This window comes from Polynucleobacter sp. MWH-UH35A (genome assembly GCF_018687075.1).
Lineage (GTDB): Bacteria > Pseudomonadota > Gammaproteobacteria > Burkholderiales > Burkholderiaceae > Polynucleobacter.
The window spans coordinates 1,021,387-1,136,729 of record NZ_CP061285.1; the positions used below are offsets into that span (position 1 = coordinate 1,021,387).

Annotated in this window: 110 protein-coding genes and 5 tRNA genes (2 of these 115 only partly in view); 44 read left to right on the forward strand and 71 right to left on the reverse strand. The window is 46.5% G+C overall.

The window, feature by feature from the left end; genetic code table 11:
• The 3 genes in view from ICV36_RS05350 to ICV36_RS05360 are tightly spaced (at most 53 nt apart) and all read left to right on the forward strand, a layout consistent with a single transcriptional unit that may run on beyond the window.
• Positions 1-259, forward strand: partial view of a DUF3619 family protein gene (locus ICV36_RS05350; RefSeq protein ID WP_215399601.1) — the 3' portion only. 200 nt of this gene lie to the left of the window's left edge; only the last 259 of its 459 coding nucleotides appear in the window; the start codon falls outside the window, past its left edge; it ends in the stop codon at positions 257-259.
• Between the two features lie 53 nt (positions 260-312).
• Complete coding sequence (locus tag ICV36_RS05355) at positions 313-894, forward strand: DUF3106 domain-containing protein (RefSeq protein WP_251374923.1); 582 nt, start codon at positions 313-315, stop codon at positions 892-894.
• Between the two features lie 8 nt (positions 895-902).
• On the forward strand, positions 903-1,439 hold the full coding sequence (locus ICV36_RS05360; protein ID WP_215399603.1) for an RDD family protein: 537 nt from the start codon (positions 903-905) through the stop codon (positions 1,437-1,439).
• Positions 1,440-1,448: 9 nt separating this feature from the next.
• Here ICV36_RS05360 and ICV36_RS05365 read toward each other — a convergent pair whose 3' ends face one another.
• The 8 genes from ICV36_RS05365 to ICV36_RS05400 all read right to left on the reverse strand — a co-directional run bounded on the left by ICV36_RS05365 (position 1,449) and on the right by ICV36_RS05400 (position 9,471).
• Complete coding sequence (locus ICV36_RS05365) at positions 1,449-3,923, reverse strand: ABC transporter permease (protein WP_215399604.1); 2,475 nt, start codon at positions 3,921-3,923, stop codon at positions 1,449-1,451.
• Positions 3,924-3,931: 8 nt separating this feature from the next.
• A complete protein-coding gene (locus ICV36_RS05370; RefSeq protein ID WP_215399605.1) occupies positions 3,932-4,717 on the reverse strand; it encodes an SDR family oxidoreductase in 786 nt (261 codons plus the stop codon).
• 75 nt (positions 4,718-4,792) lie between these two features.
• A complete protein-coding gene (locus tag ICV36_RS05375; protein ID WP_215401578.1) occupies positions 4,793-5,731 on the reverse strand; it encodes a tripartite tricarboxylate transporter substrate binding protein BugE in 939 nt (312 codons plus the stop codon).
• Between the two features lie 67 nt (positions 5,732-5,798).
• Positions 5,799-6,425: a membrane integrity-associated transporter subunit PqiC gene (locus tag ICV36_RS05380; RefSeq protein WP_215399606.1), complete on the reverse strand. Its 627-nt coding sequence runs from the start codon at positions 6,423-6,425 to the stop codon at positions 5,799-5,801.
• Positions 6,422-7,348 carry an MlaD family protein gene (locus ICV36_RS05385; RefSeq protein ID WP_215399607.1) on the reverse strand — a complete coding sequence of 309 codons (927 nt, stop codon included), beginning with the start codon at positions 7,346-7,348 and terminating at the stop codon, positions 6,422-6,424. The genes ICV36_RS05380 and ICV36_RS05385 overlap by 4 nt, the downstream gene beginning before the upstream one ends.
• Positions 7,345-8,133 carry an ABC transporter ATP-binding protein gene (locus ICV36_RS05390; protein ID WP_215399608.1) on the reverse strand — a complete coding sequence of 263 codons (789 nt, stop codon included), beginning with the start codon at positions 8,131-8,133 and terminating at the stop codon, positions 7,345-7,347. Before ICV36_RS05390 ends, ICV36_RS05385 begins: the two co-directional genes overlap by 4 nt.
• Positions 8,133-9,305: an ABC transporter permease gene (locus tag ICV36_RS05395; RefSeq protein ID WP_215399609.1), complete on the reverse strand. Its 1,173-nt coding sequence runs from the start codon at positions 9,303-9,305 to the stop codon at positions 8,133-8,135. Before ICV36_RS05395 ends, ICV36_RS05390 begins: the two co-directional genes overlap by 1 nt.
• A gap of 89 nt (positions 9,306-9,394) precedes the next feature.
• Positions 9,395-9,471: transfer RNA gene (locus tag ICV36_RS05400), tRNA-Arg, on the reverse strand.
• A gap of 18 nt (positions 9,472-9,489) precedes the next feature.
• Between ICV36_RS05400 and greB the strand changes: the two genes are divergently transcribed.
• Positions 9,490-9,990: a transcription elongation factor GreB gene (gene greB, locus ICV36_RS05405; protein WP_215399610.1), complete on the forward strand. Its 501-nt coding sequence runs from the start codon at positions 9,490-9,492 to the stop codon at positions 9,988-9,990.
• A gap of 30 nt (positions 9,991-10,020) precedes the next feature.
• Here greB and ICV36_RS05410 read toward each other — a convergent pair whose 3' ends face one another.
• Genes ICV36_RS05410 through ICV36_RS05425 form a run of 4 tightly spaced genes read right to left on the reverse strand, consistent with a single transcriptional unit; the run spans position 10,021 to position 14,281 of the window.
• Positions 10,021-12,426 (reverse strand): bifunctional (p)ppGpp synthetase/guanosine-3',5'-bis(diphosphate) 3'-pyrophosphohydrolase, encoded by a 2,406-nt coding sequence (locus ICV36_RS05410; RefSeq protein ID WP_215399611.1) that lies wholly within the window; start codon positions 12,424-12,426, stop codon positions 10,021-10,023.
• Positions 12,427-12,441: 15 nt separating this feature from the next.
• Positions 12,442-12,645, reverse strand: a complete 204-nt coding sequence (gene rpoZ, locus ICV36_RS05415; protein WP_011902918.1) for a DNA-directed RNA polymerase subunit omega — start codon at positions 12,643-12,645, stop codon at positions 12,442-12,444.
• Positions 12,646-12,689: 44 nt separating this feature from the next.
• A complete protein-coding gene (gene gmk, locus ICV36_RS05420) occupies positions 12,690-13,328 on the reverse strand; it encodes a guanylate kinase (protein WP_215399612.1) in 639 nt (212 codons plus the stop codon).
• Positions 13,329-13,342: 14 nt separating this feature from the next.
• Complete coding sequence (locus ICV36_RS05425; protein ID WP_215399613.1) at positions 13,343-14,281, reverse strand: YicC/YloC family endoribonuclease; 939 nt, start codon at positions 14,279-14,281, stop codon at positions 13,343-13,345.
• A 55-nt stretch (positions 14,282-14,336) separates the two neighbouring features.
• Here ICV36_RS05425 and rph point away from each other — a divergent pair, with 55 nt between their 5' ends.
• Genes rph through ICV36_RS05445 form a run of 4 tightly spaced genes read left to right on the forward strand, consistent with a single transcriptional unit; the run spans position 14,337 to position 17,953 of the window.
• Positions 14,337-15,077, forward strand: coding sequence for a ribonuclease PH (gene rph / locus ICV36_RS05430; protein ID WP_215399614.1), 741 nt, complete (start codon positions 14,337-14,339; stop codon positions 15,075-15,077).
• 19 nt (positions 15,078-15,096) lie between these two features.
• Positions 15,097-15,687, forward strand: coding sequence for an RdgB/HAM1 family non-canonical purine NTP pyrophosphatase (rdgB, locus tag ICV36_RS05435; RefSeq protein WP_215399615.1), 591 nt, complete (start codon positions 15,097-15,099; stop codon positions 15,685-15,687).
• Positions 15,688-15,707: 20 nt separating this feature from the next.
• On the forward strand, positions 15,708-16,895 hold the full coding sequence (hemW, locus tag ICV36_RS05440) for a radical SAM family heme chaperone HemW (protein WP_215399616.1): 1,188 nt from the start codon (positions 15,708-15,710) through the stop codon (positions 16,893-16,895).
• Positions 16,896-16,939: 44 nt separating this feature from the next.
• Positions 16,940-17,953, forward strand: coding sequence for a tripartite tricarboxylate transporter substrate binding protein (locus ICV36_RS05445; protein ID WP_251374926.1), 1,014 nt, complete (start codon positions 16,940-16,942; stop codon positions 17,951-17,953).
• A 68-nt stretch (positions 17,954-18,021) separates the two neighbouring features.
• Here the strand turns inward: ICV36_RS05445 and ICV36_RS05450 are convergent, their stop codons facing one another.
• A complete protein-coding gene (locus ICV36_RS05450; protein ID WP_251374927.1) occupies positions 18,022-20,154 on the reverse strand; it encodes an alkyl/aryl-sulfatase in 2,133 nt (710 codons plus the stop codon).
• 89 nt (positions 20,155-20,243) lie between these two features.
• On the reverse strand, positions 20,244-21,686 hold the full coding sequence (locus ICV36_RS05455; RefSeq protein ID WP_215399617.1) for a sensor histidine kinase: 1,443 nt from the start codon (positions 21,684-21,686) through the stop codon (positions 20,244-20,246).
• Positions 21,687-21,789: 103 nt separating this feature from the next.
• Here ICV36_RS05455 and ICV36_RS05460 point away from each other — a divergent pair, with 103 nt between their 5' ends.
• The gene (locus ICV36_RS05460; protein ID WP_251374930.1) at positions 21,790-22,743 is read left to right on the forward strand and encodes a hypothetical protein; all 954 of its coding nucleotides are present in this window, start codon (positions 21,790-21,792) and stop codon (positions 22,741-22,743) included.
• Between the two features lie 100 nt (positions 22,744-22,843).
• On the forward strand, positions 22,844-23,425 hold the full coding sequence (locus ICV36_RS05465; RefSeq protein ID WP_215399618.1) for a hypothetical protein: 582 nt from the start codon (positions 22,844-22,846) through the stop codon (positions 23,423-23,425).
• Positions 23,426-23,516: 91 nt separating this feature from the next.
• Here the strand turns inward: ICV36_RS05465 and ICV36_RS05470 are convergent.
• Together ICV36_RS05470 and ICV36_RS05475 are read right to left on the reverse strand one after the other, a co-directional pair.
• Positions 23,517-23,604 (reverse strand) — tRNA-Ser (locus tag ICV36_RS05470).
• A gap of 18 nt (positions 23,605-23,622) precedes the next feature.
• Positions 23,623-24,759: an NAD(P)/FAD-dependent oxidoreductase gene (locus ICV36_RS05475; protein WP_215399619.1), complete on the reverse strand. Its 1,137-nt coding sequence runs from the start codon at positions 24,757-24,759 to the stop codon at positions 23,623-23,625.
• Positions 24,760-24,859: 100 nt separating this feature from the next.
• Between ICV36_RS05475 and pgi the strand changes: the two genes are divergently transcribed.
• The 6 genes from pgi (at position 24,860) to ICV36_RS05505 (ending at position 30,554) form a co-directional block, all read left to right on the forward strand.
• Positions 24,860-26,356, forward strand: a complete 1,497-nt coding sequence (gene pgi, locus ICV36_RS05480) for a glucose-6-phosphate isomerase (RefSeq protein WP_215399620.1) — start codon at positions 24,860-24,862, stop codon at positions 26,354-26,356.
• Between the two features lie 53 nt (positions 26,357-26,409).
• The gene (locus tag ICV36_RS05485; protein WP_215399621.1) at positions 26,410-27,795 is read left to right on the forward strand and encodes a phosphomannomutase/phosphoglucomutase; all 1,386 of its coding nucleotides are present in this window, start codon (positions 26,410-26,412) and stop codon (positions 27,793-27,795) included.
• 40 nt (positions 27,796-27,835) lie between these two features.
• A complete protein-coding gene (gene nadA, locus ICV36_RS05490) occupies positions 27,836-28,963 on the forward strand; it encodes a quinolinate synthase NadA (protein ID WP_215399622.1) in 1,128 nt (375 codons plus the stop codon).
• Between the two features lie 53 nt (positions 28,964-29,016).
• Positions 29,017-29,871 (forward strand): carboxylating nicotinate-nucleotide diphosphorylase, encoded by an 855-nt coding sequence (gene nadC / locus ICV36_RS05495; protein ID WP_215399623.1) that lies wholly within the window; start codon positions 29,017-29,019, stop codon positions 29,869-29,871.
• A 75-nt stretch (positions 29,872-29,946) separates the two neighbouring features.
• Entirely contained in the window at positions 29,947-30,237 is a 291-nt protein-coding gene (locus tag ICV36_RS05500) for a type II toxin-antitoxin system RelE/ParE family toxin (protein WP_215399624.1), read from the forward strand.
• 8 nt (positions 30,238-30,245) lie between these two features.
• Positions 30,246-30,554, forward strand: a complete 309-nt coding sequence (locus tag ICV36_RS05505) for an addiction module antidote protein (RefSeq protein WP_215399625.1) — start codon at positions 30,246-30,248, stop codon at positions 30,552-30,554.
• Between the two features lie 7 nt (positions 30,555-30,561).
• Here the strand turns inward: ICV36_RS05505 and ICV36_RS05510 are convergent, their stop codons facing one another.
• The 12 genes from ICV36_RS05510 to acs form a co-directional block, all read right to left on the reverse strand.
• The gene (locus ICV36_RS05510) at positions 30,562-31,935 is read right to left on the reverse strand and encodes a TAXI family TRAP transporter solute-binding subunit (protein WP_215399626.1); all 1,374 of its coding nucleotides are present in this window, start codon (positions 31,933-31,935) and stop codon (positions 30,562-30,564) included.
• A 62-nt stretch (positions 31,936-31,997) separates the two neighbouring features.
• A complete protein-coding gene (gene nadB, locus ICV36_RS05515; protein ID WP_215399627.1) occupies positions 31,998-33,656 on the reverse strand; it encodes an L-aspartate oxidase in 1,659 nt (552 codons plus the stop codon).
• A 121-nt stretch (positions 33,657-33,777) separates the two neighbouring features.
• Positions 33,778-34,086 (reverse strand): hypothetical protein, encoded by a 309-nt coding sequence (locus ICV36_RS05520; RefSeq protein ID WP_215399628.1) that lies wholly within the window; start codon positions 34,084-34,086, stop codon positions 33,778-33,780.
• A 116-nt stretch (positions 34,087-34,202) separates the two neighbouring features.
• The gene (gene fdhF, locus ICV36_RS05525; protein ID WP_215399629.1) at positions 34,203-37,097 is read right to left on the reverse strand and encodes a formate dehydrogenase subunit alpha; all 2,895 of its coding nucleotides are present in this window, start codon (positions 37,095-37,097) and stop codon (positions 34,203-34,205) included.
• A 34-nt stretch (positions 37,098-37,131) separates the two neighbouring features.
• Positions 37,132-38,934, reverse strand: coding sequence for an NAD(P)H-dependent oxidoreductase subunit E (locus ICV36_RS05530; protein ID WP_215399630.1), 1,803 nt, complete (start codon positions 38,932-38,934; stop codon positions 37,132-37,134).
• A gap of 201 nt (positions 38,935-39,135) precedes the next feature.
• On the reverse strand, positions 39,136-39,360 hold the full coding sequence (locus ICV36_RS05535) for a hypothetical protein (protein WP_215399631.1): 225 nt from the start codon (positions 39,358-39,360) through the stop codon (positions 39,136-39,138).
• Positions 39,361-39,370: 10 nt separating this feature from the next.
• Positions 39,371-41,791, reverse strand: a complete 2,421-nt coding sequence (locus tag ICV36_RS05540) for a DUF748 domain-containing protein (protein WP_215399632.1) — start codon at positions 41,789-41,791, stop codon at positions 39,371-39,373.
• Between the two features lie 10 nt (positions 41,792-41,801).
• The gene (locus tag ICV36_RS05545) at positions 41,802-42,152 is read right to left on the reverse strand and encodes a winged helix DNA-binding protein (RefSeq protein WP_215399633.1); all 351 of its coding nucleotides are present in this window, start codon (positions 42,150-42,152) and stop codon (positions 41,802-41,804) included.
• Entirely contained in the window at positions 42,149-42,505 is a 357-nt protein-coding gene (locus ICV36_RS05550) for a DUF6516 family protein (protein WP_215399634.1), read from the reverse strand. Before ICV36_RS05550 ends, ICV36_RS05545 begins: the two co-directional genes overlap by 4 nt.
• Before the next feature lie 60 nt (positions 42,506-42,565).
• Positions 42,566-42,871, reverse strand: a complete 306-nt coding sequence (locus tag ICV36_RS05555; RefSeq protein WP_215399635.1) for a YciI family protein — start codon at positions 42,869-42,871, stop codon at positions 42,566-42,568.
• 98 nt (positions 42,872-42,969) lie between these two features.
• Positions 42,970-43,060 (reverse strand) — tRNA-Ser (locus ICV36_RS05560).
• A 60-nt stretch (positions 43,061-43,120) separates the two neighbouring features.
• Complete coding sequence (gene acs, locus ICV36_RS05565) at positions 43,121-45,094, reverse strand: acetate--CoA ligase (RefSeq protein WP_215399636.1); 1,974 nt, start codon at positions 45,092-45,094, stop codon at positions 43,121-43,123.
• A gap of 178 nt (positions 45,095-45,272) precedes the next feature.
• Here acs and ICV36_RS05570 point away from each other — a divergent pair, with 178 nt between their 5' ends.
• The 5 genes from ICV36_RS05570 to ICV36_RS05590 are packed head-to-tail and all read left to right on the forward strand — an operon-like array spanning position 45,273 to position 49,445.
• Entirely contained in the window at positions 45,273-46,796 is a 1,524-nt protein-coding gene (locus ICV36_RS05570) for a fumarate hydratase (protein WP_215399637.1), read from the forward strand.
• A gap of 39 nt (positions 46,797-46,835) precedes the next feature.
• Positions 46,836-47,642, forward strand: a complete 807-nt coding sequence (gene murI, locus ICV36_RS05575; RefSeq protein ID WP_215399638.1) for a glutamate racemase — start codon at positions 46,836-46,838, stop codon at positions 47,640-47,642.
• Positions 47,639-48,331 (forward strand): energy transducer TonB, encoded by a 693-nt coding sequence (locus tag ICV36_RS05580; protein WP_215399639.1) that lies wholly within the window; start codon positions 47,639-47,641, stop codon positions 48,329-48,331. Before murI ends, ICV36_RS05580 begins: the two co-directional genes overlap by 4 nt.
• Positions 48,332-48,336: 5 nt before the next feature.
• A complete protein-coding gene (locus tag ICV36_RS05585) occupies positions 48,337-49,029 on the forward strand; it encodes a MotA/TolQ/ExbB proton channel family protein (protein WP_215399640.1) in 693 nt (230 codons plus the stop codon).
• A gap of 2 nt (positions 49,030-49,031) precedes the next feature.
• Positions 49,032-49,445, forward strand: coding sequence for a biopolymer transporter ExbD (locus ICV36_RS05590; RefSeq protein ID WP_215399641.1), 414 nt, complete (start codon positions 49,032-49,034; stop codon positions 49,443-49,445).
• A gap of 44 nt (positions 49,446-49,489) precedes the next feature.
• Here ICV36_RS05590 and ICV36_RS05595 read toward each other — a convergent pair whose 3' ends face one another.
• The gene (locus ICV36_RS05595; RefSeq protein WP_251374932.1) at positions 49,490-49,957 is read right to left on the reverse strand and encodes a hypothetical protein; all 468 of its coding nucleotides are present in this window, start codon (positions 49,955-49,957) and stop codon (positions 49,490-49,492) included.
• Positions 49,958-49,972: 15 nt separating this feature from the next.
• A tRNA-Leu gene (locus tag ICV36_RS05600) sits at positions 49,973-50,061 on the reverse strand.
• Between the two features lie 146 nt (positions 50,062-50,207).
• Between ICV36_RS05600 and ICV36_RS05605 the strand changes: the two genes are divergently transcribed.
• From ICV36_RS05605 to purU, 4 genes are all read left to right on the forward strand, one after another.
• On the forward strand, positions 50,208-52,679 hold the full coding sequence (locus tag ICV36_RS05605) for a penicillin acylase family protein (RefSeq protein WP_215399642.1): 2,472 nt from the start codon (positions 50,208-50,210) through the stop codon (positions 52,677-52,679).
• 99 nt (positions 52,680-52,778) lie between these two features.
• Positions 52,779-53,183: a surface-adhesin E family protein gene (locus ICV36_RS05610; RefSeq protein WP_215399643.1), complete on the forward strand. Its 405-nt coding sequence runs from the start codon at positions 52,779-52,781 to the stop codon at positions 53,181-53,183.
• A complete protein-coding gene (locus tag ICV36_RS05615) occupies positions 53,134-53,541 on the forward strand; it encodes a hypothetical protein (protein WP_215399644.1) in 408 nt (135 codons plus the stop codon). The genes ICV36_RS05610 and ICV36_RS05615 overlap by 50 nt, the downstream gene beginning before the upstream one ends.
• An 87-nt stretch (positions 53,542-53,628) precedes the next feature.
• Entirely contained in the window at positions 53,629-54,483 is an 855-nt protein-coding gene (gene purU / locus ICV36_RS05620) for a formyltetrahydrofolate deformylase (protein WP_215399646.1), read from the forward strand.
• A gap of 15 nt (positions 54,484-54,498) precedes the next feature.
• Here purU and soxA read toward each other — a convergent pair whose 3' ends face one another.
• Genes soxA through ICV36_RS05650 form a run of 6 tightly spaced genes read right to left on the reverse strand, consistent with a single transcriptional unit; the run spans position 54,499 to position 59,246 of the window.
• Complete coding sequence (gene soxA / locus ICV36_RS05625) at positions 54,499-55,290, reverse strand: sulfur oxidation c-type cytochrome SoxA (protein WP_251374933.1); 792 nt, start codon at positions 55,288-55,290, stop codon at positions 54,499-54,501.
• Entirely contained in the window at positions 55,287-55,616 is a 330-nt protein-coding gene (locus tag ICV36_RS05630; protein ID WP_215399647.1) for a thiosulfate oxidation carrier complex protein SoxZ, read from the reverse strand. The genes soxA and ICV36_RS05630 overlap by 4 nt, the downstream gene beginning before the upstream one ends.
• Complete coding sequence (locus ICV36_RS05635) at positions 55,613-56,089, reverse strand: SoxY-related AACIE arm protein (protein ID WP_215399648.1); 477 nt, start codon at positions 56,087-56,089, stop codon at positions 55,613-55,615. The genes ICV36_RS05630 and ICV36_RS05635 overlap by 4 nt, the downstream gene beginning before the upstream one ends.
• 11 nt (positions 56,090-56,100) lie before the next feature.
• On the reverse strand, positions 56,101-56,541 hold the full coding sequence (soxX, locus tag ICV36_RS05640; RefSeq protein WP_215399649.1) for a sulfur oxidation c-type cytochrome SoxX: 441 nt from the start codon (positions 56,539-56,541) through the stop codon (positions 56,101-56,103).
• 27 nt (positions 56,542-56,568) lie between these two features.
• A complete protein-coding gene (locus ICV36_RS05645) occupies positions 56,569-58,785 on the reverse strand; it encodes a molybdopterin cofactor-binding domain-containing protein (RefSeq protein WP_215399650.1) in 2,217 nt (738 codons plus the stop codon).
• A gap of 11 nt (positions 58,786-58,796) precedes the next feature.
• Positions 58,797-59,246, reverse strand: coding sequence for a (2Fe-2S)-binding protein (locus ICV36_RS05650; RefSeq protein ID WP_215399651.1), 450 nt, complete (start codon positions 59,244-59,246; stop codon positions 58,797-58,799).
• A 128-nt stretch (positions 59,247-59,374) separates the two neighbouring features.
• Between ICV36_RS05650 and ICV36_RS05655 the strand changes: the two genes are divergently transcribed.
• Together ICV36_RS05655 and ICV36_RS05660 are read left to right on the forward strand one after the other, a co-directional pair.
• Positions 59,375-59,722 (forward strand): CidA/LrgA family protein, encoded by a 348-nt coding sequence (locus ICV36_RS05655; RefSeq protein ID WP_215399653.1) that lies wholly within the window; start codon positions 59,375-59,377, stop codon positions 59,720-59,722.
• The gene (locus ICV36_RS05660; RefSeq protein WP_215399654.1) at positions 59,715-60,443 is read left to right on the forward strand and encodes an LrgB family protein; all 729 of its coding nucleotides are present in this window, start codon (positions 59,715-59,717) and stop codon (positions 60,441-60,443) included. The genes ICV36_RS05655 and ICV36_RS05660 overlap by 8 nt, the downstream gene beginning before the upstream one ends.
• A 45-nt stretch (positions 60,444-60,488) precedes the next feature.
• On the opposite strand, the gene ICV36_RS05665 is transcribed toward ICV36_RS05660, so the two are convergent.
• Positions 60,489-61,838, reverse strand: a complete 1,350-nt coding sequence (locus ICV36_RS05665) for an aspartate aminotransferase family protein (protein WP_215399655.1) — start codon at positions 61,836-61,838, stop codon at positions 60,489-60,491.
• Between the two features lie 92 nt (positions 61,839-61,930).
• On the opposite strand from ICV36_RS05665, the gene ICV36_RS05670 reads away from it, so the two are divergent.
• Positions 61,931-62,920, forward strand: a complete 990-nt coding sequence (locus ICV36_RS05670; RefSeq protein WP_215399656.1) for a tripartite tricarboxylate transporter substrate binding protein — start codon at positions 61,931-61,933, stop codon at positions 62,918-62,920.
• 25 nt (positions 62,921-62,945) lie between these two features.
• A complete protein-coding gene (locus ICV36_RS05675) occupies positions 62,946-64,535 on the forward strand; it encodes a gamma-glutamyltransferase family protein (protein WP_215399657.1) in 1,590 nt (529 codons plus the stop codon).
• A gap of 4 nt (positions 64,536-64,539) precedes the next feature.
• Here the strand turns inward: ICV36_RS05675 and ICV36_RS05680 are convergent, their stop codons facing one another.
• The 8 genes from ICV36_RS05680 to ICV36_RS05715 all read right to left on the reverse strand — a co-directional run bounded on the left by ICV36_RS05680 (position 64,540) and on the right by ICV36_RS05715 (position 69,780).
• Positions 64,540-64,860 carry a type II toxin-antitoxin system PemK/MazF family toxin gene (locus ICV36_RS05680; RefSeq protein ID WP_215401584.1) on the reverse strand — a complete coding sequence of 107 codons (321 nt, stop codon included), beginning with the start codon at positions 64,858-64,860 and terminating at the stop codon, positions 64,540-64,542.
• Between the two features lie 5 nt (positions 64,861-64,865).
• The gene (locus tag ICV36_RS05685) at positions 64,866-65,156 is read right to left on the reverse strand and encodes an AbrB/MazE/SpoVT family DNA-binding domain-containing protein (protein ID WP_215399658.1); all 291 of its coding nucleotides are present in this window, start codon (positions 65,154-65,156) and stop codon (positions 64,866-64,868) included.
• A 54-nt stretch (positions 65,157-65,210) separates the two neighbouring features.
• On the reverse strand, positions 65,211-66,539 hold the full coding sequence (locus ICV36_RS10290) for an ATP-dependent RecD-like DNA helicase (RefSeq protein WP_215399659.1): 1,329 nt from the start codon (positions 66,537-66,539) through the stop codon (positions 65,211-65,213).
• Between the two features lie 3 nt (positions 66,540-66,542).
• A complete protein-coding gene (locus tag ICV36_RS05695) occupies positions 66,543-67,328 on the reverse strand; it encodes an SUMF1/EgtB/PvdO family nonheme iron enzyme (RefSeq protein ID WP_215399660.1) in 786 nt (261 codons plus the stop codon).
• Positions 67,329-67,380: 52 nt separating this feature from the next.
• A tRNA-His gene (locus tag ICV36_RS05700) sits at positions 67,381-67,456 on the reverse strand.
• 53 nt (positions 67,457-67,509) lie between these two features.
• Positions 67,510-68,598, reverse strand: coding sequence for a tRNA dihydrouridine(20/20a) synthase DusA (gene dusA / locus ICV36_RS05705; protein WP_251374935.1), 1,089 nt, complete (start codon positions 68,596-68,598; stop codon positions 67,510-67,512).
• A 30-nt stretch (positions 68,599-68,628) separates the two neighbouring features.
• Positions 68,629-69,294 carry a nucleotidyl transferase AbiEii/AbiGii toxin family protein gene (locus tag ICV36_RS05710; protein WP_215399661.1) on the reverse strand — a complete coding sequence of 222 codons (666 nt, stop codon included), beginning with the start codon at positions 69,292-69,294 and terminating at the stop codon, positions 68,629-68,631.
• 3 nt (positions 69,295-69,297) lie between these two features.
• Positions 69,298-69,780 carry a helix-turn-helix transcriptional regulator gene (locus ICV36_RS05715; protein WP_215399662.1) on the reverse strand — a complete coding sequence of 161 codons (483 nt, stop codon included), beginning with the start codon at positions 69,778-69,780 and terminating at the stop codon, positions 69,298-69,300.
• 79 nt (positions 69,781-69,859) lie between these two features.
• On the opposite strand from ICV36_RS05715, the gene ICV36_RS05720 reads away from it, so the two are divergent.
• Positions 69,860-70,153 (forward strand): response regulator transcription factor, encoded by a 294-nt coding sequence (locus ICV36_RS05720; protein ID WP_215399663.1) that lies wholly within the window; start codon positions 69,860-69,862, stop codon positions 70,151-70,153.
• A gap of 21 nt (positions 70,154-70,174) precedes the next feature.
• Here ICV36_RS05720 and ICV36_RS05725 read toward each other — a convergent pair whose 3' ends face one another.
• The 14 genes from ICV36_RS05725 to scpB all read right to left on the reverse strand — a co-directional run bounded on the left by ICV36_RS05725 (position 70,175) and on the right by scpB (position 86,404).
• A complete protein-coding gene (locus tag ICV36_RS05725) occupies positions 70,175-71,068 on the reverse strand; it encodes a pseudouridine synthase (protein WP_215399664.1) in 894 nt (297 codons plus the stop codon).
• Between the two features lie 108 nt (positions 71,069-71,176).
• Positions 71,177-71,434: a hypothetical protein gene (locus ICV36_RS05730; protein WP_215399666.1), complete on the reverse strand. Its 258-nt coding sequence runs from the start codon at positions 71,432-71,434 to the stop codon at positions 71,177-71,179.
• Positions 71,435-71,443: 9 nt separating this feature from the next.
• The gene (locus tag ICV36_RS05735; RefSeq protein ID WP_215399667.1) at positions 71,444-71,710 is read right to left on the reverse strand and encodes a DUF1488 family protein; all 267 of its coding nucleotides are present in this window, start codon (positions 71,708-71,710) and stop codon (positions 71,444-71,446) included.
• Positions 71,707-72,090, reverse strand: a complete 384-nt coding sequence (locus ICV36_RS05740) for a translational machinery protein (RefSeq protein ID WP_215399669.1) — start codon at positions 72,088-72,090, stop codon at positions 71,707-71,709. Before ICV36_RS05740 ends, ICV36_RS05735 begins: the two co-directional genes overlap by 4 nt.
• A 207-nt stretch (positions 72,091-72,297) precedes the next feature.
• Entirely contained in the window at positions 72,298-73,284 is a 987-nt protein-coding gene (locus ICV36_RS05745; protein ID WP_215399670.1) for a tripartite tricarboxylate transporter substrate-binding protein, read from the reverse strand.
• A 94-nt stretch (positions 73,285-73,378) separates the two neighbouring features.
• Entirely contained in the window at positions 73,379-75,742 is a 2,364-nt protein-coding gene (locus tag ICV36_RS05750; RefSeq protein ID WP_215399671.1) for a Tex family protein, read from the reverse strand.
• Between the two features lie 103 nt (positions 75,743-75,845).
• Positions 75,846-77,663 (reverse strand): translational GTPase TypA, encoded by a 1,818-nt coding sequence (gene typA, locus ICV36_RS05755; protein ID WP_215399672.1) that lies wholly within the window; start codon positions 77,661-77,663, stop codon positions 75,846-75,848.
• Positions 77,664-77,714: 51 nt separating this feature from the next.
• Positions 77,715-78,626 carry a tRNA pseudouridine(55) synthase TruB gene (truB, locus tag ICV36_RS05760; protein ID WP_215399674.1) on the reverse strand — a complete coding sequence of 304 codons (912 nt, stop codon included), beginning with the start codon at positions 78,624-78,626 and terminating at the stop codon, positions 77,715-77,717.
• Positions 78,627-78,629: 3 nt separating this feature from the next.
• Positions 78,630-78,998: a 30S ribosome-binding factor RbfA gene (gene rbfA / locus ICV36_RS05765; protein WP_215399675.1), complete on the reverse strand. Its 369-nt coding sequence runs from the start codon at positions 78,996-78,998 to the stop codon at positions 78,630-78,632.
• 14 nt (positions 78,999-79,012) lie between these two features.
• Positions 79,013-81,769 (reverse strand): translation initiation factor IF-2, encoded by a 2,757-nt coding sequence (infB, locus tag ICV36_RS05770; protein WP_215399677.1) that lies wholly within the window; start codon positions 81,767-81,769, stop codon positions 79,013-79,015.
• A gap of 13 nt (positions 81,770-81,782) precedes the next feature.
• Positions 81,783-83,264, reverse strand: a complete 1,482-nt coding sequence (nusA, locus tag ICV36_RS05775; protein ID WP_215399679.1) for a transcription termination factor NusA — start codon at positions 83,262-83,264, stop codon at positions 81,783-81,785.
• On the reverse strand, positions 83,261-83,752 hold the full coding sequence (rimP, locus tag ICV36_RS05780) for a ribosome maturation factor RimP (protein ID WP_215399680.1): 492 nt from the start codon (positions 83,750-83,752) through the stop codon (positions 83,261-83,263). Before rimP ends, nusA begins: the two co-directional genes overlap by 4 nt.
• 172 nt (positions 83,753-83,924) lie before the next feature.
• A complete protein-coding gene (locus tag ICV36_RS05785) occupies positions 83,925-85,670 on the reverse strand; it encodes a pseudouridine synthase (RefSeq protein WP_215399682.1) in 1,746 nt (581 codons plus the stop codon).
• A complete protein-coding gene (gene scpB, locus ICV36_RS05790; protein ID WP_215399683.1) occupies positions 85,670-86,404 on the reverse strand; it encodes an SMC-Scp complex subunit ScpB in 735 nt (244 codons plus the stop codon). The genes ICV36_RS05785 and scpB overlap by 1 nt, the downstream gene beginning before the upstream one ends.
• 295 nt (positions 86,405-86,699) lie before the next feature.
• Here scpB and ICV36_RS05795 point away from each other — a divergent pair, with 295 nt between their 5' ends.
• Positions 86,700-87,521, forward strand: coding sequence for a patatin-like phospholipase family protein (locus tag ICV36_RS05795; protein ID WP_251375127.1), 822 nt, complete (start codon positions 86,700-86,702; stop codon positions 87,519-87,521).
• 26 nt (positions 87,522-87,547) lie between these two features.
• Here ICV36_RS05795 and ICV36_RS05800 read toward each other — a convergent pair whose 3' ends face one another.
• The 5 genes from ICV36_RS05800 to ICV36_RS05820 form a co-directional block, all read right to left on the reverse strand.
• The gene (locus ICV36_RS05800; RefSeq protein ID WP_215399686.1) at positions 87,548-88,195 is read right to left on the reverse strand and encodes a C40 family peptidase; all 648 of its coding nucleotides are present in this window, start codon (positions 88,193-88,195) and stop codon (positions 87,548-87,550) included.
• 148 nt (positions 88,196-88,343) lie between these two features.
• Complete coding sequence (locus ICV36_RS05805) at positions 88,344-90,005, reverse strand: ABC transporter ATP-binding protein (protein WP_215399688.1); 1,662 nt, start codon at positions 90,003-90,005, stop codon at positions 88,344-88,346.
• A complete protein-coding gene (locus tag ICV36_RS05810; protein WP_215399690.1) occupies positions 90,002-91,027 on the reverse strand; it encodes an ABC transporter permease in 1,026 nt (341 codons plus the stop codon). Before ICV36_RS05810 ends, ICV36_RS05805 begins: the two co-directional genes overlap by 4 nt.
• Positions 91,024-92,088 (reverse strand): microcin C ABC transporter permease YejB, encoded by a 1,065-nt coding sequence (locus ICV36_RS05815; protein WP_215399692.1) that lies wholly within the window; start codon positions 92,086-92,088, stop codon positions 91,024-91,026. Before ICV36_RS05815 ends, ICV36_RS05810 begins: the two co-directional genes overlap by 4 nt.
• An 11-nt stretch (positions 92,089-92,099) precedes the next feature.
• Positions 92,100-93,968, reverse strand: coding sequence for an extracellular solute-binding protein (locus tag ICV36_RS05820; RefSeq protein ID WP_215399694.1), 1,869 nt, complete (start codon positions 93,966-93,968; stop codon positions 92,100-92,102).
• Between the two features lie 50 nt (positions 93,969-94,018).
• Here ICV36_RS05820 and fabI point away from each other — a divergent pair, with 50 nt between their 5' ends.
• From fabI to ICV36_RS05850, 6 genes are all read left to right on the forward strand, one after another.
• Positions 94,019-94,804, forward strand: a complete 786-nt coding sequence (gene fabI, locus ICV36_RS05825; RefSeq protein ID WP_215299806.1) for an enoyl-ACP reductase FabI — start codon at positions 94,019-94,021, stop codon at positions 94,802-94,804.
• Positions 94,801-96,129, forward strand: coding sequence for a chromate efflux transporter (chrA, locus tag ICV36_RS05830; RefSeq protein WP_215399696.1), 1,329 nt, complete (start codon positions 94,801-94,803; stop codon positions 96,127-96,129). Before fabI ends, chrA begins: the two co-directional genes overlap by 4 nt.
• Positions 96,130-96,162: 33 nt before the next feature.
• The gene (locus ICV36_RS05835) at positions 96,163-97,047 is read left to right on the forward strand and encodes a MaoC family dehydratase N-terminal domain-containing protein (protein WP_215399697.1); all 885 of its coding nucleotides are present in this window, start codon (positions 96,163-96,165) and stop codon (positions 97,045-97,047) included.
• A 19-nt stretch (positions 97,048-97,066) separates the two neighbouring features.
• Entirely contained in the window at positions 97,067-98,443 is a 1,377-nt protein-coding gene (locus ICV36_RS05840) for an MmgE/PrpD family protein (protein WP_215399698.1), read from the forward strand.
• A gap of 14 nt (positions 98,444-98,457) precedes the next feature.
• Positions 98,458-99,303 (forward strand): CoA ester lyase, encoded by an 846-nt coding sequence (locus tag ICV36_RS05845; protein WP_215399699.1) that lies wholly within the window; start codon positions 98,458-98,460, stop codon positions 99,301-99,303.
• A 67-nt stretch (positions 99,304-99,370) separates the two neighbouring features.
• Positions 99,371-100,363, forward strand: a complete 993-nt coding sequence (locus ICV36_RS05850) for a tripartite tricarboxylate transporter substrate-binding protein (protein WP_371743191.1) — start codon at positions 99,371-99,373, stop codon at positions 100,361-100,363.
• Positions 100,364-100,434: 71 nt separating this feature from the next.
• Here ICV36_RS05850 and ICV36_RS05855 read toward each other — a convergent pair whose 3' ends face one another.
• Genes ICV36_RS05855 through ICV36_RS05865 form a run of 3 tightly spaced genes read right to left on the reverse strand, consistent with a single transcriptional unit; the run spans position 100,435 to position 104,002 of the window.
• The gene (locus ICV36_RS05855; RefSeq protein ID WP_215399702.1) at positions 100,435-101,049 is read right to left on the reverse strand and encodes a hypothetical protein; all 615 of its coding nucleotides are present in this window, start codon (positions 101,047-101,049) and stop codon (positions 100,435-100,437) included.
• Positions 101,046-102,284, reverse strand: coding sequence for an exo-alpha-sialidase (locus ICV36_RS05860; RefSeq protein WP_215399704.1), 1,239 nt, complete (start codon positions 102,282-102,284; stop codon positions 101,046-101,048). The genes ICV36_RS05855 and ICV36_RS05860 overlap by 4 nt, the downstream gene beginning before the upstream one ends.
• Positions 102,281-104,002 carry a glycosyltransferase family 39 protein gene (locus ICV36_RS05865; RefSeq protein ID WP_215399705.1) on the reverse strand — a complete coding sequence of 574 codons (1,722 nt, stop codon included), beginning with the start codon at positions 104,000-104,002 and terminating at the stop codon, positions 102,281-102,283. Before ICV36_RS05865 ends, ICV36_RS05860 begins: the two co-directional genes overlap by 4 nt.
• A gap of 172 nt (positions 104,003-104,174) precedes the next feature.
• Between ICV36_RS05865 and ICV36_RS05870 the strand changes: the two genes are divergently transcribed.
• A complete protein-coding gene (locus ICV36_RS05870; protein ID WP_215399707.1) occupies positions 104,175-104,510 on the forward strand; it encodes a c-type cytochrome in 336 nt (111 codons plus the stop codon).
• Positions 104,511-104,521: 11 nt separating this feature from the next.
• Positions 104,522-105,796: an NAD(P)/FAD-dependent oxidoreductase gene (locus ICV36_RS05875; RefSeq protein WP_215399708.1), complete on the forward strand. Its 1,275-nt coding sequence runs from the start codon at positions 104,522-104,524 to the stop codon at positions 105,794-105,796.
• A gap of 69 nt (positions 105,797-105,865) precedes the next feature.
• On the opposite strand, the gene ICV36_RS05880 is transcribed toward ICV36_RS05875, so the two are convergent.
• Together ICV36_RS05880 and ICV36_RS05885 are read right to left on the reverse strand one after the other, a co-directional pair.
• Positions 105,866-107,203: a DUF3422 domain-containing protein gene (locus ICV36_RS05880; protein WP_215399710.1), complete on the reverse strand. Its 1,338-nt coding sequence runs from the start codon at positions 107,201-107,203 to the stop codon at positions 105,866-105,868.
• Positions 107,204-107,267: 64 nt separating this feature from the next.
• Entirely contained in the window at positions 107,268-108,683 is a 1,416-nt protein-coding gene (locus ICV36_RS05885) for a TAXI family TRAP transporter solute-binding subunit (protein WP_215399712.1), read from the reverse strand.
• A gap of 86 nt (positions 108,684-108,769) precedes the next feature.
• Here ICV36_RS05885 and ICV36_RS05890 point away from each other — a divergent pair, with 86 nt between their 5' ends.
• From ICV36_RS05890 to ICV36_RS05905, 4 genes are all read left to right on the forward strand, one after another.
• Positions 108,770-109,471 carry a pirin family protein gene (locus ICV36_RS05890; protein WP_215399714.1) on the forward strand — a complete coding sequence of 234 codons (702 nt, stop codon included), beginning with the start codon at positions 108,770-108,772 and terminating at the stop codon, positions 109,469-109,471.
• A 53-nt stretch (positions 109,472-109,524) separates the two neighbouring features.
• Complete coding sequence (locus ICV36_RS05895) at positions 109,525-111,072, forward strand: UxaA family hydrolase (RefSeq protein WP_215399716.1); 1,548 nt, start codon at positions 109,525-109,527, stop codon at positions 111,070-111,072.
• 69 nt (positions 111,073-111,141) lie between these two features.
• Positions 111,142-112,122: a DnaJ C-terminal domain-containing protein gene (locus tag ICV36_RS05900; RefSeq protein WP_215399718.1), complete on the forward strand. Its 981-nt coding sequence runs from the start codon at positions 111,142-111,144 to the stop codon at positions 112,120-112,122.
• Positions 112,123-112,127: 5 nt separating this feature from the next.
• Complete coding sequence (locus tag ICV36_RS05905) at positions 112,128-112,436, forward strand: chaperone modulator CbpM (protein ID WP_215399720.1); 309 nt, start codon at positions 112,128-112,130, stop codon at positions 112,434-112,436.
• A gap of 9 nt (positions 112,437-112,445) precedes the next feature.
• On the opposite strand, the gene ICV36_RS05910 is transcribed toward ICV36_RS05905, so the two are convergent.
• Positions 112,446-114,374: an ATP-binding cassette domain-containing protein gene (locus ICV36_RS05910; RefSeq protein WP_215399721.1), complete on the reverse strand. Its 1,929-nt coding sequence runs from the start codon at positions 114,372-114,374 to the stop codon at positions 112,446-112,448.
• Between the two features lie 67 nt (positions 114,375-114,441).
• On the opposite strand from ICV36_RS05910, the gene ICV36_RS05915 reads away from it, so the two are divergent.
• Entirely contained in the window at positions 114,442-115,038 is a 597-nt protein-coding gene (locus ICV36_RS05915) for an ATP-binding protein (protein WP_215399723.1), read from the forward strand.
• A gap of 69 nt (positions 115,039-115,107) precedes the next feature.
• Here the strand turns inward: ICV36_RS05915 and ICV36_RS05920 are convergent, their stop codons facing one another.
• A protein-coding gene (locus ICV36_RS05920; protein WP_215399725.1) for an OmpW family protein crosses the window boundary here: on the reverse strand, positions 115,108-115,343 show its 3' end. The gene runs 388 nt beyond the window's last position; the window shows 236 of its 624 coding nt (coding positions 389-624); the start codon falls outside the window, past its right edge — the gene reads right to left on this strand; the stop codon is at positions 115,108-115,110.

Here is a 115,343-nt window from a genome sequence, read left to right on the forward strand (position 1 = left end):
CAATTGGACTTCTGGATCTAGTGGAGTATGGGACACCGTGGGCTGGATTGCACCTCTTGTGGTGTTGGTATTTGGTCTCATCGGTATAGCTCAATGGCAAGATGACTCACGTATTAATGACATCGCTGAAGTCGATGCTGCGTTATTAACGGATGATGTGCCACCAGATGCGTATGCCGACAGCGGTTTTATGGCCTTTCTCAAAAACGGCTCACTCTCCGAATCGGATAACACAGCCGATTCTATTCAAAGCAAATAATTACTGAACGTTTGATGTCACTGACAACTCGATCGCAAAAATTTTTCAGCCTTGTGCTGTTTGTATTTTTTTGCGCCATCCAGATTGCTCCTGCACATGCGCAATCTTCAACAGGCCCCGCTCATGGAAAGGCCTCTGGCATTCCTGAGAGAAAACCCGATGGTACATGGGAGAGTCTTAAGCCTGCACAACAAAAAATCTTGGCGCCACTCGAGAGTGACTGGGATTACATGCTGCCAGATAGTCGTAAAAAATGGACTCAAGTTGCAAACATCTACCCCAAAATGAGTACTCAAGATCAGGAGCGCCTTCAGTCACGTATGGCTGGCTGGTCCAACCTATCTCAAAAGGAACGTCGCATTGCCCGGGAAAATTATCTAGCGAGTCTGAAGTTTCCAGCCGAGAAAAAAGCTGAGGCCTGGAGTGCCTATCAAAAACTCACCGATGAACAAAAGAAGAAGCTGGCTGACTCTGAGGCGAAAAAGAAGCCTACCGCAGCCAATGCGCCTACTTTGCAACAGCACCCTATCTCACCCAAAGCCACCCTTCCCACTACCGTCATAGCCCCAAGCGCCCCCACCACACCTGCAGAAAACTCCGGATCTAATTCGGAAAGCAGTTCTTCCAGCAACTGAGCGCCCTCATGACACCGGCCGAGTTAGATGCACTCCCGTCTCCACGATTTTGGCGCCGAGTGTCATGTTGTCTTTATGAGCAATTGGTTTTACTAGGTGTTATTGCATTTACCTTTCTTGTCCCCAATCTTGGTTTAGGAATTCTGTTTGGTATTTCATTGCCTAGTTGGCTTACTTTCCTTTATCTCTATACGGTTTTAGGAATCTACTTTGTCTGGTACTGGACAAAGTCTGGGCAAACGCTTGCCATGCAAACTTGGCGTGTCCGCATTATTGGACCGCATGGATATAACCCGACCAGACGACAAGCATTCTGGCGCTATGTGTATGGCTCTCTTTGGCTAATTCCATGCGTTTTATTGCAATGGGCTTTTCATCTTGAGAAGTGGCAAATTATTGAAATGCTCTTCACCGTTGCATTATTTATTTGGCCCTCAAGTATTTATTTTGATCGTCAGAATTTTTTGCATCGTCAAAGCCTTCCCGATAGATTGGCTCGTACGCGCTTGGTCGAGCTTCCTAAAAATCTTGTGACACTGTCCTAACTACAAGCATTAAGCTTCGCGGAGGCACTCCACTGCAGTCGCTTCCTGAATGTTTTTCTGAGAGCGATAGCCAGATGCAAGGCATGCAAGTACACCAAACACAATACCCATTAATGCTGCCTGACCAAAGGCATTAAATTGAATCTCCATGACGTAGCGACCTAAAGCCCAAGCAGCAGTAGCCGATGCAAGACCAGCCAACAACCCTGCCAATAACCCAGTCAACACCAGCTCTATATTGGAAATTTGCGCTAATGTAGCGCGCGAGGCTCCTAAAGCTTTTAACAGAGCAGCATTCTTATAGCGCACATCTTGAGTGGCAGCCATTGCTGACATCAAGACCAAAATTGCCGCTGCAATAGTGAAAGCCAGCAACAGACCCAAAACGGAGGATAGTTTATTCAGTACCTCCTGAATCTGTTGCAGTGAAGCCGATACATCCACAATAGTGAGATTAGGATAGGCCTGACTTAATCGAAAATCTAATGACTCATGATTGGGTGGCTGATAGTACGAAGTGATCCAGGACTGCGGCAATGATTGCAACTGAGCTGGCGGCATGATGACAAAAAAATTGACACGCATTGAACCCCAATCCAACTTACGCAAAGAAGTGATGGGGGCAGTGATTTTTTCACCAGCAACCTCAAAGCTAAGTTGATCGCCTAATTTCAAGTTCAGGGTTTTAGCAATCCCAGTCTCCATGGAAATCTGCGGTGCATCACCGTCTATCCATTTACCTGACGCAATCTGGTTTCCTGGCGGCAGTTGGGTTGTATATGACAAATTAAACTCACGATCCACTAAACGCTTGGCATTCTCTTCGGCAAAATCATTGGGTGAGATATCTCTATCGTTGATATTGATGAGTCGTCCACGTACCATGGGATAAAACTCGGGACTGGCAAGACCGGCATTCTCGAGCAACTCCGTCAGCCCTTGCTTTTGATCACTCTGTACATTAATCATGAAACGATTCGGCGCATCGTTCGGAATGTTTCCCTGCCAGGCACTTAAAAAATCAGCGCGCAATAACAAGACGAGAAGGAGCGCCATCAGCGCAATCCCAAGCGCGGTAATTTGCACGACCGCTAACCCTGCTCTGCGCCCTTGAGACAAAATGACAAACCCAAATGCAAAACGCTTTGTTCGTATGGCGCTAAGAATTCGTAGAGCACCCCAAGATGCTATTGCGAAAACCAAAATTGCGGCCCCAAAACTAAAACAAGTCCACATGGCCAGCTTCCAGTCACGAGCCGCAAGCATGATCAAGGAAGCAGCAGCACCCATTCCACATAAAGCCGTTGCTAAAGTAGAGATATCAACCCCATCAAATTCTTTTCGAATCAACCGAATTGGCGAGACCTTAACCAAGCTGAAAATTGAGGGAGCTGCAAAACCAAATAGTAGACACCAAGCGACTAAGATACTCCACAGAACAGGCCATAACGAAACTGAGGGTAAATCCGTTAACACCAAATTGCCCAAGAGTATTGTCAATACATACTGCCCAAGGTAACCCAACATAGAGCCAAAGAATGCTGCAAACAACCCGAGTCCGATTAAGGTTTGTGCCTGGCGTGCAAGAATAGTTCTGGAGCTTGCACCAAGACATTTATAAACCGCACAAGCATCAGCCTGTTTGCGAGTGTAGCGTTGGGCAGATAGTGCGATAGCTACGGCAGCAACCATTGCGGTTAATAAAGCAATCAACGATAAGAATCGATCTGCACGCTCTAGAGTTTTTCGCATCATCGGCTGCGTATTCTCGAGAGATTCAATACGAATACCCTTCAATGCATCTCTCTCAATATATTGAGCCGCCCACATTGCATAATCATTGATGTTTCTATCAGAGCCCGCTAAGAGCAGTCGGTAGGTAACCCTACTACCAGGCCCAATGAGGCCGGTATCACTTAAATCCGCTAGCGACATCATCACCCTAGGGGCGAAGTTCATAAATCCGGCGCCACGGTCTAGCTCGCGCTCTAGGATGCCACCAATCACAAAGGTTTTTTGACCGAGCACGATAGAGTCACCCACCGTAGCATGCAGACTTGCCAACATAGCAGGATCTACCCAAACAAAGCCTTTCTCAGGACCAGAGGTGGATGACGCCGCATGATTGCTTGACTGAACCCGCAATGCGCCACGAAGAGGGTATTGGGGGCTTACCGCTTTCAGTGAGGCTAATTTACTGTGCGAGCCAACAGTCGCCATACTCGGAAATACGACTGTCTGAGCCAGTTGCAAATGTTGGATATTTGCCTGATCTACGAATAGCTTGGGTAACGGTTGATCAGAAGCAATCAGCAAATCGGATGCCAAGAGTTGGCGAGCATCAAATGCAAATGCCCTTTGCATGCGATCTGCCAAAAAACCAACACTGGAAAGTGCGGTCACGGAAAGCGTCAACGCAAGCAACAACCAAGCCAATTCTCTTGCACGCACATCACGCCGCAGACTTCCTAAAAAACGAAGCATGCCGTTAATTAAATGGCTTGGATTTGCCCGCCATCCACTCGCAGGATAGTCCCCGTAATGAAAGAGGCATTTTGGCTAGCTAAGAATGCTGCAGCGTCGCCGTACTCTTTGGGGTCGCCATACCTTCCCATCGGAATTTGGCTCAAGCTGGATTTGACAACCTCTTCATAGCTTTTACCCTCGCGTTTAGCACGTGCTTCATCCAATTGACGCAAGCGGTCAGTTGCCACTCTGCCAGGCATGATGACGTTAACGGTAATACCCTCTGCTGCCACCTCCGCGGCCAAAGTCTTGGACCATCCCAGCAATGCTGCACGCAAAGTATTTGAAATGGCCAAATTTTTAATTGGCGCAATAGCACCTGAAGTAGTGCTCGTGATCACTCGACCCCATTTGCGCTGACGCATGCCTGGCAATACTCGATCGGTGATCGCAATAAGCGACAAAACCATATCGTTAAAGCTCTTTTGCCACAACGCTGGATCTTGGCCAGCCGCAGGTGTGGGAGGTGGCCCACCCGTGTTATTAATTAAAATATCGATTGGGCCCAACTCTTTTTCAATCCTGGATACTAAGCCATCAATAACGGATGCATCAGACAAATCCCAGTTGAGTGCAAGGGCTTGTCCACCAGCAGCCTCAATTAATTTCACGGATTGCTGCAAGCCTTCAGCATTGCGACCAGTGACAGCGACTTTGACGCCCTCTTTAGCCAATGCAACCGCCATAGCTTGTCCTAAGCCACGGCTAGAAGCCATCACCAAGGCCACTTTTCCTTTTAATCCTAAATCCATTTTGTCTCCAAAAACGAATACCGCCAAACTTAATTACTTATTGCTAATTACCAATTGCTAATTGCCAACTCTTTTTTAATCTAATTGTAATTTTTGCTTAGCAACGACTTCTTTGTAAACAGTGTATTCGGCCTTGATCTCTTTTGCAAAGGCTTCGGAGCCATTCACATTAATCAATGAGCCCGTATCTTCAATACGCTTTTTGACTGCGGGATCGGCCACTACTTTTTGTAATGCGGCGGTGTACTTTTCAACAACATCCTTTGGTATTCCCGCTGGCCCTAAAAGACCGTAATAGGCCATCCGATTTACTGGAGCCAAACCCACTTCAGCAAACGTTGGCACGTTAGGCAACTGCGCCAACCGCTTCGGAGCAGCAACCACGATTGGCACGAGCTTGCCATCTTTGATAAATGGCAACGAGGATGGCAAGTTATCAAAGATCATGGAAACTTGACCGCCCACGGTATCAGCGAGTGCTGGCCCCGCGCCACGATATGGAATATGGACAATATAGACGCCCGTTAAACTTTTAAATAACTCAGTCTGCAAATGACCAATGCCGCCGGTACCAGAGCTTGAATAGGAATACTTCCCAGGGTTAGCCTTCAAAACTTCCATGAAGGTCTTGAAGTCTTTTGCCGGGAACGATGAATTAACGGCAATGATGTTAGGGGTCGCAGCGATATTGCTAATTGCCGTGAAATCCGTCACAGGGTCGTAGCCAATTTTAGGATTGATAGCCGGGTTTGCTGCAGTTGTAGAAACCGTCGCCATGCCAATCGTGTAACCATCTTTAGGCGCGCGCATCACCTCTAAAGCACCAATCGAGCCACCACCACCTGCCTTATTTTCAACAATGACCGGTTGCCCAAGCTGACGTCCTAAAGCATCGCCCACGGCACGCGCAATGATATCGGTACTACCGCCTGGCGCAAATGGTACAACTAGACGTATCGGCTTATTCGGGAAGGTTTGTGCGTTAACACTGCCAACAGCAAAGATTCCAGCCATTAAAGACAGGGCTGTGTTAACAAGCACGTATCTAAGAGATAGTTGTGATGATAATAAGTTCATAAAATTACTGTCCTATAGGTTTTGGCAAATTGCCAGCATATTTATAGAGCTGCGCTTCGTATTCATTCAAGATTTGCGCAAGCGCTTCTTGCTGACCTAGCACCAGCGCTTGAGGTGTATTGTCTTTGAGAGCCACTCTCTTGGTATAGCGATTTGCACCAATCAAGGGATTTGGTTTTCCAGCACTGGTTGCACGCAGGAAGAACTCAATGCTAACAACGGCCTCAGGTTGATTGCGGTAATCACCATAAAACTCCTCTACTGTTGCTTGCAAAAAATAATATGGGAAGAGGCTATTACTTTGCCCGATCGTTGCCGAGAAAATATTTGCCTTATTCATCCATTGACGCTCTGCGTTCCCAATCATTTCTGAAGGAATGGTTGCATAGACGTTATAAAAATCCTTTTCATATCTCTGGTCACCAGTGCGATAAACCAAGGATCTGCCATCAAATGGCGGCGTAACAGAAACAGAACCCATCTTCAGCCAAATGTCTGTCCGAGCTACACGTGGTGCAGCAGTTCTTTCTGGGGCAACCATCCAGGTGGTCGGCCCCACCGGAGGTCTAGTTGGCAAAGAACAGGAGGCTAAAGCTAAGACCACCATTGAAAATAGGATGCGCTTCATCATTTCTTGACTCCAGACTGGCTACCGCTACTATTAGGCGCAATTTTGGGAGGTGGATCGCTCCAAATGAGGCTCGAAGGTGCTTGACTAGCAATCCGGCTAAATTCATTGAGGTTTTCGCTGGCTTGCTTAATGTTTTCCATCGTCAATACCGTATCACCTTGAACACTGGTAATAGTTTGACGCAAAGAAATGGTTGCCGCAGCCAACTCACGCATGAGTATGCCGAGCTCTTCTTTGTCGGTGGCCTTGGCAATACGCGCCATGATGATGTTTAACTGTTTTACAGACTCAATAACACCTTCATTACCTTTACCGTCACCAGCCATCATTACATTGAGATTGCCCAGCAGAGTATCAAGCTTCTTCTGAGTGCCGTCGATATTCATATCATTCAGAGCGCTAATTAACTTTTGAATACCCGAAATAATTTCATCCGCTTGATTTGGCAGAGATGGAATCACTGGGTACTCAGGCTTCCAGGAATAAGGAAGTGTCGGAGTATCTGCAGCATTGGTCACAAAATCAAATTCGATATAGTTCACACCCGTAATACCCATCGATTTGACACGAGCACGCAAATGGTTTTTAACAAACTCTGAAATTTGTTCTGCATTCACCTTTTCACCAAAAATCTGCATCCTGACAATCACATACTGACGACGATCATGAAAAGGCAAATCAGATTCATAAATATCGCCTGTTAGGCCAATCGAGGTAACTTGGCCGATCTTAACTCCACGGAATCGGACTGCCGCACCGGTATCCAGGCCAGTGACTGACTGCTTAATATAAGTCTCAACCATAAAGGATTTTTGGAAGATTTTGCCTCCACCAAAAATGAGAATCACGGCAATGAGCACGCCTATTGCTGCGAGCACAAAAATACCTAAGCGAAAATAATTGGGATTTGAGTTATTACTCATGCTGCGTCCTTGCTCATAATACGATTGAAGAATTGATGCACTCGTGGGTCTTTACTGGTATCGCGCAAAACCTTAGGATCGCCCTCGGCAATAATCCCTTTCGCGCCCTTATCAAGCATGATCACTTTGTCTGCAATCGCGTAGATGCTGGCAAGCTCATGCGAAACAATGACAAACGTAATGCCTAAATTTTTCGATAGATCCAAAATTGTGCTATCCAAATCGGCAGAGGTAATGGGATCTAAACCGGCAGATGGTTCATCTAAGAATAATATTTTGGGATCGAGCGCCATGGCGCGCGCAATCGCCGCCCTCTTTTGCATGCCGCCACTAATTTCGCTTGGCATGTAAGTCTCATAGGGCAATAGACCCACTAGGTCAAGCTTGCAACGGGCCAATAAATCCATTTGGGCTTGTGTTAGCTGGGTGTACTCCTGCATAAACAAGGTGACGTTATCTAGCAAATTCATGGAGCCAAATAAGGCGCCTTGTTGATACATTACGCCAAAGCTAGTCATGATCTTTTGGCGCTCTGCCCCCTCTGCGGTTGTAATATTTTGACCCTCAATGAGGACATCGCCAGACAGAGGTTGATAGAGGCCAAAGAGATTTTTTAGCAAACTGGATTTACCACACCCTGAACCACCGAGGATGACAAAGATTTCACCGTAATTGACTGTGAAATTGAGATTCTGCATGAGCACATTAGAGCCATAGCCTACTGTGAGGTTCTGGACGTCAATCGCGAACTCAGATTGATTCGGAGATTTAGCTGGCGTATCCATCAAAAACCGGTCTTATAGGAAATGAAGGCAAAGATGCCGTCGACTACTACGATCAACACAATGCTACTCACAACAGCTCTGGTTGCTGAGATACCAACTGCAGCCGCACCATTTCCGGTTTGCATACCACGTAAGCAACCAACGGCGGAAACGACAACACCAAAAAGTGTGGCCTTAACCAATCCTGAGCCTATATCTTCAATGTCTACAGCGGAGAGCATGCCGTTGTAGAAATTAATAAAAGGAATACCATAAATCAACATCGTCAACATTGAGGAAAAAATACTGACGATATCGGCAAACAAAGTCAAGATTGGTGCAACCAAAATTCCAGCCAAAACGCGTGGCACCACCAAAAAACGAATGGGACTTAAACCGCCAGATACCAGTGCATCCACTTCACTATTGACAGTCATCGTGCCAATCTCAGCAGCAAATGCCGCTGAGGATCGTCCGGCTAATAAGATCGCAGTGATGAGTGGACCCATCTCGCGAACAATTCCTAGCGCCGCAAGAGGCCCAACAAAGGACACGGCACCAAACTGTTGCATACCAATGGCTGCCTGGAAAGATAGAATGACGCCAATTAAAAAAGCCACCAAACCAACGATTGGCAAGGCTGCGATACCAGCTTGCACAGCGGCGTTTACAAAGTCACCCCAGCGAACTTGATTGGGGTGTCGAATAGACCAAACTAAATCAGAAGCCAAATGACCAGTAAATGAAATTAGGCCGACCATATCATCAATTAAATTCTGAACAGCCATCCCGGTACTCACCACGAAACTTCTCTTGGGTTTTACGGCGGGAACAGGAAATAAATTGCTGATCGGCTTAAATTCATTTAACAATGGCTCATAGCGAGCATCTAACCCAACAAGCTCAAACTTTGCACCGTTTCGTACCTGCGCCTCTTCAACGCCAATCAGAAATGCAATGCCAGCACCATCTAAAAAAGTAACATTGGTCGCATCAAAAGTCAGGGATTTACTCTTGCTATCACCCTGCTTTAGCCACGCATCTTGGAAATCGCGTATTTGCGTCCAAACACCACCCAAGGAATAAACATTCACATTACCGCTAACAAGTACTTTGGCGTCATTTGCATCAGCCTGTGACCAGACCGCCACTGGGGCATCAGAAACGGGGGAAATGGCGTTAGAAGTGCTCATAGGCAAACTATAAGGGATCTCTGTGAAAGCAATACGAAACCGCTAAAAAGAGAAAGGGCCCAGTTTTTCAACTAGGCCCCTTGTATAAGTGGTGCGGCTGGCAGGAATTGAACCCACGACCCCTTGGTTCGTAGCCAAGTACTCTATCCAGCTGAGCTACAGCCGCAACAGCCATAATTATGCCATGGAAGAGAAGAACTACATCACCCCAGCCGGTCACGAACGCATCAAGAATGAACTCCTACAGCTCTTAAACCTTGATAGACCCGAGGTTGTCAAGGTAGTTCACTGGGCCGCCAGCAATGGGGATAGGTCCGAAAATGGGGACTATATCTATGGAAAAAAGCGGCTTCGGGAGATTGATAGACGAATTCGTTTCCTCAACAAACGCCTAGAATTTGCGGTCGTTGTCGACAATTCCGCCCGAAAATCTGGCGATGGCGACTCCGAACAGGTCTTCTTTGGCGCTACCGTCACCTATTCAGCCCTGGAGGGTCCAGAAGCCAATAAAAAGACCAAAATCACCATCGTTGGTGTTGACGAGGTCGATCTCGAGAAAGGTCACGTGAGCTGGGTTTCCCCCATAGCAAAGGCCTTAATCAAGTCACGTATCGGAGATTGTGTATTTATACAAACCCCAACTGGCCCCACAGAAATTGAGATCTTAGACGTTCAATACCTTTAGAGGGCGATCAAGCTAGATACCTGTGGCACCCTAGGAAGCACGAGTACGAGTCACTCGCATCACGTCAGGATTAGAGCGTAAGCTGCGCATCACCTTGGAAAGATGCAATCGATCATTCACCTGAATCGTAAAGCGAATCGTTACAGAGTCTTCCTTGAAGCGATCTTCCATAGAAACATTCATGATGTTGGAATCGGCAGAAGTAACACTACTCGCTACCCTAGCAAGCACACCCTTACCTTGTCGCGTGTCAATGGCGAGATCCAACTCAAATTCTCGATTGAGTTCTTTGCCCCACTCCACTTCAACCCACTTATCACTATCTTTGGAGAGCATACGTAAAGCTATAGGGCAATCATTGGTATGGACTTGCAGGCCTTCACCTTTGCCGAGATATCCAATAATGTTATCGCCCGGAATAGGATGGCAGCAGGTCTGAAAGTGAATGGAGTTGCCTTCACGCCCGTCCACCAAAATAGCCTGACGTTGATGGTGGTGGCTTGCCTCTTGATTTGGAGCGACCCAATCAGCCGCGCCCAATCGCATTTGCTCAGCACCACCTTCGTCATCAATCAGAATCTTCAAACGAATGGCAAGCTCTTGTGGAGAGCGTCTACCCAAAGCGATATTGACACAGGCTTCCTCACGGGTTTTATCACCGGTCCAATGCATCAGCTTTTCCCAAATCTCGGGGCTGAGTAAAGCGGCATCTACCCCTTGTTGGCGCAAGGCATTTGCAAGCAGACGCTCGCCCAATTGAAGGGATTCAGAATAGTGCTTCGTTTTGAGTGAGTGACGAATGGATGCACGGGCTTTGCCTGTTCGTACAAACGCCAGCCAACCTGGATTTGGCTGTGAACTAGCAGACGTGATCACTTCCACAATGTCGCTATTCTTGAGTTCACTCCGCAAGGGAAGCTGTAAGCCATTAATTTTTACAGCAACGCAAGTATTACCAAGGTCGCTATGAATGGAGTACGCAAAGTCTAAAGCAGTTGCTCCTCTTGGCAAGGCTCTGATCTGTCCAGTTGGCGTAAACACATAAACCGCATCTGGAAAAAGATCAATTTTGACGTGCTCTAAGAACTCTTGAGAATCGCCGCTGCTATCTTGAATATCAATCAAAGACTGGAGCCATTGATGTGCACGATTCTGTACTTCGCTCATATCGGGTGAGCCATCCTTATATGCCCAGTGCGCAGCTACACCAGCTTCGGCCACGGCATGCATATCGGTTGTACGAATCTGAAACTCTACTGGCACTCCAGATGGGCCTAATAAGGTGGTGTGCAAAGATTGATAGCCATTGAGTTTTGGAATAGCAATGTAATCTTTAAACTTGCCAGGCATTGGCTTATAGAGGGAATGCAGTATGCCTAGAGCGCGATAGCATTCATCAATACTACTAACGGTAACGCGGAACGCATAAACATCTAATACTTGTGAAAAACTTAAATGTTTGCTGCGCATCTTGTTGTAGATACTAAAGAGGGTCTTTTCGCGACCACGAAGATCCACATCTAAATTGGCTTTAGCAAAGGCCATGCGCGAGGCCTGCAAGATCTTCTCGACCATTTCCTTGCGATTGCCACGCGCCCGTTTAACCGCGCCTTCAATAACTCTAAAACGCATCGGCATGGAATAACGGAAGCTGAGATCCTGAAGATCGCGATAGATGACGTTTAAGCCAAGTCGATGGGCAATGGGTGCATAAATTTCGATGGTTTCTGCTGCTACACGGCGACGCTTCTCCATGGGTACAGCATCCAAGGTGCGCATATTGTGTGTACGATCCGCGAGCTTGACTAGGATCACACGAACATCGCGCGCCATCGCCATAAACATTTTGCGAAAGCTCTCTGCTTGAGCCTCAGCATGACTTTGAAATTCTAATTTGTCGAGCTTGGTTAAGCCCTCAACCAATTCGGCTACCTTGGTGCCAAACTTCTCAACCAGATCTGATTTGGTGCAGCCTGTATCCTCAATCACATCATGCATTAATGCCGCCATGATGGAGGGAGCGTCTAAGCGCCAGGTCGCACACAACTCAGCTACTGCAACTGGATGGGTAATGTAGGGTTCGCCGCTATGGCGATATTGCCCTAAATGGGCTGCATCCGAAAACTGAAATGCTTTTTTGATTTGCGCAATCTCATCAGGCTTCAGATAGGTAAGCTTTGCAAGCAATCCCTCGATTGAGACTACCTGGTGTTTTAGCGGGAGATTGGGTGCAGATGTGGGACCAAATAAATGACGGCTTGATTGCGCTAATAGGCTCGCAATAATAGATTTTTTACCACTTTGATTTGGACTGTCGGAATCTGTATCCAACAGTTGTGCTTGCGCTAAGTTTTGATTTGCGTCTAGCGAAGCATCTTTAGACGAGATGCTGCCTACTTTTTCCGATGTTTTGACGATTCCTAAAGGGAGCTCCACACCGGAACTCCTCAATTACAAAGGTACTTTGGTCAACATATCACGGTCAGTTACACCAGCCGCTACTTCACGTAAAGCAACTACAGTAGCTTTATCTCTGGACTCAACACGTGGGGAGTGACCTTGCACCAATTGGCGAGCGCGATAAGTCGCAGCCAAAACCAATTCGAAACGATTTGGGATAGTTTTAAGGCAATCTTCTACAGTAATACGGGCCATGCTGAACTCACTTAATTTAGCTTCAATACCTATAGGATAACTGATTAGACCCCAAGTCGCTTTAAAAGCGCTGGATTCCTGGCCATACTGGGGCCAGAACGTAGGCGGCTTGAAGCCAAAATATGCTTCAAATCAAGCAATGCTTGATCAAATGAATCATTCACCACGATGTAATCTGCCTCATGGGCATGCAGGAGCTCAACATGGGCTGCCGCCAACCGACGCTGGATAGTAGCCTCATCATCCTGGCCTCGCTTACGCAGACGCTCTTCTAATGCCTCAATCGATGGTGGAAAAATAAAGATCCACTGCACAGCAGGAATTAACTTGCGAATTTGTTGGGCGCCCTGCCAGTCGATCTCCAACATAACATCACTACCAGCCTGCATCTGGGACTCAATCCACGGCTTTGAAGTGCCATAAAAATGACCATGGACTTCAGCCCATTCTAAAAAATGGCCTTGGTCGCGCTCTTGCAAAAAATTTTCTTTGGTCAGGAAGCGGTAATCTTTGCCATCCACTTCCCCGGGTCTTGGTGCACGCGTCGTTGTTGATAGAGATAGTTTGAGGCCAGCATCATCTTTCAACAAAGCATTTACTAATGAGGATTTCCCTGCGCCTGATGGCGCAACAATCATCAACATACTGCCTTGATAAGATGGGGTCACAGAGGAGTTAGTCATAAGCGAAATATGGGTTACTCAAGATTTTGAACTTGCTCACGCATTTGTTCAATCATCAGCTTAAGCTCTAAGGCTGCTTGAGTGCACTCTTCAGAAACTGATTTTGAACTTAAGGTATTCGCCTCTCGATTGAGCTCTTGCATCAGAAAGTCTAAGCGCTTACCAACCGGGCCTTTGCCTGCTAATGCAGTATCAACAGCTTGCAGATGGGTCTTGAGACGTGCGAATTCTTCAGCAACATCAATACGCACTGCGTAAAGTACAACCTCTTGACGAATGCGCTCCATCAACTCAGCGCCTGCTTTAGCTTGCTCTTGAGCTGCTAGCGCTTCAGCAAGACGTTCGGTGAGCTTTTCTTGGTATTGGGCAACATATTCAGGAACCTTGGGCTCAATCACCTTCACAATGTCGCGCATTTTCTGAGTGATACCAGTAAGAACGCCGACCAAGGCTTTGCCTTCAGCGTGGCGACTTTCAATCAGCACCGCAAGAGCAGCTCGTCCTGCTTCAACTGCGGCAGTAATCCAGCTATCCTCTTCACCTCGCGGCTCAGAGACAACACCAGGCCAACGCAGCACCTCGGCAATACTCAGCTCTTGTGCTTTCGGAAAGGCATCTTGGGCTTTTTCTTGTAAGGTATATAAAGCGTCTAAACGGTCTTTATTAATTGACCCTAGAGAATGGGGATTAGATTTGGCTGAATTCGCTGCTCCAGCAGCAGCGCTGTTAACTCGCCATGCCACCCGAAACTCCACCTTACCCCGAGAAAGGCTTTGGGCAGCCATTTCTCGCAAGGCAGGCTCAGCCCCGCGGCATTCGTCCGGAAGACGAAATCCTAGATCCAGAAAGCGGCTGTTCACAGCTCGACATTCCACCTGCAGATCAGCAACTACACCAGCCCCTAAGGAGACTTGGCGAGAAGCGCTGCCATAACCAGTCATGCTCGATATCATATGGACATTGTAGATTCATTATTGAACTAGACACCAACCGTACAGGACCCCCATTATGAGCATTGCCAACCCAGCCAATATTGCCCGCCCCAGCGGCCGCAAACCAACCGATTTGCGCCCAGTCACCATCTCCAGGGCTTTTACCAAGCATGCGGAAGGTTCCGTTTTGATCGCTTTTGGGGATACCAAGGTTTTGTGTACTGCCAGCATCCTAGAAAAAGTGCCTCCCCATAAAAAAGGTTCTGGCGAAGGCTGGGTTACCGCTGAATACGGCATGCTGCCCCGCTCCACCCATACCCGCAGCGATCGTGAAGCCGCCCGTGGCAAGCAATCCGGTCGCACACAAGAAATTCAACGCCTCATTGGTCGCGCTATGCGTAGCGTTTTTGATTTAAAAGTATTGGGCGAGAGAACCATTCACCTTGATTGCGATGTCCTGCAGGCAGATGGCGGCACACGTACCGCATCCATTACTGGTGCCTATGTTGCTGCGCGTGATGCAGTAAACCAACTTTTAAAAAGTGGTGCACTTAGCAAGGATCCTATTATTGATAGCGTTGCTGCTATCTCAGTGGGCATCTATCAAGGAGTTCCAGTACTGGATTTAGATTATCCAGAAGACTCTTCGTGCGATACCGATATGAATGTCGTCATGACCGGCAAAGGTGGAATGATTGAAGTGCAAGGCACTGCTGAGGGTGCCGCTTTTTCTAGAGCCGAGCTCAATGCGCTATTAGACTTGGCTGATCAAGGCATCAAAGAGCTCACACAATTACAAATCGACTCACTTAAATAAACCGATATTGAATTAAGCAATGCAAAAACTGGTTCTCGCCTCCAATAATGCTGGCAAGGTAAAAGAGTTTCAGGCGCTTTTAGCCCCACTAAACTTTCAAGTGATTCCACAAGGCGAATTAGGCATTCCTTCTGCAGAAGAGCCTCACTGCACCTTTGTAGAAAATGCGCTTGCTAAGGCGCGGCATGCTAGCGCAGCATCCGGACTACCAGCGCTGGCTGATGATTCAGGCATTTGCGCGCATGCTTTAAATGGTAGTCCCGGCGTTCTTTCGGCTCGTTACGCAGGCGAACAAGGTGACGATGCGGCCAATAATCAAAAACTGATTCAAGAATTAAAAGATCAGTCGGATCGAGGTGCTCATTATGTTTGCGCTTTAGTTTTTGTTAATAGCGCCAATGATCCTGAACCGATCATTGTGCAAACCCGCTGGTATGGACAAATCATTGAACAGCCCGCAGGCTCTAATGGCTTTGGCTATGACCCCTACTTTTTTCTACTCGAGCAAAACTGTACTGCAGCTGAACTAGAGCCTGCCCAGAAGAATGTAATTAGTCACCGTGGTCAAGCCTTACGCGAACTGATAGAGCTGCTGAAATCGCGCAACTGAAATTGTGTAGCTGAAATCTCGTGCTTAATTCAAATCCTAACAAAGTGAGCCTTACTGCATTGCCACCTCTGGCTTTGTATATTCATTTTCCATGGTGTGAGAAGAAATGCCCCTATTGTGATTTCAACTCCCATCAAATTAAAGATGGTGTAGCCAAGACGGGCTTTGATGAGGAGCGCTATATCGATGCACTCATTACCGACCTAGAAACAGAGTTACCTCATGTTTGGGGACGTCAAGTTCATAGTATTTTTATTGGCGGTGGAACGCCCAGCTTACTCTCTGCAGAAGGCATGGATCGACTACTCTGTGCAGTGCGTGCCCGCGTGAACTTAGAGCCCGATGCTGAAATCACCATGGAGGCTAATCCAGGGTCAATCGAGGCCGATAAATTTTTAGGATTTGCCAAGGCAGGCATTAATCGAGTTTCGATCGGGGTTCAAAGTTTTCAAGATGAGCAGCTCAAAGCTTTAGGCCGCATTCACAACGGTGAAGAGGCAAAGCGCGCAGTGGAGATTGCATTGAAACACTTCAAATCAGTGAATCTAGACCTGATGTACGGACTACCATACCAAACTCTAGAGGCAGCCAAAGCAGATCTTGAAACAGCTCTATCTTTTAAGACCCCGCACCTGTCTTTTTATAACCTCACACTAGAACCCAATACTTACTTTGCAAACTTCCCGCCGAAGTTACCAAGCGATGATGAAGTAGATGCCATCTTCGAACAAAATTTAGATTTCCTAACGAAGGCGGGTTACAAACGCTATGAGGTTTCTGCATATGCGCAGAAGAATCAAGAGTGCAAACACAATCTGAACTACTGGCGCTTTGGTGATTACATTGGCATCGGTGCTGGTGCTCACGGCAAGATTTCTTATCCGGACAGGATTACACGTCAAGTGCGTGAACGTCACCCAGATACTTATATGTCTGCGATCGAATCCAAAGGTAACGCCGTCATTGAAGACCGAGAAATTCCCGCAAAAGATCTTCCTTTTGAATTCATGCTCAATGCCCTGCGCCTGACCGACGGCGTTGCCACCAATACCTTTAGCGAGCGCACGGGCTTACCTTTGAGTGTCATTAGCAAAAGCTTGGATCAAGCCAGCAAGAAAGGTTTACTGGTCGAAGATCCTTCAAAATTAAAAGCTACCGATCAGGGTTTACGCTATCTCAATAATCTCCAAGAGCTATTTTTAAGTTAAAGTAGTTAACCAATAAATATAAATATCCGATTCGGAGACAACTCATGATTCAAAATAAATTAGCCGGTAGCGGTTTGGCTCGCATACTATTTTTCTGCGCCCTTACATTCAGTGCCATTTGCATTTCTTCAGGCGCTCAAGCTCAATCGAAATCTTGGCCAGACAAGCCAATTAAACTCATCGTTGGCTTCCCACCAGGCGGAGGTTCGGACGCCATTGCTCGCATCATCTCCATTAACCTCTCGCAAATGTGGGGTCAACAGGTCATTATTGATAACCGTGGCGGAGCAGCAGGAACTATTGCGGCTGACTTAGTTGCCAAGTCCCCTGCTGATGGCTACACACTAGGACTCGCTCACGTGAATGCGCTCTCGATCATTCCGGCGCTTGGTCAAAAGATGTCTTATAACGCTTCAACAGACTTTACCCCCATTGTTTTGCTAGGCATCACACCGAATATTCTGATTGCCAATGTGGATGCGCCAGCAAAGAACGTGAAAGACTTGGTTGCCTATTTGAAACAGAATCCAGGTAAAGTCAGCTTTGGATCAGCTGGCAATGGCAGCACGCAACACCTTGCCTTTGAATTATTTATGCACATGTCAGGCACTCAGGCCCTTCACATCCCATACAAAGGAAGCGGTCCTGTTTTGGTTGACCTGATGGCCGGCCACATTACCTATGCTTTTGAAACCATGAGTGCAGCCACTCCCCATATTCAAAGCAGTAAAGTTATACCTCTTGCGCAAACTCGCACTAAACGCTCTGCAGCCTATCCCAATTTACCAACTATGGAGCAGCTCGGTTACGTAGGATTTGAGGCAACAGCCTGGTACGGCCTGATGGGGCCTGCGAAGCTTGATCCTGCGATCGTAGATAAGATTAATGCGGATGTGAATACTGTTTTACGCAAACCTGAAGTTCAGGCCAAATTGGCAGAGGTGGGCGCTGAGGATGGTGGCGGCACACCAGCAGCTTTTAGTAAGTTCATTGCGAAAGACAGAAGCCAATGGGCCAAGTTAGTCAAAGATGCCAAACTGCAAGTTGATCTTAACTAATTCTTTTTTATTCAACTGAAAAGGACCCCTGCGGGTCCTTTTTTACGTTTACCGATAAGGCGAAGCGCTTACTCCCCGGCAGTAATGGCCATCTCTTGCGCCGCAAAAGGATCCCTAGAATCCTTGTTTGGAGAAGCAGGCTTTGTATTTGGCGCTGCCTTTCCTTTGGTTCCAGGCATTAACTCAAAGTCAGGCACAAAGACAGTTAAAGTACTTCTGAGTTGATCAAATGGTTTGCGATCGCCATCAAACTTTACTTTTCCCTCTGCAAGCAACTTATCAAAGGTGGTTTGCCCACCCATGACTTGTTCCAGATCGCTCCGATTTAATGTAATTGTCAGATCAGGATTCTTGGCCTGCTGACCTTTAATGTTAGTCAATGCAGAGTTGCTCATCTCGATAACAAATTTCTCACCATTATCTGGTGTGGAAAGATTGATGACAAAATTCATACCCGCTGCTTTTTTACTATCCATGCTAATGCCTAAGGCATTGAGCCAAAGTTCAGTAGTCATGCCCTTAATCATGTCTGGACCATTCGATTTTGGTGAAGCACCACTCGGCATACCGTGACGAAGTTCATATGCTGCGCCCAAGAAACTATTGCGCATGCTCGGACTTTCTTTTTGGTAACCAATCTGCTCAAAGATGTCGGCCAATAAATCTTTTGCTGCAGTATTGTTTGGTTGTGCATAAACCAACTTATTCACAATCTCCATAGCTTCACGGTATTTACCTTGTTTATAGAGATCCTTACCCTTTGCCATGATCTTGCCAGAACCACCCATCATTTCGACATAAAGTGGCGCAGAGTCTCTTGGAGAAAGCGGTGCCAGCGTTGCTGGGTTGGCATCCCAATAGCCTAGATAACGATTGATAACAGCACGGCTATTGTGTTCTTCAGAGCCGTGATAGCTATGTGCTGCCCACTGCCTCTTTAAGCTCTCAGGCTGTTTATAAACGTTCTGAATTTCATTAATCGTGACACCATTATTTGCCAAATGCAGCACTTCATTATGCAAATGAGCATAGCTATCTCGCTGAGTACGCATCACTTCCTGAATGCGCTCGTTACCCCAGCGTGGCCAGCTATGAGATGCAAACATCACCTCACTCTCACTACCGTAACGATATAGAGCATTATTAATGTTCTTAGACCAGGCCAATGAGTCACGCACTAAGGCGCCGCGCAAGGTATAGATATTGTGAATCGTACCCGTAATGTTTTCTGCCGCCCAGAAGGCCTTAAATTGCGGGAAGTAGGTATTCATCTCCGCTGGAGCTTCAGTTCCTGGAGTATTTTGAAACTCCATCTCCACACCATCTACCGTCATTTTTTCATATGGTTGGTTGATGTAGACGTTCGGCTCAATCAAACCTAAATTACCAGCGGCGGTATTTTTGCCAATCGATTGGTCTACATGCCCAAAAGGACTACGAGGCAATAACACACCATATTGGAAATACATTCTGCGGGTCATCGCATTGCCCGCATAGACGTTTTCAGCAATGGCATGATCCATAAAGCCGGCTGGAGCAATGATCTTCACTTTGCCACTCTTGACGTCTGCCTCATCAACCACACCACGTACGCCGCCAAAGTGATCGCCATGTGAGTGGGAATACACTACTGCCACTACTGGACGCTTGCCAAGCTTTTCATTTACCAGCTCAAGTGCTGCGCGAGCAGTTTCTTTAGCAGTCAATGGGTCGAACACAATCCAACCACTATTGGTCTTTATAAAACTAATGTTGGCCAAGTCAAAACCACGCACTTGATAAATCTTGCCTGGCACTACTTCATATAAGCCATAGCCCATATTGAGAATCGCTTGGCGTTGTAAGGATGGATGTACGCTATCGAAATCCTTGCCCTGCAAGAGGAACTCATAACTACCCATATCCCACGCTACGTTGCCAGCATCGGCCATGATGGTTTTGTAAGCAGGCGCTGCAATAAAGCCTTTTTTAGATTCCTCAAAATCACGCTGATCTTCAAATGGCAGTGTTTTGCGCAAACCATTCTGAAGCTCCACCGTGTAACTTGAAGGCATCTTGCCCTTAGAGTCAAAATGCTTTCCCTGCACAGCCCCCGGATCAGCAACGACACCTCCTCCACCTGCAGCAGATGCCAAGCCTGAACAGATTAAAGATGCTGCCAGTGCAATTTGAGAGAGTTTGGTTTTCATAAGCGTTCGCATGTGGAGGTTCAAGGTGGTACTTATATCGAATGATATGGTGCGCTCGATGTCAGGCAATTAGCTTAAGGGCTAATAGAAGGATTGATTTATTAAGACTCGACCACTTCGGGTAACTTGACAATAAACTTTGCACCACCTCCAGTGTTTGGCTCAAAGGCTATAGATCCACCATGGCGCGTAATGATATGGCTGCAAAGCCACAGACCCAGACCCATGCCTGATGATTTAGTGCTGGATAAAAGCTCAAATAGATGCTTTTGCGAAGCCTCAGGAATGCCATCACCGTTATCGGCAACCGTTAACAATACTCCGCCCTCAATATGCCGTGCTTCAATAGTCAATCTCTTGACTGCATGAGTTGATGTAACCAGCGCTTGAATTGCGTTGTTAATTAAGTTCAATAATACTTGTTGAATTTCTCCACGGTTTGCTTGAATCATTAGTTGAGGTTCAACGCTTAAAGCAATCTGAATCGACTTAGCCACAATTTCAGGTTTAGCAATGTTGAGAACTGTATCGATCAGCCCGGCAAGATCAATCTGGGATGCACCCACTTTTTCATCAGAAAATATAGAGCGCAATGAGCGTATGATTTCTGCCGCTCGTTGATTATCGGAAAGCAAAGTATCTAAAATTTCTTTTTCAAGCACTGGATTAAGCTGCCCATCGGCAAGCTTCTTTTGTAAAAATTGGATATTCAGACTAGATGCACCCAGCGGTTGATTTAATTCATGAGCAATTGCAGCTGATAAGGCCCCGGTGCTGGCGGTCTTATTCGCTTTAAGTAAGGATGCAATAAGGGTCTCGCGCTCTTTTAGTAAGCCCCTGATCTCTTGATTTTCTTGGCTGGACTTAAAGCCAGAGAACGCAATTTGCTCGGCCCAGTAACTACCAATGGCAATATAGGAGAGCGTATTCATAATGAGCTGTGCAATAGTAAACAGAATCAAGATCTGTGGAATTTGCTCTACCTGCTTAATACTCATTGCGCCAAACAGAATGATAGCTAGGCGCCCTATTGCGAAAAATAATTCAGCACTACTTGCATACTGAAGATAAATTAGTTGATTTGATGGCAATGATTTACGTTTTATTCTGATCTCCAGAATTTGCCAGACATAGAACAATCCCGCTAGAACGCACATAAATGCTGTGCGGATTTCAAACGTAGAATGATTTCTAAGGCATTCAAATATCAACAAAAACAAAAATACCGAAATCCCTAAAGTCAGCCTTACCCTCCTACCAACCTCTCGATTAAGGGATTGGCAAAAGAGTGCTTGCAATACTGCGGCAACATAAAAAAGAGTATTTCCAATGGTGAAATTAAATTCTGGGCGGGAAATATCGTCAATAACGACAATGCCTCCACCAAAAATAGCAAGGGCAAATGCACTTGTTGCCAAGGAAGTTAGCCAGTAGACATTTGGGCGCACCGTATTTTGCGAACGGTAGTAGTGATAAATGCCGAATAACAAGCCCATCTGAATAATGGCCAATATAAAGAAATAGAGGGCGAGCAATAGCTTCATAGACCCTATGTTACATCTTGCCGATTAACCCGCATTGGCCCTAGAGCCAGTATTCAGGTCGCTTAAAATGAAAGACTTCCGAATTTGATCGAAACCCTTTGGCATGAGCCTGCGATTTACCCCATATTGCTTAGTGATGCTCTTGCTCATGACTGGCCTACCCAGGCTTACTTATGCGCAATCCGCCTTTTATAACGCGGCTAATAACTATCTCAAAAAGCGTGCTGATGCTTTTATGACCATTACGGGGTATTCGCTTACACCGGATGTCACTACAGGCTCTCTATCGATACGTAACAACGGTAACGAGAACTCTGATCTGCAGATGATCTCGCTTGGTGGCGGCGATCACATTAGTGCAAATTTCCCGCTCTATTTGGAAGGCACTCTTGCGGTAAATCGCTACAACCCCACCTTCACAGATGGGATTGGCAACACCTCAGTAACCGTACCCGTCCATTGGAATAGCATCACTGGGACTGGCGGCATTGGCTGGGATTTCCCAATCACAAATGAATTACGCTTTAGACCGATTGCCAATGTCATGTTGGGGCACCTAGAAAGCGACCTTTCGATTGCATCGAGGGTGCTCCAAAATCGCACTGGAGTGGATATGCAATTTTTGAATGGCGGCCGTATGAATTCATACGGTTTAGGCGGTTCTGTCATGCTGGACTATGAGAATTACCAGCCCGATCAAGAAATTGACGTGGAGCTGCGCTATACCAATATCCCAGTCCAAACCTTTGCCAGTTCTACAGCCGTTCAGGGCTCAGCGGATTCTCAAAGCCTAGCAATCTGGGCTAGAAGTCGTATCCCCACACCCATCATGCTGTTAGATCGCCCATTGCGAGCCGTCTTTGAATTGGCCCATACAGAATTCTTAGGTGACTTACGAGGCGCCCTAGGATTTAACTCACTCTCCTCTGTCGGCACTGGCATTGAATTGGATCGTAGCGCTTCCGACCCTATATTTTCTCGGGTCAGGGTAGTCTTTCGGTATCAATTTGGCCAAAACGTGCATGGCACCTCTATTGGCCTTGCGGCTAGCTTCTAGCAATACAATGGATGTAAGTACTAAATTACTAGTATTTATACATTTCCGCATCACCAGATCTAATGGTGGTGTACTTTAAATATTTAAAGGGTCAAACCATATGAAAAAAATTATCATTGCCATCGTCATTGCCGCAATCGCAGTTGGCGCTTACGTTTTCCTAACTAAACCAAAGGCGCCTATTGCTGGGATTGCCGCTCAAGAAGCGGCGCTTATCTATGACGGTGAAGTAACCAAGATCGATGCCGCAACCCGCACCGTCACCCTGAAGAACAAAGACGGTGAAACATCAATCGTTGCCGGCCCTGAAGTGAAGAATTTTGCAGAAATCAAAGTTGGTGATCATTTTGACGTTGTTTATGAACTCGCTGTAGCAATCGAACTGGTTAAGGTAAAAAATCCTGGCGTAACCAGTGAGCAAGTTACAACTAGTACTGCGACTGCCCCGCAAGGCGATAAGCCAGGCATGATCACTACTAATACTGTGACTGCAACTGCTAGTGTTGAGGCTATTGATGCGGCCAAAAATGTTGTTTCTTTAAAAGGTCCACAAGGTAACATCTTCAAGGTTAAAGTTCAGAATCCTGACTTGATGAAAGATATTGCTGTAAATGACCAAGTAAAAGTGGTTTACACAGAAGCTATTGCTGCAGTTGTCAGCGCACCAGCTGCTAAGAAGTAATGTATTGGCAATGTAGAGATGCATTAACTCTTTTCTGTTGCTGAAAAGAAAAAAGCCCAGCAAGTAGTTGCTGGGCTTTTTACATTGGACTTGGCGGAAGAGGTGAGATTCGAACTCACGGACCTTTGACAGTCGGCAGTTTTCAAGACTGCTGGTTTAAACCGCTCACCCACTCTTCCTTTTGAACGATGCAAGGATTATAAAGAACTTTTGATTTGCCCCTCTAAATGCTTGGCAATAGCTAGGCTGGAGGTTAATCCCGGGGACTCAAAGCCATACAGATTAAAGAGCCCTTCTAAGCTATGGTCCGTGGGCGTATTGAAGCAAAAGTCCCCTGCTGGTGCGTTAGGTGGGACTATCTTTGCCCTCACCCCTGAGTAATCTGGCTGCAATGCATTGTCCTTTAGGCCTGGCCAATAGCGTCTTACAGCCTCATAAAAGCCTTCGCCCCGCTTTGGATTGACCGTGTAATCGATTTGAGATTCCTCATCAATTTCCAGCCATTCGACATCAGGCCCAAACTTAGCCTGCCCCCCCATATCTAAAGTGAGATGCACACCTAGACCGCCAGGTTCTGGAATGGGATAAATCAAATGTTTGAATGGTGATTTTCCTGAAAGGGAAAAGTAATTGCCTTTAGCAAAATACGCTTTAGGTATTTGATCCTCTTTCAACCAATCAATTTTTTTCGCAATAGCTGGTGCACTCATACCAGCACAATTAATGAGCAGCTTGGTTTGAATTTTCATACCATCCGCTCCACCGATCTCTAATTCAAATCCGTCTTTGGCATTTTCACCAATGGGCTTTGCGCTAACGAGAGGCGATTGATAGGCAATCATCCCGCCAGCATCCTCAAACCCGCCTAACAACGACAACATAAAGCCATGGCTATCAACAATTCCTGTCGAAGCTGAAAGAACTGCCGCTGCGCATTTGAGCTCAGGCTCCATTAATTTTGCCTGCCCACCAGTAATCATTTTGATTTCTGGAACTTGATTTTGTTCTGCCTTATATAAAATTGCCTGGAGATCATCCAGCTGAGACTCGTCACTAGCAACGATGAGTTTTCCATAGGGTTGAGTAGCAACATGGTGGGTACGGCAATACTCATAGAGCATACGATTACCCTCTACGCAGAGTTTGGCTTTCAGAGAATCCTTAGGGTAATAAATGCCCGCATGAATGACTTCGCTGTTACGCGCACTGCTAATCGTGCCAAAAGCACTTTCACGTTCGAGCAAAACCGTTTCGCGACCCTGCAAAGCCATTTCTCTTGCAACAGCTAGACCGACGACCCCGGCACCGACCACGACACAGTCGACCTGATCCATTTATTTACCCAAGCCTTGAATGATTGCTCTCTGCATCCTGAAATCGTAACATTTTCAGTGTTTTAGTGGGTTTTGGGGTAGTTCTTGATAAAATCTATCAATGTCCTCCAAACCAGCTGAAGAGCATTTCAAAACCTTATTTAGCGCCCAAGATATCGTTTTAGATAGCGCTTATCAAGGCATTGATGCTGTTTCCTGGAAATCCCTCTTTGCGCAAGCCAAAGAAGCTAAATTAGAGCAATTTATTGCCGATCTATTTGCTGGTAAGCCAGTGAATAAGTCTGAAAACCGCCCTGCACTTCACTCCGCCCTTCGCAACCTAGACAAGTCCCCTGTTTTAGTAAATGGCAAAGACGTTATGCCAGATGTTGCGCAAGTTTGGCATCGCATTGAAGCTCTATGCAATAAGTGGGTTGGCGTGACGGATGTCATTCATATTGGCATTGGCGGCTCTGACTTTGGTCCACGTCTTGCAATCGAGGCTTTGGCCCATGTTCCCGATATTGAAAGCCGTGGCATGCGTATGCATTTCTTGGCCAATATCGATACCGCTGAATTAAATCGTATTTTGCAACGTGCTTTACCGCACAGTACCAAAGTCATCATTGTTTCCAAGTCATTCACAACGCTTGAGACCACCATGAATGCACATGCCGTGGTGAAGTGGCTTAAAACGAATGGTCTGACCGATAGCCAAGTCAGCAAATCACTCTTTGCCGTTACGGCCAATGTCCCCGCAGCTAAAGCATTTGGTATTCAGCAGGATCATATTTATCCGTTTTGGGATTGGGTAGGCGGTCGTTACTCCGTCTGGTCTGCGGTGGGTCTACCAATTGCCTTGCAGTATGGCTTTGATACCTTTAAGCAGTTTCTAGCCGGCGCCCAAGCAATGGATCAGCATTTCAAAACTGCACCGCTTGAAGAGAATCTGCCGGTCATTATGGCCTTGAGCTTGCTATATCAACAAGAGAAACACCACATCAAATCCTATGCGGTTATTCCATATGCGGACGCATTGGATTGGTTTCCGAAGTGGTTACAACAACTGGATATGGAAAGTAACGGCAAGAGTATCGATCGCGATGGTAAGCTAGTCAAGTTTTCAAGCCCAGTAGTGTTTGGTAGCGCTGGCAGCAATGCACAACACTCCTATTTCCAGCTATTGCACCAAGGGACAGAAATCATCCCGATTGATTTCATTGCAGTGCGTGAACCGATGAGCAATTTGCCTGAGGCAAAAGCGCATCACAGTATTCTTCTATCCAATCTCTTGGCGCAAGCGCAAGCTTTAGCCAATGGGAAAAAAGCGGATAATCCCAACAATAGCTATCCTGGTAAGCGTCCTAGCAATTTGCTGATTCTGCCTAAACTGAACGCCTTTTATCTGGGGGCTCTGCTGGCTCTGTATGAAAATCGCACTGCTGCATTGGGCGCCCTCTGGAATATCAATAGCTTTGATCAACCCGGCGTAGAGCTCGGTAAAGTGCTGGCCAAGCCCATTGAGGCAGCCCTAAAGAATGAGAATGGCGGCACTGTTAAAGCCGAAGCTGGCATTGATGAAGTGACTGCTGCTCGAATTAACTTATTTAATCAATAGCGTATTGCTAGCCATATAGCTCTAGCTTCTGCCTAGACATCGAAAGAAGACTTATGCAACTCTCCCCATCCATTTTCAAAGCTTATGACATTCGCGGCATCATTGATCAGACTCTAGATCCATCGATTGCAAGGTTGATTGGCCAAGCATTTGGTACGGAGATGCGTGAGCTCGGTGAAACTGAAATCGTCATTGGTCGTGATGGTCGTTTATCTGGACCCAGCTTGATTGAGGCTTTAACTGAAGGATTGTTATCAACCGGTATTGACGTGATTGATTTGGGAATGGTTGCAACGCCAATGGTGTACTTTGGAGCCAATCAGGTACTTAATGGCAAGAAACCCAAGTCCGGCATCATGATTACCGGTAGCCACAACCCCCCTAACTACAACGGTTTCAAGATGGTTCTGGGTGGTGCAGCAATTTACGGCGATCAAATACAAGCTTTGCGAAAGCGCATTGAAGCCAAGCAATTTATTGCTGGTCAAGGCAGCCGCTCTACTTTTGACATCTTCCCAATGTACTTAGAGCGCATTGTGAGCGATGTGAAGTTGGCTCGCCCTATGAAAATTGTGGTGGATTGCGGCAATGGCGTTGGCGGTGCATTTGCAGGCAAGTTATTTAAGGCATTGGGCTGCGAAGTGCAAGAACTCTTCTGTGAGGTCGATGGTCATTTTCCGAATCACCACCCAGATCCAGCACATATTGAGAACCTGCAAGATCTCATCAAAAATCTAGAGACTACTGACAATGAACTCGGTCTCGCCTTTGACGGTGATGCCGATCGTTTAGGTGTTGTCACTAAAGATGGTCAAGTGATTTTCCCAGACCGTCAAATGATGCTTTTTGCTAAAGATGTACTCTCACGCAATCCAGGCGGCCAAATTATTTATGACGTTAAGTGCACCCGCAATCTCGCTACTTATGTGAAAAAGCATGGTGGTGAGCCACTCATGTGGAAAACCGGTCACTCTTTAGTCAAAGCCAAGCTCAAAGAAACTGGAGCCCCTTTAGCTGGAGAAATGTCTGGCCATATCTTCTTTAAAGATCGTTGGTTTGGTTTTGATGATGGTCTCTATACCGGCGCACGTTTATTAGAAATTCTCAGCAAAGAAAAGAATCCAAGCGTCACACTCAATGATTTACCAAGTGCGATTTGCACACCAGAATTACAACTGGCATGCGCCGAAGGTGAGCCTTTTGCTTTGCTTGAAACAATTAAGGCCAATGCCAAATTCCCTACTTCCGAATCCATCAATACGATTGATGGTGTCCGTGTTGAATATGCCGATGGTTTTGGTTTGGCTAGGCCATCTAATACCACCCCAGTAGTCGTAATGCGCTTTGAGGCCGACAGCGAAGAGGCAATTGCAAGGATTCAGGCGGAATTTAAGGCAGTGTTGTTGGCTGCCAAGCCTGATGCAAATCTGCCATTCTAGGGGGCCCAACCTATATTATTAGGTTCAAGTAATATTTCTTATGAATTCAACTGCTAGCGCCCCTATTGCCTTTGATTACCCACAGCAAGATGCTACTGGGGTGACTTGTACTGCTCAAGCTTGGGCCAAGACCCCTCCTCAACTCCATGGCACAGAAAAAGCAGCTGTCATTGCTCGCATTAAGCAGTTGCTTTTGGAGAAAGATGCAGCCTTAGTAGCTCACTACTATGTGGATGGTGACATTCAGGATTTAGCTTTATCTACTGGCGGCTATGTAGCCGACTCCTTGGAGATGGCGCGCTTTGGTAAGAATCACCCCGCCAAGAATCTCATTGTTGCCGGCGTGCGTTTCATGGGTGAGTCTGCCAAGATTCTCAGTCCCGAGAAACGTGTCTTCATGCCAGATCTTGATGCAACCTGCTCGCTGGATTTAGGTTGTGATGCTACTGACTTTGCTGCTTTCAGAGCGGCGCATCCTGATCGCGTTGTCGTGGTCTACGCAAATACTTCTGCTGCAGTGAAAGCGCAAGCGGATTGGATGGTAACAAGTTCTTGTGCATTAGATATTGTTCATCAACTCAAAGTTGAAGGTAAAAAAATTCTTTGGGCACCCGATCGTCATTTAGGACGCTACATTCAAGAAAAAACAGGCGCCGATATGTTGTTGTGGAATGGTGCCTGCATTGTTCATGATGAATTTAAAGCCGTTGAATTAGAGATGCTCAAAGCTGCTCACCCGAATGCCATGATCTTGGTTCATCCTGAATCCCCACAAGCAGTGGTCGACCTTGCAGACGTCGTAGGCTCTACCTCTGCCATGATTAAGGCTGTTGTAGAGGGATCTGCCACTGAATACATTGTTGCTACTGATAGGGGTATTTTGCATCGCATGCAGCAACTGGCACCTCATAAGAAATTGATTGAAGCCCCTACTGCTGGTAATAGCGCTACTTGCAAAAGCTGTGCGCATTGTCCGTGGATGGCCATGAATGGCTTACAAGGCATATTAGATTGCCTGGAGAATGCCTCTGGTGAAATTTTCATCGATGAACCTATTCGTGCGCAGGCATTGGGCTGCATTGAGCGCATGCTTGATTTCACCAAAAATCATCCTGACTTATTAGCAAAGGCGCAGCATGGCTTTGTTAAAAATATTGGCGCCGCTTAATTTAGTTATTTATTTCTCTTTCGATTTTTTCTTTTAGATAGATATTGTTTTTCATGTTCGATTACAACGAAACCTTAGAGCAAGCTCGTCAACGCAATATTGCCGATGCCTTAATGGAAGATATTGGCACTGGCGACTGGACAGCCAAACTCGTTCCCAGCAAACCAGTCAAGGCGCAGCTCATTGTTCGCCAGGAAGCCGTTCTTTGTGGAGTCGATTGGTTTGAAGGAACACTTAAGAGGCTTGACCCTAATGCAAAAGTAACTTGGCACTATTTAGAGGGCGACCTCATGAAGTCAGATACTAAGGCTTGCGATATTGAAGCCGACTCTCAAGCTCTCCTTTCTGCTGAACGCACCTGCATTAACTTCTTACAAACGCTTTCGTGGACTGCTAGCATTACGCGTCAACACGTTGATGCAATAGCAGGCGCTAGTCCCAATCCCAAAGGTTGTGCTGTATTGGATACTCGTAAGACGATTCCTGGGTTGCGCCAGGCTCAGAAATACGCAGTTCTTGTAGGCGGCGGTAAAAATCAACGTCTAGCACTCTGGCATGGCATCTTGATCAAGGAAAACCATATAGCTGCTGCTGGTAGCGTGACCGCCGCACTAAAGAATGCTATCGCCCTTAATTCTGGGGTGGATATTCAGATTGAAGTTGAGAATTTTGATGAATTAGAAGAGGCATTGGCTGCTGGAGCTAAGAGCATTTTGATCGATAACTTCAATACCGAGCAAATGAAGCAAGCGGTTGCTATTACTGCTGGACGTGCTTTGCTGGAAGCCTCAGGCGGCATCAATTTAGATCAAATGCGTGCTATTGCCGCCACTGGAGTTGATCGCATCTCCCTTGGGAAGCTGACCAAGGATGTGCGTGCGGTTGATTTCTCAATGCGCATTCTTTAAGAATTTTCAATAAATTCGGATCCAAATTATAGAATTTCCTACAGACTTAATGTATCCTATTGGCTACAGTAGGGCATGCATGAAATAAGGAAAACGGAAGAATTTAAAGCTTGGCTGGACGCCCTAAATGACTTAATGGGAAGGGCAAAAATTCAAACAAGAATTAAACGATTAGCTGAGGGCAATCAAGGGAATGTGAAATTCGTTGGTAGCAAAGTCTTTGAAATGAAAATTGATTTTGGACCGGGCTACAGGATTTATTACACAAAACAAGAGAATACGGTTTACCTTCTCCTTATCGGAGGCAGCAAAAGAACTCAAGTTAAGGATATCCAGATCGCTAAACTTTTGGCTAAAAATTTGTAAAGAATGATATGAAAAAAACGATTACGAGCCCCTATGATGTAGCAGAACATTTACGCACACCAAAAGAAATGGCCCTTTATCTACAGGCATGTATTGAAGAATCCAACGGAGATGCAGCATTCATAGCCAAAGCACTTGGAGATATTGCACGTGCCAAAGGAATGGCACAAGTAGCCAATGAATCTGGACTCTCGAGGGAAAGTCTCTATAAGGCCCTCTCTGGAGATCGTATACCCGGCTTTGATACTGTTCTCAAGGTGCTAACAGCTCTTGGCCTATGTTTACATGCAAAGCCTATCGGCAAAATACGCACTTAATTTACTCTTACCTACCCTTGTAAATTAACTGCTTCTCTAGCGCATTGCGGATAAATTCAATATTGTTTCGCAGGCTATAGCATTCAGCGGTTGCGAGCTTTGCCGCCTTAGATCGCAGTATCCTGCGCTCCATCTCGTTGAGTACCTCTAGATATTCACCGCGACGGGCCGGATCAAAGTTTTCGATGGTATTTTTCTCGAACTTATCAAGCTCTTTGTAGATTGAGTTAATTTGCTTCTTCGCTAGATTTGTTCTGTAAGTTGGAATCGATTTGATAACAGGATACGCAAAAGCAGCAAAAGGTAACAACAAGAAGAACATGCGCTCCAAGAACTCCGCTAGCCAGAATGGCAAATACTTCATCAAAGTTGGAGTGCCTTTTTCGTAGAAGAATTTCGCCTCATCGCTTAAAGGAGCTTCGGTATTCATATAAGCTGGGAACTCTCCTGCTTTGGAGAAATACGATTTTGCTCCATTTATTTCTCGTGCAGCCTCTAAAAATAAGACCTGAATTGCTGGGTGCAATCGATTATCAATTAAGAGGTTTGTAGTTGTAGATATCAACTGAATGGGGTGATCTGGGATATTTTTACCAAGGTCAAATCCTCCCATCGGTACGGAAACCTCTTCAAAATACGGCAACAACCGAGCATAGGCATCTGCTCGCCCAAAATTTACCAATCTTATGTCGGGATTTCTGATTAACTTTTGAACATTTGGTGAATCAAAACCATCTACCAAAATAACAGCATCAATTTCGCCGCGCGCTAAGGCATTTACCCCCTCAGCGTTAGCTAGGCTTAGTAAATTAGGGGCATCTCCATTTAAGCCATTGAGTTTAAAAATACTCAGCGCTTGCGTGCGCGTTCCACTTCCTACCGGACCAATATTGATTTTTAGTTTTGCAATGTCTCTATCAGAAACATGCATGCTTTCATTGAAAGCATTCTTGCGATAAAACATCCATACCGGCTCATAGTCAACGCTACCAAGGGATTCAACGCCAGCCAGATTGTCAGATGCAATCATGCCGCCCTGCACAAAGGCCGCTTGGATGGGATCTTTGCGGTCAATCAGATGCTGAAGATTTTCCTTTGAGCCATGGGTCTCTACCAGTTTAAGTTCGATACCTTTTTTCTGAAAATAAGTCTTATATTTTTCACCCAATACTTTGTAGGAGCCACCAACACCAGTCGCCATCATTACATGCTTGGGTGGTGCAGGCTTAGAAAACCAAATGAGAACAGCCAAGGCAAGGATTAATAGAAAAAGAAGTGGCCAGATCTCTTTTAAAACACTGATCCAGCTCTTGATTTCATCTGCGGCGGTTTGATACACCGCGGAGATATGTTCGTAGACTTCTTCTTTAAAGCTGGCCATGAAATTCCTCGTGATATTCGCTTAGCTTATCACCAAAAACCTGGTTTTATGGCGCAAGAAGCTTAAGAGGCCGTTTCACTCTCAGCACCCTCCGCTTGAGGGGTCAGAATGGTTGGATAGGACACAGCCCATGTCCCAGGGTAGTCGCGGCTGTAATGCAAACCACGGCTTTCTCTGCGCATGAGGGCCGAACGCACAATGAGCTCTGCGCACTCCAATAGATTTCTAAGTTCAATGAGGTCGCGCGTCACCTTAAAGTTAGCGTAATACTCCTGTACTTCATATCTAAGCAATTTAATTCTGTGGAGCGCTCGCTCTAAACGACGATTGGTTCTAACTATGCCCACATAATTCCACATCAATGAACGAAGCTCATCCCAGTTATGGGAAATAACGACCTGCTCATCCGCATCCTCAACCTGACTCTCATCCCAGAGCGGTAAATTTGGCATCGCCGGAGTCTTTAGACTGGAGATGTCTTCTGCGGCAGCCTTACCAATCACAACGCACTCTAAGAGTGAGTTGCTTGCCAAGCGATTAGCACCATGCAAACCAGTGTAAGTCGCCTCTCCTACCGCATAGAGCCCGGGTAAATCCGTGCGACCCTTGAGATCGGTGACCACACCACCACAGGTGTAATGCGCAGCGGGTACAACCGGGATCGGCTCTTTGGTGATTTCTAAACCGAGACTCATGCAGCGCGCATAGATCATCGGGAAATGCTCTTTTACAAATGCTTCACCCAGATGAGTGGCATCTAGATGAACATAATCTAAGCCGTGCTTCTTCATCTCAAAGTCGATAGCTCTGGCAACAATGTCGCGGGGAGCTAATTCATTACGGTCATCATGCTCTGGCATAAAGCGAGTGCCATCAGGCAACTTCAGTAAACCACCCTCACCACGCATCGCTTCAGTAATCAGAAAAGTGCGATCACTGGGGTGATACAAGCAAGTCGGATGAAATTGAATGAATTCCATATTGCCAACGCGGCAACCTGCACGCCAGGCCATGGCAATGCCATCACCTGTAGCCGTATCAGGATTACTGGTGTAACGGTAAACCTTACCAACACCGCCTGTTGCAAGCACTACTGACTTCGCTTGAATGGTTTCTACCCGATTATTTTTAATATCGAGTGCGTAAACGCCGTAACAACGGTTTGGCGTGGTGCGCTGCGTTTTAGCATCTAGGTGACGATTGGTAATGAGATCAAGTGCAATCCAATGCTCCAAGATCTGAATATTTTTATGGGCTTTGGCTTTATCTAGTAGTACTTCATGGATGGCTTTTCCCGTTGCATCGGCAGCATGCGCAATGCGACGGTGACTATGTCCGCCTTCTCGCGTTAAGTGCAAGCCCATGGGACCAGATTTATCTTCTGTGAATGGAACACCCTGCTCTACCAACCAACGAATGGCGTCTGCACTTTCCTCGGCGATATAGCGTGCAGTCGATTCCACCACAAGTCCTGCACCCGCATCCAAGGTATCAGCCACATGAGAATCGATGCTGTCATGCTCTTTATCTACGACCCCAACAATGCCACCTTGTGCCCATGCGGTTGCTGCTTCGCCCAAGCCTCGTTTAGCCATCAAAATCACCGGCTGAGACTCAGCCATATGGAGGGCAACAGTCAATCCAGCCAATCCGGCCCCAATAATGAGGACAGGAAGCTCGGCTTTGCCGTTAGTGTTGGAGGTGGGTTTAGAACTGGCCATGGAGGTCATATTCTAAAGGGCAAAGGAGAAACTTGTTCTGACACGACCTTAAATCAACCTATATCAATCCAATAGCATGTGGAGGGTTCTAAGCAAATCAAGCAGGAAGTTATGTAAGACCCTACCAAACCTCTTTGCCAACAGGTTTTGCCTCAAGCCATTCATCATCTTCATTTGAGCGCTTCATATCCGGACTCCAATTCGCAAGCAATTCATCCAGCTGAAATTGCGCTTGCTTTGTAGGCTTGGGATCTGACAGGGATACTAATAAGTTAGCAATGAAGGTTGCAAATAAATCGGGATTATCAATCGCTGCTCGGCCTACTTTTACCCAAAATTCAATTTGAGCTTGAATAGTACGACGCTCAAACCTTGCCTCTCTCTTTGCCGCCTCATATAAATCGTGATTAATTTTGATTAATCTGCTCATTAGATACCCCCATAAAGATCTTTTACTACAAAATTGGGCATCTTGAAAACAAGGTCTCTTAACAAAAAAGTTCCCAATAGGGAACTTTTTTGAATTGCTAGTACCGTATTTTGTTGTTAAACGTTTGACATTTCCCTGGAACCGCCTGGGGCATTAGTTCCGTATCCCATGATCCTGGCTGCCTCTCCACCTTTGGAGAGTTTCACAGCGCAATACTTAAACTCCGGAATCTTGCCAAATGGATCTAGGGCTGAATTGGTAATCAAGTTAGCAGCAGCCTCATAGTAAGCAAACGGAATGAAGATAACACCTCTTGGTGTGCCGTCATCTCTTCTCACGTGGATACCAACCTCACCACGGCGAGACTGAACAGTAATCACATCACCAGCCGATACGCCTAACTGAGCCATATCTTCACCATTCATCGATACGGTAGCCATTGGCTCAATCGCATCCAACACCGTGGCACGACGCGTCATGCTGCCGGTATGCCAATGCTCTAACTGACGACCCGTGATCAATACAAATGGGTATTCAGCATCAGGGCGCTCATTTGCCGGAATGATGTCAGCAGGAACGAGCTTCACTTTGCCATCTGCTGTTGCAAATTGATCATCAAACACAATTGGACGGCCCGGATCTTCAGCGGATAAACATGGGTAAGTAACGCTAGATTCTTTTTCTAAGCGCTCCCAAGTAATGCCATTGATAGCACCATACATTGCTTGACGCATTTCATCATAAACCTCAGCAACACCAGCATCGGGACCATGGTAATTCCAATTGAGGCCCATACGCTTGGCAATCTCTTGAATAATCCATAGATCAGGTTTGGCATCGCCTGGAGGATTAATGGCTTTCTTGCCCATCTGCACCATACGGTCAGTATTGCTTGCCGTACCCACCTTCTCCGGCCAAGCGCTGGCTGGCAATACAACGTCAGCCAAAAGTGCAGTCTCTGTCATAAAGATGTCTTGCACAACCAAATGCTCTAAAGAAGCCAAGGCATGACGTGCATGATTTAAGTCGGGGTCGCTCATCGCAGGGTTTTCGCCTTCGACATACATGCCACGAATCTTATGTGGATCGCTATCTGGCGCAGTGATCTTATGCATGATCTCTACGACGGTATAGCCAGGATTTTTATCTAATGGCGTATCCCAGAACTTCTCAAACCAGGCATGGGCTTGCGGATTATCCACGCGCTGATAGTTCGGGAACATCATCGGGATCAAACCCGCATCACTAGCACCCTGCACGTTGTTTTGACCGCGCAATGGATGCAATCCAGAGCCAGGCTTACCGATTTGACCGGTGATACTCACTAAGGCAATTAAGCAACGCGCATTATCAGTACCGTGTACGTGCTGACTAACGCCCATGCCCCACAAGATCATCGCTGACTTGGTAGTAGCAAATTCTCTAGCCACTTCACGTAAGGTTTCTGCTGGAATGCCGCAGATTGGAGCCATTGCTTCAGGGCTATAACCTTTGATGTTTTCTTTTAAGGCTTCAAAGTTATTCGAGCGATTTTGGATGAAGTCTTTATCAACCAAGCCCTCCTCAATAATCGTATAAATCATGGCATTGAGCATCGCCACATCGGTGTCGGGCTTGAACTGCATCGTGCGCCAGGCATGCTTACTGATCTCGGTCTTACGAGGATCGCACAACACAATTTTGGCGCCACGCTTGGCGGCATTCTTAAACCAAGTAGCTGCAACTGGATGATTAGCAGTTGGATTGGAACCAATTAACATGATCAAGCTTGAATGCTCAACGTCATTGACTTGATTACTTACCGCACCAGAACCAACACCCTCAAGAAGCGCAGCTACTGATGAAGCATGGCAAAGACGAGTACAGTGGTCTACGTTATTGCTGCCAAATCCAGTACGTACCAGTTTTTGGAATAGATAAGCTTCTTCGTTGCTGCCTTTTGCTGATCCAAAACCCGCCAATACTTTATTTCCGTATTGATCCTTGAGTTTCTTAAGGCCGCCGGCAGCAAACTCTAAAGCCTCTTCCCATGTAGCTTCACGGAAGATATCAGACCAGTCTTGTTTACCTTCTAGGATAGATTCATCCTTAGGGACACCAGCCTTACGAATAAGTGGCTTAGTAAGGCGCTGTGGATTATGGATGTAGTCCATACCAAAGCGTCCTTTAACGCAGAGACGATTGTGATTAGCTGGGCCATCACGACCTTCTACGCTAACAATTTTTTCATCTTTAACGTTGTAAGTGATTTGGCAGCCCACACCACAGAATGGACATACGGAGTCTACTTTGCGATCCACTGTTTGCGAACCAATTAATCCCTTAGGCATTAATGCACCAGTTGGACAGGCTTGCACACACTCACCACAAGCAACGCAGCTGCTATCACCCATTGGATCATTGAGATCAAAAACAATCTCACTGTGAGCGCCGCGCATGGCATAGCCGATCACATCGTTGACCTGCTCTTCACGACAAGCACGTACGCAACGATTACATTGAATACAAGCATCGAGGTTCACAGCCATTGCTGGATGTGAAATATCACTGTTGACTTTGTCACGACGCAAGGCCTTGAGCTCTGGTCTGACAGTCACATCCATACGGGCAGCCCAAGTGCTGAGCTCACCATGTTGATTCTTCTGTTCTTCTTCTTTGCTATTGCCTACCCACTTAAATCCTTCGTCCGGCATATCCGAGAGCAACATCTCGAGAACGAGCTTTTGACTCTTTACGGCGCGCTCACTATTGGCTTTGACGTCCATATCAGGGGTAGCGCTTCTACAGCAACTAGGGGCTAAAGTGCGTTCACCATTTATCTCTACTACGCAAGCACGGCAGTTGCCGTCTGGGCGATAACCATCTTTAAAACACAGATGCGGAATATCAATACCGTGGCGTTTGGCAGCCTTGAGGATCGTTTCTCCTTCATAAGAAACAATGGTCTTGCCGTCTAGTTTGAACTCAACGGTTTGCAATTCAAGTTCTTTAGGATTTGTGGGTGCGTTCATGTTTGTCTCGTTATTCCCGATTTTTATATGTGAGTTATTTCACTTCTTTTGGGAAATATTTATGAATACAACGAATCGGGTTTGGTGCAGCTTGGCCAAGACCACAAATAGAAGCATCAACCATTACGGTTGCTAAGTCTTCTAAAGTGTCTTGATCCCATGACTTGGCTTGCATCAACTTGGCTGCTTTTCCTGTGCCTACTCGGCAAGGCGTACATTGACCGCAGCTCTCATGCTCAAAGAAGTGCATGACGTTGAGTGCCATATCGCGCGCTTTGTCTTTATCACTGAACACCATCACTGCAGCAGAACCAATGAAGCAACCGTATGGCTGCAAAGTATCAAAGTCCAGTGGAATATCATTCATCGTTGCCGGCAAGATGCCGCCTGATGCGCCACCAGGCAGATAACCATAGAATTTATGCCCATCTTGCATGCCGCCACAGTACTCATCAATCAATTCTTGAATGGTGATGCCAGCTGGTGCCAACTTCACACCAGGCTTTTTCACACGCCCACTCACGCTAAAGCTACGTAAACCTTTGCGATCATGGCGACCATATGAACTAAACCATTCGGGTCCACGTTGCACAATGTCGCGCACCCAATACAGAGTCTCAAAGTTGTGCTCTAGAGTTGGACGCCCAAACAAGCCGACTTGAGCAATATAGGGAGGACGCATGCGTGGCTCACCGCGTTTACCTTCGATGCTCTCAATCATCGCGGACTCTTCACCGCAGATGTAGGCACCTGCGCCACGACGCAATTCAATATTCGGAATTGGAAACGGTGGGTTTGCTTTGAGTTTAGCTAATTCTGTTTCGAGCAACTCACGGCAACCGTGATACTCATCGCGTAAATAGATGTAGCAAGCATCGATCCCGACTACATTGGCCGCAATCAATAAGCCTTCCAAGAAACGATGAGGATCACGCTCTAAATAGGTTCGGTCTTTAAATGTTCCTGGTTCACCTTCGTCGATATTCACAGCCATCAACTTGGGAGCTACTTGATCTTTTACGATGCGCCATTTACGTCCCGCTGGAAATCCTGCGCCACCCAGTCCGCGTAGCCCAGAATTTTCCATCGCTTTGATGATGCTTTCGGCATCTTTCTTGCCTTCGTGGATTTCTTTAGCAAGCGCATAACCACCTTGCTTGCGATAAGACTCATAACCAACATAGTCTGGAGAAACCGCTTGCATCTCGCCTTGCGGTGAAACACCCTGCTCCGCTAAGGCAGCAGGTTCAAAGACGGCATCATCCATAGCCATTGGCTGAATGGTTAAATTATTTTTAACAGCAGCAGATACTTTATCCACTGTAGCAAACAGTACAGGGTACTGATGAACAACGGCCACAGGCGCCTGCTCGCAACGTCCAACGCAAGGGGCTGCAACTACTTTAACGTTTGGATTTCCCAAGATACTTGGCAGCTTAGCTAAAAGATTTTGTGCGCCCGCTAACTCACAAGCAATACCATCACAAACACGAATAGTGATATCAGCTACAGGATCGCTGCCGCGAACTACTTCAAAGTGGTGGTAGAAAGTAGCCACTTCGTAAACTTCTGCCATTGGCAAATTCATTTCTTTTGCTAGAGCGACCAAATGACGATCATGCAAAGCGCGATACTCATCGTTGAGTTTGTGAAGATTTTCAATAAGCAAGTCTCTACGATGTGGCGCAACTCCAATGAGCTTGCGAACTTCAGCAAGAGAAGCATCATCTGCTTGACGCCCCTTTAACTTGCTCTTGCGACGAATGTTCTCCCTTAAATCATCTGCCGTTGCAACCGCAACCGCTTTGACTTCTCCAGAAGGCTTGGGATGATTCATATTTTGTAGTCTCTAATTTTTATATTTAATGCTATTTTGCTTTGCACCACTGCAAAGTATTTTTCCGTTTTGCCCATCAAAAATCCTGCTGCGCTAAATACTTAGCCAGCTGTAGATATGCAAAATAACGCTTAATTTTGGGTTATTTATACCCCCAAGTCCTTGACGCCGCTCAAGGACTTGAATTAAGGGTTTACCCTATTAAAGAAGGGATGGGGATGGCTTGTCGCCAGGAGGGAGGGAGTAATCCAACTTGCGCTCATAAAGTCTGGCCTTGTAGCAATCCTGATAGCCTTTACTGCCAATTTGCCAGCCGATTGAAGTGCAATCGTCTTGGGCGGCAGATTCAATAGAGCCGCAGCCCACGAGACTTAAGGAAGTCATGGCTGCAATGACAGAAAGGATGCGCATTTTTGTTGAATTCATGGCCTCAAGTCTACTTGATTCTGATCTCAACATCGAGAGGAATTCCCTCTTTTCCTGCTGTTACGGTCTTGATCTCACCAATTTGAATGCGATCTTTCAAACTAGGGTTTGCTTTCACCATATATTCATAGGCTAGTTTGGCTCTATTTTTAGCAAGGTCATTAAGCTCAGCATCGGAAATTTCAATTCCAGCAATTAACTCGTCATGCAATTGCTCGTTACGCTGCTCGCTGTCCGGCAAAGTTAAAAGCCGCTGCCCTAGCTTGATACGCCCTATATATTGCGCATAGGCAGCCTTCAGACCGGACTGCACTCTAGGATCAGAAAGACTTGGGGTTGGCACTGGTTCGCCTGGTGTTAACTTAAATCCAGCATCTTTCAAAATAGCAGTATCCGCTTTAGCTCTCGCAAGCGCATTTTTATCCTGTACCGGATCATAAGTACCAATCACCTCTAGACTAGAGTTCGGACGCTTCACCAGATACTCGCCAAACTTTTCTAGGCGCTCTTGATCTGCTACGAGAAACACCGCTTCACCAGGAAGAGCATTCACCCCTTCATCGCCACCCATTCCGAGAATAGAAGCCAGTGCTCTAAATGGAGCAGTTGCTACGTTCGTTAGAACATTGCTAATGGCTTGCCAAACCAAACCGCTCGCACTAAATTCTGGAGAATCCACATTACCTGCGATCCTGACTGTTACATCAATCGTGTCATCAGCATCCTCTAGCAAAGCAATTGCTAGACTAAGCGGTAATTTTTTACCGGTAAATTCTGGCACTTCATCGCCCAGCACCACTTTCTTGATGATGATTTGATTACTACCGTTCAACTCACCATCTATGGCCTTGTAATTCAGATTGAGATTTAAGCGACCGCCTGTAATTTGATAGCCTGCGAATGTCATCACCGCAGGATTGAAGGCGGTAAGCGGAAGGTTTCTAAAACTCATCAAAATGTCATGATTGCGGCGCGGATCATCAAATGAGGTCTGCCCTTTAACTCGCATACTTCCAGAGCCTGCAACTACCCCATCCATCGCTACGCTGGCAAAGCTTCCGGGGGTGTTGCTTACCCCCAAGAGTGTGGCGTTGAACTTCTTCACATCCACTTTGAAGCTGGGACGCATTGCCAAATCGGTAAAGAACACTTCCCCGCTCTTTAGATTAATGGAGCGTATATCGACATTAAATGCTGGGGTATTTTCAGTTTTGGCTGCCGCTACAGCATCAGTCTTTGATTGTGAATCTGACTTAGAAAATAGCCTTCTGAAGTTAGAGAACCCCTCTTCGTTAATTTCAAACTGCAGAGTTGGTGCATCCACAGTCAACTCATCGATTGAAAGACCATGGCTTGCTGTCTGTTTCGATTTCACACTCTTATATTCAAACCGATGAATATCTGCCATTTTCCAAACAACTAAGGGATATTTTTGACCCTTTTCGAAGATCGATAAATTCGCTATGTGGATGTCGCCACTAACGGTATCGATATCACTGCCAAGTTTCACAGCGAGCTCTGAATTAATGACCCCACCATTGCCTACCAACTCTTTATTTGCCGGCAATAAGGGGATAATTGGCGTTGCAGCTAAATCATGGATCTCGACCTTGCCATCAATCATTTTTGAATTAGCATTGAAATCCCAATGCGAACGCACAAGACCATCATCCAATTTCACATTCAATTGCAGGCCCAATTGACCTGGCTGAGGGTTATCTAATGCACCGGTTATGGCGACATGCCGATAAGCAATTGCCTTGTTAAGGCCAGGTATCCATAGCTGCAAGGCGCCGAGATTAAAGTCATATTGACCGCGAACCCCTGTCACCACACCATGCTTGTCATAGTTAGCGACATCAAGCAATTTCATCGTAAAGGGACTAAGCCCTTCTTTGAGTCTGGCGGCATTGTCAATCACACTTAGCGATCCCGAGTTCACTTGGAATTCGTCAACCGAGATTTTGATGGGCTGCTTAGATTGATTGGGCTCTGCAGGAGGCATTGCCTTTTCAACAGCAGCGAGAAATTCTTGCCAATTCCAAGCGCCTGCATGAGTACCCTTGGTCAACCTTTTCTCAATGATTACCTTAGGCTCTTCCAGAAGAATCTCATCAAAGCCGAGCTCACCAAGAACTAACTTGGTCCATTTAAGAGTAATCGCAAGCTTTTTGAACTCCAGTAATTTAGAGCCACCCTCTTTTGCTAGTTGCAATTGGTCAAGCTCTACCCTCAAACGCAATGGAGACAGACTAAGGTCTTGATAGCTAATGTGATAACCAATCTTGGCACCAAATTCAGATGCAGACTTTTTGATTAACCCCGGAACAAAGAGGTGTGCCCCCACCCAAAAGATAGCAGTAATTACAAGCAACGCTCCCACAACACGCTGGAACCAAAGCCGTAAATGCGGGTTCTTAAGGGAAAGCATGCCGCTTTAATTATTGCATCTTTATTTCGTAACTATCGCCACATGCAACAGGTCTCAGGGCCTTGGACTCTTGAAGCATTTGCACTAAGCCGTAATGAGACATTGTTTTTAGTGTCCGAGATAGGTTCCCTTGCTTTCTTCCGGTAAGCTCGGCCAACTCAGAAATTGATACAGGCTTGGATGCTCTAATGACATGCAACAGGGCTCTGTTTTCATCACTCAATACCTGCGCCAATGAACGCATCGAGGTAAACCATATTTTTGGATCGGATGCCTTTGGCTTTAGATCGCCTCTAGCGATAGCCAAAACGCGCGCCCGAATATCTTTTTGCGATGCGATACCTATTTTGATAACCTTCATATCTCTTTATCCACCTTTAAGACTTTATCAACATCGACAAAAAAATCACTTAACAATTGGTGCGCATCCTTAAACTCATAGGTGACGCCAGGATCACTTGAGCTACGATGTCTGTGATCATATGCCAATTTTCGACCTGAATAACCTGTTCTTAGCTTTACCGCATGAGCATTGTCATAGCCCAAAATTCTCAAACCTTTGGAATTGTGCAGGGTTAATGAATAGCGTATTCCATGAGGTATTGCATCACTAACGTCCACTTGCCAAGCCTCAATCTTTACCCAATACCCATCACCTTGATCAATGACCTCTTGGTGAAGATCCAAAAGAGTGACAATTCCACGTTTTCCCATTACTCATGATATATCATCAGATGATATACCAAAAGTAACAGCCACGATCAAATCATGGGCTTATTTCGCTGGCGGAAAACCTGCCTTTTGTTCCCACATATTGTTAAAGACGTTGATAATCGGCTTTTCATAAACACCAGCCTTGGTATAAGGCTCATCTTTTAACCATGCATCGACATCTGCCCTACTAGGAAAATCAATTGCAATCAAACTACCAAGAGTAGTTTTGCCATCTTCCGATGTGAGGGGCCCAGCAAAAGCCATACGGTCAGCCATTTTTGCTAAATAAGCGCGGTGCTCAGGACGAACCTGTACTCGCAAGTCTGCAGTTCCAGGACGATCCATCAATAACATTGTAAAAATCATTTTTTCTCCAATATTGAATTGTTTTGTAATGCCAACTAACTAGATACTAAGGGAAGTTGTAAAAGAAAAAACCACCCGAAGGTGGTTTTCTTGATGCTTGGCGGAAGGGGCGGGATTCGAACCCGCGGTAGGCTATTAACCTACGCACGCTTTCCAGGCGTGTGACTTAAACCGCTCATCCACCCTTCCGTACAGCTTGCAATTATACGATTGCCGGAAGGGGTGGGCTCTAAAAGCGTGTTTAGACGCTTACAAAGACTCTTTGAGTTGTTCCAAGATGTGTGGATTCTCAAGGGTTGAGGTGTCTTGAGTAACCTCTTCACCTTTAGCAATCACACGCAAGAGACGGCGCATGATCTTGCCAGAACGAGTCTTAGGCAAGTTGTCGCCGAAACGGACATCCTTAGGCTTAGCAATTGGGCCGATCTCTTTACCAACCCAGTTACGCAACTCAGTAGCAACTTTCTTCGCCTCTTCACCTGTTGGACGACCACCTTTGAGAACCACGAATACACAAATGGCTTCACCAGTGAGCTCATCTGGACGACCTACCACTGCGGCTTCAGCCACTAATGGATTGGCCACTAAGCAAGATTCGATTTCCATCGTACCCATGCGGTGACCAGAAACGTTCAACACGTCATCGATACGGCCAGTAATCGTGAAGTAACCAGTGTCCTTGTTACGGATTGCACCGTCGCCTGCAAGGTACAAGTTGCCACCCAATTCTTCTGGGAAGTAAGACTTCACGAAACGATCAGGATCATTCCAAATCGTACGAATCATTGAAGGCCATGGACGCTTCACAACCAAGATACCGCCTTGGCCATTAGGAACATCAACGCCCGCCTCATCCACAATCGCTGCCTGAATACCTGGCAATGGCAATGTGCATGAGCCTGGAATCATTGGTGTTGCGCCTGGCAATGGAGAGATCATGTGTCCGCCAGTTTCCGTTTGCCAGAAAGTATCAGCGATTGGGCAACGTGAGCCACCCACATTTTCGTAGTACCACATCCAAGCTTCTGGATTGATTGGCTCACCTACTGAACCCAAGAGACGCAGTGATGACAAATCGAAGCTCTTTGGATGCACTGCCTGATCATTACTAGATGCTTTGATCAATGAACGAATCGCCGTTGGTGCTGTGTAGAAAATACTTGCTTTGTGTTTTTGGATCATTTCCCAGAAACGGCCAGCATTTGGGTAGGTTGGCACACCTTCAAATACGATCTCAGTAGCGCCCACAGCGAGTGGACCATAAGTAATGTAGGAGTGGCCTGTTACCCAACCAATGTCAGCAGTACACCAGAACACATCGTTAGGCTTAATGTCGAAGGTCCATTTCATTGTGAGGATTGCCCACAACAAGTAACCGCCGGTTGAATGTTGAACACCTTTTGGCTTACCAGTTGAACCTGATGTGTAAAGAATAAACAATGGATGCTCAGCGCTAACCCACTCAGGCTCACAAGTTGTCGCCTCATTCGCAACAATCTCTTGCATCCAAACGTCACGGCCAGCCTGCATATTGATATCGGTACCAGTGCGTTTGCTGACGATGACATGCTTAACTTTAGGGCACTCGCCTGTTGATAGCGCTTCATCGCAAATCGCCTTCAATGGCAATGCTTTACCACCACGGTATTGACCATCAGCAGTAATCACGGCAACTGCACCAACGTCCATAATGCGGTCACGCAAAGCTTGGGCAGAGAAGCCGCCAAATACAACAGAGTGAATAGCGCCGATACGGGCACAGGCTTGCATAGCAACAATACCTTCAATGGTCATTGCCATGTAAATTATGACGCTGTCACCAGACTTGATGCCCATCTTGCGCAATGCGTTTGCCATTTTGCAAACGCGCTCAAGCATCTCTTTATAAGTTACTTTAGTAACCGTGCCGTCATCCGCTTCAAAGATGATGGCAGTCTTCTCGCCTAAGCCAGCTTCTACTTGACGATCTAAACAGTTATAAGAGGCATTCGTTGTACCATCTTCGAACCATTTATAGAAAGGTGCTTTGGACTCATCCAACACTTTAGTGAATGGCTTTTTCCAATAGATGTTTTCTTTAGCAAGACGACCCCAGAAACCGTCGTAATCTGAATTAGCTTCAGCACACAGCTTGTTATAGGCTTCCATGCCTGGAATGGCCGCACTCTTTACAAAATCTGCAGGCGGGTTAAATACGCGATTTTCTTGCTTTAATGGTTCCATGCTTACAGCCCTCTATCAAATAATCAATAATCTAAAATAATGCGAGAAAATGTCGCAAAATGACAGGTATTCACCCTCAAGACCTTAGAAGATAAGTGAAAACACTGGGGATTTGCTCTATGGCAAACCCTTAAAATAGGGGAAACCTTACTAATAATGTGGAAATAAGCCTAAAACCATGACCAATATCAAACAAAACGACCTGATTCAAAGCGTTGCAGACGCATTCCAGTTCATCTCTTATTACCACCCAAAAGACTTTATTACCGCCATGGGCAAGGCTTATGAGCTTGAGCAAGGTCATGGCGCAAAGGATGCGATTGCGCAAATTTTGACCAATAGCCGGATGTGCGCCGAGGGTCACCGACCCTTGTGCCAAGACACTGGCATTGCAGTCGTTTTCCTCAAAATTGGTATGAATGTCCAATGGCCTGATGCCACGATGAGTGTTGCTGATATGGTGAATGAGGGAGTGCGTCGCGCCTATCTCAATCCAGACAATATGTTGCGCGCTTCAGTCCTCACAGATCCAGCAGGTAAACGCAAAAATACCGGAGACAATACTCCTGCTGTAATCCATTATGAAATCGTCCCAGGCGATGACGTAGAAGTAATTTGCGCAGCCAAAGGCGGCGGCTCAGAGAACAAAGCCAAGATGGTCATGCTCAACCCTTCTGACTCGATCGTTGATTGGGTTCTCAAAACGGTTCCTACAATGGGTGCCGGTTGGTGCCCTCCTGGCATCTTGGGTATTGGCATTGGCGGCACACCAGAAAAAGCCATGCTCATGGCAAAAGAGTCATTAATGGGTCCGGTGGATATTCAGGAACTGATTGCTCGTGGCGCCAAGACTCGTGCTGAAGAACTTCGCTTGGAGCTCTACGAGAAAGTAAACAAACTCGGCATTGGTGCACAAGGCCTTGGTGGCTTAGCTACCGTGCTGGATATCAAGATCATGGAATACCCAACGCATGCAGCATCATTGCCGGTGGCGATGATTCCGAACTGCGCAGCTACACGTCACGTGCATTTCCATTTGCATGGCGACGGTCCCGCAAAGCTCGAGGCACCCTCCTTATCTGATTGGCCAGCTGTCACCTGGACACCAGATGTTCAAAAATCCAAGCGCGTCAATTTAGATACATTGACTGCTGCAGAAGTGGCTAGCTGGAAACCAGGCGAAACCTTATTGCTCAACGGCAAAATTTTGACTGGCCGTGACGCTGCACATAAGCGCATTCAGGACATGCTAGCCAAAGGTGAAGAATTGCCTGTCAGCTTTAAAGACCGCGTGATCTACTACGTTGGCCCAGTGGATCCTGTGCGTGATGAAGCGGTTGGCCCAGCAGGCCCTACTACTGCCACCCGCATGGATAAGTTCACCGAAATGATGCTTGCTAAAACCGGTTTGATCTCCATGATTGGCAAAGCCGAGCGCGGACCAGAAGCAATTGAAGCCATCAAGAAACATAAGTCAGCCTACCTCATGGCTGTTGGTGGCGCTGCTTACTTAGTATCTAAGGCTATTCAAACTTCAAAAGTGGTTGGCTTTGCTGACCTAGGCATGGAAGCCATTTATGAGTTTGATGTTAAAGATATGCCGGTCACGGTTGCTGTGAACTCTGAAGGCATTTCTATGCACAATGAAGGCCCACGTGAATGGCAAGCCAAGATTGCGGGCATTCCGGTAAAGGTCGCTTAATTACAAAGCTCCTAATTATCAAAATACATTGGCAATTCATTGGCACTAATCGGAGTATTTGATTCTGGCGTTGGAGGCTTATCCATTTTGGATGAGGCTCTGCGCCAACTTCCCGAGCATGATTACATTTATCTTGCCGACTCTGCCAATGCGCCTTATGGGGAAAAATCAAGCGACTGGATTGCGGCACGCAGCCTTGAGCTGTGCCGTCATCTAGCAAGCCAAGGGTGTGATGCCATCGTAGTTGCATGCAATACTGCAACTGCAGAAGCAATCAAACAAATTCGGGAAACGCTCTCCATTCCGATCATTGGCGTTGAGCCAGGCATTAAGCCAGCCGCAATGCAATCTCACAATAATATTGTTGGCGTTCTCGCTACTGAAGCCACGCTCAAGAGCGATAAATTTAATGCTCTGTTAAATACGCTCCCGAATAATTGCCAGTTCATTAAGCAGGCTGGCGCAGGCTTAGTTCCTTTGATTGAATCAGGAAAAGCCGATAGCGAAGAAACGTTAGAGTTACTAGCAAAACATCTTGAACCAATACAGGATGCTGGTGCAGATACACTGGTGCTTGGCTGTACCCACTATCCCTTTCTCAGAAAATCCATTCGCAAATTACTGGGTGAGTCCATCACACTGATTGACACTAGCGATGCAGTGGTAAGACAACTCAAGAGGCAGCTAGAGCCCCTTCAAAAAGAGGGTTGGCTGAAGAACTACGGTTCAGTATTGCTTCTCAGTAGCAAGGACGATGCATCCTTATTGCAAATGGCGCAAGAATTAATGTCTGCTGATCTCAGCCTGCATTCCGTAGAAGCGCACATCTTAGGCAAAACAAGATGAGCTCTTTTCTCAATAAATTAGATGACTTTCTGCCGTTCACGAAAACTGAACGCATCATTATTGCAATCGTATTGCTCTTGCACGCGCTGCCTGCTCTTGAATTTATCCACCTGAGCAAGCGCCCTCCAGTTTTGGACGATACGCGCGTCATGGCCAATCTAGTAAGCCCAGAAGCCTCCCAACAGCCGCCTGCTGCCGCTCCACCGAAGCCCAAAGAAGAGAAAAAGGCAGTAAAGGAGAAGACTAAAGAAAAGCCTTTGGAGAAACCCAGCCCAACCCAGGCACAACAGACGCCACAGCAAAACCAACCACAAAGTAAAACGGATGCTCAGTCAGCATCCCAAACGCAAAATGCAGCAGTTGCCCCTGCAACTAGTGGGGGCGCTAGTGGCACACCGATTCAGACAGACATTGGTAAACTGGTTGTGGTTTATCAGCCCGATGCAGATGCCTACTATCCTTCATTCTCTAAACGCTCTGGAGAACAAGGGGCGGTTGTAGTGCGCTTAATTATTGATGAAACAGGAAGTGTTGAAGATGTAGCATTGCTGCAGTCAAGCACCTTTCCTAGGCTTGATCGCGCCGCTACCGATATTGGCAGACGCTATCGCTTTAAACCGTTTTTAGTAAATGGATCACCCCAAAGAATTTCCACCAATCTTTTAATTAAATTTAATCTCAAGAATTAATCAATATGAATACACCATTTGGCATAGCGAATCTTTGGCTTGAAGGCGATGCAATTACTCGTTTTGTGGCAATTGCTCTGCTCACCTGCTCTATTGTGACTTGGGTAATTCTGCTAACCCGCCTTTGGGATTTACGCAATCTACGTAAACTCAAACCTGAACTCGAGCAGTTTTGGCGCGCCACTTCTTTTGAGCAAGGCTTACAAGCCTTTAGTAATCACGCTGCTAATCCCTATTATCAAATTGCTAAATCAGCAACAAAAGCATCGGCACACCACCAAAACCAATCCACCAATCATCGTGAATTGTTGCAAACACTGAACTATTCCGAGTGGATGGCCAGAAGCATCAAAAATAGCGTTGATGGTATTGCCGCTAGCTTGCAGAAGGGTTTAACTTTCCTGGGCTCCACTGGCGCCATTTCCCCGTTTATTGGCTTGTTTGGTACGGTGTGGGGCATCTACCATGCCTTAATCTCCATTAGCAGCTCTGGTAGCGCACAGATCGATCAGGTTGCCGGACCAATTGGAGAGGCGCTCATCATGACTGCACTTGGATTAGCGGTAGCGATTCCTGCAGTTCTTGCCTTTAACGCCATTAATCGCGCTAACAAATTATTTGTTGCCGATCTGAATCGCTTTGGTAATGATCTATTAGCCTACTTTGTCACTGGTGCCCGCATAAGCTCCGGAGAATAATCATGTCTTTTCATATTCAAGACGAACAAAACGACGATAGCATCATGTCGGAAATCAATATGACGCCCATGGTGGACGTCATGTTGGTACTACTGATTATCTTCATCATCACCCTGCCAGTCATTCAACAGGCAGTGAAAGTAGAGCTGCCAAAAGCCAATAGCGTCCGTAATGAAGTGAAGCCTGAATCCGTTCAACTATCAATTAATGCTAACGGTCAAATCTTCTGGAACAGCACACCGATTGATCTGAAAACCTTTGATGGCTATGCAGAAAAAGCTGCTCAAAAGGATCCCCAACCAGAAATCAATCTACGCGCTGATAAGTCAGTGAAGTATGAGTATGTCGCTCAAGTACTAGCTGCCTCACGTCGTGCTGGCCTCACTAAATTAGGATTTGTCACTGAGCCAAATTAAAGATTAGTTTGGCAGAGAAAAGCTTGGCTTATTGGATCGCCTGCTTATTTAGTTTTGTAAGGCAATTTAGAGAGCACGCATGTCTCTTCGCTGGTATGAGTACCGTTACCGATCGTGGCACCTAAGATACCACCCTGAATTTTTTCTACCTTCTTGAACTTGCCAGTAACTGGATCAAGAGTGATATTGGTAGTCACAGTACCAGCTGGGTAAGACACCCCCATCACTTCTTCTGGCGCAAACTTTGCCTCAATCAATATCAAAATATTGGGGCGTGCAAGTGTGATGCTTTTGACAACCTGCGATCCCAATGCATCCGACTGATCTAAATCCCGGCCATCCAAATACATCTTTGCCTTTTGTGCGCCTGAAGCTAGCATCAGCTTCATTTCATATTCTTCGGTATAACCTTTTTCTGAGCGCTTGCAGTTAAATTCCATAACGTCTATGCCCCATGCCGCCAGAGATGAGAAGGTCAGGCAAGAACAAATTAAAATTTTGGGTAGATTCATATGTGTGAGTGTCTTTGGTGCCCGAGGCCGGAATCGAACCGGCACGACTTTTTTGAGTCGGCAGATTTTAAATCTGCTGTGTCTACCGATTTCACCACTCGGGCCCGCACCAACAATAAAGCCGTGCTAAATAAATCAAGACAAACGAAATTTTAGCACGCAAGCCCCTGTTTACCCTCATGAAAGCCCCCAGAGTCCCTTTCGCCCCACAACCCAAGGCTGGACTTAACAAAACATCTAAAATATCTCCATGAATGCACCGGCAAGATCATCTGGAGTCAGCAAGCTTTTACGATCCCTCTTTTGGCTGGCTGGACTGAGTCTTGCGCTGGCTTTGGCGCTGAGTCTGAGCTATTTATATTTTGCACAGTCCAATATCTCCGGTAAGCGCACCATCAAGAGTCTAGGTGACTCAGTTTCAATTACATTTGATGAGGTGGACATCCCCCATATCAAGGCTAAGAGTCAGGCGGATGCTTACTTTGCCCTGGGCTATTTGCATGCAAGCGAACGCTCCTGGCAATTGGAAATGAATCGCCGTATTGCTAGCGGAAGGCTTTCAGAAATCCTCGGCAATGACACCGTAAAAATTGATCGGTTTGTGCGCACCCTTGGCGTCAAAAGAGCAGCAGAGCGCCAATTTGATCGCTACCCCGTTTCCGCAAAACGATTGCTACAAGCTTATGCTGATGGCGTGAATGCTGGCAATGCGCAGTTAGGTTGGGCTTTACCAATTGAATATTTCTTAACAGGATCAAAACCAGGCCATTGGTCACCAACAGACAGCGTTGCATGGATGCTGATGATGGCTTATGACCTTGGTGGCAATTGGCACAAAGAATTACAAAGACTTGAGCTCTCACAGTACCTCACAACCAAACAAATTTGGGAAGTTGTTCCGCCCTATGAGTCCAGCGATCCTGTGAGTAATATGGATTTTTCTAAACTCTACCGAGAACTTAAAGTCTTCCATGCCAATCCTGCTCCAATAGAAGGAAGACCACAAAACTTACCTTCTACAGAGCTCAGTCGCTGGGTCCGTCAGTGGGACCAGATGGGCGGTAGAGACGGCATTGGCTCGAATAACTGGGCTCTCAGTGGCAAGCTGAGCTCTACTGGCAAGCCACTGCTAGCCAATGATCCACATCTTGGACTATCTGCACCAGCTATCTGGTACTTTGCTCATCTAGATGCGCCGGGATTAAATGTGATTGGCGGAACTTTACCTGGCATCCCAGCAATTGTTTTAGGCAGAACGGATAAGTTTGCTTGGAGTTTTACGAACACTGGGCCAGATGTACAAGACTTATACATAGAGCAAATTGATCCAAAAAATCCTGGTATATATCGTGGTCCAGATGGTCCACTCCCCTTCAAAGTACATCAAGAAATCATTGACATCAAAGGCGCACCATCTTTGACTTTCTTGGTAAAAGAAACTCGGCATGGCCCCGTCATCTCGGATTCTTATGCTCGAGCTAAACGTGCGATTGATACTGATCGTTTTGCACTAGCATTACGTTGGACCGCTTTAGATATCGAGAATCAATCCGTTGTTGGATTATTTGAAATGAACCGCGCAGCTGATCTTGATCAATTTAAGCAAGCGCTTCGAAAAAATTACGCTCCGATGCAAAACGTAGTAATGGCAGACAGTGAAGGTAATATCGCTTATCAAGCCGCTGGCATCGCCCCCAAAAGAACTTTGCACCAAGGTTTATATGGCGTAGCTCCAGCCCCAGGCTGGGAGCGCCAATATGACTGGAGCGGCTACGTCCCTTTTGAGCAACTTCCCGCCAGCAATAATCCCGAACAAGGTTGGATTGCAACGGCCAACCAAAGAATCATTGCTGCCAATGATCCGAACCCCTTAACTAGCGACTGGGATTTACCAACACGTTATGACCGCATCGTAGATCTCATTAAGTCTAAGAATATTCACTCTGTAGATGATATGAAAACCATGCAAGGCGATACTTTATCACTTGCTGCAACACCGCTTCTCGAGCTGTTTAAATCGAGCCAAGGTTCACATCCATTAAGCGCCAAAGCAATGGAGATTGGCAACACTTTTGATGGTGATATGAAAGTCGATAGCGCAGGCGCACTTATTTTTAATGCGTGGGCGAATCAACTCACTCAAGCACTATTCTCTAGGTTGAGCTATCTTTTTTCCGAAAATTATGGAGCCCGAAATTATCGCGCTCCATTAATCAATCAGGTCAAAAATCCAACTAGCCCATGGTGCGACGACCCTAAAACAGAGTCGGTTGAAAGCTGCCAGGAGGCGTCTAATAAAGCCCTTGATAAAGCATTAGAGTATTTGAGCAAAGAGTATGGCAACGATCCAAAGTCTTGGGCCTGGGGTAAAGCACACATTGCCATCTCAGAACACCGACCCTTTAGCAAAGTGCCCATACTTGGAAGACTTTTTAATATCAAGACACCCTTCCCGGGAGATAGCTTTACCGTCAACGTAGGCAGACTAGAATTGTTGCAATCACAAAATCCCTACGAAACACTACAAGCACCTAGCTTAAGAACACTCTATGACTTATCAGATCTTGAAAAGTCTCTTTTTATATATCAGGCCGGTCAATCTGGGTGGGTACAAAGTAAGCTATATCGAAATATGAATGCCTTGTGGGCGAACAACGAATATCTTCCACTCAAAATGAAGTCGGAAAATACCCTTCGTCTGCTTGAGTTAAACAATAAGTAATCAGCAGTAAATATTCCAAAACTGACAAAATTGGCACTTTATTGATCCATGGTGGGTAAAATAAGCCCATATTTCATCCTGTAAACATAAAGGCTTTCCATGAAAAAAATTTCTTCCCTCCTCTTTTTAAGTGCCGCTTTGACTTGCTCTGGTACTGCATTTGCAGAGTGGCAAGAGATTGGTAAAACAGATGCTTTTACCCTCTACGCAGACACGGCCACGATTCAAAAGCAAGGCGACAAAGCGCAAATTATTTCTATGTTGGATTTTAAAAAGCCAGGACAGAATCCAAAAACTAAAGAGAATGCCAATTCGATTATTGGCCTCAATGAATTTGATTGCAGCGCCATCAAATATCGTCCAATCGAATTTAAAGTATTTGCCGGCAATATGGGCAAAGGCAAAGTTGTAGAAGAACAAAAAACTCCCGACAACCCATACGAAACAATTGAAAATGGCTCATGGCCAGCCGGAGTCTATAACGTTGCATGCCGCACCAATTAATAGACATTTGGTTGGTTTGAGGGGGGCTGTCTTTTTATGCTCAGCCATCTCACTTTGCTGTATTAATGGCTGCGCAGCCCCGCTTGCGGTATTGAGTAGCTCTGGGACGGCCGCTGCCAGTAGCGTAGGCACTGCAGCTGTGGCTAACCCTGGAACAGCAGTAAGTCTCGCCTCCTCTGCAACAACCGGAAAGTCGCCCTTGGAGCACGTAGCTTCTGCAGCCACCAAGAAAGAATGTAGTTTTTTTAATGTCTTAGATTCAAAACCCATCTGTATCGATGTCGTTCTGCCCAATATTACCGATAACAGCCACCCCCTATTGGGACCTGCGGACCTACCTCAGAAATCCAGTCAGTAATATTGACGTGCGATTCCTCTCCCACCCCCAATCATGGGGATATCGGTCTAAAATCAATATTCATTAGCAAACTAGCGACGAATAAATATGGCCTCAGAAAATTATTACCTCACCCTTACCTGCCCTAATAAACCTGGAATTGTTGCCGCAGTTTCTACCTATATATTTGAACTAGGCGGTGATATTGAGGAGGCTCAACAGTTTGATGACAAAGCGTCAAAACGATTTTTTATGCGGGTTAGTTTTAGCTGCCCTGCGAGCGCAGACTCTTTAAGGGCGGGTTTCCTGGAAATTGCGAAACGCTTTGAGCTGACCTGGGAATTGCGGGCAGTGAAAGATCTCAAGCGAGTATTAATCATGGCATCGAAACTAGATCACTGTTTGGTGGACTTGCTGTATCGCTGGCGGATCGGTGAACTACCCATGATTATTTGCGGCATCGTCTCCAACCATCCGCGTGATGTCTATGCCAGCATCGATTTTGCTGGTATCCCCTTCTACCATTTACCAGTCACTCCTGACACCAAACCAGCGCAAGAGGCTAAGCTCTTAGAAATCGTTGCCGAGTCTAAAGTAGATATGGTCATTTTGGCACGCTATATGCAAATCCTGTCTGATGAACTTTCTACCAAGCTCTCTGGTCGCTGCATTAACGTTCATCATTCATTCTTACCAAGCTTTAAGGGTGCTAAACCGTATCACCAGGCCCATGCCCGCGGTATTAAGCTGATTGGTGCTACCGCCCATTTTGTCACCAGCGACTTGGACGAGGGTCCCATCATTGAGCAAGACGTTACCCGCGTTACCCATGGCGACACCCCAGAGGATTTAGTACGCAAGGGGCGCGATCTGGAGCGCACCGTTCTCTCAAGAGCATTACGCTACTACCTGCATGATCGCGTTCTCATCAACGGCGCCACTTCAGTAGTCTTCTCCGACTAACTGAATCAAAAAGGATTAAGGCCTGACCCCTGGGGACTCGAGGGGCATACCTCTCGCTCGCCACATCAGAAACAACTCTAACTGAGCCATTTCTGGCGAGCCATACTCAAATTGCTGCGCCCTCACACCGCTCATACAGTTGCGCAGTCGTCTCTGTAGTGATCCCAAGGTCTGCCACTCCAAGCGATAGATGGGATAAGCATTGGGGTGCCCTTGCGGAATGAGACTACCCCCAAGCTTTAAGCCCGCCCTATCCTCATGGCATTGAGCGCAAGATAAATTGAGTTGCCCCATGCGTTCATTAAAAGTCTGCCGACCTTTTTTCATAAAAGATGCATTGGCAGCATTCTCGGTAATGGCGATTGGCATTCCTTTGGATTGAAAGGCAACAAAAGCTGTTAAGGCCAAGAGATCTTTGCTCTCATAGGCCAATGGCGGCAATGATTGCGCACCCACTCGACATTGATTAATCTGCCCCTCCAATGTTTGCAACTTGCCTTTTGTTACCTTTGGAAATTGAGTTGCAACGCCACGCATGTACTTTTTGGCATCACCGTGACATGAACTGCACGATGTATTTTGTGGTCCCATTTTTTGCTGCCACAAAGCCTCCCCATCGCCAACCCAAAACATAGCAGGATTTAACAGAGGATCATCTTGCATCGCCTTATTTTCTGGGGACATTAATTCATAGCTAGACTGCTGCATTAGCGAAGCTGAGTGCGCCGACCCTATGATGATCGGGTTGGCCAGTAGGAAGTAAATACTGGCTAGTAAGCGAGAGAAATAAGCTATACGTTTGATCACGAAACAGTAATACGCGCCTGATTAACCGCTTCATAACCATCATCTCCAACCCACTTAAATTCGAGAGTGCCAGACTCCACTGCAATAGTGGTAAAGATGATTAAGGGATTTGCGCCAATTCCAGGGTAGAAGTCTGCTTTGAATACTTCCACATTGTTATACGTGCAGGTAAAGGTGCGAATGATATCCCTTGGAATCAGTTTGCCACCCTCGGTATAGCGAAAACCTGACTCCATATCATGCTGTGCAATCGCGCGAATCTCGATGATGGAATCTTTTTTTGCCGTTGCAGGCATCGTAATAGAGGTACGGGATGTTTTGCTCATACCATCTCCGTACATGCTGAGAGTGTTACCAGTGTCTCGGCAGAGCCGGACCAAAAGCTACCATTACTCATCTGCGCAATAGCCCAAACCTTCTGACTATCAGCCAAGCGAACTCGGGTAGTGATGTTCGCTGTGCCAGATCGAGGAGTGAGATATACGGTAAAGATATTAGGTAAAGGATTGCCCTCAGCAATCACATGAATGGTCTTCACATAGTCATTTCCAGTCATCGGACTATCAACGCTGACTTTTAGAACAACCAAATTGCCATTCTCCACCAGCGGTGGAATGGTGAGGTTTACCTTACCCTCTGTAATGGCCGCGCCACCGGTAATTTTTTTAATCGCTTCATCAGCATCTTCTTTTTTAGCAAAAGCCACTAATGGTTTTACACAAAAACCAAGGGCCAATAGACCAAGGCCCTGAACTTGCTTTAGCCAATAACGACGAGCGTTGTGAGAAATTTTTTTCATCAAGATCTTGGTTAATTAGAATTATTTAAGGTCATCAAAAAAGCAACAACGTCCTCAATTTCTTGACCAGTCAATATCGTTTGGCCGGCAAACTTCGGAGCTACACGATTTAGGTGACTAGTTTGATAATAGGAGGGCATGATCGTCTGCGGATTAAAGTGAGCTGCATTGACAATGCGCGCCCTTAACTGAGGCGCATTTAAACGTGCAACACTTGTTTGAAGCTCTGGCGCCAAGTTCCCCTGAAAACGCTCCTCAGGAAATGGCCCACTGTGACACAACAAACATAAACCCGTTTGACGACTTGCCACAATTGCTCTGCCGCGCTGTGCATTCCCAGGTTCAGCAGAAAGGGGTTCGTTAATCGAATCCCCAGCAATGACTTGAGCATTTACAACACTGAAATCGAGGATGACTAGCAATAAAAACGCTAGTGCAATCCTCTTTTTCATAGGCAAGGCATCACTTTTACTGGACTCTTATACCAACTTGATGCCACTGTTTTTCAAAGGCACCGTGCGTAAGCGCTTGCCTGTTGCGCGGTAAATCGCATTGAGAACAGCGGGTGCCGCGACCGCAATCGTTGGCTCACCTACCCCACCCCAGTCCTTGCCACCACCTTGAATGATGATCGTTTCAACTTTAGGCATCTGATAGAGACGAATGGAGTTAAAGGTATCGAAGTTCTTCTGAACAACAGCACCTTGCTCAATAGTGATCTCTTCTTCAAATAGAGCGGATAGACCATAAACAAATGAGCCGGAGACCTGACGAGCAACTTGCGCAGGATTAACAACATAACCAGGATCAGTTGCAGCAACGATGCGATGAATTTTCACTTCATTACCATTGGTCACTGAGAGTTCACAAGCTGCGGCAACGTAGCTACCGAAAGAGCGCATTTGCGCCACCCCACGATAGATTCCAGGCTTGGCTGGCTTGGTCCAACCAATTCCATCTGCTACAGCGTTGAGTACTGCGACAGCACGTGGATATTTTTCCATATGTTTGCGACGGAATTCAACAGCGTCCATACCCGTGGCTTCAGCCAACTCATCCATAAATGTTTCAATAAAGATCGCATTCTGGTTAACGTTTACACCACGCCAAAATCCTGGCGGAACGTGTGTATTACGCATTGCGTGGTCAATATTTAAGTTTGGGAAGCTATAGGTGATGCCATGCTCACCAGTAGGCTCAACACCTTGGAACACCAAAGGATCCTTGCCCTTGTTTGCTTCAACCACAGCCGGACGCACAGCCGCCAAAATAGACTGGCCGGATAAGCGCATATTGACTGCTGTAACGTTTTTCTTGTCGTCAATAGCAGCAGACATTTTGCACATCATCACCGGGTGATAACGACCTTGGGTCATATCCTCAGCACGACTCCAAATAAGCTTAATCGGCGTGCCTGGCATTTGCTTAGCAATATTCACCGCCTGAGTTGTGTAATCCTGGAAAGCGCCACGACGGCCAAAGCCACCGCCAAGGTTTACCTTGTACACATTACATTTATCCGCAGGTAAGCCCGAAGCTGCAATCACGGCAGCCAATGAAGCCTCACCGTCTTGAGTGGGAACCCAGGCTTCACAAGAATCTGCAGTCCATTTTGCAGTCGCAGTTTGTGGCTCGAGGGTTGCATGATTTAAGAACGGATAGAAATAAGTAGCCTCTAACGTTTTAGAGGCGCTAGACATGGCTGCTTTTACATCACCATTCGCGTTGTGCACAAACGCATCATTTGCGTTGAGCCCCTCTTCTAACATCTTCTTAATAGATGCGCTAGACACATTTACGTTGGCTCCGCTATCCCAAATCACACTCACTTGGTCTAAAGCAACCTTAGCTTGCCAGAAAGTCTCTGCAACAACCGCTACCGCTGAATCGCCAACCTGAACTACCTTCTTGACGCCCTTCATGCTTTGGGCTTTAGTTGCATCGTAGCTCTTTACTTTGCCACCAAATACTGGAGACTCCTGAATCGTCGCCACCAACATGCCCGGCATCTTTAAGTCAATTGCATAAACTTGCTTGCCGGTGACCTTGTCAGCAACACCATCAATACGGTTTACAGACTTACCAATCAAAGACCACTCTTTCGGATCCTTCAATGGCACTTCTTTTGGCACCTCTAGCTGTGATGCAGCAATCGACACTTTGCCGAAAGTAGTTTTCTTACCAGATGGTGTATGCGTAATGACGCTATCTTTTGCCACACACTCTGATGCAGGCACATTCCATTGATTAGCAGCCGCTTGAATCAACATCATCCGTGCAGCAGCGCCGCCTTTGCGGACATACTGCTCTGAAGTACGAATGCCGCGGCTGCCACCAGTAGAGTAACTACCCCAGACTTTATTGCGCTTTAGATTTTCGCCAGGCGATGGATAGTCATATGAAACTTTTTTCCAATCACATTGCAATTCTTCCGCAACCATCTGAGCCAAACCGGTGATGGTGCCTTGACCCATTTCAGATCGAACGATACGAACAACGACAGCATCATTAGGCTTCACGACAACCCACACGCCAATCTCTGGCGTAGCTAATGGCGTCATTGCAGTTGTGCCTGTGCCCATCGCCGCATGTGCGGCAGACATGAATGAAAGATCAAAGCCAATAGCCAAGCCTGTGGCAATTGCGCTAGAGCCGATAACGAAGTGGCGACGGGAAGTATTTGTATTGTTAGTCATTTAAGTTCCCCTTAAGCCTTGCTTACTGCATGAATTGCTTCGCGCACTTGCTGGAAGGTTCCGCAACGGCAAATATTGGTCACAGCAGCATCAATCTGTGCATCAGTTGGCTTTGGATTATTGCGAAGCAGTGCTGTTGTCGCCATTACCATGCCGGACTGACAATAGCCACACTGCGGCACTTGATTGTCTAACCAAGCTTTTTGAACTTTAGAAAGCTGACCGTTCTTTTCTAAACTCTCAATAGTCTCAATCTTTTTACCTTCTACTGCTGCCACAGGAATAGAGCAGCTGCGAATTGCTTGACCATCAAATAAGACTGTACAGGCGCCACACTGACCCACTCCACAGCCGTACTTTGTTCCGGTCAAGCCGATTTGTTCACGAATTACCCAAAGCAACGGGGTATCCGGATCAACATCCACCTTGTACTTTTTACCATTGACATTTAAATCAGCCATGTGTGCTCTCCTGTAATTTCTTATAATTTTTGAGGCATTTAAATTGCCCCTACTTTTGGTATGATTATCTTAAACAAGAATTGATTTATTGCTTTGCAACATAAGTGGGGGGGCAGTAAGATCCTTCAATGATCTATGGCTTCGTACAAATCCTGCTCTTTCAAAGCCTTGGGGAGCTTGTTTCCAAATTTCTATTACCCACCCTACCCGGTCCGGTGATAGGACTGGTTCTTTTAGTTCTCTGGTTGGTGCTACGCAAAGGGATCAACTCTGAGTTAACCATGGTAGCCGATGGCTTTAGCCAGTATCTTGGCCTGTTGTTTGTTCCTGCGGCAGTTGGTGTGGTGCTCTTCTTGCCACAACTCAAAGCCAATGCGATAGCCATTATTAGCGCTTTAATCGGCAGCGTCATCCTCACGATTGCCTCAAGCGCCTTCGTTGCGCGCTTTCTAAGCAAGAAAGAATCTCATGAGTGAAAAGCACTCCATTGTAGAAATTTGGGTCTATTTATCAGGCAGCCCGCTCTTTGCTTTATTTGTTACTCTGGCTGCTTATCAGATTGGATTGAGTATTTATAAAGCAACACATCAGAATCCCCTTGCCAATCCAGTAGCTATAGCCATTCTGATTGTGGCAAGCATCATTCAATTTATTGAGATGCCTTACTCCACCTATTTCGAGGGCGCCCAATTTATTCACTTTTTATTAGGCTCGGCAACAGTTTCGCTTGCCATACCAATTTATCGGGGTCTGAGCAGTCTGAAGGGTAGATCTATCCCTTTAATTGCATCGCTTTGTACGGGCGGCTTGGTCTCAATTATTAGCGCTGTCGGTATAGCAGCTCTCTTAGGCGCAGACTCCAGCATTACTGGCGCCATGTATCCCAAATCCGTCACTGCGCCAATTGCCATGGGTATTGCAGAGCGAATCGGTGTCTCGCCCACTCTCACTGCAATCTTTGCAGTGAGTACCGGAATTCTTGGTGCAATCTTGGCGCCTTTTGTTCTGAATGCATTGGGAATGAAGGCTTGGTGGCAAAGAGGCTTTGCCATTGGTATTGGTGCACATGGTATTGGCACCTCACGTGCATTTAGCATTCATCCAGAAGCTGGAACTTATGCCAGCTTAGCCATGGGAATGAACGGCGTGATCAGCGCCGTTGCTATTCCAGTGATCTATCACCTTTTTAATAAGTGATTGATTATTGCTTATTTGAGCCGCTCGAATCTACTTAGCGTCTCATTATTGAATCTTCATTGCCGCATCAATTGCATCACCTAAAACACTACACAGAAATTCCACCTCTTCAGGCTTAGAAATAAAAGGTGGCCCAACAGCAATAGATTCGCCTGCTACGCGTACAAGCGCCCCTCTTTCAATGCAGGCTTCCAGCACTTTCATTGAACGAAGGCCTGGCTTACCAGGGACGGGTTCGAGATCTACAGCGCCCGATAGACCGATGTTTCTAATATCCAAAATACCAGACTTTCCTTTTAATGCGTGCAAGCCATTTTCAAGAACAGGTTCAAGCGCTTTAGCGCGATTGACCAAATCATCTGACTCAAAAATATCTAAGACCGCATGACCAGCTGCAGTCGGTATCGGGTGACCCGAATAGGTATAGCCGTGAAAGAATTCAATAAGCTGCTCTTGTCCGCCGTTCGCAATAATGCTCTCATAAATGTCGCCACGCACAATGACACCGCCTAATGGGATCACACCATTGGTGATGGCCTTAGCAAACGTAATCATGTCAGGCACAACCCCAAATCGATCAGCGCCAAAGTTAGCACCCAATCGACCGAAGCCTGTAATCACCTCGTCAAATATCAATAAGATGCCGTGCTTAGTACAGATCTCCCGTATCTTTTGTAAGTAACCTTCAGGCGGAACAATAACGCCAGTAGAGCCTTGCACTGGCTCTAGAATGACTGCAGCAATAGTGTTGGGATCATGAAGGGCAACAATCTTTTCCAACTCTTCGGCTAAGTGCGCGCCCCACTTTGGCAGCCCTTTTGAGAAAGCCATTTGCGAGAGATTGAGCGTATGAGGCAAATGATCCACTCCAGGGATCATCATGCTGGCAAACATCTTGCGATTAGCAACCATACCGCCAACCGAGATTCCACCCATACCCACTCCGTGATAAGCACGATCTCGGCCAATCAGTCGGATGCGCGATGCATTGCCCATCACACGGTGGTACCCAATTGCAATTTTCAGGGCTGTATCCACAGCCTCTGAACCGGAGTTTGTAAAAAAGACTTTGTCTAATCCCTTTGGCGCCATTTTGGCAATTCGATTGGCTAGGCTAAAAGTAGCTTCACTGGCCATTTGAAACGCAGGGCAATAGTCCATGGTTTCAAACTGCTTCTGAATCGCTGCACCAATCCGTGGATCAGCATGCCCCAATGGGGAGCACCATAACCCTGATAAGCCGTCAAATAGCTTACGACCATGATCATCAAAGTAGTAAGCTCCTTTAGCGGATTGCATGATCTTCGGATGATGCTGAAAATAGCGATTCGGAGTAAATGGCAGCCAATAGGCCGACATATCAATGCCGCCAGAGGTCTTAGGTGATGTTGTCATGTGTCTCTCTAATTAATCTTTGTAAGCTAGATTCTGAATTTCTAATACTATAGTACTCATCTCACGTATTCGTCTAACAATCGGACCCTTAAATGAACCACCTCAAATCCCTACTTCTGAGTATTTCTGGACTTTTGACTCTTTTAGCTTTTAACAGTACTGCCTCAGCAGCTCCGGATACGGATTGGCCTAAAAAATCCATTGTTGCGATCGTCTCGTTTCCTGCTGGCGGCTCCACCGATATTTTTGCGCGTAGCGTAACCGCCCCTCTAGCTGAAGCTTTAGGTCAATCCATTGTGGTTGAGAACAAGCCTGGAGCCGGTGGCATGATTGGCTTACAAGCTGCAGCCAAGGCTGCTCCAGATGGATACACCATTCATATCAGTGCCTTGACGAATCAATCGATCTCTTCAGCCCTGTTTAAAAATCCACCGGCTGACTTGCAAAAGGACTTTGCTCCAGTGGCATTAATTGGGACGATTCCACATTTAATCGTGGTGAACCCAACCGTACCCGCAAAAAATCTCCCAGAGCTGATTGCATTCATCAAATCTAAAAAGGGTGACTTTAATTATGCATCCCAAGGTAACGGCAGCCTGTCGCATTTAGAATCCACCCTCTTCATGCAGCGCATTGGCGCCACCGGCACCCATATTCCGTATAAGGGCAGCAGTTTTGCCTTACCTGACTTGATTGCTGGCAACACCCTCATGATGTTTGATAGCGTGACCGCTTCGCTACCTCATATCCAGAGTGGCAAGCTACGTCCGATTGCGATAGCAGCTGCAGAACGCTCTCCTTTGATGCCAAATGTTCCGACATTGGGTCAAGATGGCATGAAGCAATTTGATGTAGAAAATTTCTACGCGGTATATGTACCAAAAGCTACCTCACCAGCGATCATTGCAAAACTCGAAAAAGAGATTCGGAAAATCTTGACCAATCCGGATTTCAAAGCGCGCATGGCGACCCAAGGTATTCATCCGCAGTTTGCAAACTCCGAGAAACTCACTGAAATTACTGCCGAAGAAGCAAGCAAATGGGCTAAAGTAGTACAGTCAGCGAATATTAAAGTTGATTAAGTCTCTATAAATAGATAAGCCCCTTATGTTGATATCCCCACCCTTTGGCGGCGGTCGTGCGCCTGTTCTAGCTAAAAATACTGTTGCGAGCTCTCAACCCCTAGCGACTCAAGCAGGTATCGAAGCCCTTCAAAATGCAGGCAATGCGGTTGATGCGGCGCTAGCTACCGCAATCACCCTCACCGTTGTTGAGCCCACAATGAATGGCATCGGCGGCGATGGTTTCGCAATTCTTTGGGACGGCAAAAAGATTCATGGCTTAAATGCTTCTGGTCGTGCGCCAGCGGCCTGGAAGCCAGAATATTTTGCTGGTAAATCAGCAATGGATCTGATTGGCTGGAACACCGTGACTGTTCCTGGCATGGTTGCCGGCTGGGTAGCACTCTCCAGAAAGTTTGGGAAACTCCCCTTCGCTCAATTGTTTACACGGGCAATTGACTATGCGGAAAATGGCTTTCCAGTTTCGCCTGTTATCGCCCGCCAATGGCGTGAAGCGATTCCGATTCTAAAGAATCAACCTGGGTTTGCAGAGTCCTTCTTAATTGATGGCAAGGCGCCTCAAGCGGGGCAGATATGGAAGTACCCTGCTCAAGCCAAAACTTTAAAAGAAATTGCCACCACTGAAGGAGAGTCTTTTTACAAAGGCCCTCTTGCACAAAGTATGGTGAGCTTTGCGCAAGCGACTGGTGGTTGCTTCACAATGCAAGATTTTGCTGATAACCAACCGGAATGGGTTGAACCCCTTGCCTTTGACTATGGTGATTACACCTTGTTAGAAATTCCACCGAATGGCTCAGGTATTGCAGCGCAAATTGCCTTAGGTATTTTGCAGGCCGCCAATGTGAAGCAATATCCAGCCAATTCAGCGCAGCGCATCCATCTGCAGATTGAAGCAATGCGGATGGCATTTGCCGATGTTTATGCCTATGTGTCTGATGCACGTTCAATGGAAATGCCAGTGACTTCTCTCTTAAATAGAGATTACTTAGCAAGTCGCGCAGCCATGATAGATCACAGCAAGGCAGGCAGTTACGGTGCTGGCGACCCGCATTCAGGAGGCACGGTTTACCTGTGCGCCGCAGATGCATCTGGCATGATGATTTCGTATATCCAATCTAACTTTAAAGGTTTTGGTTCTGGCGTTGTCGCGCCTGGCGGCATTGCTTTTCATAATCGCGGTATGAGTTTTAGACTTGAAGATGGTCACCCCAATCAAGTTGCTCCAGGTAAGCGCCCTTTCCACACCATTCTTCCTGCGTTCTTAACCAAGAATGGCAAGCCTGCAATGGCGTTTGGCGTCATGGGCGGCAATATGCAACCACAAGGCCATATTCAGTTCGTGATGCGGTTTGTCGATGAATATCTCAATCCGCAAGCCTGCTCTGATGCTCCGCGCTGGCGCATTGATGATTTAGGAAAGCTCACTGTTGAAGCGTCAATGCCAGCAAGTGTTGTTGAGGGATTAAAAGCCCTTGGTCATGAAGTTGCCGTGCAACCTTCTAACAGCTTAGATTTTGGCAGTGCACAAGCCATTGCCAAATTAACTGAAGATGAAAACTCTGCTTATATCGCGGGTAGTGATCATCGCAGAGATGGATTAGCGGCAGGGTTTTAGCCCACTAAAGCGCAAATGCTTCCTGCAAAATACCAAGGCTGGCAGATAAGGTTTTAGGATTGCTTCTTCCTATTTTCTTAACTAAGCGTAATTTATCAATCGATCTAATTTGATCCAAAAGAATAAGCCCCTTTTTTCCATCATGCGTAATGGGCACTCGAAATAAGGCAGGACTACCTTTGGTGGTCATTGGCGCTACGATTACTGTGCGCAAATGATCGTTTAATTCTTGGGGCGAAACCACAATACATGGTCGCGTCTTTTTAATTTCACTTCCTATTGTTGGATCCAAGTTAATGAGCCAGATTTCCCCACGAGAAACAATGCTCTTTACCAAACCCAATCTCCATCTTCTTTATTTGCAAAATCACCAAGAACCAATTTATCCTCACCAGACTTAGCCAAGCTTTGGGCATCTTTCGCCCAATGTTCTCTTGCGGCATTTTTAGGCCTACTTAATATGATTTTTTCTCCATCAATGGTCATATCCACCACCCCCTCGATTCCAGATTGCTCAAGAATAATCTTTGGAATGACCACACCTTTAGAGTTGCCAATAGCACGAACAGCTACCTGCAATGGTGCTTTTGCCTCATCATTTGATTTATGACTTTTATTCATAGTAATAACAATGTTATTACATTAAATCTGATAAGTCAATTGAGCACAAAAGCTTTATTTGGTAGGCAAGCAATTCATATAGAAGCGCTTGATTTCTTGATCACAGCTTACATCTCTGGGCTCAATTGGCCTTTGCAATGTGATTCCCTCAATTGTTTTGCAACGACTTAAAGCTACATAGACTTGTCCTGAAGCGAATGCGCCTGATGAGAGGTCCACCTTCACTTTATCGAGCGTTTTACCCTGACTCTTGTGAATGGTTACAGCCCAAGCCAACATTAACGGTATCTGAACATAAGTGCCAATAATGCTCGGGGAAATCTTTCCCGACATCATGTCGTGATCGTAGCGATAGGATTCCCACTGATGGCCCGTTACCTCTACGGTATTTGAGTAAGGGCCGTTCTGCACCATCACCTTTACCTTATCCGGTAGCATCTCTCGCACCACACCAATCGTGCCATTGACCCAACGCTTCGGAAATCCCGGATCTGTTGCGGTAAACATCACCTTAGCGCCAACCTTCAGTACCAAGTTATTCGGCGAAGGCAGGTTGCGCTCATCAATATTGAATTTCCCAGTCGACTTGCCAGCATATACTTTGCCTTCAGTCGAAATAGCGCGCAGCCCTGCCCCATTAATTTGATCAGCACGTGCATTGGTCGTTGTGAGCGTAATCGTTTGCTCATCTATCTCAGCATCTTTTTTAAAACACTGGGCATTTAAGGTATCGATAGCCTCATCGACATCGTGATTAATCCGAATGCGGTTAAGTAAGTCTGCAAAGTGCTCATCCTTTTGGCGAAAGATCTTAGACAGCTCCACCATCGTGACATCTTTACGATGTAAGGCCATCGCACAGAAGAAATATGGCCCTTCGTAACCACGATCAGCCAATACCTGCATATCAGCACTAGAGACTACAGGCGGTAATTGGAATAAATCCCCCAAAAACATCACCTGAATACCACCAAATGGCTTGCCTTTTTGAGGGCCGTTCTCGCGCAGGAATAAATCCATGGCGTCGACCACATCAGCACGCACCATCGAGATCTCATCGATGATGAGCAAACGAATATCTTTATAAAGGCGCTTATCGCGTAGTGGCTTGATATCTTCTTCGGGGAAAATCAATCGCGGCGGCAATCTAAAGAAGGAGTGGATCGTAACGCCTTTAACTTGAAGTGCCGCAACGCCAGTAGGAGCAACTACTACGACGTTACCAGGGATAGTGTCCCGCAAATAACCGATTAAGGTTGTTTTACCAGTGCCCGCTTTGCCGCTAACAAAAATATAAGGATCGTGATGCTCGATAGCCTCAATGACCGCCTGATAATCGGGGGTGATTTCAATATCGGGGGATTGGACGGATGGGGTAGACATCCCCTATTGTTTCACGGCATCAGCTACGCAACGAAATCCAATGTAAACCACAGCGATATCACCCGACTTGGATTCCACATCAGACTCCTGCTGTCTTTCTGGTCCATACCACCATGAGGCGCCACGTGTAATGTATCCACCATTGCGCTCGATTGCAGTCCATTCCCAAACATTCCCGCCCATGTCAAACAGCCCATTGACACCTGGCTTAGTAGTATTAGTAGTGACATGACCTGTACCACGATTCAATGCTCCTGCTGGCGCCAAACCTTTATAGTCGCCACAGCCACTCAAGCAGTGAGAAACTGCTGGATTACTACCACCTGGATAAGCGTAGCGTTGACCTTTTACATATCCAGTTGGAGGATTGATTCTTTGTTCCAAATACGCAGCGTTAGTCCACTCCGCATCCGTTGGCAAACGCTTGCCATAAAAACGGCAGATGGATTCTGCTTCTTGTTGATTTAAATGAACTGCTGGCTCAGCATCTTGCGCCTGAACGCCATAAGGCGTCTTCCAGGTCCAACCCGGCTTTTGCACAAAGCCTGCTTCATATGAGAGGCCGCCGCCCTTCTTTTCTGCTGCGCTAGTGAATCCAGTGGCAGCCGCATACGCCTTGACATCGGCGATATTCATCTCCTTTTGATCCCAAATGAGATTACCGATTCGTACTGTAGGGATGGTCGAATTGGGGGCGCCTTGACTTGGCGAAGATCTGAGCATGAAATACAGCGCAATAGCTGAAAGCAGCAAACCAAATAGAATTGCAGTGAAATCAAATTTTTTCATGTCAAAAACTGTAATAGAAAAAGCTCCACTTGGGAGCTTTTGAGATCTTGAGTGGGGCGAACGACGGGGCTCGAACCCGCGACAACCAGAATCACAATCTGGGACTCTACCAACTGAGCTACGTCCGCCACTGAAGACCTAGATTATAGCTTTTTGGCCAAAATACTGTCAAAAATGCCCTTTACGCCTCAACTTCAGGGGTCTCGAACTCAAAAGCGGCCCAATCCCCAAGGCATAGGCTCGCATCAATAAAAAAGTCGGTAATAGCGGCTTTGCTCTGAACCTTAGCCAAAGCATGATGATCGGAGAGCCTTTGACGCCAATAACGAGAGCCTGCCCTACCATGCGCCAATCCCAGAATATGCCTTGTGAAGGCGCCGATATAAAAAGGTCTACCTTTGGCTTGGCACTCATCAAACCAGGCATGCACTTGTTTTACCAATGCAATTTGAATGCGATGCCATTCGGTTTCACTAAAGAGATATCCAGCAGCATCCCCATTGGTATTAATCATGTCATCCCAACCTAATAGCAAAGCTGGAAAGTGATAAGCCGCTCTTCCCACCATAAAACCATCAAAGTCATTCCAGTGACCTGCGATTTGATCGTTTGTTTCTAATCCACCATTAAGCAATACTTTGAGATTCGGAAATTGTTTCTGCGCATCCAGCCTCAGTTTGGCAGCCACTTCATAACGCAATGGCGGCTTACTGCGATTTTCTTTGGGCGATAAACCTTTGAGTACTGCATTACGCGCATGAATAGTGACTTGACTCGCGCCTGCATCCGCCACTGCGAGAATAAAGTTCAAGGCAAATTGATAATCGACCTCTGAATTTGCAGCATCCATCGAGTCTAAGCCCAAGCGATGCTTAACCGAGATGGGAATATCAACTGCGCTTTTCATTGAGCGGACACACTCAGCCACTAAATTAGGCTCGGCCATAAGGCAGGCCCCAAATGCACCGCGTTGCACACGCTCCGATGGGCACCCACAATTTAGATCGATTTCATCGTAACCCCATTGCTGAGCGAACTCAGAAGACCTTGCCAAATCATTCGGCTCGGAACCCCCTAATTGCAGCACTACGGGATGTTGATCTTGTGAATAATCTAAGTGACGAGGAACATCACCATGCATCAGCGCACCAGTCGTTACCATCTCGGTATACAACACCGCTTCTTTTGATAGAGTGCGATGAAAAGAGCGGCAATGACGATCCGTCCACTCCATCATCGGAGCAACAGCTAGGCGTTTTTTATTTTCCACAGAAGCTTTTTTATTAAAAAATAATGTCAATTATTTTAGTGAGCCCAGGAAAGCTGTCGCTCTCTGCGCTGCCTCGTCATACGTTGGCCTGTAATTAAGCATATCAATTTCAGAGAACTGGGCTTTTAGCACCACCGACCTGCTAGCTATCTGACCAATAAATGTCTGAGCATTCTTTCGCAAGAACTTAGCCGCCTTTACCAAGGCTTCAGGTTCGCGCTCAATGACTAAAGATAGATCAAATAAATCACGAGCAGTAGCACTGTCGCCCCGATGCCATAATTTTTTTGCCACAATCTCTGTGGCGGTTTCTACCCGAATATGTTGCCCACCAATATTCCATGTCTCAAATGGCTCTTCAGTTAGATTTGGCGACGCCACAAAGTCAATCTCCCCCTCCGATCGAATTAACTTAACGTAAGAGCTTTGATCTTCAACATAGTCGGCACTCACAGCTGCAGCTACATCACTTAAGCGCGGAGTAACAAATCCCAGATACTGAGGATCTGGGACAAATATATCGATGTCCTTACTATGACGATGCCGATAACGAAACATCAGCACTGTTCCGCCACCAAAAGTCCAGAATAGGTCATGCGTTCCGTGATTCTTAATATCTTCAATAATTGAAAGTGCATGGAGTAACAAATCTTTCCACACGCCTTCAGGAATCTCGCGCTCAATAATGTTGCTCATGGATTAAGCCCAAGCCGATCTTGGCGAATGCATCTCATGCGCCCACCGATTGATATTTTTCCAAATGACTTTTGGTGCCACCTGATTTACCGCTGCCGCCTCTTCAACTGCAGACACAATAATTTCTAATGGCGCTTCATCCAATAGCGTTGCTATATGGGGGTAGATACTCTCGGATAACTCTCCACATGCCAACGAATAGGATAAGTCCCTGCTTTGCAGCTTAGTCTTATAACTAACACTAGCCGTCTTGCTGGCCATGTCTAACCCATGATGCTTTTTGCTATGTTCTTGCGTAATTACATCTAACCCCAGCAATGAAAGCAAGGACAGCAATTTAGCGGCGCCCAAATCTTTCAAGCTACCCTTCTCTAGATGATGGATAGTTGACCTTGATAGACCACATAGCTTTGCTAACCGCCCCTGGGATAAGCCCAGATCAGATCGACGCTGCCCTACTTTGAGACCGATTTCTCGTAAGTTCATGGATACACTATAGCATAAATTGTGTAATATATTACACATTATTCTAATACGGTTAAGTAATTGCCAAGTTGATCTCAATATGTCTCCCATTACGGATCAACAAGGACAGGTGACTCATTGGCTCTGTCTCCAGCGCGATATTAGCGATCAAAAGACTACCCTGGATGCGCTCACTGAAAAAGAATTTAGCGTAGTGAAGGCTGTAGCCGGAAATAGTGAAATTACACTTAAAGAAATTGCCGATAAGCTTCATATCAGCGAACATACACTCAGAAATCATTTAGCCTCCATTTATGAGAAGCTAGGATTGCGTAGCAGACTAGAGCTTTATATTTTCTGCAGCAAGTTTATGAATGAAATCAATGACAAATAACTTGTGTCATTGCAAATGGACTTAATCCAAGACTTTTTTGCTGATAAATGATCTGTCTTGGTTGGTGATCGGATCTTTGAAATAAATTTCTTTTGCCAAGAGCTGTAATGGGTTTGAAAAATCCAGATCATACTCTTGATACGGGGTTAGAACTGGGTAGATCTGATCGCCTTTAATAGGAATTCCTAGGCTATTGAGGTGGCAGCGCAATTGATGCTTCTTACCACTACCCGGTATTAGGCGATATCTAGCCCATGGTTTGCTGTTTTCAATCAACTCAATCTCGGTATCTGCATTAGGCTCACCCTCTACCTCTTGCATTTGCAGAAAATGCTCAGACTCCTCTAGGCGACTTTGATAAGTAATCGGAAGTCTTTTTGCTAGCGCCTCTGAATATGGCGCAATCGCTTCGTATACCTTCTTCACTGCGCGATCTCGAAAAAGGTTTTGGTATTGCGCCCTCTCATTGGGATTAACCGAGAAAATGACTAAGCCAGCGGTATCGCGATCGATGCGGTGAATAGGGCTCAGGGTTTGAATGCCAGTTTTTTTCTTGAGGCGATTGAGCAATGTCTGATGTAAATACAAGCCACTTGGGGTTACCGGCAGAAAGTGCGGTTTATCAGCAACCACAATGTGCGCATCCTGAAACAAAATTTCTTCTTCAAAAGGAATCTCTGGCTCTCTAGCTAGTCGCCTGAAATAGATCAGATGTGTATTAGGTTGATAAGCATCGCCTGATGAAACAGGTTGACCATCAACAGTCATCACCAAGCCTTCATTAAAACGGGACTGCCACTCGCCCTGCTCTATATGAGGAAATTGATTGATAAAGAAATCCAAGAGACTCGGATAGCGTTTATCAGCTGGCAGATAAACGCGTGATGAGGACACCCCCTCCGAATTAACTTTCATGAGTATGACTTAGCATTTCAATAGGGCAATTTTAAGGGAATTGGCTTAGGATTAAAAAAGGGTGGCCTAGCCACCCTTTTGCCCTCTTTTTACTTTACCCAAAAATGCTTATTTACTTCTCTTGGCTAACTTCGCTTCCAGCTCTACTGCGAGATCCAGCGCCCCCATATAGCCCGATTTCAAATGATTTGGAAGATCTGGGTCACCAACCATGGCACCTAAGGTCTCTACAAGGCTAAAAACAATCCCTTTAGCCGCACCAATGGCAATGGTCTCGCTAGCAACAGCCTCATCAATGTGATTTACGGCATCCAGGAAATAATCGTGCCCCGGCAATCCATCTGGCCCTAATATCTCTTTAGTCATCTTCTTTCCTTATTCAAGACGTAGATCGTTACTACTGATTTGCAGTTGACCATTATGACTCAAACCTTTGAGAAGCTTTCTTTCTGCTGCAGATAAAAGGATTAACCGATGCTTTGAGAAATGCTCTAAGGCATCCCCAAAAACAGAGTCGGGATCCACATCCTCCAATGCTTCATAGCTAAAGTGGCATTGCACATCCCTACCATCTACTTTAGCAATATAAATAACACCACCATCTGCAGCCAAGCTCGCGGGACCTACAAACTCAATTCTCATAACATCTGATCCACTTTGTAAAAGAATTTTCGTGCATACGCCAAGATCTCTCTATCCGTTGGGTGATCAACAGTCTCAACACCAACAATTTTCTCTGCAACCTTAGGGTCATGGTGATGTGCATGTTTAATGAGCTCTAGCTTGGCAGAGCCTGGGCCAATGACCAAAATCTCTTTGGATAGATTAACAGCTTGGATAACGGAGTGCAGATATTTAGAATCCAACTCTAACTTTCCGCTACCAACGGCACCGCCTTTATGGTGCAGATGGGCATGACTAGATTTCGTTTTGATTACTTCAGCTTCGCTAGCGTCGGCACTCAAAAACAAAACATGAGCTTCTTTATGGTCAATCCAAATAACTGCGTGATTTAAAGACATTACTTTCCTTTATTGATAACGATGTATCTTTCACCATACTCCTTATTAAGCCCCGAAGCATCTTTAGAATTGATTTAAGTCAAATTCCTGAATACTCATAAATGGTTAGTAGGCTTATGGTCATCTTTATGTTGACTCTCTTCGGGAAATAAAAAAACCGCCAGAATGTTCAGGCGGTTTTTTGTGAAACTGATTTACTGCAGATGCTTAGTCAGCATACACACCCGCATTTTTGATAATTGGGGTCCATAAATCAATCTGTGCCTTCAAGTGCTTTTTCAAGCCTTCAGGACTAGCATTAGCTTGTGATGGAATCTCAACACCCAACTCAGCCATGTGCTGCTTATAGAGTGGATCTTGGATAGCGCCTTGCAGTGCTTTGGCCAACTTATCCATCTCAGCCTTAGGTGTGCCTTTTGGAGCATATACGCCATGCCAAACCTTCACTTCAAAGTTCTTCAGACCCTGCTCATTCAGAGTTGGGATCTTATCGAAAGCTTTGATACGTTGCATGGTGGTAGTGCCATAAGGCTTAACAGCATTAGTAGTCAACTGACCTGACAAGTTAGTTGTCTGATCGCACATCAATTGCACTTGACCACCAATCAAATCAGTTAATGCAGGAGCGGTACCCTTGTATGGAACCGTTGTTAAATCCAGCTGAATACGGCTCATAAAGAGCAAGCCACATAAATGACTGGCTGAACCAACACCTGCATTAGCATAAGCAATTTTGCTAACGTTTGCCTTCATGTATGGCAGGAGCTCTTGATAGTTCTTTGGAGGCAAATCTTTATTACCAACCAAAATCATCGGTACGTCAGCAACTTGACCAACATACTCATAGTCATTCATTGGATCAAAACCCAAGTTCTTGTACAAGGCTGGTGCGGTTGACATACCAATATGGTGAATCAACAGTGTGTAGCCATCATTCTTCGAGTTGATCACACGCTTTGCAGCAATCGTGCCACCCGCACCAGGGCTGTTGTCCACAATCACCTGGCCTTTAAGTTGCTTACCCATAGCTAACGCAAGTTCACGAGCCACTTTGTCAGTTGGGCCACCAGCCGAGAATGGCACCACTAGAGTAATCGGACGATCGCCAGGAAAATCAGCGGCCTTGGCAGCAGAAATGCTGACACTAAGTGCACACAGCGAAATTGCTGCAATGCGGAAAATTGATTGAGACATTTTCACGGGAATCCCATCCTTTGGTGATTGAACAAGTAAAACACTAGTTTAGAGAATTTGTGACATAAGTGTTAAAAATTCTAAAAATATCCTACTATTTTTTAAGTTTACTAAAGGCGGCCGCCATTGCATTATTCATTGGAGGCGCCTGCCTTCTATCTTCTTGCGGCTTTCTAACTTCTGCTGTTCTTGGGCGACTTGAAGCTCTTTGCTCAGGCCTATCACTTGCTTTTGCGCCCTCCCTTGGGGCTTCATCGCTCAAGCGCATCGTTAGGGCGATACGCTTTCGCTTTTCATCCACTTCAAGCACCTTGACCTTCACTACCTGCCCTGCCTTCACTACACTGTGTGGGTCCTTCACAAAGGTATTGGAGAGGGCGGATATATGCACCAAACCATCCTGATGGACGCCAATGTCTACAAAGGCACCAAAGGCGGCGACGTTGGTCACCACCCCTTCCAAAATCATATCCGTCTTGAGGTCACCAATTTGTTCAACACCTTCTTTAAAGGTAGCAGTAGTAAATTCTGGACGCGGATCGCGACCAGGCTTTTCTAACTCTTTAATGATGTCGGTCACTGTTGGCACACCGAATTGAGCATCGGCATACTTTTCAGGAGAGAGTGATTTGAGTAAGCTAGCATCGCCAATTACTTCTTTGACACCCTTCTTAATGTCTTTCAAAATCTTTTCCACGAGAGGATAAGATTCTGGGTGTACAGCCGATGCGTCCAATGGATCATCGCCGTTCATAATGCGTAAGAAGCCTGCGGCTTGTTCATAGGTTTTATCGCCGAGACGCGGAACACTCTTGAGATCTGCTCTCGATTTAAATGCACCCTTGCTATCGCGGTAAGCAACGATACCCTCAGCCACAGTGGAGCTCAACCCCGAAACCCTTGCTAGCAATGGCGCAGAGGCAGTGTTCACATCAACGCCTACGGCATTTACGCAATCCTCTACTACTGCTACCAATGATTTAGCCAATTGAGTTTGCATCACGTCATGTTGGTACTGACCAACGCCAATCGATTTGGGATCAATCTTTACTAACTCGGCCAATGGATCCTGCAACCTTCTGGCAATAGATACAGCGCCACGCAAAGAAACATCCATACCAGGCAATTCTTTTGACGCGTATTCGGAGGCAGAGTAAACCGACGCCCCCGCTTCAGAGACAACAATCTTGGTAAGTTTAAGCTCGGGCTTAGCCTTGATTAAATCCTGAGCTAATTTATCGGTTTCTCGAGAAGCAGTGCCATTACCAATCGAGATTAAGGTGGCATTGTGTTTCTCAGCCAACTTCGCCAAGGCGTGCAAGGAGCCAGCCCAATCATTTTTAGGCTGGTGGGGATAGATCACATCGGTATCAACAACCTTACCAGTGGCATCTACTACCGCCACCTTCACGCCAGTGCGCATACCAGGATCAAGACCAATCGTTACCCTAGGGCCAGCCGGAGCAGCCAAGAGCAGGTCTTTAAGATTGCGGGCGAATACATTGATGGCTTCTGTTTCAGAGCGCTCACGCAGCGCAGTCATCAGCTCGGACTCCAAATGGAGTGAGCACTTGATACGCCATGTCCAGCGCACCGTATCGGCCAGCCATGCATCAGCTGGTCGACCTTCGTTTTTAATCTTGAAATGATTAGCAATTCGGTTTTCACAAGGATTGTGCGGCGCATCCCACTTTGGTTTCTCTTCTTCAGAATCCAGGCGCAAGCTCACCATGAGCATTTGTTCGCGGCGACCTCTGAACAAGGCTAAGGCGCGATGGGATGGGATGGCTTTAATGGGCTCCGAGTAATCAAAATAGTCTGCAAACTTCTCGCCCTCCTGCTCTTTACCGGCAATGACTTTGGATTCCACCACACCATGATCTTGCAAAAACTCTCTAAGGGACTGGACTAGTGTGGCGTCTTCAGCAAAACGTTCCATCAGAATCTGTCGAGCACCCTCGAGAGCTGCCTTGGTATCTGGTACCCCGGGGTTGCTGGTTCCATCCACTTCAAATGCTTCTTTAATGTATTTAATGGCCTCTGCTTCAGGATCTAGATTAGGATTAGCGAGCAAATCATTTGCCAGTAGCTCCAAACCCGCCTCCAATGCAATCTGCGCCTTTGTTCTGCGTTTAGGCTTATAAGGCAAATAAAGATCTTCTAGACGAGTCTTATCCTCTGCCAGCATGATGGCTTTCAGCAATTCAGGTGTCATCTTGCCCTGCTCTTCAATGGAAGCAACGATGGTTTTGCGACGATCTTCCAACTCTCGCAAATATGTCAAACGCTCTTCCAATAAACGTAACTGAGCATCATCCAAGCCTCCAGTAGCCTCTTTGCGGTAGCGGGCAATAAAGGGTACTGTAGCCCCCTCATCCATCAAAGCGATAGCAGCAGCTACTTGCGCTGGTTTGGCGGATAACTCTTGGGCAAGACGTTGTTCAATAGATGGCAGCATTAATGTACTTTTCTGACTCTGAAATACTATTTTTGAAATATTGGTATTGAATGAAGAACAAAAGCCACCCGCAGGTGACTTTTGTTGTGCAGCCTAGGCCAGCTTACTCACGCGAGGCTTTTTTACGCTCATGCTCCTTGAGATAGCGCTTACGAATACGAATACTCTTCGGCGTTACTTCAACCAACTCATCATCATCAATAAACTCCACTGCGTACTCTAAGTTCATTGCGATCGGAGTTACCAAGCGCACTGCTTCATCAGTTCCAGAGGCACGGACGTTGGTTAATTGCTTACCTTTAATTGGGTTTACAACCAAGTCATTATCGCGGCTGTGAATACCGATCACCATGCCTTCATACAAAGGATCGCCAGGGCTGACAAACATACGGCCACGGTCTTGTAACTTCCACAATGCGTAGGCTACTGCTTCGCCATCGTCTTGGCTAATCAATACACCGTTATGGCGCTCACCCAAGATACCGTCTTTTGCTGGTGCATAAGAATCAAATGTATGACTCATCAAACCGTTACCACGGGTCATAGTCATGAAATCGCCCTGGAAGCCGATCAAACCACGCGCTGGGATGCGGTACTCAAGACGAGTACGACCTTTACCGTCGCTCACCATGTCGAGTAATTCACCTTTACGCTTACCCAAGTCCTCCATAACGGCGCCTTGAGTTGTATCTTCAACGTCAACCGTTAAGTTCTCATACGGCTCCATCTTTACGCCGTTTTCTTCATGAAATACAACGCGTGGACGAGAAACCGCCAGCTCATAGCCTTCACGACGCATTGTTTCTACCAAGATAGTGAGATGCAATTCACCACGACCTGATACTTCAAAGACGGTGTCATCATCAGTATCTTTTACGCGCAAAGCCATATTGGACTTTAATTCACGATCCAAACGCTCACGAATCTGACGACTCGTTACAAACTTACCTTCACGACCAGCCAATGGGCTAGTGTTCACCATGAAGTTCATGGTTAATGTCGGCTCATCAATTTTGAGCATTGGCAAGGCTTCTGGAGTATCAGGCGCACAAATTGTTGTACCAATTGCCAAATCTTCAATACCATTTACCAACACGATATCGCCTGCTTGAGCTTCATCTACCAACTCTCGCTCTAAGCCGCGGAATTTCAATACTTGGTTAATACGGCCTTTGCGCTGCACACCTTCAGGGCCATCCATAAACACCACATCCATACCTGGCTTTACCGTACCGCGGTTTACACGGCCAACACCGATCTTACCAACGTAGGTGCTGTATTCGATTGAGGTAATTTGTAACTGCAATGGACCTTCTGGATTGTCATCACGCACTGGAACATGCTTAAGCACGGTATCAAATAATGGACGCATATCCCCCTCGCGCACATCATCAGTCATGCCAGCATAGCCATTCAGACCTGAAGCATAAACAACCGGGAAATCCAACTGCTCTTCAGTGGCACCCAATTTGTCAAACAATTCAAAGGTTGCATTGATTACATAATCAGTTCGTGCGCCTGGGCGGTCAACCTTGTTAATCACTACGATAGGTTTCAAACCTAATGCCAAAGCTTTCTTAGTCACGAAACGAGTTTGTGGCATTGGGCCTTCAACCGCGTCAACCAAAAGCAATACGCCATCCACCATGGAGAGAACACGCTCTACTTCACCACCGAAGTCCGCATGTCCTGGGGTATCAACGATGTTGATATGGGTGCCGTCATATTCCACTGCACAGTTCTTGGACAAAATAGTAATGCCACGCTCTTTTTCCAAATCATTTGAGTCCATGACGCGTTCGGTCATTTTTTCATTAGAGCGGAATGTGCCAGATTGGCGCAAGAGTTGGTCAACCAAGGTAGTTTTACCGTGGTCAACGTGGGCGATGATGGCGATATTACGAAGTGCGCGTTTAGTCATGTGAAGCTTCTAAAGTTAAAGATAAGTAAAAGGGTTATAAAGAATGTTTAATTAATGTGTCTGGGAAATTAAACGCTTGGGATGTAAAACTCCAGAGCGCCAATCAGCAGTACCAATAAAGTTATGGGGAGCAGCGGTCGCACGATAAATACGTACCAATGCCTCTATCGATGGCAAATTCAGCGGCACACGCTGCCCCATCTCAAGACGCTTCGCTTGTTGCTCATCCACGGTTAAATGCGGCAAAGTCTGCAACAAGGCATCAACAGGCAATATGTAGTTAGCGCTATTTTGCAAGCCACTTTGGATGGATTCAATCGTAAAGGACTGTTCGAGATTAAGGTGACCTACTTCGGTACGGCGCAAGCCAACCAAATGGGCACCACAACCCAGGGCATTGCCAATGTCCTCAGCTAAAACACGAATATAAGTACCCTTACTGCAACTGACCTCTAAAGTTGCTTCAGGCCATTGAACATCTGTCCAGCGAATCGAATGAATCGTAATATCTCTTGGGGTGCGCTCTAATTCAACACCGGCACGAGCATATTCATATAGAGGTTTGCCATCACGCTTGAGCGCTGAATACATTGGCGGCACTTGTGAAATAGCACCAGTAAATTTAGGTAACAGCGCATCCAAGGCGATTTTTATCTCTGCGTCACTTGCGAATGCTGGCAAAGGTAATTCTTCAATAGTGAGCCCTTCAGCATCACCGGTATCGGTACGGGAACCAAACTTCACACGAGCAATATAGGTTTTATCTGCTTCGAGCAAATCTTGCGAATACTTAGTCGCCTCACCCAAGCAGATTGGCAATAAACCAGTAGCCATTGGATCCAAGGTACCAGTATGACCCGCTTTGTCAGCATTAAAAGCGCGCTTCACAGCGGTGACAGCACCCTGTGAACTCATTCCAGCAGGTTTATCTAGCAAAACAACGCCGTCGATTCTGGTGGACATGAATTACTTTGTCTCGTCTTTATGATCGCTCTCTACTGCTTGATCGATCAATCGAGACATTTCTATGCCATGCTCGACTGAGCTGTCATAGTGAAAATGCAATGTAGGAACAGTATGAATATGCAAGCGCTTGAATAAAAGTGAATGCAAATACCCTGCTTTTTCTTGAAGTGCTTTTTGTGCATGTTCAGACTCAGCACCTAAAACCGTAAAAAACACTTTAGCGTGTGCCAAATCAGGTGTGAGCTCAATACTTTGCAAAGTAATTAAACCCAAGCTCGGGCTACGTAATTCACGCGGAATGAGCTCGGCCAGGTCTCGCTGAATTTGATCGGCGAGACGCTGGTTACGATGCGGGCTTGTCTTATGCATATTACTGAGAAAGCTTAAAGTGAACGAGCCACTTCAGTTACTTCAAAGACCTCAAGTTGGTCACCTTCTTTAATGTCGTTGTAGCCTTTTAATGACAGGCCACACTCAACACCGGCACGAACTTCTTTAGCATCATCTTTAAAGCGCTTGAGAGAGTCCAACTCGCCCGTCCAAACAACCACGTTGTCACGCAAGAGGCGAACACTTGAAGTGCGTTTAACGATACCGTCAACCACCAAGCAACCGGCAATTGCGCCAACTTTCGATACCAAGAAGACTTGGCGGATCTCAACGAGACCGGTGATTTCTTCTTTCTTATCTGGAGTCAACATGCCGCTCAAGGCCAATTTCACCTCATCAACTGCGTCATAAATGATGTTGTGATAACGAATATCAACACCATTGTTCTCAGCCAGCTTACGAGCTGCTGCATCCGCACGAGAGTTAAAGCCAATAATGACTGCTTTAGAAGCAACCGCCAAGTTCACATCAGTTTCAGAAATACCACCTACCGCAGCGTGAACGATCTGGACTTTCACTTCTGGAGTGGAGAGTTTCATCAATGACTGAGATAAAGCTTCTTGAGAGCCCTGTACGTCCGCTTTGATGATGAGTGGCAATAATTTCGCTTCAATCGCACCTTCGCCCATGTTTTCCATCATAGTCTCTAGTTTGACTGCTTGCTGCTTAGCTAACTTCACGTCACGGAACTTACCTTGACGGAATAATGCAATCTCACGAGCCTTACGCTCATCAGGAACTACTTGCACCGCTTCGCCTGCTGCAGGAACCTCAGACAAACCTTGGATCTCAACTGGTATTGATGGACCAGCTTCGCTACATGGCTTACCGTTCTCATCCATCATGGCGCGAACACGGCCAAATGTAGAGCCAGCTAATAACATGTCGCCACGCTTAAGGGTGCCGGATTGAACCAATACAGTTGCAACTGGGCCCTTACCCTTGTCCAAACGTGCTTCAATGACCAAGCCTTGAGCTGGAGCTTCTTTTGGCGCTTTTAATTCCAAGATCTCAGCTTGCAAGAGTACGTTCTCTAGCAAAGCATCAATACCTTCACCTGTTTTAGCGGATACCGGAATAAATGGCACATCGCCACCATATTCTTCCGGAACCACTTGCTCTGCAACCAATTCGGTTTTAACGCGCTCAGAATTAGCTTCTGGTTTGTCAATCTTATTGATCGCCACTACCAAAGGTACGCCACCAGCTATCGCATGGTGAATCGCTTCTTTAGTTTGCGGCATCACGCCGTCATCTGCTGCCACAACCAAGATCACGATGTCAGTTGCCTTAGCACCACGAGCGCGCATTGCCGTAAAGGCTTCGTGACCCGGGGTATCTAAAAACGTAATCATGCCGCGTGGTGTTTCCACATGGTAAGCGCCAATATGCTGCGTAATGCCACCAGCTTCGCCGGTCGCTACTTTTGCAGCGCGAATCTTGTCAAGCAAAGAGGTTTTACCGTGGTCAACGTGACCCATTACCGTTACGACTGGTGGACGAGGCAACAATTCTGCATCGTGTCCATCGGTACCGAGATCTAAATCGGGATCATCTAATTTTGCAGCATGAGCCTTATGGCCCATCTCTTCAACAATGATCATGGCAGTATCTTGATCAAGCACTTGATTGATAGTGACCATTTGGCCCATACCCATCAGCAACTTAATGACTTCTGCACTCTTCACCGCCATTGCATGAGCCAACTCAGCAACAGTAATGGTTTCTGGTACGTGAACATCGCGCACGACCGGCTCGGTAGGAACCTGGAAGTTTGTATCCACGTTCGCTTCTGCGATTTGACGCTGCTTCTTACGACCACCGCCTGAACGCCAACCGCCAACACCTCCAGAGGTATCTCCACGAGTCTTTAAGCCACCAGGCTTCTTGGCGCCTTCTTCTTGCCAAGTGGAGGATGTCTCAGAAGACTTAATGGTTTTACCGCCAACTTTAGCGACAGCCTTCTTCTTGTCATCAGCACCTTCAGCTTTTGCAGGCTTATGTAGAGTTCCCTTTTTCGCTTCTTCAGCAGCAATTTCGCTTGGTGCCTTTAGAACACGAGCAGGGGCACTCATCATGTCGCGAATCGCTAAAGCTTCAGCTTCAGCAGCTGCACGACGCGCACGAATGTCTGCTAATTCTTTTTCTTTAGATGCAGCCAGCTCTTTTGCAGCTTTATCTGCGCTTGCTTTTTTCTCTGCAGCAGCAGCCGCAACAGCGGGAGCCTCATCAACTGGAGCCACTTCTTTCGCTACTGGAGCAACTTCTTTCTGGCGGGCTTCTTCAGCCGCCTTCATTTCCGCCTCTTGACGAGCAAGCAATTCTGCTTGGCGTGTTGCTTCAGCTGCGCGTTTTTCTAATTCTTCCTCAGAAATAACGGGCTTAGCTGGTGCAGCTTTTGTTTCTGCTTTTGCTGGAGAAGCTTCTGGCGTTACTTCAGGCGCTTTATCGCCTGCCTTAACAAGCACTCGCTTTTTACGAACCTCAACCTGCACAGTGCGAGTGCGCCCAGCAGAATCTGCCTGACGAATTTCAGAACTTTCGCGCTTGATCAAAGTAATCTTTTTGCGCGCGCCAGTATCTGCGCTGCCGTGTGCTTTTTGCAGATGCTCGAGCAGGACAGTTTTGTCCTTTTCGGTAATGCTGTCGTCCTCAGAACCTTTTTCAATACCGGCCGCCTTCAACTGCTCCAAGAGGTCTGGCGCGGTACGTTTTAATTCTTTAGCGAGTACTTTTACTGTTGTTGCCATGCACTACTTCCTCTCATGAAGTAAACCAATGTTCGCGCGCTTTCATGATGAGCGTTTTCGCAGTTTCTTCGTCAATTTGTGTCGCCTCAACTAGCTCATCAACAGCTAGTTCAGCAAGGTCGTCACGGGTATGAACTTGATTGTCAGCAAGCTTCGCAATCAGTTCTGTTGTCATTCCCTCTAAGGAGCGCAGGTCTTGTGATACTTCACCAATACGCTCTTCTTTTGCCAACTCCATAGTCAACAAGGAGTCACGAGCGCGAGTACGCAACTCATTCACTGTGTCTTCATCAAATGAATCGATTTCTAACATCTCAGACAATGGCACGTAAGCCACTTCCTCCAATGTATTGAAGCCTTCTTCAATCAAGATATCAGCCACTTCTTGGTCTACGTCCAATTTGTCCATAAACAACTGACGTACAGATGAAGCTTCTTTTTCAGTTTTCTCAGCAGACTCTTCAGGAGTCATGATATTGATCTGCCATCCAGTCAAATCACTTGCCAAACGCACGTTTTGTCCGCTTCGGCCAATCGCAATTGCCAAATTCTCTTCATCAACCACCACGTCCATAGCGTGACGCTCTTCGTCAACCACGATAGAAGACACTTGGGCTGGAGCCAAAGCGCCAATCACAAACTGGGCAGGATCTTCAGACCACAACACGATATCCACCGCTTCGCCTGCTACTTCATTGCGTACCGCGGTAACGCGTGTACCACGTACACCAACGCAAGTACCGATTGGGTCGATACGCTTGTCATAAGTAATTACGGCAATCTTTGCGCGGATACCAGGATCGCGAGCAGCACCTTTGATCTCAAGCAGGCCCTGCTCCATCTCAGGAACTTCGTTCTCAAATAATTTGATTAAAAACTCTGGGCAAGTACGTGAGAGTTCAATTTGTGGGCCGCGCGCTTCGCGATCCACTTTCAAAATGTATGCGCGTACACGATCGCCAGAGCGCAAGTTCTCTTTTGGAATCATTTGATCGCGACGCAGCAATGCTTCTACGCGACCGGATTCAATAATGAGGCCATTTTTGTCAGCACGTTTAACGGTACCGGTCATGACTTTTTCGCCACGCTCAAGGTAGTCGTTCAAAATTTGCTCACGCTCCGCATCACGAATGCGTTGCAAGATCACTTGCTTGGCAGCTTGCGCACCAATACGACCAAAGGCTAAAGATTCGATTTGCTCTTCGATGTAGTCGCCAACTTCCATATCAGCAAGCTGTTCTTGAGCTTCAAATTGCAGAATTTCTTTATCAGGCTCTTGCAAACCGGCTTCGTTAGGCACTACCAACCAACGGCGGAAGGTTTCGTATTCACCAGTCTCGCGATCAATTGAAACGCGGATATCTACATCTTCTGTAGCATAGCGTTTCTTGGTCGCAGAGGCCAAAGCCATCTCCAACGCTTCGAATACGATCGCTTGATCAACGTTCTTTTCACGCGCTAACGCGTCTGCCAACATGAGAACTTCTCGGCTCATGACTTTCTTCCTTTGAAATCAATAACAGGGACCAACCGAGTCTTATCGACCTCGGCTAAAGAGAACTCCAATTGAGAAGGCTGACCATCAGCACCCTCAAATACCAAACCAAACTTTGCGTCTGGTGAATTCAACTCACCACTCAGCAAACCTTGCAACTCACCACGAAAATTCTTGCGATTGCCAACAGCAACACGCAACTTCAAATCTACTTCCATGCCAGCGAAGCGCTCAAAATCAGCAGCAGTTTTCACTGGTCGATCCAATCCTGGGGATGAGATCTCCAAACGCTCATAAGGGATGTTTTCAACTGGCAAGGTATAGCTCAACTGATGACTTACCTTTTCGCAATCCAACACCGTAATCAAACGCTCGTAGTCTGGGTTTTCAATCGTGACGCGCAACAAACCTCCGGCTTCACGCTCGATATCGACTAGCGTGTAACCTAAGTTTTCCAGCTCTGCAGAAATAACCTGCTGATCCTTCACGACACCCCTTCATACCAAAATGGCAAAAAAAAATGGGCTTCAAAGCCCATATTCTCGAAATTCAGAACAGGCCGACTTACGTTGATCGCAACATCAGTCGGTAACAACCAAAACAGCAGAATCCTGCTGTAAGACCAAAATTATAGCCTATTTAGCAGAAAACCGATACAAATCAGAAGCTTTCGCCTGGATTTCGCGGTTTTCTGGGCCCTTTATGGAAGGGTTTTCGCCCTTTTGGTGCACCTCTTTTAGGCCCATTTCCAGGGCTTTGCGGGTTACCTGTAACAAAAGCTGACTGTCCATGGTGAACTTTGGCCCCTTTATTCCGATTTTGGCCCTGGCCACCTTGACCGCCTTGACTTGGTCTACCGCCTTGAGAACGGCCTCGGAATGGCCCACGTCCTTCGCCAGAACTGCCTCCACCACCAGGTTTGCCGCCTCTACCCTGGTGCGTTAGGCCGTTATGGCCACTAGCGAGAGTTAAAGCATCGCGCGAGCCCCAGTAAGAAACTGAGGTTTGCATTGGATCCGGCTGAAAGTCTTCCCCCATAGGACGACGATCGCGATTATTGGCATTGGGGTTGCGACCCTTATCTTGTGGTTGCGGCATTTTTAAGCCAGCAGACTTCATTAAGTTATAGATGCCGCCCGCTTCAATTTCTTCCCATTTACCACGTCGTAAGCGTGGAGGTAGTAAGAAAATGCCATAACGAGTTCGAATTAAGCGGGATACAGTATGACCAACCGCTTCAAACATACGACGCACTTCGCGATTACGCCCCTCAGTTAATGCTACGTGATACCAACGGTTAGCACCATCACCACCACCCATTGCTAGACGTAGAAATTTTGCTTGACCATCATCGAGCGTAATTCCGCTTTTTAATAGTGAGGTATTTTCTTGGCTCAACTCACCCAAAATGCGGACAGCATACTCACGCTCCACTCCGTAACGTGGATGCATTAAACGATTTGCCAACTCACCAGAGGTAGTGAATAACAACAGACCTTCGGTATTAAAGTCCAGACGGCCTACCGCAATCCAACGCCCCTGACGCGGCTTTGGCAGGCGATCAAATACTGTTGGACGACCCTCAGGGTCTGACTGGCTCACGATCTCGCCTGCAGGCTTGTGATACATGATCACGCGTGGCGGCTTAGTCTGAATCTTGCGATGAACTGGCTTGCCATTAATACGCACTTGATCCGCTGGACCAATGCGTTGGCCAATGTGAGCAGGCAAACCATTTACTGATACGCGCCCTTGAATAATCAAGTCTTCCATATCACGACGGGAGCCCATACCAGCGTCGGCCAATACTTTATGCAACTTCACTGTATCTTCGTCGTCAGCATCATCATCTAAACCATCGAGATCTGACCAGACTTCATCACGCAAACTAAGAGGTAATTCATCAACGTTTGCAAACTGCAAACTGCTCACTTCATCTTCAGTTGGCGCATCCGGATCTTCATCTTCACGCGCACGTTGAGCGCGTTGTGCGCGACGCTCTGCACCAGTTTGATGGGAGATCTCACTCTCATTTACACCATCCGGATTTTTAATCTCTTGAACTTCTGGTGCATCTAAGGCTGCATCAAATTCACCAGATACCACCGAAGCAAACAAGGCCTCACTCTCTGCAGGATTGGGGGCTAATTTTGCATTCCCTTGGTTACCGCCTTCACGCGAACCATTGGCATCACCACCCTGGCGACGCGGCCTATCCTTATTAAAGGGGCGCTTCTTGTTAAATGGATGCTTACCACCACCGGCACCTTGGCGACGGGGGCGACGCTCACCACGCTCCCCACCCTCAGAATTTTGACCATCAGTATTTAATGGCGCGTCTGAATTAGAAGGGGTTGGCGATGGATTTACTACCGGGGATGAATCGTTTTCGTTAGAGCTTGTCATTAATTATTTTTTGTTTCGCCTGGATTGTCTTCAGACTCAGGGGTAATTTCTTCTTCAGCAACTTCAGAGCTTGTTTCATCAACAACCATTTCTACTACTTCAATTTCAGTCTCGCTTATCTCGCTTATCTCTTGTGCGTCACCATCAATAATCACCGTCTCAACTGTTGCAGTAGGGTCAAACTCCATTACAGCTTGACCTAATTGTTCGGCAGCCGCCATAGGCGCAGCATCTTCCAAAATTGGCAGGCTCTGTAGGTTGGTAAGGCTGAGATCATCTAAGAATTGCTTGGTGGTGGCATATAAACCTGGACGGCCAACGGTTTCTTTGTGGCCAATCACTTCTACCCAACCACGATCTTCTAATTGCTTCATCACATTACTGCTCACCGCCACGCCACGAATTTCTTCTATCTCGCCACGTGTTACCGGCTGACGATAAGCAATGATGGCCAAGGTTTCCATCACAGCGCGGGAATACTTCGGTGGTTTCTCTGGTGTTAGGCGATCAAGATACTCACGCATCGAGAGACGACTCTGGAAGCGCCACCCAGTTGCGATGTGCACTAACTCCATGCCTTTTTCATCCCATGCACGTTGTAGCTCGATTAAAGCCTCATCAATGTCTGCGATGGTGACATCCTCAACAAATAAGCGAGATAAATCAGCAACGGTGAGTGGCTCCTGTGCGCAAAGGAGTGCAGTTTCAATTACGCGCTTATTGTGATCATCCATAAAATTCGGGCTACCAGGAGCAATCCTGATTAGGCTTTAAAAATGTATTCAGTAATGGGTTTTGGTGCTCTCTAGCGACTACGGACAATCCATCTCATCAGTTCTTATTGGAATATGTCCGCGCTGAAACGAAGTCCTTTTCGTTCACCTTGCGCCCATTATAAGGTAGGCTCAATACAATAGCCACATGCATAAGAATTCCACCAAACCCCCTTTATCCACCCCCAATACCCCGGATTCCATCGAGCGCCGCCAGTTTCTGAGTCTCGGGGGGCTTGGGACCCTTAGTCTTGGTATGGGTAGCTTGGGCCTGAGCGCCTGTAGTCTGATCGGCAGCAAGAGGCCTGTGCTTGGCTTGGTGCTAGGTGCGGGTGCAGCTCGTGGCTTTGCGCATGTAGGCGTCATTAAAGCTCTGGAGGCCCAAGGCATCCGGCCCGATATTGTGGTTGGTAGCAGCGCAGGCAGTGTTATTGCCGCCCTACTGGCATCCGGCGCAACCGGCAATGACCTCAATCGCTTAGCCTTGAACTTGGATGAAGCCACGATTGCCGACTGGGGACTCCCATTTGCAGGGCGTTTTGGCGGTCTCATTAAGGGTGATGCGCTACAGAATATGGTTAACCGAGAGGTGCAAAACAAATCGATTGAACAAATGCGCATCCCCTTGGGAATTGTCGCCACTGAATTACAGTCAGGCAAAGGGGTTTTATTTAGAACTGGCAATACTGGTTTGGCAGTACGCGCATCCTGCAGCGTTCCAGGAGTATTTCAGCCAGCCGTCATTAGCGGCAAAGAATATGTTGATGGCGGATTGGTAGCACCCGTGCCCGTAAGTTACGCAAGACAAATGGGGGCGACACTAGTGATTGCCGTCAACATTTCTTCTGAGCCAGTGCATCAAGATGCTAGTGGAACCTTAGGCGTTCTTCAGCAGACCATCTCGATCATGCAGCGAAGTATTAATCAATATGAATTAAAAAGTGCCGATATTGTGATTCAACCACAACTAAAGCAAATGAGTGGTGGTGATTTCAAATCTAGAAATGCAGCCATACTCGCCGGTGAAGTAGCGGCCCAAGAACAAATAGGATTGATTAAAGAGAAACTGAAGGGCTAGCAACCATGAGGCTGCAGAGCAATTACTTAAAGGCTGCGTGACTTACGTTTAAGATTTTTGACTTCATTCAGAAGTTCTTGACGCTCTGCATCATCGAGATTATCGCTACCATCTAAGCGACGTGCGCCATCGAAACGCTTATCCCAATAAAGGCTTCCAAGATCATCCACTCGAACATTAGCACCCTTTGATGGCGAGTGAATAAATTTGTTGTCACCAACATAAATACCAACATGAGAAAAAGTGAGGCGCATCGTATTAAAAAATACGAGGTCACCTGGTTGCAGTTCTTCGCGGGTAATCGGTTTTCCAACGCGACTCATTTGGGTAGATTTGCGTGGCAATAAAAATCCAAGCTTGTCTTTAAAAACATAACCAACAAAACTACTGCCATCCAATCCTGATTGTGGCAATTCAGTATCCCAGCGATAACGCACGCCAATCACTTCCATAGCGCGGTTAATAAGCTCTTCTGATTTCCCGGTTACAGTGTCGGCCAAGCGATCAGAAACGCGGGCAATATAAGATCGTCCAGCCTGGAACATGCTCTCCTTGGGAACCGCAGCATCGGACGACGCTTCAGCAACCGGATCTGCCGCATAGGCTGACACAGCGATGAATGCGCCAAAACTGAGGCCCAGTACTTTTGTAAGCAGTGCTTTTTTCAATGACATCTGACCAGTTTAGCAAAGAACCCTTAATTAACCAAGTCTTCAATATAAACATAAGTCATTGTTTATAAAGATAATTTTGCATTAAATCCGGGCAGATGCACCAATTTAGACCATTTGAGCGAGGTTTTCACCCCTCTCTTGCGACCTCTTAGGTCAGCTCGGCGGCCGCAAAAAGCTCTTTGGTATAAGTCTGGCGAGGATGCTTGATCAAGGCTTCGGTATCACCAAATTCGATCACTTTGCCACCCTTCAGCACCATGACCTCATGCGACATCGCCCGAATCACGGCTAAGTCATGGCTAATCATAAGGTAGGCCAAGTTGTACTTCTTCTGCAACTCCGTGAGGAGTGCAAGCACCTGTTTTTGAATTGAGACATCCAATGCGGAGGTGGGCTCATCCAAGACCAAAATTTGCGGACGCAAAATGAGTGCGCGAGCAATTGCAATCCGCTGACGCTGACCTCCAGAAAACTCGTGCGGATAACGCAATAGTGCGGAGCGATCCAAGCCAACTTCTTTAAGCATGTCTACTACGCGTGTTTCACGCTCTGCAGCAGAAAGTTTAGGAAAGTGAACATCCAAACCCTCAGAAACAATTTGCAGGACATTCATGCGCGGCGATAGGGAACCAAATGGATCTTGAAAGATCACCTGCAAACTGGAGCGCATTGCTCGCCTCTCAGCTGGCTTGAGTTTTTGCCAGTCACTTCCAAGTACATCAACGTAACCCGACACTTGCGCTGCAGAATCCCCTAGTAAACCGAGTACGGCCATGCCCAAGGTTGTCTTACCGGAGCCTGACTCACCAATTACACCAATGGTCTGCCCTTGCTTCAGTTCAAAGCTGACTTTTTTCAAAACTTTGTGGGCTGGCGCTTTTTTAAACCACGAAACAGATTCTGAACTTGGATAGGCCACTGAAAGCTCTTCTGTTTGTAATAAGACAGGCGCAAGAGGCATGAGCGGTGCCAAGTCGCGCACTGGTTCGCTGTTCACTAAAGCACGAGTGTATGGATCTGCGGGGTGCTCAAAGACCTGTTTCGTAGAGCCCGACTCCATTAGATTGCCTTGGTTTAACACTGCCACACGCTGTGCGAAATGTTTTACCAAATTAAGATCATGCGTAATGAGGAGTATCCCCATCCCACCATGATCCTTGGATTCCTCTTGCAACTCTTTAAGTAAATCCAAGATTTGCAAACGCAGACTTACATCTAGAGCGGTTGTCGGCTCATCGGCGATCAACAGCCGAGGTTTACAAGCTAAAGCCATAGCAATCATCGCGCGCTGTCTTTGCCCGCCAGAGAGTTGGTGGGGGTAAGAATAAAAACGACGCTCAGGTTCAGGGATGCCGGTCTTTCTTAGCAAGTCAATTGCAGCTTGAATTGAGTCCGCCTTAGAAATCAAGGGTTGATAGATTTGAACTGCCTCAATGATTTGATTGCCGACAGTAAACAATGGATTTAACGCCGTCATCGGCTCCTGAAACACCATCGCTATTTCACGACCACGAATTTCCCGAATCTCTTGCATCGACATGGAAAGCAAATCGACGGCACCCTTCCCGTCTTTCTTATTCCACAGAATCTTTCCAGAAACTTTGGCACCTTCAGGCTCTAAACGCAATGGGGCTAGCGCAGTAAGCGTTTTACCGGAGCCGGATTCACCTACTAACGCAACACGTTCACCGACACCAATTTCTAAATCCAGATTTCTGACGGCGAATTTTTCACGGCGACCTGCTCCAAATGAAATCGATAACGCTTCATAACGCAATAAGGCCTGCTTTTGGTTTGAGGCTTCGCTCATGAGCGCCCTCCACTCATTAAGCCAGCCTTGCGAGAATCAAAAGCGTTGCGCAATGCTTCGCCCATAAACGTTAATAGCAATAAGGTTGCAACCAAGACCACGAAAGTGGATAAGGAAATCCACCATGCGTCCAGATTGCTTTTCCCTTGTGAGAGCAGCTCGCCAAGGCTTGGTGTTCCCGGAGGAACACCTAAGCCCAAAAAGTCTAAGCTGGTGAGAGACAAAATAGCTGCACTCATTCGAAACGGCAAAAAGGTAATCACCGGAGTCAAGCTATTGGGCAAAATGTGACGCCACATGATTTGAGCATTGGTCAAACCCAATGCTCTTGCAGCACGCACATATTCCAAGGCACGGTTGCGGAAAAATTCTGCGCGGACGTAATCTGATAAACCCATCCAACCAAAAGCGGCCAACAGAATAATCAATAAAGAAACGCTGGGATTAAAGATCGAAGCAAAAATGATTAGTAAGTAGAGCTCAGGCATTGCTGACCAGATCTCTATGAGGCGCTGTGAGATTAAGTCAAACTTGCCGCCAAAAAATCCCATTAAGGATCCGGTGATGATGCCCACACTCACCCCAACAATCGTGAGTGCTAAACCAAAGAGAATGGATAAGCGAAAACCATAAATGAGACGCGCCAATACATCGCGCCCACGATCATCCGTCCCCAGCCAGTTCTCCCAGGATGGGGGTGCAGGATTTGGCACCTTGGAAAAATAGTTCAGCGTCTCATAGCTATAGTGAATTGGCGGGTAAATTGCCCAATTGCCATTGCTAGTGATATTACGGCGAATATCGGGATCCAAGAAATCCGTTGGGGTAGCAAAGTCACCACCAAAAACTGTCTCAGGCTGACTCTTCACGATGGGAAAATAAAAATGGCCCTCATAGCGAACTACTAAAGGTTTGTCATTCGCAATCAGCTCGGCGCACATCGATAAGCCAAATAGGGTCAAGAAAATCCATAGGCTTGCATAACCCATGCGGCTATTTTTAAAACGCTGCCAACGACTCATGAGCCGCCTCCAGCACCAAACTGAATGCGTGGATCTACATAGACGTAGCAAAGATCTGAAATGAGCTTAGTGAACAAGCCTATCAATGTAAATAAATACAAAGTGCCAAAAACCACTGGGTAATCGCGACGCATAACGGATTCATAGGAAAGTAAGCCCAGCCCATCTAACGAGAACAGCGTCTCAATCAACAAGGAACCAGTAAAGAATGCGCCAATAAATGCCGCCGGAAAACCAGTTACTAAGGGTAGCAAGGCATTGCGGAAAACATGCTTCCATAGCACTTGTTTTTCAGTAAGCCCCTTTGCTCGCGCAGTCAGCACATATTGCTTGCGAATCTCTTCTAAAAACGAGTTCTTGGTCAACATAGTGACCACAGCAAAACTTCCCAAAACCGACGCGGTGATTGGCAAGACTAAATGCCACAAGTAATCCATGACTTTGCCAATCAAACTCAATTCACTCCAGTTATCGGAAGTTAGTCCTCGTAATGGAAATAGCTGTAGGAAGCTACCGCCACCAAAAAGAACCAGCAATAAAACTCCCAATACAAAACCTGGGATCGCATACCCCACCAAAATCATGCTACTGGTAACTGCATCGAAACGCGAACCATCCCGCACCGCTTTGGCGATGCCCAATGGAATCGATACTAAATAAGTAATAAAGAAGGTCCACAGACCAATACTGATAGAGACTGGTAGTTTGGAAACCACCAATGTCCAAACGCTCTCATGCTGATAATAACTCTGCCCCAAATCAAATCGCGCAAAGCGGCCCAACATCATGAAATAACGCTCTAGAGGTGGCTTGTCGAAGCCGTATAAGGCCTTCACCTCCTCTAAACGTTGCGCATCAACACCTTGACGACCACGATAGGTCGCACCAGAACCCGAAGACTCTGAACCACCTGTAGCCGCACTACCTTTACCCTTGAGTTCAAGCACCATTTGCTCAACGGGCCCACCGGGAACAAATTGCACTACCGCAAAGGTCAAAGTTAAAACCCCCAAGATGGTGGGAATCATTAAGAGCAAACGTTTAAAGATGTAGGTGCGCATTTGACCTCGCATTATTTCACTTCCTCTTTCCACCAATTTTGCATGATCCACAGTTCAGCCGAATAGTACAAAGGAGGTTCTGGATAGCGCATCTCGTGGCGAAAAGCGACCCGATGGGTTGGGTTGTACCACTGAGGAACTACGTAATAACTATTCCATAAGACACGGTCAAGCGCCCTAGTAGCCGTTCTTAATTGCTCACGATTTTGCGCTTTAGTTATTTCATCAATTAAGGCATCAACCACCGGAGACTGAATACCAATGACGTTATCGGAGCCCTTTTCTTTGGCGGCCTGACTACCAAAGCGGTCCCAGAGCTCATTACCTGGATTTTGAGAATCCTGAAAACGGACAGTGGTCATATCAAAGTCATACTCGTTCATCCGCTTTTGATGTAAAGCAAAATCACTCGTGCGGATATCCACCTGGACCCCCAACTTTTCCAAGTTGCGAACGTATGAAGAAATGACCCTCAAGAAGAAGCCGCCATCTTCCACAATTTCAAAACGAAATGGCTCGCCCTTTTCATTGCGCAATGCGCCATCACGATATTGCCAACCAGCATGCATCAGAAGCTCGCGAGCTTTTTTCAAGTTTTGACGCAAACTTCCAAGCGGATTAGTTGATGGTGCCGCAGGCATTGGGCCAAAGACGGCATCTGGAACCCATTGCGGATATTTAGCTTTCAAGGGCTTCAGTAATTTCAATTCACCTTCGGTCGGCTTACGTGGACCATCAAAATTTGCGCTTAAGTCGCTATTAGTAAAGTAACTATTAATACGACTGTATTGATCAAAAAATATTTGCCGATTGAGCCACTCGAAATCTAAGGCATAGCCTAGAGCCTCACGTACTCGCGCATCCTTAAAAATGGGGCGACGCACATTCATGGCAAAACCTTGCATCCCGGCACCATTGTGATTAAGAAATGCCTTCTTCAACAAAATGCCTTGATCAAATTTTGAACCAACATATCCTTTGGCCCAAATCTTGGCGCGATACTCTACAAGAGCATCAAACTCACCTGCTTTGAAGGCCTCCAGCCTCACAGCATCATCGCTATATAGCTTGTACAAAACTCGCTCAAAGTTATAAAAACCAACGCGCACGTTAAGCGGCTTGCTGAGTTGATCAGCCCAATAATTTGGATTTTTTTTATAAATAATCGACTTGCCGGCCTTAAAAGATTCAATCAAATAAGGACCGCTTGCAAGCGGCGCCTCAAAGGCAAGCTTCTCAAATGGGATCATGGAGCCATCTGGCTGCTTGCCCCAGTTGCGAGAAAAAACGGGAAAGGTCCCGGCCAAGATAGGTAACTCTGCATTGTCATTCTTGAAATCAAAGCGAATCGTGCGCTCTGATATAACTACCGCCTCTTTAATGTCCGCAAAAGTGGTCTTATAGCGAGGATGGGCTTTGCCACTCATGAGGGTGTCAAAACTATGTTTAACGTCAGCCGCCAACACAGAACTGCCATCAGAAAATTTGGCCTCTGGACGAATATGAAATGTCACTGACTTACGATCCTTGGCTACTTCAATGTTGTCTGCCAATAATCCGTAAATGCTAGAGACTTCATCCGCACTTCCCTCAGCCAAGGATTCAAACATCAAATCAATACCCGGTGCAGTCACGCCGCGCAAGGTAAACGGATTGAACTTATCAAAGCTGGTTCGTTGGCCTGGGTTTGGTAAGACCAAGGTTCCGCCGCGGGGGGCATTGGGGTTCACATAGTCGAAATGGGCAAAACCATCCGGATACTTAGGCTTTCCGTATTGCGCAATTCCCTGCCCAGCCTGAACTGCATTGGCTCCAAGCCCTGCCAGCAGGGCTAACAGCAATACATAGGCAATTTGGCGAATAGGTTTTAGGGTAGGCATATATGCAACAATTGTAGATAGCTAATCATATTTGAAGCAAAGGACACAACATGGGCTTTCTTGCCGGCAAAAAAATCCTGATCACAGGCCTCCTCTCCAACCGCTCCATCGCCTATGGCATTGCCAAGGCCTGCCACCGTGAAGGCGCTGAGCTTGCCTTTACCTATGTAGGCGAGCGCTTTAAGGACCGTATCGTAGATTTTGCAAAAGAATTTAATACCGAGCTGATTTTTGACTGCGATGTCGGCAGCGATGAACAAATCAGCGCCCTTTTCAAGGATTTGGCTAAATCATGGCCTCAGTTCGATGGTTTTGTGCATGCAATTGGTTTTGCGCCGCGCGAAGCGATTGCTGGCGACTTTTTAGAGGGTCTGTCTCGTGAAGGCTTCAAGATTGCCCATGACATCTCCGCATATAGTTTCCCAGCGATGGCCAAGGAAGCTTTGCCAATGTTGCGCGACAAATCTTCACTACTCACTCTGACTTATTTGGGCTCCATGAAGAATGTTCCCAACTACAACACCATGGGTTTAGCAAAAGCTTCTCTTGAAGCATCCGTACGCTACCTTGCAGGCTCGGTAGGCCCTAAAGGTATTCGTGCAAATGGTATTTCTGCTGGTCCCATCAAAACATTAGCTGCATCTGGCATCAAAGGCTTTGGCAAGATTTTGGAAGCAGTAGAACAAACTGCACCACTACGTCGCAATGTCACAATTGATGATGTGGGCAATACTGCTGCATTCTTGTTGTCTGATCTTGCCAATGGCATTACCGCCGAAATCATTTACGTAGATAACGGCTTTAGCCAAGTAGTTGGCGGAATGGATGAGGTTTGAGCATTTCACTACGCGAAGCCCTAAAGTTTTGGGCCAAGCTAGGCTTCATTAGTTTTGGTGGGCCCGCAGGACAGATTGCCGTCCTGCATCAAGAGGTAGTTGAGAAGCGCCGCTGGATTTCAGAGCGGCGCTTTTTACATGCGCTCAACTATTGCATGCTCTTACCGGGACCCGAAGCTCAACAGCTAGTTACTTACATTGGTTGGCTGATGCACCGCACCTGGGGCGGTATTCTGGCAGGCACACTCTTTGTGCTGCCCTCCTTATTTATCTTAATAGGCTTATCTTGGGTATATCTCACCTTCGGACAGGTTTCTTGGATCGCCGCCATCTTTTTTGGCATTAAACCTGCAGTCACGGCAATCGTGTTGCATGCTGCCGTGCGTATAGGCAAACGCACGATTCGCAATCAAGCGCTCCAATGGATTGCACTTGGATCTTTTCTTGCCATCTTCATTCTCAATCTTGCTTTTCCTATCATCGTATTGATCGCCGCCGCCATTGGCTATTTGGGAGGCAAACGATATCCGGAATATTTTCAACAAGGAAGTGCGCACAGTAAAAATGAATCGATGCAGCATGAGAGCGCCATCATCGATGATCACACCCCTACGCCTGAGCATGCCAAATTTTCTTATACAAAAACAATCCGCCATAGCCTGGTGGCTTTCTCTTGCTGGCTCATTCCGATTGGTGCCTTAGTAGCAATCTTTGGCTGGAAGACCTTGTATTTCAATATCGCCTGGTTCTTTACCAAGGCCGCCTTTCTGACCTTTGGTGGCGCATATGCAGTGTTGCCATACGTGTATCAAGGGGCTGTAGAACACTTTCATTGGCTTAGTGCCAGCCAAATGATTGATGGCTTAGCGCTCGGTGAAACTACACCAGGCCCACTGATTATGGTGGTTGCCTTTGTAGGCTACCTTGCCGGCCATATTCAACATGCAATTGGAGCAAGTAATCCTTTTTGGTTTGGTGTGATTGGCGCCTGTGTTGCCACGTGGTTTACTTTTTTACCCTCCTTCTTTTTTATCTTGGTTGGTGGCCCACTCATCGAATCAACGCATGGCAAACTTGCATTCACTGCACCCCTAACAGCAATCACTGCTGCAGTCGTTGGCGTCATTGCTAATCTAGGCCTATTTTTTGCCTATCACGTCTTTTTACCAAGTGGTTTTGGTGGCCCCATTTCTTGGGTTTCTATTCTCATTTGTGCCTTCGCTGGATTGGCCTTGTTTAAGTTTCAAAAGGGTGTTTTGACAGTATTGGGTGGCTCCGCATTAGCTGGATTGCTATTTCATTACATCTCCCTTTTGCTTGGGTAAGTTTTGGGGTGAATTTTTTTCAAGATTGGCATAATGGAACTTATGCGAGTCGAACCACAAACCATCACCCACTTACATGAATGGCTTGGTAAAACCGAGTCCCTTCAAGACACAGTCACAGCGGCGCCCGTTCGCGCACTCTCAGCCACCTTAGATCGCGAAGATCCAGCGCCTAGTCAAGGCACTTTCTTGCCTGAGCTATGGCACTGGCTGTATTTCTTGCCCCATGCGCGCGAATCCGAAATTGGTCCCGATGGCCATCCAAAGCGTGGTGGCTTTCTACCGCCAGTTCCATTGCCTCGTCGTATGTGGGCAGGTAGCCGTATTGAATGGCTAAATCCGCTTGCCGTTGGCGATGAAATTGAGCGAGTCTCTACGATTAAATCAGTAACTCACAAAGCGGGTCGTACTGGTGATTTGATTTTCGTGTTGGTTAATCACAAGATCTCCAATCAAAAAGGACTTGCCATTATCGAAGAGCATGACATCGTGTATCGCGACGCACCCGGACCCGATGACAAACCAGTTGCCCCCACACCTGCACCCACTGATGCTCAGTGGAGCAAAACAATTACACCTGATGATGTACTTTTATTTCGTTACTCCGCACTAACGTTTAATGGTCATCGTATTCACTACGATCGTAAATATGTGACAGAGGTTGAGGGTTATCCAGGTCTCATCGTGCACGGTCCTTTGATTGCAACTCTATTGGTAGACTTAGTGCGCCAAAGTATTCCTGGATGCAAGCTCAAGAGTTTTGAATTCCGCGCGATTCGCCCAACTTTCGATATCAATATCTTTAAGGTGAGCGCCAAGCCCGATTTAGCAAAAGATCCTAGCGGCAATACGATTGCAATTTGGGCGCAAGATCACGAAGGTTGGCTTACGATGCAAGCTAGCGCTGTTCTAGCTTAGCCTCTATTTAGTTAAGGTAATGAACACCCTACATCCCTCTCGCGAACTCGCTAAGTTTGCAGCCAATCTGCAAGTGAGCGATATACCCGCAGATGTTCTGAATCGCGCCGAAGACCTATTAGTCGATTGGTTTGGTTCGGTTATTGCAGGTAAAGGCTCGCGCCCAGTCGAACTCATTACGCAGTTTGCGCAAAATATGGGCGGCTTTGATGCAACACACTCTGGCCCTGCGGAGGTTTTAGTTTCTCGCAAAACCTCTAGTCCTTTTTTAGCGGCAATGGCTAATGCTGCAGCATCACATGTTGCTGAGCAAGACGACGTACACAATGGCTCCGTCTTTCATCCAGCCACTGTCGTATTTCCACCAGCGCTTGCTTGTGCTCAAGCGATAGGCGCCTGTGGTGAAGAGTTGTTAGTGGCTGCAGTAGCAGGCTATGAAGTAGGTATTCGGGTTGGTGAATTTTTAGGCCGTTCCCATTACAAGGTATTTCATACTACTGGCACTGCTGGTACATTAGCCGCCGCTGCTGCAGTTGGACGCCTTCTCAAGCTTTCCCCCGAACAGATGCTTAACGCCTTTGGCTCTGCAGGCACGCAGTCCGCCGGCCTTTGGGAGTTCTTACGTGACGCAGCCGACTCTAAGCAACTACATACAGCACATGCCGCTTCAACCGGATTAATGTCTGCCTATATTGCACAAGCAGGTTTTACAGGTGCTCAACATATTCTGGAGGGCAAGCAAGGTTTAGCAGCGGGCATCTCCAGTGATAGCGACCCTAGCAAACTCATTGATCGACTCGGTAGTCGCTGGGCACTAGCAGAGACAAGCTTTAAGTATTACGCTTCATGCCGTCACACACACCCAGCAGCCGATGCATTACTGCAAGTGATGTTGGCACACAAACTGGCGCCGAGCGAAATTGCTAAAGTAGAAACCTTGGTTCATCAAGGTGCAATTGATGTCTTGGGTCCAGTGACTGACCCAGCAACTGTGCACCAATCGAAATTCTCCATGGGCACTGTACTTGCGCTGGTAGCCCACTATCAATTTGCTGGATTACAAGAATTCGATCAACACTTTCATGATGCTGAGATCTGCGCATTCCGTGAGCGCGTTTCTATGACACTGGATCCTGAGGTGGATGGAGCTTACCCACAACGTTGGATTGGCAAAGTTAAAGTTCATCTCAATAATGGACAAATCCTAGAGGGTCGCGTGGATGAACCCAAGGGCGACCCTGGAAATACCTTGTCTCGCACAGAAATCGCCGACAAAGCAATGCGCTTAGCCGCTTACAGTGGCGGCGCAAGCCAAACAGAGATGAGTAAAGCAATCGATCTCTTGTGGAATATTCGCAAACAAGCCAAGATAGGCTTTCTTCTTCCGTCGAACTAGTTACAACCTTATTTATGAATCCACTTGATACGCCCCTAGGCTTTTGCACTAACTTTCTATTTGTGCCAGGCACTCGCCCAGATCGTTTTACAAAGGCCCTCGACAGCGGTGCTAGTGGTGTGGTCCTAGATTTAGAGGATGCGGTTGCGGAGGAAGACAAAGTTTCTGCACGCGATGCCATTCGTTCCGCGTGGCCTACCTTCAGCCCTGAGCAGAAGAAGCGCTTAGTCATTCGCACAAACTCACCAGGTAGCAAGTTTTATGCTGCCGACTTAATCCTCGCTCAAGAACTTCAAGTCACCTGTCTATTAATCCCTAAAAGTGAATCGGTCGATCAAATCAATGGTGCCGCCCTCATTCTTCCGAATACCGCAATCATTCCGATGATTGAAACTGCAATTGGCCTGGATCACTTAAAAGCCATCGCAAACTCCAATCAAGTGATCCGCCTTGCTTTAGGTAATTTAGATTTACAAGCAGATCTTGGCATGGTGTGTGACCGCCAAGAAACCGAATTGCAAACTGCTCGCTATCAAATTGTCTTGGCATCGCGTCTTGCACAAATTGCCCCGCCTATTGATGGGGTTACGCCATCGACCGATGACCTAGAGCGCATTACTGATGATGCCGAGCGCGCAAAGCGCATGGGCTTTGGTGGAAAGCTCTGCATTCACCCAAAACAAGTGGCCATTGTCATTAAAGCGTTTACCCCAACAGAAGAGGAGCTTGCTTGGGCTAAGAGGGTCATTGAGGCCGATAAAGCATCCAAAGGTGGCGCCGTCAAACTGGATGGCCGAATGATCGATCGACCCGTCGTTTTATTGGCCCAAAGAACACTAGCAATTACTGGTAAACACTAAGGTCTTTAGTTGCGAAAATAGTTCTAAAACTGGCAAAATTGGTCAACATAAAAACAAGATGGAGACCATGATGAAACTCAAAAAGTTCGTATTTTCAGGAATTGCCGCTGCATTAACTGCAGGCGCATTTCTGAGCACTAGCGCCCTAGCCCAAAAAGATTGGCCTACTAAGTCAATTACCCTTGTCGTTCCATTTGCTGCTGGCGGCCCAACCGATTCTGTTGCACGCTTAATTGCCGTCCCGATGGGTCAAGCATTAGGCCAAACAGTCGTAGTGGAAAACGTAAATGGTGCCGGCGGAACAATTGCCAGCACTAAAGTTGCGCGAGCAGCGCCTGATGGCTACACCATCTATCTCCATCACATGGGAATGGCAACTGCCAATGCTTTGTACGACAAGCTGCCATATGACCCAATGAGCAACTTTGAATACATTGGTCAAGTTGCTGATGTGCCAATGGTGCTCCTAGGCAAAAAAGATCTCCCAGCAAATAACTTTAAAGAGCTCGAGGCCTACATCAAAGCCAACGGCTCGAAAGTCACCATGGCAAACGCAGGACCTGGTGCCGTCTCCCAACTTTGCGGACTCTTGTTTCAGAGTCGCATGGGCGTCAAACTCACCAACATACCTTACAAAGGAACTGGCCCTGCCTTGACCGACTTACTAGGCGGTCAGGTTGACTTGTTATGCGATCAAACTACCCAAACCATTCCTTACATTAAAGATGGTCGTGTAAAAGCATTTGGCACAACAACACTCAAGCGCTTGCCAGCAATCCCAAATGTACCCACCTTGGACGAACAGGGCTTGAAAGGCTTTGAGGTCAAAGTTTGGCACGGCATGTACACACCAAAAGGTGTTCCTAAGCCTATCTTGGATAAGTTGAATGCCGCCTTGAAAACAGCACTCAATACTCCTGACGTGAAAAAACGTTTAGAAGATGCCAATATCGATATTGTTTCTCCGGACAAGATAACTCCAAATGGTCTCAAGTCACATCTTGAGGCAGAAATTAATAAATGGGGTCCAATCATTCGTAAGTCAAACATTCCAGACTAAGCACTAACTGTGATCAATAAAAAAGCCAGCTTTTGCTGGCTTTTTTGCTGGCCTTTTTACTGACTTTTTAATTATCCTGGTCTAAACAAATATCCAGAACGGGCTTTGTCACGACGCTTTCTGTAAAGCATTCCAATAAAAGCAAACAGAGCCCAAATAGCCAAGAATGGATCGAGCAGATAATCCCAAAGATTAGCGGATTCGTGCCAATGGGCAGCCCAAGCAATGATGGCGATAGCAATAATCCAAACGCCCTTACTCCAATTCGCCAAGCCACAGACTAAGGCTATTAATAGCACCGCCCCAAGGAATGCAATCGATCCGTACCCCCAAGCATAAGGATCGATCATTCCCAATCCCAAAGCAAATGGATAAAAACACAAGGCAATGATTGCCAGCATCAATTTAAAAGCAAGTGGTATAGGCTTACTCGATGGCAATAATGAGCTCCATAACAATAAAGTCAGCACAACACTCAAATCACCGGTGATGCCTCGTACATAGGCAATCAAAGGTAGATTCATGCCCAAAGGCCAAAATACGATATTGCCAATCAAAAGAGCCAGGAATACTTTTGTGGCAAATGGAAAAGGATTTGGGAAGAATTTTTGCAAAGCCCAAATACATACAACCGCACTGGTAATAGACAGCTCCATTAAAGCGAAGGTTTGCATTAATGAGTTCATTGTTGCACCTCCTGATGCAAAGCCTCTACATCCAAAGATGGTAGCTTGCTTAAAGCATGTTTCAACCAGCCCCCCGAGAAATACCGATGCCGAATTTTCTTGCGATCCCAGGTGTATACCAAATGCGCATCATCACCATTTGCTGTGATTAAGTAAGGGTATGAGAATTCTTTTCTTTGTGCATCAGGCAGGGATTCATCATCCTCTAAAACTTCAACGATTTGCCAACGATCCGATTTCACATCACTCATTAATAGGGCCAGGCGATAACGGCCATTTTCAATATTATTTAATACCAGAATACGAGCGCCGTTATTGAGTGTTAGTCCCGCAACTGCAGAGTTTGGATTGGCAATCGCCAAGTCATCTGATTGCTGCCAGCTTTGGCCTGCATTTTGGGTTTGACTAACCGGAATTTGTTTTGGCAAACTCGAACTCCGCGTCTGCCGAAAATAAGCACTGGCATCTTGCGCATTATTCACAAACACCAGCGGCTGAATCGCACTGCGACCTGAGCTCATACGGCGCTTATCAATCACTTGACCTGCGTCGATTCTGAGAAACTCTCCAAAGCGCCCTATCCACTCGTGATAAGCAGGCAATCCTAAGAGACCATCAGCAAATATCACACTTGGAGATTTAACGAGGGTGCTTAAGTTCAGCAAAGGCGAACTCACCAGACGCTGTGGATTGCTCCACGTCAAACCTTCATCATCAGAGCTGATTGCTGAAATAGAACTCCCGGCCCAACCACCAATAGAAACCGTTACAAAGAATAATTGCAGTCGTCCATCAGCCAACCTTGCGGGAACAGGGTTGCCCAACTTAGCAATATACCGAGCAAGACCCTTCTCTGCGCTAATGCGATCTATGACAACTGTTGGAGCACTCCAGTTGGCTGATTTTGCATCGTATACAGAGCTATAGATTGATACATCTGCAGCACCCTCACGACTTCCAGCAAACCAAAATGCTCTCACTGCACCGTCTTTTAAGGCAATCAAGGATGCCGCATGAACTGAGGCAGCCCCCGTATCTGGCAACCAATTCGATAAAGGTGCAGAAATGCTCAATTTGGTTGAGTCTTTTGATTTGGTAGCAACGACTTCCTCTGCGACCTCATCTAATTGGGGGGCAGATACCATAAATGGTGCCCACACTGGACGACTATCAATATGCAGAAAACCAATCACAGCGGCAAGCAATAAAAAACAAAGGGCAATCACGCGACTCATCTACAAACATCCTTAATATTGGATACATCTGGAATAGCAGCAGGAGTAGAAACGAGGTATTCGGTAACAAATAAATGCTTACCAACTTGACCCATAAGCATCTCCTGAATTTCTTGATTGGAGTGTCGGGCTCGCATTTCCATTCTTTGCCCAACAATCTGGCAAGACTCGCAGAGTTCTGGCGCAACACCGAGAGGTACATGAACCGCTACCAAAGGATAGGCGATCGTTAATGCATTCACATCAGCAGCATCTTTGGCTAAATATCCATGGAGTTTTGCGCCTGGCATTAGCAGTCGATACTCTTCATCCTTAGCGCGGTAGTCACATGGAATCCACACGTCTTTGCCTTGTAGCTGGGCAATAGTTTCTGCGGAGTAACGCCCTAAACGTCCCTCTAAGGGAGAGAGGCTGCTAGTCAAAGCGCAATAAACGAGGAAACAAGCAGCTAAGGCCAAGGTTTTAGTTTGGCTACGTTTCAATAAACCAATCAAAACGATTAGCAAGCTCGCCGCCATCAAGACCCAATGACAATAGGAGTAAGTCCATGCTCCAGCATCACCCATCAAACCGGAGAGCTGAAGATTGATGCCAATCCACAGCAATAGCGACAACACTAACAATTGCAAAAGCAAAGCAATACGAAAACCCCATAGAGGTAATCTATCCCAATACAAGGCAATCAATGCTGCAAATGCTGGCATGACCGGCAAAAGATAACGGCCAGATCGCTGACTAGGCAAACTAAATACAATAAAGAATGCAGCAATCAATAACAGCAGTAGAACCTCTTCCAAACTGAGAAATCGACGCTTACGCCAGGACTGCACCAAACTCGAAATCAGTACAAAGCTAAATAAACCAGCATTAGCAATCGTGGTGATCATTAAAAGCCATATGCTGTCACCGCCGCGCAGTAAATCCATGAGATAACTAGACTGGCGCGCAGCAAATTTGCCAGCATTCTCTCCCAATACAAACTCATTCCAAACGGCCTCTGGGTTGGGGTCCAAAGCAAACCACAAGGTAAATATTCCTAAAGCAAGTGCAACAATCATGACTAGCTTATATAAATCTAGAATGAGCACCTTGGGGATACTCCACTGCTGCCAACGCCAGTAATACAGGCCTAAAGCAAATGAGGCGGGGACAATGTAGGCAAACGATTTTGCAAATAAGGCAAAACCAAAACAAATGCCTGCCATGAGTGGGAAAAAGAATTTAGACTCAAACGCACTCTTCCCCCAATACAGAACAGCAAAAAATGGTAGTGATATCCAAAATACTTCTGGGGGATCAGCCAAGAATGGCCGGCCATATCGATAGGTTGCAAAAAAGGAGAGCCAGACTGCTGCGGCCAATATTCCAGTTTGGGCATTGCCGCTAAAACGTCGTACAGCTAAAAATAAGAAAAATGCTGTGAGTCCGGTATACAAAACACTGGGCCAACGCAAATCTGCCAGAGTCCATTCGCTTGCCCAATGGGTGCTAGCAATACCCTGCCAAAAAATGAGTGGGGGTTTTGTATTTTTGATCCCCTCCATCTCCGATTGGAGTGGTAACCAGTGACCCGCATCCGCCGTCATCCGCACAATATGCATATAGGGATATTCATCCCCATTTTTTGGGGCAAAGCGACTATCCAAACCATAAAGGTAGGTAAATACACCTAAAAGGACTACCAATATGGCAGAACGGTAAGAAAATGAAGCTCGCATTCCTATAGTTTATAGGGCTTACTCAAAAATCGAATAAAAAACGGTGGCAAGCAGATTTTCGAATGAGCTTATGAAAATTGTGTCTGAAATGAATCCCCTATTTCAGCACCTTCTTGATTAAGATGCTAGCAATGCAATATGCATTTCATTACCCTGAATGGAGACAGACTTTATGCGAGCAACGTTTTTCAAACCCGCAGTCTTATTGTCAATTGTTTTTGGCATCAGTTATTGGAGCGGCAGTGCTCTTGCTCAAAATGCCGATGCCAGCAATTTATATAAACGCGGCTTAGCGGCTACCTGCGCTAACTGCCATGGAACCGACGGCAAAGGCGTAGTGGATGGTGGCATGCCATTAATTAATACCCTCACCAGCGAGCAAATGCTAGCTCAGTTGAAAGCATTCAAATCGGGCGCACGCGAAGGCACCATCATGCCGCAATTAGCCAAAGGTTATACAGACGAGCAACTCGAAATCATCTCCAATCAACTTGGCAAGAAACAATAAGGAAGCACATCATGGATCGTCGACACTTCATAGGCAACAGCGCAGCTGCCCTCGGTTTACTTGCAGGCTTCTCAAGTCAAGCTAAAGCCAGCTTACAAAAAGCAGAAATTCTGGTTATTGGCGGAGGCTATGGTGGTGCTACTGCTGCCAAATATTTACGCCTGTTTTCTAACAACACGGCTAATGTGACGCTGATCGAGCCTAATACCTCTTTCATTTCTTGCCCACTATCTAACCTTGTTGTAGGTGGCTCGCGCACTTTAGCTGAAATCACTTCTACATACGATACTCTTAGCAAACGGCATGGCATTAAGATCCTTCAGGATAGTGTCAGCAGTATTGATGCAGATAAGAAAACCGTAAAGCTTGCCTCAGGCAAAACTCTGCGTTACGACAAGGCAATTGTGTCACCAGGCGTATCGCTCAACTTTAAGAGCATTGAAGGTCTTGCGCAAGCCAATAAAGAGGGTGTAACTCTGCAAGCCTGGAAGGCTGGAGCAGAAACCGTGGCGCTGCATAAGCAAATTGCTGCTATGCGTGAAGGTGGCACGTTTGCAATCAGCATTCCAGAAGCTCCCTATCGCTGCCCTCCCGGACCTTACGAGCGTGCTTGCCAGGTAGCCAACTACCTCAAGCAACACAACCCTAGAGGGAAGGTAGTGATCTTGGATGCCAACCAAGATGTCACATCCAAAGGCGCTTTGTTTAAGAAGGTGTGGGCTGAACAATACGCTGGAATTATTGAGTATCGACCAAAGAGCAATGTTGTAGGGGTTGATGCCAAAACCAAAACCCTTAAACTCGAAGTGGAAGATGATGTCAAAGCGGATGTACTGAATGTCTTGCCACAAATGTCTGCTGGTGAGATTGCTATCAAAACTGGTTTAGCAAACTCTAATGGTCGCTGGGCAAACGTGAACTTCCTCAATTTTGAATCTACCGCACAAAAAGATATTCACGTACTAGGTGATGCAATTCAGATTGCACCAGCGATGCCCAAGTCTGGACATATGGCCAATCAACATGCAAAAGTTGCTGCGGCGGCGATCGTTGCTGAACTGAGCGGTTGGGAAATGAATCCTGCTCCAGTCTTAACAAATACTTGCTACAGCTTTGTTAACTCCAAGGATGTGGTTCACGTCGCTAGCGTTCATCAATACAGCGCAGCCGAGAAGACCTTCAAACCGGTTCCAGGGGCAGGAGGATTATCACCGACCCCTTCCACTCTTGAAGGTGTTTACGCCTGGGGATGGGCTCACAATATTTGGGCTGATAGCTTAGGCTAAAACCTTTGCGGCGAATAAAAAAGAGACCCTAGGGTCTCTTTTTTGTCTCTTCTCTATTTACGAATCCATTTAAGCATTTTGCTTACGCCGTCTACGTCGACTAATCACCAAGAACGTGATTGCAATAATGGGGGCGGCGATAGCGGCAATAATCTCAGGGTGAATGGCTAGCCCAGCCTCCTTGCCACCCTTCACAATATAAGCCAGCAATCCAACGGCGTAATAAGTTAATACAAGCACCGATAAACTTTCTACCGTCTCTTGAAGTCTGAGTTGAAGCCTAGCGCGCTGATCCATACTGGCGAGTAATTTTTGGGTCTGCTCCTCATTCACATATTCAATGCGTGTTCTTAAAGTTTGAGTTGTTCTGGAGATACGGTCAGATAACTCTCGCAAGCGTCGCTGGGTCCAGTTACAGGTTCCCATCGCCGGCTGAAAACGTCGATCCATAAACTCAGATAATGTTTGTACCCCTGGAATGGATGACTCATTTAAGCCAATTAAGTTTTTTGACAGTAACTGACTATAGGCCTCAGACGCAGTAAATCGAAGCCCATAACCAGAGATCCATTGTTCAATACGGGAGGCTAGGCGAGAAAGCTCTTCTAGAAAAATCCCATCTTTTTCAGTATTTACGCCAGACTCACCCTGTAATTGCGATATCTTTTCAGACAAAGCAGCTAATTCTGACTCCGCTTCTCTTAGGGGCAAGGAAAGGCTTTTTGCCACTGGAAAAGAAATCATGGCAACCATACGGTAAGTTTCCGCCTCTGCTAGCGCTCTAGCAATTCGACCAAGCTGCCTTGAACCCAATACATCATGTGGAATGAAAAAGGAAATGAATCCATCTTCATCCAACTGCAAATCAGTCCATAACTGCGCTTTTTTGCTAGAAAAAATATAACTTCCTAAAACAGTATTGCCATTAAAAATTTCAGATACTTCTTGGGCTTCTACAAATAGCGGGCGATGCTCAAAAACCAAATCTAGAGCTGATATTCTTTGGCCGCCAGCTTCTGAAATGATTGGACAACCTAAGCCCTGAAGAAGCGCATCCAGATCACGTTCTATTTCCAATCTTGACTTCAGCAAAGGCTCGCTAACCTTTGTCTTGTTGTGAATAATGGCTGCTATCGTTGCGAACTCGCCATGAAGCTCCCACTTCACCACTACTCTCTCTGGCTCTGGCGCCAATTGCAGCGTCGTAAAAGAGTGATCATCACGGCTGGGAGTGCACCCCAAGGCGTTACTCAACTTTTGAACCCAAGCTATTTGCTGTTGGCGAGAGGCAGCATCCAATAAGAATGACTGCGAAATGACCCTCTCATTGGGCCATAAAGGAATTGGGGGGCGAGCATGAACCTCTTCATGCAAAATCGCTCTGGAAGGATGGTCGTAAGATCTCATAGGCTCAATATATTTAATTACCTTAGATCATATACCCAAGCTATATCGAAACATAACCATCGACTTAAAGAACTGCGATCTGCCCATCCAGATCTTCGTAGCCATAAGGGTGCTCACCCCTATTTAAACAATTACGGACGTAATCAATGCTAGTTCGCAAGGTGTAGTAATCGCTAGACATCCGTTTTGAGATCTTAATTTTTATTGCCTGGTACTCCAGTAGATTAAGTCTCTTGAGGTACTCATCACGCTGCTCATTATTAAAACCATTGAGCAGTTCTTGTTCTAAAGATTTCAGAGATCCGTACAGGCGATTGATCTTGTTTTGCATCCGTTTCGCACGGAACCCTGGTAAAGATTGCAATATTGGATACGCCAAAACACAGAATGGCAGCAATACAAAAATAAGGCGATTAATCAACTCAGCCACCCAAAACGGGAAGTAAGCTGATAACAAAGGGTAATTGTTTTTCTCGTAGTGAATGGCTACAGGACTTTCAATTAATGCCGAATCTTTGAAAGATGGAAACTCCCCGCGCTGGGCAAAGAAAGACTCTTTGCCGTTGATCTCTCTTGCAGCCTCAAGAAATAAAAACTGAATGGCTGGGTGCATACGATCATCAATCAATAAATTAGTCGTTGTAGCGAGCAACTTCATATCCAGTGGCGGAAAGTTCCGCGGCAAACTGAAAGCGCCCTGAGGAACATCCAAGATATGGAGATAGGGAATTAATTTAGCAAAAGCCTCCGCCCTTTTAAAGGTCACTAGATGCAAGCTTGGATCGTTCAGCAATGCCTGTATATTTGGCGCCTCATAGGCATCTACGATAAAACTTCCGTCGATCTCACCTGCTTTGAGCGCTTTGACCGAATCGTGGCCAGTAAGCTGAACGACTTTGACCCCTTTCTCGTAGCCCGCTGCTTTGAGTATCCTAATAGCCTGTGCATAAGTGCCGCTACCGTCGATACCAATGGATATTTTTTTATTCAGAAAATATCTCAGGCCGCCATCAACCGCTTGAAAATCAGTCGCCTTTAATTCTGGGCCGCGATAAAAGAACCAAATCGGGTCGTAATCAACCGCACCCAAGGATTGAATACCTTTAGCATCCTTGGCGTGGCTAACACCAGCCTGAACAAAGGCCGCTTGCAAGGGGTCATTACGATCAGAGAGTCGATTAATATTTTCTTGAGCCCCCATGGTGGGAACTAACTCTAAAGTAATCCCTTTTCTTTTAAAAAATTCTACATATTTTTTACCAAGAGCCTCATATGAGCTCCCAGGCGATCCGGTTGCCAACATCACATGTCTTGGCGGGGGCGGATCCGCATACCACCATACCCCCATCAAAATAATCAATAGAAGAATCAGTAGCGGCCAAACTTCTTGCAAAAATTGCGTAAAGTCATTCCAGTGCTCCTGAGCGCTCTCAGAAAGCCCTAAGAATGTATCTTGAATATCTTGTTTAAAACTTCCCATGCGCTACCGATCAGCAAATTTCACTAAAGCTAATGATAATGTGCTTAGTCACATTCTTTCAATTTACATTCAAACACCCTTAAAACATGATAATTCTTAGAAAATCACAGGATCGAGGCTATGCCGATCATGGTTGGCTTAAAAGCTTTCACTCATTTTCATTTGCCGGTTATCACGACCCACGTTTTATGGGCTGGGGCAACTTACGTGTCATTAATGAGGATCGCGTTGCTGCGGGGATGGGCTTTGGCAAACATAGTCATCGCAACATGGAAATTATTAGCTACGTCCTCGCAGGTGAGTTAGCGCACGAAGACAGCATGGGGAATATCAAAAGCATTCCGCCAGGAGATGTTCAACGCATGAGTGCCGGTAGTGGAGTCACTCATAGTGAGTTCAATCACGCACAGGACCAAACCACGCATTTCTTGCAAATCTGGATTGAGCCCAATGTTTTAGAGATTGAACCAAGCTACGAACAAAAAGCAGTGCCTGAGATTGAAAAACACGGGCAACTACGTATCATCGCCTCCCCTACTGGCAAGGATGGTGCCGTCAAAATTCATGCTGATGCTTGGGTTTATGTTGGTCTATTTAATGGCTCTCAATCAGCAACAGTGCAGTTAGATCCAAAGAGAAAGGCTTATGCCCACCTCATACGCGGATCTCTCATTATTAATGGCCATGCCATTACTGGTGGGGATGCACTCTTGATCGAGAATGAATCCAAGCTCGAAATCAGCAATGGAGTCGATGCAGAAGTATTGATTTTTGACTTGAGTCATTAATAATTGACTCGTATCAGCATACGATCAGATATCGCTCTAAATGCTTCTACATCATGATTGAAACTTCTGGTAAGAAACTGGCTGGCCCCATCATTCGGCTGCATCCCAATGACAATATTGTGGTTGCTCGAGTTGATATTGGCATTGGGACTGAAGTCCCTAGCGAGAATTTCACTAGCCGTAGCCAAGTGCCTGCTGGCTACAAGGTCGCCTCTCAGAGAATTCTCAAGGGTGAGCCCATCCTCAAATACAACGTCACAGTAGGTTTTGCCAATACCGATATTGAAGCCGGCACTCTGGTTCACAGTCACAATACAGAGTTTCGTGAATTTGATCGTGACTATGCTTATGCGAGCGAATATCAGCCAACTGAACTCTTACCTGAATCACAACGAGCAACTTTTCAAGGTTATGTCCGACCAAACGGCAAAGTAGGCACACGCAATTTCATTGGGATCTTATCCACTGTCAACTGTTCTGCAACGGTTGTTCATAAAATCGCCGATTGGTTCACGCCCGAAAGACTGAAAGAATTTCCCAATATAGATGGCGTCGTTGCCTTTAGTCATGACATCGGTTGCGGTATGGAAATGAGTGGTGAACCCATGGAACTGCTGCGTCGCACGATGGCCGGCTATGCCCGTCACCCCAACCTGGCTGCCGCCCTCATTGTTGGGCTTGGCTGCGAGCGCAATCAACTTAAAGGTTTGATGGAGCAAGAAGATCTGCATGCTGGGACAAATCTTCATACCTTCATCATGCAAGAGTCTGGCGGCACCCGCAAGACTATTGAAGCCGGAATTGAAGCCGTTAAGGCATTACTACCTGAGGCAAATAAAGCAAAGCGTGAAACTGTTTCTGCCAGCCACTTATGTGTTGGTTTGCAATGCGGCGGCTCGGATGGCTTTTCTTCTATCACAGCCAACCCTGCATTAGGTGCGGCAATCGATATTTTGTCTCAGCATGGTGGCACCGGAATTCTCTCGGAGACACCAGAGATCTATGGCGTTGAACATACGCTCACGCGCCGCGCAGTGAATCGCTCCGTTGGCGAAAAACTAATTGAACGAATTCGCTGGTGGAAAGATGAATACTCCGTTGGAAGGGATGTTCAAATTAATGGGCAAGTAAGCCCTGGCAATCAGATTGGTGGCCTAGCCAATATTTTTGAAAAATCACTTGGCTCCTCCATGAAAGGCGGTACCGGTCCGCTCATGGAAGTCTATAAATACGCAGAACCTGTTAACACCAAAGGTTTTGTATTTATGGATACGCCTGGATTTGATCCAGTCTCTGCAACCGGCCAAATTGCGGGGGGAGCCAATCTCATCGCCTTTACTACCGGTCGAGGCTCCATGTTTGGCTCTAAGCCAGCCCCCTGCATCAAACTCGCTACCAATACGCCAATGTATCGGCGCCTGACCGAGGATATGGACATTAACTGCGGAGAGATTTTGGATGGCACCGTCTCCGTACAAGAAATGGGGCAGCGGATCTTTGAGTTATTTATCCGCACAGCCTCTGGAGAACCCACCAAAAGCGAGTTATTAGGCTTGGGTGACTATGAATTTGTACCCTGGCAAATTGGGGTTATGAGCTAATAGAACTGTAGAATTAATCCTATTAGCTCAACCCAGATAGAAACAAACTGAAGAAACTGAAACAGGCTTATGAAATTTAGGGATTACTACGAAACACTCGGCGTTGCTCGTGGCGCCACTGAAGCTGAAATTAAATCAGCCTATCGCAAACTGGCTCGCAAATACCATCCAGACGTCAATAAGGAAGTTGGCGCTGAAGAGCAATTCAAACAAATCGGCGAGGCTTATGCAGTTTTAAAAGACACTGAAAAGCGTGCTGCTTACGATCGTTTTGGTGAGAACTGGAAAAACGGTCAAGACTTTACCCCTCCTCCCAACTGGAATGAAGGCTTCGAATATTCTGATGGCGGTTATGGTGGCGGTCATCCAGGTTATGGTGGTGGTTTTGAGGGTGATCAAAGCGAATTCTTTGAATCACTCTTTGGTAGAGGCAAACATCGCCAAGGCGGTCGCGGTAGCCATACTCGTCAAGGTATGAACTTCAAAGGTCAGGATCATCACGCCAAAATTTTGATTGATCTTGCTGATGCTTATAACGGTGCCAAACGTACGATTGCGCTACATATGCCCGTCCAAGATGCAAACGGCCATGTCAGCACCCAAGAACGTAAGTTAGATGTCAGCATCCCTAAAGGTATTAAGGCTGGGCAAAATTTACGATTGTCTGGACAAGGCGGACCAGGTGTTGGTGAAGGCCCTGCTGGCGACCTCTATTTGGAAATCGATTTTCATCCAAATCCCATCTACCGGGTTGAAGGCAAGGATGTATTCATCGACATTCCTTTGGCGCCATGGGAAGCCGCCTTAGGTACAACAGTAAACGTCCCGACCCCGGCAGGGAGCACCCTGGAATTAAAGATCCCCGCTGGAACAGTAGCGGGCCGGAAGATGCGACTCAAAGGCAAAGGCATTCCCAGTGCGGAAGCCGGCGATCTCTACGTCGTACCATCTATTGCCCTGCCACCAGCAGACACAGATGCACACAAAGAGGCCTATCAATCATTTGAAAAGGCTTTTGATTTCAACCCCAGAACACACTTGAAGGGATGATTGATATGACACAAACCAATATCACCTGGATTGAAGGATCGGTTGTGGAGAATGAAGTCCACATGACGATTGTTGAACTCTCGCATGCTTCACGCACTCCTGAAGAACTCATCATGACTTGGGTTTCTGAAGGCGTCTTAAGTCCAACAGGATCATCTCCTCAAGATTGGCGCTTTAGCGGCGATTCATTGAGAAGAGCCAAAACTGCTGCGCACCTGACACACGATTTAGAGTTAAATGTGCCAGGCGTTGCCCTGGCCCTCGATCTACTCGATGAAATTGCCCAGCTACGCGCACGTCTACCGCGCATCTAAGCTATAGCACTAGGACTCTGAGCGACTCAACAACTGCTCCCAGCGTTGCAGCTTTTGATCTAAGTCTGTCGTGATTTCGCTAAGACGGGCTTGCATGCTTGCTGCTAACTCAGGCTCATTCTTATAGAGATCTGGGTTACTCATTGCAATCCCGATATCAGCCTGCTCGGTTTCTAATGCCTCGATTTGCGATGGCAACCCCTCTAACTCTGAGCGCTCTTTACCGTTGAGCTTCTGCACTCCTGTTTTAACAGCCGGCTTAGACTCAACTTTAGTCTCGGTTTTAGGCACCGCTTTAGCGTCAACTTTCTCCGCTATTTTTGAGTTTCCATTAGCAGAGCGAATCTTGTCTGAGCGCGCTTTCTGAATCTTCCAATCCTCGTAACCGCCCTCATACTCGCGCCAAAAACCATCCCCTTCATTTGCAATGATGCTGGTAACAACGTTATCTAAGAAGTATCGGTCATGACTTACCAAGAAAACCGTACCCTTATAGTCTTGTAAGAGTTGCTCAAGTAGATCTAAGGTATCAATATCTAAGTCATTGGTTGGCTCATCTAAAACCAACACATTGGCTGGCCTTGCAAATAAGCGTGCCAGCAATAAACGATTGCGCTCACCACCAGATAAGGTGCTAACTGGAGAATTGGTTCTCTCGGGTGCAAACAAGAAGTCACTCAAATAACTCTTGACGTGCTTTTTATTACCATTGATCTCAATCCACTCACTACCAGGACTGATGTAATCCTCAAGCGATGCGTTGAGATCCAAGCCTTCGCGCATTTGATCAAAGTAAGCCACTTCAATGCGCGTACCCATAGTTGCAGTACCGGAATCTGGTGCAATGGTTCCCAGAATCAATTTGAGTAATGTTGTCTTACCCGCTCCATTGGGACCCAGTAGGCCAACCTTGTCGCCGCGCAATATCGTTGCCGTGAAATCTTTTACGATGGGACGATCGTACGTTTTGCTGACATTTTGTAAATCAGCCACGATCTTACCGCTCCGATCGCCAGCAGAGACAGCCATCTTCACCTGCCCCATCGCATCTCTGCGCTCCGCACGGCTACTGCGTAACTTTTCTAAGCGCGCTATTCTGGCAACGCTTCGGGTACGGCGTGCCTCAACCCCTTTGCGTATCCACACCTCTTCCTGAGCCAATAATTTATCGGCACGAGCATTAGCCAGAGACTCAGAGCTCAACTCTTGCTCTTTAAGAACTTCATACTGCGTGAAGTTCCCAGGATAGCTACGCAAAATACCGCGATCCAACTCCACGATCTGTGTGCAGACGTTATCCAAGAAGGCGCGATCATGGGTAATTAAGATTACAGATCCCTGATACTCCTTAAGTAATTCCTCCAGCCATGCAATGGAATCTAAATCCAAATGGTTGGTCGGCTCATCCAGCAATAGAACATCCGGCATTTCTACTAAAGCACGCGCAAGCGCAACCCGTTTTTTTGTACCTCCAGAGAGCGTATTAATCTTGAGATCAGCCTCTAGATGCAAGCGATCTAATGTTTCATGCACACGCTGCTCCCAGTTCCAACCACTGAGCGCCTCTAATTGGGATTGCACTTCGTCCAGTCGATGATGAGAGGCATCATCCCACTCACCCACACTAAGAGCTTCATATTCTTCTCGCAACGCCTTGGCTTGTGCCACACCTTTTGAAACGGCGTCAAAAACCGTTTCTTCAGCCTCGAAGATAGGCTCTTGAGGAACGTATGCAATTCTCAGGCCTTGCTGATATTGCAAAAGGCCATCATCCATTTTTTCTATACCAGCCAGGATCTTCAATAAAGAAGATTTGCCGGTGCCATTTCGGCCAATTAAGCCAACCCGCTCCCCTGATTCCAGAGAAAATGCGGTGCTTGCAAGGAGATCAACGTGGCCAAAAGCCAGTTTTGCATCAGTAAGTACGATTAAAGCCATGGCGACATTATCGTCACTTCGCCAAAAGACGAGATATTTCTGCTGATTTCTGCGAGACTAACTACCTATGATTTGCAAATTAACCCCCTCCGCTCCTCGCCTCATCCTCTTCTCGGGACACGCTGGGACAGGAAAATCGACTCTCGCTAAGAAGGCTCTGCCTTTAATTATTGAAAAGACGGGTGAGGATTTTTTCTTTCTCGATAAAGACACCGCCTACGGCGCTTTTAGCGCCCATGTCATGAAACTGACCACCCAGAATCCCAATGATCGTGACAGTCCATACTATCTTGAGAATCTACGCGATTGGGAATACCAGGGCCTAATTGATATTGCTAGAGAAAATTTACTCTTAGGGGTAAATGTGATTCTGGTTGGGCCATTCTCTAAAGAGATTCAGAGCGGTAAGATGTTTGATGCAGTAGCTCTTGGTGTTCCTGCTCAGACTACCATTCAAATTGCCTGGATTGATTTAGACGAAATAGAAGCAAAACAACGGATGGCTAAACGTGCTGACCCCAGAGATGAGTGGAAACTGGCGCATTGGGACCAGTACGCCAAGCGCAGGACTGAGCCTCCAGTTCACACAACATTGCACCGTTTCAATAACCACACATTTGATGAGCTCAAATTTAATCAGCTGATTGATGAATTAGTGCAATAAACAGAATTTGAGAAGACAAAAAAATAGGGCTCCTTAGGAGCCCTATCTCAAGATCTAGGAACTGAATTCTTAGAACTTGTAAGTCACACCAACAGCTGGCATCCATGGATTCAATGTCAACTTGCCGATATTTGCACCATTGCTAACTGTTTGAACGTTTGTTGCGATAGTTGCGTACTTTACGTCAACGTTAAGACCCCAGTTTTTATCAAACATGTAGTCTGCACCGATTTGGCCAACAACGCCAAAACTGGATGGCTCAACTTGTAAACCAGCAGCACCAGGGAAGTTTTGACGATTACCAA

What these genes read in the sequence shown, in the direction of transcription:
- ICV36_RS05360 (WP_215399603.1), top strand. Translation starts at nt 903, where the DNA reads ATGACACCGGCCGAGTTAGATGCACTCCCGTCTCCACGATTTTGGCGC.
- ICV36_RS05365 (WP_215399604.1), bottom strand. Translation starts at nt 3,923, where the DNA reads ATGCTTCGTTTTTTAGGAAGTCTGCGGCGTGATGTGCGTGCAAGAGAA.
- ICV36_RS05370 (WP_215399605.1), bottom strand. Translation starts at nt 4,717, where the DNA reads ATGGATTTAGGATTAAAAGGAAAAGTGGCCTTGGTGATGGCTTCTAGC.
- ICV36_RS05375 (WP_215401578.1), bottom strand. Translation starts at nt 5,731, where the DNA reads ATGGCTGGAATCTTTGCTGTTGGCAGTGTTAACGCACAAACCTTCCCG.
- ICV36_RS05380 (WP_215399606.1), bottom strand. Translation starts at nt 6,425, where the DNA reads ATGATGAAGCGCATCCTATTTTCAATGGTGGTCTTAGCTTTAGCCTCC.
- ICV36_RS05385 (WP_215399607.1), bottom strand. Translation starts at nt 7,348, where the DNA reads ATGAGTAATAACTCAAATCCCAATTATTTTCGCTTAGGTATTTTTGTG.
- ICV36_RS05390 (WP_215399608.1), bottom strand. Translation starts at nt 8,133, where the DNA reads ATGGATACGCCAGCTAAATCTCCGAATCAATCTGAGTTCGCGATTGAC.
- ICV36_RS05395 (WP_215399609.1), bottom strand. Translation starts at nt 9,305, where the DNA reads ATGAGCACTTCTAACGCCATTTCCCCCGTTTCTGATGCCCCAGTGGCG.
- greB (WP_215399610.1), top strand. Translation starts at nt 9,490, where the DNA reads ATGGAAGAGAAGAACTACATCACCCCAGCCGGTCACGAACGCATCAAG.
- rpoZ (WP_011902918.1), bottom strand. Translation starts at nt 12,645, where the DNA reads ATGGCCCGTATTACTGTAGAAGATTGCCTTAAAACTATCCCAAATCGT.
- gmk (WP_215399612.1), bottom strand. Translation starts at nt 13,328, where the DNA reads ATGACTAACTCCTCTGTGACCCCATCTTATCAAGGCAGTATGTTGATG.
- ICV36_RS05425 (WP_215399613.1), bottom strand. Translation starts at nt 14,281, where the DNA reads ATGATATCGAGCATGACTGGTTATGGCAGCGCTTCTCGCCAAGTCTCC.
- rph (WP_215399614.1), top strand. Translation starts at nt 14,337, where the DNA reads ATGAGCATTGCCAACCCAGCCAATATTGCCCGCCCCAGCGGCCGCAAA.
- rdgB (WP_215399615.1), top strand. Translation starts at nt 15,097, where the DNA reads ATGCAAAAACTGGTTCTCGCCTCCAATAATGCTGGCAAGGTAAAAGAG.
- ICV36_RS05445 (WP_251374926.1), top strand. Translation starts at nt 16,940, where the DNA reads ATGATTCAAAATAAATTAGCCGGTAGCGGTTTGGCTCGCATACTATTT.
- ICV36_RS05450 (WP_251374927.1), bottom strand. Translation starts at nt 20,154, where the DNA reads ATGCGAACGCTTATGAAAACCAAACTCTCTCAAATTGCACTGGCAGCA.
- ICV36_RS05455 (WP_215399617.1), bottom strand. Translation starts at nt 21,686, where the DNA reads ATGAAGCTATTGCTCGCCCTCTATTTCTTTATATTGGCCATTATTCAG.
- ICV36_RS05460 (WP_251374930.1), top strand. Translation starts at nt 21,790, where the DNA reads ATGAGCCTGCGATTTACCCCATATTGCTTAGTGATGCTCTTGCTCATG.
- ICV36_RS05465 (WP_215399618.1), top strand. Translation starts at nt 22,844, where the DNA reads ATGAAAAAAATTATCATTGCCATCGTCATTGCCGCAATCGCAGTTGGC.
- ICV36_RS05475 (WP_215399619.1), bottom strand. Translation starts at nt 24,759, where the DNA reads ATGGATCAGGTCGACTGTGTCGTGGTCGGTGCCGGGGTCGTCGGTCTA.
- pgi (WP_215399620.1), top strand. Translation starts at nt 24,860, where the DNA reads ATGTCCTCCAAACCAGCTGAAGAGCATTTCAAAACCTTATTTAGCGCC.
- ICV36_RS05485 (WP_215399621.1), top strand. Translation starts at nt 26,410, where the DNA reads ATGCAACTCTCCCCATCCATTTTCAAAGCTTATGACATTCGCGGCATC.
- nadA (WP_215399622.1), top strand. Translation starts at nt 27,836, where the DNA reads ATGAATTCAACTGCTAGCGCCCCTATTGCCTTTGATTACCCACAGCAA.
- nadC (WP_215399623.1), top strand. Translation starts at nt 29,017, where the DNA reads ATGTTCGATTACAACGAAACCTTAGAGCAAGCTCGTCAACGCAATATT.
- ICV36_RS05500 (WP_215399624.1), top strand. Translation starts at nt 29,947, where the DNA reads ATGCATGAAATAAGGAAAACGGAAGAATTTAAAGCTTGGCTGGACGCC.
- ICV36_RS05505 (WP_215399625.1), top strand. Translation starts at nt 30,246, where the DNA reads ATGAAAAAAACGATTACGAGCCCCTATGATGTAGCAGAACATTTACGC.
- ICV36_RS05510 (WP_215399626.1), bottom strand. Translation starts at nt 31,935, where the DNA reads ATGGCCAGCTTTAAAGAAGAAGTCTACGAACATATCTCCGCGGTGTAT.
- nadB (WP_215399627.1), bottom strand. Translation starts at nt 33,656, where the DNA reads ATGGCCAGTTCTAAACCCACCTCCAACACTAACGGCAAAGCCGAGCTT.
- ICV36_RS05520 (WP_215399628.1), bottom strand. Translation starts at nt 34,086, where the DNA reads ATGAGCAGATTAATCAAAATTAATCACGATTTATATGAGGCGGCAAAG.
- fdhF (WP_215399629.1), bottom strand. Translation starts at nt 37,097, where the DNA reads ATGAACGCACCCACAAATCCTAAAGAACTTGAATTGCAAACCGTTGAG.
- ICV36_RS05530 (WP_215399630.1), bottom strand. Translation starts at nt 38,934, where the DNA reads ATGAATCATCCCAAGCCTTCTGGAGAAGTCAAAGCGGTTGCGGTTGCA.
- ICV36_RS05535 (WP_215399631.1), bottom strand. Translation starts at nt 39,360, where the DNA reads ATGAATTCAACAAAAATGCGCATCCTTTCTGTCATTGCAGCCATGACT.
- ICV36_RS05540 (WP_215399632.1), bottom strand. Translation starts at nt 41,791, where the DNA reads ATGCTTTCCCTTAAGAACCCGCATTTACGGCTTTGGTTCCAGCGTGTT.
- ICV36_RS05545 (WP_215399633.1), bottom strand. Translation starts at nt 42,152, where the DNA reads ATGAAGGTTATCAAAATAGGTATCGCATCGCAAAAAGATATTCGGGCG.
- ICV36_RS05550 (WP_215399634.1), bottom strand. Translation starts at nt 42,505, where the DNA reads ATGGGAAAACGTGGAATTGTCACTCTTTTGGATCTTCACCAAGAGGTC.
- ICV36_RS05555 (WP_215399635.1), bottom strand. Translation starts at nt 42,871, where the DNA reads ATGATTTTTACAATGTTATTGATGGATCGTCCTGGAACTGCAGACTTG.
- acs (WP_215399636.1), bottom strand. Translation starts at nt 45,094, where the DNA reads ATGGAACCATTAAAGCAAGAAAATCGCGTATTTAACCCGCCTGCAGAT.
- ICV36_RS05570 (WP_215399637.1), top strand. Translation starts at nt 45,273, where the DNA reads ATGACCAATATCAAACAAAACGACCTGATTCAAAGCGTTGCAGACGCA.
- ICV36_RS05580 (WP_215399639.1), top strand. Translation starts at nt 47,639, where the DNA reads ATGAGCTCTTTTCTCAATAAATTAGATGACTTTCTGCCGTTCACGAAA.
- ICV36_RS05585 (WP_215399640.1), top strand. Translation starts at nt 48,337, where the DNA reads ATGAATACACCATTTGGCATAGCGAATCTTTGGCTTGAAGGCGATGCA.
- ICV36_RS05590 (WP_215399641.1), top strand. Translation starts at nt 49,032, where the DNA reads ATGTCTTTTCATATTCAAGACGAACAAAACGACGATAGCATCATGTCG.
- ICV36_RS05595 (WP_251374932.1), bottom strand. Translation starts at nt 49,957, where the DNA reads ATGAATCTACCCAAAATTTTAATTTGTTCTTGCCTGACCTTCTCATCT.
- ICV36_RS05605 (WP_215399642.1), top strand. Translation starts at nt 50,208, where the DNA reads ATGAATGCACCGGCAAGATCATCTGGAGTCAGCAAGCTTTTACGATCC.
- ICV36_RS05610 (WP_215399643.1), top strand. Translation starts at nt 52,779, where the DNA reads ATGAAAAAAATTTCTTCCCTCCTCTTTTTAAGTGCCGCTTTGACTTGC.
- ICV36_RS05615 (WP_215399644.1), top strand. Translation starts at nt 53,134, where the DNA reads ATGGCTCATGGCCAGCCGGAGTCTATAACGTTGCATGCCGCACCAATT.
- purU (WP_215399646.1), top strand. Translation starts at nt 53,629, where the DNA reads ATGGCCTCAGAAAATTATTACCTCACCCTTACCTGCCCTAATAAACCT.
- ICV36_RS05630 (WP_215399647.1), bottom strand. Translation starts at nt 55,616, where the DNA reads ATGAGCAAAACATCCCGTACCTCTATTACGATGCCTGCAACGGCAAAA.
- ICV36_RS05635 (WP_215399648.1), bottom strand. Translation starts at nt 56,089, where the DNA reads ATGAAAAAAATTTCTCACAACGCTCGTCGTTATTGGCTAAAGCAAGTT.
- soxX (WP_215399649.1), bottom strand. Translation starts at nt 56,541, where the DNA reads ATGAAAAAGAGGATTGCACTAGCGTTTTTATTGCTAGTCATCCTCGAT.
- ICV36_RS05645 (WP_215399650.1), bottom strand. Translation starts at nt 58,785, where the DNA reads ATGACTAACAATACAAATACTTCCCGTCGCCACTTCGTTATCGGCTCT.
- ICV36_RS05650 (WP_215399651.1), bottom strand. Translation starts at nt 59,246, where the DNA reads ATGGCTGATTTAAATGTCAATGGTAAAAAGTACAAGGTGGATGTTGAT.
- ICV36_RS05655 (WP_215399653.1), top strand. Translation starts at nt 59,375, where the DNA reads ATGATCTATGGCTTCGTACAAATCCTGCTCTTTCAAAGCCTTGGGGAG.
- ICV36_RS05660 (WP_215399654.1), top strand. Translation starts at nt 59,715, where the DNA reads ATGAGTGAAAAGCACTCCATTGTAGAAATTTGGGTCTATTTATCAGGC.
- ICV36_RS05665 (WP_215399655.1), bottom strand. Translation starts at nt 61,838, where the DNA reads ATGACAACATCACCTAAGACCTCTGGCGGCATTGATATGTCGGCCTAT.
- ICV36_RS05670 (WP_215399656.1), top strand. Translation starts at nt 61,931, where the DNA reads ATGAACCACCTCAAATCCCTACTTCTGAGTATTTCTGGACTTTTGACT.
- ICV36_RS05675 (WP_215399657.1), top strand. Translation starts at nt 62,946, where the DNA reads ATGTTGATATCCCCACCCTTTGGCGGCGGTCGTGCGCCTGTTCTAGCT.
- ICV36_RS05685 (WP_215399658.1), bottom strand. Translation starts at nt 65,156, where the DNA reads ATGAATAAAAGTCATAAATCAAATGATGAGGCAAAAGCACCATTGCAG.
- ICV36_RS10290 (WP_215399659.1), bottom strand. Translation starts at nt 66,539, where the DNA reads ATGTCTACCCCATCCGTCCAATCCCCCGATATTGAAATCACCCCCGAT.
- ICV36_RS05695 (WP_215399660.1), bottom strand. Translation starts at nt 67,328, where the DNA reads ATGAAAAAATTTGATTTCACTGCAATTCTATTTGGTTTGCTGCTTTCA.
- ICV36_RS05710 (WP_215399661.1), bottom strand. Translation starts at nt 69,294, where the DNA reads ATGAGCAACATTATTGAGCGCGAGATTCCTGAAGGCGTGTGGAAAGAT.
- ICV36_RS05715 (WP_215399662.1), bottom strand. Translation starts at nt 69,780, where the DNA reads ATGAACTTACGAGAAATCGGTCTCAAAGTAGGGCAGCGTCGATCTGAT.
- ICV36_RS05720 (WP_215399663.1), top strand. Translation starts at nt 69,860, where the DNA reads ATGTCTCCCATTACGGATCAACAAGGACAGGTGACTCATTGGCTCTGT.
- ICV36_RS05725 (WP_215399664.1), bottom strand. Translation starts at nt 71,068, where the DNA reads ATGAAAGTTAATTCGGAGGGGGTGTCCTCATCACGCGTTTATCTGCCA.
- ICV36_RS05730 (WP_215399666.1), bottom strand. Translation starts at nt 71,434, where the DNA reads ATGACTAAAGAGATATTAGGGCCAGATGGATTGCCGGGGCACGATTAT.
- ICV36_RS05735 (WP_215399667.1), bottom strand. Translation starts at nt 71,710, where the DNA reads ATGAGAATTGAGTTTGTAGGTCCCGCGAGCTTGGCTGCAGATGGTGGT.
- ICV36_RS05740 (WP_215399669.1), bottom strand. Translation starts at nt 72,090, where the DNA reads ATGTCTTTAAATCACGCAGTTATTTGGATTGACCATAAAGAAGCTCAT.
- ICV36_RS05745 (WP_215399670.1), bottom strand. Translation starts at nt 73,284, where the DNA reads ATGTCTCAATCAATTTTCCGCATTGCAGCAATTTCGCTGTGTGCACTT.
- ICV36_RS05750 (WP_215399671.1), bottom strand. Translation starts at nt 75,742, where the DNA reads ATGCTGCCATCTATTGAACAACGTCTTGCCCAAGAGTTATCCGCCAAA.
- typA (WP_215399672.1), bottom strand. Translation starts at nt 77,663, where the DNA reads ATGACTAAACGCGCACTTCGTAATATCGCCATCATCGCCCACGTTGAC.
- truB (WP_215399674.1), bottom strand. Translation starts at nt 78,626, where the DNA reads ATGTCCACCAGAATCGACGGCGTTGTTTTGCTAGATAAACCTGCTGGA.
- rbfA (WP_215399675.1), bottom strand. Translation starts at nt 78,998, where the DNA reads ATGCATAAGACAAGCCCGCATCGTAACCAGCGTCTCGCCGATCAAATT.
- infB (WP_215399677.1), bottom strand. Translation starts at nt 81,769, where the DNA reads ATGGCAACAACAGTAAAAGTACTCGCTAAAGAATTAAAACGTACCGCG.
- nusA (WP_215399679.1), bottom strand. Translation starts at nt 83,264, where the DNA reads ATGAGCCGAGAAGTTCTCATGTTGGCAGACGCGTTAGCGCGTGAAAAG.
- ICV36_RS05785 (WP_215399682.1), bottom strand. Translation starts at nt 85,670, where the DNA reads ATGACAAGCTCTAACGAAAACGATTCATCCCCGGTAGTAAATCCATCG.
- scpB (WP_215399683.1), bottom strand. Translation starts at nt 86,404, where the DNA reads ATGGATGATCACAATAAGCGCGTAATTGAAACTGCACTCCTTTGCGCA.
- ICV36_RS05795 (WP_251375127.1), top strand. Translation starts at nt 86,700, where the DNA reads ATGGGTAGCTTGGGCCTGAGCGCCTGTAGTCTGATCGGCAGCAAGAGG.
- ICV36_RS05800 (WP_215399686.1), bottom strand. Translation starts at nt 88,195, where the DNA reads ATGTCATTGAAAAAAGCACTGCTTACAAAAGTACTGGGCCTCAGTTTT.
- ICV36_RS05805 (WP_215399688.1), bottom strand. Translation starts at nt 90,005, where the DNA reads ATGAGCGAAGCCTCAAACCAAAAGCAGGCCTTATTGCGTTATGAAGCG.
- ICV36_RS05810 (WP_215399690.1), bottom strand. Translation starts at nt 91,027, where the DNA reads ATGAGTCGTTGGCAGCGTTTTAAAAATAGCCGCATGGGTTATGCAAGC.
- ICV36_RS05815 (WP_215399692.1), bottom strand. Translation starts at nt 92,088, where the DNA reads ATGCGCACCTACATCTTTAAACGTTTGCTCTTAATGATTCCCACCATC.
- ICV36_RS05820 (WP_215399694.1), bottom strand. Translation starts at nt 93,968, where the DNA reads ATGCCTACCCTAAAACCTATTCGCCAAATTGCCTATGTATTGCTGTTA.
- fabI (WP_215299806.1), top strand. Translation starts at nt 94,019, where the DNA reads ATGGGCTTTCTTGCCGGCAAAAAAATCCTGATCACAGGCCTCCTCTCC.
- ICV36_RS05835 (WP_215399697.1), top strand. Translation starts at nt 96,163, where the DNA reads ATGGAACTTATGCGAGTCGAACCACAAACCATCACCCACTTACATGAA.
- ICV36_RS05840 (WP_215399698.1), top strand. Translation starts at nt 97,067, where the DNA reads ATGAACACCCTACATCCCTCTCGCGAACTCGCTAAGTTTGCAGCCAAT.
- ICV36_RS05845 (WP_215399699.1), top strand. Translation starts at nt 98,458, where the DNA reads ATGAATCCACTTGATACGCCCCTAGGCTTTTGCACTAACTTTCTATTT.
- ICV36_RS05850 (WP_371743191.1), top strand. Translation starts at nt 99,371, where the DNA reads ATGATGAAACTCAAAAAGTTCGTATTTTCAGGAATTGCCGCTGCATTA.
- ICV36_RS05855 (WP_215399702.1), bottom strand. Translation starts at nt 101,049, where the DNA reads ATGAACTCATTAATGCAAACCTTCGCTTTAATGGAGCTGTCTATTACC.
- ICV36_RS05860 (WP_215399704.1), bottom strand. Translation starts at nt 102,284, where the DNA reads ATGAGTCGCGTGATTGCCCTTTGTTTTTTATTGCTTGCCGCTGTGATT.
- ICV36_RS05865 (WP_215399705.1), bottom strand. Translation starts at nt 104,002, where the DNA reads ATGCGAGCTTCATTTTCTTACCGTTCTGCCATATTGGTAGTCCTTTTA.
- ICV36_RS05870 (WP_215399707.1), top strand. Translation starts at nt 104,175, where the DNA reads ATGCGAGCAACGTTTTTCAAACCCGCAGTCTTATTGTCAATTGTTTTT.
- ICV36_RS05875 (WP_215399708.1), top strand. Translation starts at nt 104,522, where the DNA reads ATGGATCGTCGACACTTCATAGGCAACAGCGCAGCTGCCCTCGGTTTA.
- ICV36_RS05880 (WP_215399710.1), bottom strand. Translation starts at nt 107,203, where the DNA reads ATGAGATCTTACGACCATCCTTCCAGAGCGATTTTGCATGAAGAGGTT.
- ICV36_RS05885 (WP_215399712.1), bottom strand. Translation starts at nt 108,683, where the DNA reads ATGGGAAGTTTTAAACAAGATATTCAAGATACATTCTTAGGGCTTTCT.
- ICV36_RS05890 (WP_215399714.1), top strand. Translation starts at nt 108,770, where the DNA reads ATGATAATTCTTAGAAAATCACAGGATCGAGGCTATGCCGATCATGGT.
- ICV36_RS05895 (WP_215399716.1), top strand. Translation starts at nt 109,525, where the DNA reads ATGATTGAAACTTCTGGTAAGAAACTGGCTGGCCCCATCATTCGGCTG.
- ICV36_RS05900 (WP_215399718.1), top strand. Translation starts at nt 111,142, where the DNA reads ATGAAATTTAGGGATTACTACGAAACACTCGGCGTTGCTCGTGGCGCC.
- ICV36_RS05905 (WP_215399720.1), top strand. Translation starts at nt 112,128, where the DNA reads ATGACACAAACCAATATCACCTGGATTGAAGGATCGGTTGTGGAGAAT.
- ICV36_RS05910 (WP_215399721.1), bottom strand. Translation starts at nt 114,374, where the DNA reads ATGGCTTTAATCGTACTTACTGATGCAAAACTGGCTTTTGGCCACGTT.
- ICV36_RS05915 (WP_215399723.1), top strand. Translation starts at nt 114,442, where the DNA reads ATGATTTGCAAATTAACCCCCTCCGCTCCTCGCCTCATCCTCTTCTCG.